Source organism: Xylophilus sp. Leaf220 (assembly GCF_001421705.1).
Classification (GTDB): Bacteria; Pseudomonadota; Gammaproteobacteria; order Burkholderiales; family Burkholderiaceae_C; genus Xylophilus.
The window spans coordinates 1-106546 of the sequence record NZ_LMKO01000028.1 but is presented as its reverse complement, the minus strand read 5'-3'; the positions used below and the strand labels follow the sequence as shown (position 1 = coordinate 106546).

Below are 106546 nucleotides of genomic sequence, written 5' to 3'. Positions count from 1 at the left end.
GACACGATGGTGCAGCGGCTGCGCGGGGTGGTGGGCGAGGTGCGCGCGGGCGTCGAGTCGGTCTCCACCGCATCGTCGGAGATCGCCCACGGCAACCAGGACCTCTCGGCGCGCACCGAGCAGGCCGCCTCCAGCCTGCAGCAGACGGCCGCCAGCATGGAGCAGTTGACCAGCACCGTCAGCCAGTCCACCGACACCGCCCACCAGGCCCGCCAGCTGGCCGGCACCGCCGCGCAGGCCGCCACCCGGGGCGGCGAGGTCATGGCCGAAGTGGTCGCCAGCATGGAGCAGATCAGCGGATCGTCGCGCCGGATCGGCGACATCATCGGCACCATCGACGGCATCGCCTTCCAGACCAACATCCTGGCCCTGAACGCGGCGGTCGAGGCCGCCCGGGCCGGCGAGCAGGGCCGGGGCTTCGCGGTGGTGGCCAGCGAAGTGCGCAGCCTGGCCCAGCGCAGCGCGCAGGCCGCGCGCGAGATCAAGACCCTGATCGGCGCATCGGTGGAGACGGTGGACGTCGGCTCCCGCCAGGTGGCCCAGGCGGGGCAGACCATGGGCGAGATCGTCCAGGGCGTGCGCCAGGTCTCGGACCTGATCGCGGAGATCCATGCGGCCTCGTCGGAGCAGCGCGACGGCATCGGGCAGGTGAACCAGGCGGTGGGCCACCTCGACCAGATGACCCAGCAGAACGCGGCGCTGGTGGAGGAGAGTGCGGCGGCCGCATCCTCGCTGCGCGACCAGGCCCAGCGGCTCACCGATGCCATATCGGTGTTCAAGCTGGGCGCACATGCCGTGAGATCGGAAGAGCACNATGACCCAGCAGAACGCGGCGCTGGTGGAGGAGAGTGCGGCGGCCGCATCCTCGCTGCGCGACCAGGCCCAGCGGCTCACCGATGCCATATCGGTGTTCAAGCTGGGCGCACATGCCGTGGCGGCCCCTGCTGCGGCGGCGGTATGCGTGGCGGTGCCGCCTCCTGTCCCGGCGGCCCGGCCGGCCGCCGTGGCGCCCTCGCCACGGGCACCGGTGGTGGCCGCGCCCGCGAAAGCGCCGCGTCTGGGGGCCGTCAAGCCGGCGGCCGCGAAGGCGGCACCTGCGCCGGCGGCGGCCCCGGCACCCGCACGCGACAAGGCGCCGGCGGGCGACAACGACGACTGGGAAAGCTTCTGAACCGGCACGGTATTTGCACGGGCACAAGGGCTTGCATTCGGTGGGGTAAAACGTACCAAATGCTGCATCTTTTGTAGGCAACTGCGTAATATCGCGGAACTCGATGCCCTCCGCAGGCACGAAGCCCTTCCTTCACTCTATTGCTCGCCACCGCCATGCAACGTGATTTCCCCGCATTCCGCCGCCGTATCGCCACCCGCGCTCTCGCTGTCGCCGTTCTGGCCGCGGCTGGAGGATCTGCAGTGGTGCAGGCGGCGCCGGCCGGGGACACGCTGGGGATGGCGGCATCGACCAATCCGCTGGCGCGGGTGATTCCCGCCGCGGAGCTGCGTTGGCAGTCGAGCATGGCGGCCTTCGCCGCGTCCGATCGCGACAAGGCGCCCGCCACCGACGGCGTGCTGTTCGTCGGCAGCTCGACCATCCGCATGTGGACCGACCTGGCGCAGGATTTCCGCAAGCAGCCGGTGGTGATCAACCGCGGTTTCGGCGGCTCCACCATGGCCGACTGCAACTATTTCGTGAAGCAGCTGGTGCTGCAGTACAAGCCGCGCCAGGTGCTGGTGTATGCCGGAGACAACGACCTGGCCGAAGGCCGCACGCCCGAGCAGGTGCTGGAGAGCTTCCAGAGCTTCGTGCGCACCGTGCGCCAGGAGCTGCCGCATGCCCATATCGACTACATCTCGATCAAGCCCAGCCCGCTGCGGGCGAGCCTGATGCCGAAGGTGCGCGAGGCCAACGCCCTGCTGGCCGCGTACGTGCGCACCGTGCCCAATGCGCAGTACATCGACGTCTTCACCCCGATGCTCGATGCCACCGGCGCGCCGCGGATGGAGCTGTTCGGCCAGGACCGTCTCCACATGAACGAGGCGGGCTACAACCTCTGGCAGTCGGTGATCGGCGCCTACGTGGACGCACCGGGCGGCAACCCGGCCGACCGGCCGGCGACGCTGGCGACCAGCGCGCCGCCGGCAGCCTCGACGCCGACGCCCGTGCTGGCGTCTTCCGCGGCCACCGCCCCCCGCTGAGCCCGCCGCCTGCGGGCGGCCCATTGCCGCGCACCCTGCGATCTGCCGCCCGCGGCACGCGCCCTGTCGCTGGTTTCAGCGCGACGACGCGCCCGCACCGGTCGCGTTCGCGGCCCGCCGCGGCACCTCTTCTCCCGGCGGCTTGTCCAGCCACAGCGACACCCGCGCCACCAGGTACAGCGTGCCGAAGCAGGCCACCAGCAGCACCGCGTCCATCCACCACGGATGGACCAGGGGGTTGGAGCCGAAGAAGGTCAGCACCAGCAGCACCACCACCAGGTGGGCGCAGAACACCGGGAGCGACGCGGCGCCCATCGTTTCCAGCCAGGGCAGGCGCGGCATGCGGCGCACCAGGGCCGGGCCGAAGCGGATCGCGATCACCATCAGCCCGAAGAGGTTGATCAGACGCATCGGCGCCAGGGTCCACTTGTCGAACAGCAGGTTGAGCTGCGAATTACCCTCGAACGGCGCCTGGCCCACCACGTGGCGCCAGGTGAAACCGATCGCGACCACGAAGGTGGCCACCACCAGCGTCCAGTGGGGGAAGGTGAAGGGCGGCGCCTGCGGGTCGTTGCGGCTGGCGCCCATCCAGAGGCCCAGCATCCACAGGAACTGCCAGCCATAGGTGGCGAAGGAGCCGGTCTCGTGGAAGGGCACCGGCATGCCGACGACGGCGTCGGTGGCGTCGTAGATCCATTCGCCCAGCCCGAACTGGGCCAGCACCCAGAGCGCCACGCTCACGCCCATCACCGGGCCCCAGCCGTGGCGCAGCGCGGCGGCCAGCACCCACGGGCTGGCCAGCATGAAGAGCACGTAGAGCGGCAGGATGTCGAGCAGCGGCGGCTCGTAGACCAGCAGCAGGCCGGCGGCCAGCGCGGTGCCGGGGTTCTGCAGGTAGAAGGACATCAGGTCCTTCACCGCGGGCTGGTCCACCTTCAGGCCGAAGAAGGCGATCACGGTGAACAGGAAGAGCAGGGTGGCGGCCTGGCACCAGTAGACCTTGAGCGCCCGGCGCAGGTAGGCCTTCTCCATCTCGGCGATGCTTTTCTTCCAGGCGAGGCGGCCGTAGACCATGCCCGCCATGTACGCCGAGAGCAGCACGAAACCCTCGGCCGCCGAGACATAGCCGAACGGCTGGCCGGCCGGCGAGGTCAGCCGGGTGGGCAGGTGCGTCAGCGTCATCAGCACCAGCATCAGGCCGCGCAGGGCGTCGATTTCCCAGCGGCGGGTGGAAGGCGAGGGCGGCATCGGCGGCGTGGGAGGCGGTTGGGGGCCGGCGCGCGCGGGACGGCGCACGGGGAGGAAGGTCGGGGGATTGTCGCCCCTGCACCTTTCACTTCCTGTAAGACAGCGCGAGGGACCGCGTTGGCATCGGCTACGCTTGCGCCCCCGTTCCGAGGAGTCCGTGCCCGATGACGATCCACCGTCCCGCTCTCGCCGCCCTGGTTGCCGCCGCCGCACTGGGAGCCGTGCCGGCCGCCCACGCCCTGCAGGTCAGCAGTTTCTCGCCGCAGGGCGAGGTGGCCCGGATCCGCCAGGCGGTGGCCAAGTTCGACGGCCCGGCGGTCCGCTTCGGCGACCCCGCCGCGCCGGCGCCGCTGGCGCTGCGCTGCAGCGACGCCGAGGCGGGCAAGGGCACCGGCCGCTGGACCAGCGACCGCGAATGGGTCTTCGATTTCGCGCGCGACCTGCCGCCGGGCGTCTCCTGCACCGTGCAGCCGGTCACGGCATTCAAATCGGCCTCCGGCCAGCCGCTGGCGCCGACCACCAGCTATAAATTCAATAGCGGCGGCCCGATCGTCGTCAACACCCGGCCCGGCAGCTACCAGCCGATCGACGAGGAGCAGTTCTTCGTGCTGCAGCTCAACGGCGCGGCCACCGCGGCCAGCGTGCAGCAGAACGTCTGGTGCGCGGTCGACGGCCTGGGCGAGCGGGTGCCGGTGAGGGCGATCGAAGGCGCGCAGCGCGCCGCGGTGCTCAAGGCGACCGGCCTGGCCGAGCGGGCCGGGAAGGAGCCGCTGGCCTTTCCCACCCTGGCCTGCAACCGCACCCTGCCGCCGGGCGGTAAGGTGAGCATCGTCTTCGGCCAAGGCGTGTCCACGCCCAGCGGCGTGGCCAACACGGTCGAGAAGCGCTTCACCTGGACGGTGCGCGAACCCTTCTCCGCCGAGTTCTCCTGCTCCCGCGAGAACGCGCAGGCCGCCTGCCTGCCGATCCGGCCGATGTCGCTGCGCTTCAACGCGCCGGTCACCCGCCAGCAGGCCGGCGCGATCCGTCTGCGCGGCGGCAGCCAGGCCGGCACGCCGGTGTTCGAGGGCGACGAGGCCCGGCCCGCCGGCCAGAAGGCGCCCGATCCCGACAGCGTCGTCAACGCGCTGCGCTTCACCGGCCCGTTCGACGAAAGCGCCACCTACACGCTGGAGCTGCCCGCCGGTTTCAAGGACGCATCGGGTCGCACGCTGCGCAATGCCGGCAGCTTCCCGCTGCAGGCCCGCACCGGCGCGTTGCCGCCGCTCGCCAAGTTCGCGGCCGCGCCCTTCGGCGTTGTAGAGCGTTTCGCCGAGCCCGACGGCGAGAAGACCGGCAAGGGCATGCTGCCGGTCACGCTGCGCAAGGTGGAGCCCGGCTTGCCGGTGAAGACGCTGGCGCCCGGCGCCGCGGCGCCGCCCGCCGGCACGGTCAGCGACCTGCGGCCGCAGGGCGATGCCGAGATCATCCGCTGGATGAAGCTGCTGCAACGCTACGACGACGGCAGCGTGCAGCGCAGCCAGGCCCAGCGCGACGTGCGCGGGCCGCTGCCGCCCGCCCTGCCGCAGGAGGGTTCCAAGCGCCTCTCGGACCGGGTCGAGACCCGCAGCGTCTCGCTGCTGGGCGGCCAGGCAGGCGTGAAGACGCTCGACCTGCCGTATGCCGAGGGCAACGACCCGCGGCCGTTCGAGGTGGTCGGCATTCCGCTGGACCCGGGCTTCCACGTCGTCGAGATCGCGTCGCAGCGCCTGGGCGAGGCCCTGCTCGACGACCGCTACGGCCCGCAGCGGCCGATGTTCGTGCGCACCGGCGCGCTGGTCACCAACCTGGGCGTGCACTTCAAGCTGGGCCGCGAGAACGCGGCGGTATGGGTCACCTCGCTCGACAAGGGCCTGCCGGTAGCGGGTGCCGCGGTGCGGGTCTCGGACTGCACTGGCAAGGAGCTGGCCGCCGCCACCACCGACGCCGACGGCCTGGCCCGCATCGAGGGCCTGTCGCCCGAGGCACCGCGCTGTGCCGGCGAGAACGACTGGGACTACCGCCGCGCCTACTTCGTCAGCGCCCGCGCGCGCAGCGCCGGTGCCGACGATATGGCCTTCACCTGGAGCGACTGGCAGCGCGGCATCGAGCCCTGGCGCTTCAACGTGCCCACCAGCCGGGCACCGACGGCCGACCAGCGCGCCCACACCGTGTTCGACCGCACCCTGCTGCGCGCCGGCGAAACCGTGTCGATGAAGCATTACCTACGCACCGAGACCCGTACCGGCTTCGGCCTGCCGGCCCGCTGGCCGGGCACGCTGGTGATCACCCACGTCGGCAGCGGGCAGCAGTTCACCCAGCCGCTGGCGTGGCGCAGCACCGGCACCGGCGGCCGCAGCGCCGAGAGTACCTTCAAGCTGCCGCCGGCCGCCAAGCTGGGCAGCTACAGCGTCGAACTGCGGCAGGACGACACACCCGCCGCGCGTCCGGGAGAAGACGGCGACGACGCCGGCCGGACGCTTACCACCGGCGAATTCCGGGTGGAGGAGTTCCGCCTGCCGGTGCTCGAAGGCCGCATCGCGCCGGTGCAGCAGGGCCCGCTGGTCGATGCCAAGGCGGTGCCGCTGCAGCTGCGCGTCGGCTACGTGGCCGGCGGCGGCGCGGCGCGGCTACCGGTGCGGGTGTCGGCCCTGGTGCGGCCGCGGCCGCTCGATTTCCCCGACTACGGCGGCTTCAGCTTCGCGCCGCCCCGGGCCCGGGCCGATGCGCAATCGCGCGGTGCCGACGACGACGACGCCGGCGAGGAAGCGCCCGAGGCGGCCACGGACACCCGGGTCGTCGCCGACAAGCTGCCGGTGGTGCTGGATGCCGAGGGCAACGGCAAGCTCTCGCTGCCCGACCTGCCCGCCGCCGCGCAGCCGCGCGACCTGCTGGTGGAAGCCACCTATGCCGACCCCAACGGCGAGCTGCAGACGATCCGCGGCACCAGCACCCTGTGGCCCGCCGGCGTGGTCGTGGGGCTCAAGACCGAGGGCTGGGTGTCGGTGCAGAAGGCGCTGCGGATGCAGGCCCTGGCGCTCGACCTGGCCGGCAAGCCGAAGGAGGGCGTGGCCCTGTCGGTGCGCGCCGTCTCGCGCACCGTCACCACCAGCCGCAAGCGGATGGTCGGCGGCTTCTACACCTACGACAACAGCACCGACACGCAGGACCTGGGCGAGGTCTGCAGCGGCAAGAGCGACAGCCGCGGCCTGCTGCAGTGCGAGACCCAGCTGAAGAGCGCGGGCCAGGTCGAGCTGGTCGTCACCGCGAAGGACGGCGACGGCCGCAGCATCCAGGCCGGCGGCACCGTCTATGTCACCCGCCAGGGCGAGATCTGGTTCGGCGGCGAGGACCACGACCGGATCGACGTCCTGCCCGAGAAGAAGAGCTACGAGCCCGGCGAGACGGCCCGGCTGCAGGTGCGCATGCCGTTCCGCCAGGCCACCGCGCTGGTCGCGGTCGAGCGCGAAGGCATCCTCGAGACCCGGGTGGTGCAGCTCCGCGGCCAGGACCCGACGGTCGAGATCAAGGTGCAGGAGGGCTGGGGCCCCAACGTGTACGTGAGCGTGCTGGCGCTGCGCGGCCGCCTGCGCGAGGTGCCCTGGTACAGCTTCTTCACCTGGGGCTTCAAGGCCCCGCGCGAGTGGTGGACCGCCTTCCGCTACGAGGGCAAGGAATACGTCGCCCCCACCGCGCTGGTCGACCTGAGCAAGCCGGCCTACCGGCTCGGCATGGCCGAGATCCGCGTCGGCACCAAGGCCCACAGGATCGAGGTGAAGGTCGCCGCCGACAAGGAGAGCTACCCGGTCCGCGGCACCGCGAGGGTCACCGTGCGGGCCACGCTGCCCGACGGCAAGCCGGCCGCCGGAGCCGAGGTGGCCCTGGCCGCCGTCGACCAGGCCCTGCTGGAGCTGATGCCCAACACCAGCTGGAACCTGCTGGAGGCGATGCTGCAGCGCCGCGCCTGGGGCGTCGAGACCTCCACCGCGCAGATGGAGATCATCGGCCGCCGCCACTTCGGCCGCAAGGCGGTGCCCGCGGGCGGCGGCGGGGGGCGCAGCGCCACCCGGGAGCTGCTCGATACGCTGCTGCTGTGGAATCCGCGGGTGGTGCTGGACGCCGCCGGCCAGGCCCAGGTCGACGTGCCGCTGAACGACGCGCTCACCAGCTTCCGCATCGTCGCGGTGGCCGACGCCGGCACCGGCAGCTTCGGCACCGGCCAGACCACCATCCGCGCCACGCAGGACCTGCAGATCATCAGCGGCCTGCCGCCGCTGGTGCGCGAGGGCGACGAGTTCCGCGCGCAGGTCACCCTGCGCAACACCACCGCGAAACCGATGACGGTGGAGGCCACCGCACGCGCGACCCTGCTCGACCTGGCACCGCAGACGGTGGAGATTCCGGCGGGCGGGTCGCGCGAGGTGTCCTGGAACGTCACCGCACCCGAGCCGCTGGGCCAGACCCGCACCGAGGCGCTGCTGTGGGAAATTTCGGCCCGCGACACGGCCACCGGCGCCACCGCGCGCGACGCCCTCAAGGCCCGCCAGCGCATCGTGCCGGCCGTGCCGCTGTCGGTGCAGCAGGCCGCGCTGGTGCAGCTCGACGGGCCGTACTGGCTCGACGTGGCCGCGCCCGCCGGCGCCTTGCCCGCCACCGGCGCCAAGCGCGGCGGCATCCAGTTGATGCTGCAGCCCCGGCTGGCCGAGGGCCTGCCCGGCGTGCGCGACTGGTTCGCCCGCTACCCGTTCCTGTGCCTGGAGCAGAAGACCAGCAAGGCGGTGGGCCTGGCCGACGGCGCGCTCTGGAAGGGCGTGGCGGCGGAGCTGCCCACCTACCTCGACAAGGACGGCCTGGCCAGCTATTTCCCGCCGCGCGAAGGCCAGGACGACCGCGGCAGCGACACGCTCACCGCCTACCTGCTGGCCGCCACGCACGAGGCCTCGGCCTTGCACCCCGACTTCGTGCTGCCGCAGGCCGAGCGCGACGCGATGGCGCGCGGCCTGGCCGCCTTCGTCGAAGGCCGCATCCAGCGCAATTTCTGGTCGCCGCAGAAGGACCTGGACGTGCGCAAGCTCGCGGCCGTCGAGGCGCTCTCGCGCTACGGCCTGGCGCAGGGCCGCATGGTCGGCAGCATAACCGTCGCGCCCAACCAGTGGCCCACGCATGCGGTGATCGACTGGCTCAGCATCCTCAAGCGGGTGCAGGACGTGCCCCAGCGCGCCCAGCGGCTCGAGGAGGCCCAGCAGATCCTGCGCGGCCGGCTGTCCTACCAGGGCACCAAGCTGGTCTTCAGCACCGAGGAGGGCGACTACTGGTGGTGGCTGATGGCCAACGGCGATGCCAACACCGCCAAGCTGATGCTGGCGGTGATGGACGACCCGGCCTGGAAGGACGACATGGGCCGCCTAGCCAACGGCTTCATCGCACGCCAGCAGGGCGGCGCCTGGCACACCACCACCGCCAACCTGTGGGGCGGGCTGGCGTTGGAGAAGTTCTCCGCGAAGTTCGAGGCCGCGCCGGTCGCCGGCACCACCCGCGCCACGCTGGGCGATGCCTCCGCCCAGGTCGACTGGAGCAAGGTGGTGCGCGCCCGACCTTCCGACACCGGCGGCGCGGCGCACCAGCGCAGCTTCTTCGGCGCGCCCGCATCGCCCACCGGCCTGTCGAACAACGGCATGTTCCTGCCGTGGCCGGCCGGGGCGACCGGGGCGACCGGGGCGACGGGTGCAGCGGCCGGCGCGAGCGGAACGGCTCAGTCGCCTTCGACCGCGTCCCCGGCCGGCCCCGGCACGCTCGAGGTGCAGCAGCAGGGCTCCGGCAAGCCGTGGCTCACCGTGCAGTCGCTGGCCGCCGTGCCCCGCACCGCGCCGTTCGCCGCCGGCTATGCGGTCACCAAGACCGTCACCGCGGTCGAGCAGGCCCAGCCCGGCCGCACCACCCGCGGCGACGTGCTGCGCATCGTGCTGGAGGTGAACGCCTCCGCCCCGATGACCTGGGTGGTGCTGAGCGACCCGATCCCCGGCGGCGCGACCATCCTCGGCAGCGGCCTGGGCCGCGATTCGGAGATCGCCGCCCAGGCCGGCAAGAAGGACACGGTCGATCCCGGCGCGGCGTGGCTGGCCTACGAGGAGCGCAGCTTCGAGGCCTTCCGCGCCTACTACGAGTACGTGCCCAAGGGCGTGTTCAAGGTCGAGTACACCGTGCGCCTGAACAACGTCGGCGCCTTCTCGCTGCCCGCCACGCGGGTCGAGGCGATGTACGCGCCGGAGATGTTCGGCGAAGTGCCGAACGCCCGGGTGACGGTGCAGGCGGTGCCGTGAGCATGGCGGGCATTCGCTATGGAATCGATAGCTGCAGGTCGGCGTCCCGTGCCGGCTGCGGCTATTTTTCTTTCAGTATTTATAAAAACGGCCGTTCCGGTCCGGTCCAGATGCCACCGGTGACTCCTCGATGAAGCGATGCATCGTCCTTCTGCTGGCCGCAGCCAGCGCCACCTGCCCTTTTTGAAGGGAGCGCCCTCGGTCCGCCACGACGAGCATTACCACGTCGATTTCGACCTGCCCTGCAAACCGGGCGTGCCGTGACCTGGCCGGTCGAAAGACCCGGCATGGCGCTCTGGGGGCGCTGGCGGACCACGCGGTCGACTCGATAGACTCGGTTCTTCGCGGCGACAGGACATGGTCCGTCGCACTGCCTTGGCCCTCTGCTCGAAGCCCCCGTATGCGCAGGCTCGCCGCATGTACGGGCCCCGACGGTTTCCCCGGCGCCGTCCCGATCATCTCTTTCGCTCAGCCCCACAGCCCATGACCGATCTGTCCTCCCCCCTCGCCCCCGTCCATCCCGTCACGCTGCACCGCCCCGCCGCCAGGCCGCCGGCGCCGCCCGCCCGCTGGTCGGTGGCCGAAGTGCAGGCGCTGCTCGAGAAGCCGCTGATGGACCTGCTGTTCCAGGCGCAGACGGTGCACCGCCAGCACTGGCCGGCGGGCGACATCGAGCTGGCGACGCTGCTGTCGGTCAAGACCGGCGGCTGCCCCGAGAACTGCGGCTACTGCCCGCAGTCGGCCGAGTTCGACACCGGCGTGAAGGCGCAGAAGCTGATGGAGGTGGACGAGGTGGTGCGGGCCGCCACGGCCGCGCGCGACGCCGGCGCCACCCGCTTCTGCATGGGCGCCGCCTGGCGCGCGCCGAAGGACCGCGACATCGAGAAGATGGCGGTGCTGGTGGAGGCGGTGAAGGGCCTGGGCCTGCAGACCTGCGCCACCCTCGGCATGCTGGAGCCGCAGCAGGCGGTCGCGCTGCGCGACGCGGGGCTGGACTACTACAACCACAACCTCGACACCGCGCCCGAGTACTACGGCGAGATCGTCGATTCGCGCACCTACCAGGACCGGCTCGACACCCTGGCCGCCGTCCGCGCGGCGGGCATCAGCGTCTGCTGCGGCGGCATCGTGGGCATGGGCGAAGCGCCGGTGCACCGGGCCGGGCTGATCGCGCAGCTGGCCAACCTGGAGCCGTACCCCGAGTCGGTGCCGATCAACAGCCTGGTGCGGGTGCCCGGCACGCCGCTGGCCGACGCCGCGCCGCTCGATCCGTTCGACTTCGTGCGGGTGATCGCGGTGGCCCGCATCACCATGCCGACGGCGCGGGTGCGGCTGTCGGCCGGCCGCCAGCAGATGGGCGACGCGGTGCAGGCGCTGTGCTTCCTGGCCGGCGCCAATTCGATCTTCTACGGCGACAAGCTGCTGGTGACCGGCAACCCGGATGTCGAGGCCGACGTGCAGCTTCTCGGCAAGCTGGGCCTGTCGGGCCGCAAGACCGAAGTGGCCGGCGACGGCCACTGATGCGGTGACGCGGGCGGGCATCGCGGGGCAGGGCGCCGGAGCGGTGCGCGCCGTCCTGCGGGCGCTGCGCCCGGCACTCGCGGTGTGCGGGGCGGCGGTGTTGCTGGGCGTATCAGCCGCGGCGCACGCCGCGCCGTCCTTCGCCGAGGTGCGTCGGGATTTCCGGTCGTCGGAGACGCGCGTGGTCGACCGCGACGGCGTGCTGCTGCAGCGGCTGCGCACCGATGCGTCGATGCGGCGCGGCCAGTGGGTGGCGCTGGACGACGTGTCGCCCGCGCTGCGCAGCGCGATGCTGCTGAGCGAGGACCGGCGTTTCTACGAACACAGCGGTGTCGATTGGCGGGCGGTATCGGCCGCGGCCTGGGGCCGGCTCTGGCACCAGCGCACCCGCGGCGCCTCGACGCTCACCATGCAGCTGGCCGGCCTGCTCGATGCCGACCTGGGGCGCGGCGGCGGGCGCGACATGGCGCAGAAGCTGGGCCAGGCCGTCACCGCGCAGCAGCTGGAGCGCGGCTGGCGCAAGGACCAGATCCTGGAGGCCTACCTCAACCTGGTGCCGTTCCGCGGCGAGCTGGTGGGTATCGACGCGCTGTCGCGCACCCTGTTCGGCAAGGCCGCGCACGGGCTCGATGCGCGCGAGGCGGCGGTGGCGGCGGCGCTGGTGCGGGCGCCCAACGCCACGCCGGCCGCGGTGGCGCGGCGGGCCTGCGCGGTGCTGGCCGAGATGGAGCCGGGGCCGAAGCCCGATTGCATCGGCATCGACCTCTTCGCCCAGGCGGCGCTGCAGCGGCGGGGGTACGACGCCAGCGAGGGCATCGCGCCGCACCTGGCGCGGGTGGTTGTGCGGGGCGGGACGGCCCTCGTCCCGTCCCTCTCCCCGGCAGAGAGGGAGTCACCGTCGCAGCCATCGAAGCAGGCACTCCCTCCTGGGGATATCCGCACCACCCTTTCTGCGCCGCTGCAGCGGTTCGCGGTGCAGGCGCTCGACCGCCAGCTGCGCGAGTTGAAGGGCCGGCATGTGGAGGACGGCGCGGTGGTGGTGCTCGACAACGCCAGCGGCGCGGTGCTGGCCTGGGTGGGGTCGTCGGGCGCGCTCAGCCGGGCGGCCGAGGTTGACGGGGTGCTGGCGCTGCGGCAGCCGGGCTCCACCCTCAAGCCGTTCCTGTACGGCGAGGCGATCGCCGAGCGGCGGCTGACGGCCGCGTCGCTGCTGCTGGATTCGCCCGAGCAGATCGCGACCGCGTCGGGCCTCTACGTGCCGCAGAACTACGACCGGCGCTTCAAGGGCACCGTGTCGGCCCGCACTGCGCTGGCGGCCTCGCTCAACGTGCCGGCTGTGCGCACGCTGGTGATGGTGTCGCCCGATGCCTTCTTCGCGCAGCTGCAGGCGGTGGGCCTGCCGCTGCGCGAATCGGGCGGCTACTTCGGCTACAGCCTGGCGCTGGGCAGCGCCGAGGTGTCGCTGCTGCAGCTGACCAACGCCTACCGCACGCTCGCCAACGGCGGGATGGCGAGTGGTACGCGGGTGCTGGCGGAAGGCGCGACACCCGGCGGCACCGCACCCTCGGCCCACCGCGCGCTGGACGCGGGCGCCGCCTTCGTCGTCGGCGACATCCTGTCCGACCCGAACGCCCGGGCCCGCACCTTCGGCACCGACAGCGTGCTCTCCACACGTTTCTGGACGGCGGTCAAGACCGGCACCAGCAAGGACATGCGCGACAACTGGGCGGTGGGCTGGTCGCAGCGCTACACCGTGGGCGTGTGGGTCGGCAACGCGGCGGGCGGGCCGATGTGGGACGTCTCGGGCGTCTCGGGCGCGGCGCCGGTGTGGGCGGCGGTGATGGGCGAACTGCACCGCCGGCAGCCCAGCCGGGCGCCGGCGCCGCCGCCGGGCGTGGTGCAGGCGGCGGTGCGCTTCGGCGACGCGCTGGAGGCGCCGCGCACCGAGTGGTTCCTGGCCGGGACCGAGCAGCCGCTGTTTGCTATGGATTCGATAGCTGGAGGCCGGCGTGAGGCGCCGGCTGCAGGCACTTTCGATCCGAAAAATGCGGCTTCCGGCCCGGCCGGCGGTTCCCCGGGCAGCGCGCCGCCCCGCATCGTGGCGCCGGTCGACGGCACCATCGTCGCGCTCGATCCCGACATCCCGCCGCGCCACCAGCGGGTGCGGCTGCAGGCCGCGGGCGGCGGCGCGCTGCGCTGGCAGGTCGACGGCACGCCGCTGGCCCGCGGAACCGAGGCCGGCTGGCTGCCGTGGCCCGGCCGGCACCGCATCCAGCTGGTCGATGCGGCGGGCCGGGTGCAGGACGAGGCGCGCATCGAGGTGCGCGGGGCCGGCGTCCGGTAGCGGCGCCGTGACGTACGGGGGCAGACGCGGCCGGCCCCCGCCCTAGAATCCGCCATCGCACCCTCGCAGTGCCCCCCTTCGCCTGCCGCATGCCGCTCACCCCCTTCCGCCGGGCCTTGCCCTACCTGGCCATCGCCCTGACCGTGGGGATCGGCACGGTGTTCCTGGCCGAGACGCTGTACGGACGCCACGAGTCCACGCTGCTGGCCCAGCGCAACGGCCGCAACCTCTCCAACACGATCGAGGAGAACATCCGGCGCACCCTGGACTTCTACGACCGCTCGCTGGTCGGCGTGATCGAGGAACTGGGCGATTCGTCCACCATGGCGCTCGCACCCGGCGTGCGCAACCGGGTGCTGTTCGACAAGGCGATCACCACCACCGGCGTGTCCCAGGTGTACGTGATCGATGCGGAAGGCGTCATCCGGATATCGAGCGTCACCCTGACGCCCATCCCCAACAGCCTGGCCGACCGCAGCTACTTCCAGGCGCACAGGAACAATCCCGACGTCGGGCTCTATATCAGCGAACCGATCGTCTCGCGGTTCGACGGACAGCCGTCGGTGGTGGTCTCGCGCCGGCTCAAGGACAAGGACGGCGCGTTCCAGGGCGTGGTGGCCGCGACCATCGGCACCGAGTACCTGAGCGACCTGTTCAACCAGATCAACCTGGGCGACGACGGCCGCATCACGCTGACCCGCACCGACGGCACCATCATCTCGCGCTTCCCCTACGACAAGTCGCTGATCGGGCGCGACCTGAGCAAGTCGCCGGTCATGGGCCACTTCCTGAAGACCGGGGAGGATTTCTTCTCCGAGCGCTCCACGATCGACGGCGAGGAGCGGCTCTACCGCTTCAAGAAGTTCGAGGGCTATCCGCTGACCATCGTCGTCGCGCAGGCCGCCAACGTGGTGTATGCCGACTGGATGCGCCGCTCCTGGCTCATGGGCAGCCTCACCCTGGTGATGATGCTGGGCTGCCTGGGCCTGGGCCGGCTCTTCGTGCGCGAGCTCGATGCGCGGCAGCGCACCACCGAGCAACTGCACGACGCCGAGCAGGACATGCGCACCATCCTGCACGGACTGCCGGCGATGGTCGCCTACTGGGACCGCCGGCTGCGCATCCGCTTCGCCAACAACAGCTACCTGGAGAGCTTCGCCGACACGCCCGAGCCGCCGCCGGTGCGGCCGGGCGATACCGCCCTGCCGTCGGACACTGAGGGCCTGCGGCTCGCCGGCGCCAACGCCCACCACCTGCACCGCGCGCTGCAGGGCGAAGCCCGCGCCTTTGAGACGCCGCTGATCGACGGCAACAATGCGCAGCGCCATGTGATGGTGAGCTTCGTGCCCGACCGGGTCGAGGGCAGCACCGAAGTGCGCGGCGTGTTCGTGCAGGCCACCGACATCACCGAGCGCAAGCTGGCCGAAGACCGCCTGCTGGAGGAGAAGGAACGCTTCCGCGTGACGCTCGCCTCGATCGGCGACGCGGTGGTCAGCACCGACGCGCAGGGCCGCATCACCTATCTCAACCCGGTGGCCGAGCGGATCACCAGCTGGACCTCTGCCGACGCGATGGGCCTGCCGGTCGAGTACGTCGTGCCGCTGCGCGAAGGCGCCTTCGACGGGCCCGACCGCAGCCCGATCCGCAATGCGCTGGAGAGCGGCGAAGGGGTGATCGCCAGCGCCAGCGGCACCCTGCTCAACCGGCACCGCGTGCGCTTCGACGTCGAGGACAGCGCCGCGCCGATCAAGGATGCGCAGGGCACGGTCGTCGGCGCGGTGATGGTGCTGCGCGACGTGACCCAGGCCCGGGCGATGGCGCTGCGCATGGCCTATCTCGCCCAGCACGACGCCCTGACCGGCCTGCCCAACCGGGTGCTGCTGGTCGACCGCGCCACCCAGGCCATCGCACAGGCGGTGCGCGAAGGCACCGGCCTGGCGGTGATGTACATGGACCTGGACCATTTCAAGAACATCAACGACTCGATGGGCCACCGTGCGGGAGACGAGTTGCTGGTGGCCTTCGCCGAGCGCATCTCGCGTGCGTTGCGCCAGACCGACACCCTCAGCCGGCAGGGCGGCGACGAGTTCGTGGTGCTGGCCTCCCTCGGGCACGATCCCAACGGCGGCAACGTGCTGGCCGGCGAACTGGTGCGGCTCTGCGCCGAGCCCTTCGTGGTCGAGGGCCGGCGGCTGCAGGTGGGCACCAGCGTCGGCGTGGCGCTGTTCCCGCACCACGGCCGCAGCTTCGAGGAACTGGCGCGCCATGCCGACATCGCGATGTACGCGGCCAAGCGGGCCGGCCGCAGCCGCTTCACCGTGTTCGACGCGGCGCTGGAGATGCAGCAGCCGGGCGAGCCGGTCGGCATCTGAGCCGGGGCGGGCGCCCGGCGCCCGGGAAATAATTTCCCGCAGCGATCAAGAAAATTCGGCGCACCCGCCGCCGTGCCGTCCTACGATGGCGCCCCGACCCGAAGGAGCCCGCGTGCCCGATCTCTCCCGCATCACCAGCATCGAAGACCTGCGCCGCGTCGCCAAGCGCCGGGTGCCGAAGATGTTCTACGACTACGCCGATTCGGGCGCCTGGACCGAGGGCACCTACCGCGCCAACGAAAGCGATTTCCAGAAGATCCTGCTGCGCCAGCGGGTGGCGGTGAACATGGAGAACCGCAGCACCCGCACCACCATGGTCGGCCAGGAGGTCGCGATGCCGGTGGCGATCGCGCCCACCGGCCTCACCGGCATGCAGCATGCCGACGGCGAGATCCTGGGCGCCCGCGCGGCCAAGGCCTTCGGCATTCCGTTCACCCTCTCGACCATGAGCATCTGCTCGCTGGAGGACGTGGCGGAGGCGACCGGCCGGCACCCGTTCTGGTTCCAGCTCTACGTGATGCGCGACCGCGACTTCATCGAGCGGCTGATCGACCGGGCCAAGGCCGCCAACGTCACCGCGCTGCAGTTGACGCTCGACCTGCAGATCCTGGGCCAGCGCCACAAGGACATCAAGAACGGCCTCACCGCGCCGCCCAGGCCCACGCTGAAGAACCTGCTGAACCTGGCCACCAAGCCGCACTGGTGCTGGGGCATGCTGGGCACGAAGCGCCGCACCTTCGGCAACATCGCGGGCCATGCCAAGGGCGTGGACGACCTGTCGTCGCTGTCCTCGTGGACGGCGCAGCAGTTCGACCCGCAGCTCAACTGGGGCGACGTGGAGTGGATCAAGAAGCGCTGGGGCGGCAAGCTGATCCTGAAGGGCATCATGGATGCGGAAGACGCGCGCCTGGCGGTCGACAGCGGCGCCGACGCGCTGATCGTCAGCAACCACGGCGGGCGCCAGCTCGACGGCGCTCCGTCGTCCATCGCCGCGCTGCCGTCGATCGCGCAGGCGGTGGGCTCCGAGATCGAGGTGTGGATGGACGGCGGCATCCGCAGCGGCCAGGACGTGCTGAAGGCCCGCGCCCTGGGCGCCCGCGGCACGCTGATCGGCCGCAGCTTCCTCTACGGCCTGGGTGCCTACGGCGAGGCCGGCGTGACCCGCGCGCTGCAGATCATCCACAAGGAACTCGACATCACCATGGCCTTCTGCGGCCGCACGCGGATCGACACGGTCGACAGCGGCATCCTGCTGCCCGGCACGTTCTGAGCGGCCGAGCCGCCGGGGCGCTTGCCGGCTCCTACGCCCGTGGCCGCCCTGCGCCGACAGGCGGTAGTCGGTGCGGCGACCAGAGTGGAACATCCGCCTGAAAGGGCGCCACACCTGCAGGAGCACCCATGGCACAAGCATCCGGCGGCAACGACCGCACCACCACCCTCACCCCCGTCTCCGACGCCACCGAGTCGGCCAAGCCCGACGCGGTCGGCCCGCACGACGAAGGCCAGCTGCCCGGCGGCATCGTCGACGGCGGTTCGGCCGGCGACCGCCAGGCCATCGACCTGGACGACGACGAGATCTATTCCGGTCGCGGCAATGGCGCAGGCAAGGGCGGCACGACGCATGCGCCCGGCGGCGACAGCGGCCGGCTGGGCCCGCCGTCGGAGCAGCTGTCGGATCGCAACGAACCGAGCGACCGCCGTGGTTGAAGGCCTCTACCCCGAACAGGGCACCGTGGTGGTCGCCACGCTGCGGCCCGAGGTGCTCGACGCAGGCAGCGTGGCCGAGGAAGAGCCGGTGTTGGTGCCCACCCGCTATGCCGGCGCGGTGCTGGTCTGCGAGAAATGCGAGCGGCGGGACAAGGGCCCGAAGAAGCTGACGACCAAGGCCTTGCGCGCCGAATTGCGCCAGTCGCTGGGCGGCGGCCGCACCCGGCTGCGGATCGTGCAGACCTCCTGCCTGGGGCTGTGTCCCAAGAAGGCCATCGCGGTGGCAGCCGTCACGCCGCAGGCCGGCTCGGTGCTGGCCGCGGTGCGCCGCAAGCGGGATGTGCCGGCGCTCGCCGCCGGCCTGCTGGGGACGGCCGCCCCCACCATCCAGCACGGCTGACCGCGCCAGATAGATCGGCGGGGCGACGCCGGCACGCGTTACCCTTCCCGTCCGATCGCTCCAGGCCCGCCACCGGGCCGCCCCGTTCTCTCCCATGTCCGTCATCGCCGCCACCGCCTGGGCGTGGATTCCCATCGTGCTCTGGGCCGCGTTCGCCCAGACGGTGCGCAACGCGGCCCAGCGCACGCTGACCGCCGAGATCGGCACGCTGGCGGCCACCCTGGTCCGCTTTCTCTACGGCCTGCCGGTGGCGGCGTCGGTGGTCGCGGCGCTGTGCCTGTGGGGCGACGGCCTGGCGCCGCGCTTCGGATGGGGCTACGCCGGCTGGATCGCCCTGGGCGCCGTCACCCAGGTGGTCGCCACGGCGTTGCTGCTGTTGGGCATGCAGGAGCGCAACTTCGTTCTGGCGGTGGCCTACTCCAAGACCGAGGTGCTGCAGGTCGCGCTGTTCTCCAGCGTGCTGCTGCACGAACTGCCCGGCGCGGTGGCGATGTTCGCGATGTTCGCCGCCACCGCCGGCGTGCTGCTGCTGTCGCTTCCGCCGGGCGTGCTGCGCGGCCGGGGCGGCGTGTCGTTCTGGCAGGGCCGGTCGCTCTGGTACGGGCTGGGCTCGGGCGCCTGCTTCGCGCTGGCCAGCGTCGGGTTCCGCGGCGCGTCGCTGTCGCTGGGCGAGGGCATCGCGCCGTGGACGTCCGGCGCCTGGGGCGTGCTGTGGGCGCAACTGCTGCAGAGCCTGCTGCTGGGCGGCTGGCTGGCGGCGCGGCAGCCGGCGGCGCTCGGCGGGGTGTTCCGCTCGTGGCGGCTGTCGGCGCTGGCCGGGTCGATGGGCGCGATGGCCTCGCTCGCCTGGTTCACCGCCTATGCGATGCGCCCGGCGGCCGAGGTGCGCACCCTGGGCCTGGTAGAGGTGCTGTTCAGCTACCTGGTGTCGCGCCGGGTGTTCCGCGAGAGCCTGACAAGGGCCGAGACGCTGGGCCTGGCCCTGGTGGGGGTCGGCCTGGTGGCGATCTGCGCGCAGTTGTAGCCCGCCGCCCCAGAAGACCCGCCGCCTGCGCCGGACCGCCTGCATCGCTATGCTCGCCCGGGTGAATCCGCTCCCGCGCCGCATCGCCCACCTCGACATGGACGCCTTCTTCGCGTCGGTCGAGTTGCTGCGCTATCCGCAGCTCAAGGGCCTGCCGGTGGTGATCGGCGGCGGCCGGCGGCGCGACGACGATGCGCTGCTGGCCCATGCGCCCGACGGCGACCTGGCCGCGATCCCGGTCGATGCGTTTCCGCGGCTCGGCGGCTATGCCGGCCGGGGCGTGGCGACCACCGCCACCTATGCGGCGCGGCAGTTCGGCGTGGGCTCGGCGATGGGGTTGATGAAGGCTGCCAAGCTGTGCCCGCAGGCGATCCTGCTGCCGGTCGACTTCGACCGGGTGCGGCATTTCTCCCGCACCTTCAAGACCACGATCCTGGAGATCGCGCCGGTGATGGAAGACCGTGGCATCGACGAGGTCTACATCGACTTCACCGAGGTGCCCGGCGGCCAGCGCGACGGCGGCCGGGTGCTGGCCCAGCTCATCCAGAAGAGCATCCTGGCGGCGACCGGCCTGACCTGCTCGGTGGGCGTGGCGCCCAACAAACTGCTGGCCAAGATGGCCAGCGAATTCGACAAGCCCAACGGCATCTCGATCGTCGGCACCGACGACCTGGAAACGCGCATCTGGCCGCTGCCCGCCCGCAAGATCAACGGCATCGGCCCCAAGGCGGATGCCAAGCTGGAGCGCTTCGGCATCCGCACCATCGGCGAGCTGGCGCGGCAGCCGCAAGATTGGCTGGTAGCCCATTTCGGCCGGTCGACCGGTGCCTGGATGCACGCCGTCGCCTGGGGCCGCGACGACCGGCCGGTGGTCACCGAGAGCGAGCCGGTCTCGATGAGCCGCGAGACCACCTTCGAGCGCGACCTGCACGCGGTGCGCGACCGGGCAGAGCTGGGCGCGATCTTCACCGCGCTCTGCGAGAAGGTGGCGGCCGACCTGCAGAGGAAGGGCTACGTCGGCAAGACCATCGGCATCAAGCTGCGCTACGACGACTTCCGCATCGCCACCCGCGACCAGACGATCGCGGTGCCGACCGACGACGCCGCCGCCATCCGCCAGGCCGCCGGCCAGTGCCTCAAGCGGGTGCCGCTGCTGCGGCGCCTGCGGCTGCTGGGCGTGCGGGTGGGGGCGTTGTCGCGGCCGGATGCGGCGCAAGGGCCGGATGAGGCACCGAATGTGCCTGTGACCGGCGCCGCACGCCGGCCTCATGCTACGAAAAAAATAGCAGATCACCCGCAGCTGTTCTGAAATGTCCATGCCGGTGTTGCGCCGCTTACCACACTGAATCGGCAGACGCACCGCAGCGCTGGGTTATTCCCTTCCAAAAGTAAGGCGATGGTAGATTGCCCTCCTATTACCCGGAGGATAAATGCGGTCCAACTTGCCGATCACAGAACAAGAATTCGTCTATCCCGACGACGAGATGCTGGTCTCGACCACCGACACCCAGAGCCGGATCGTCCACTGCAACGCCGCCTTCGTCCGTATCAGCGGCTACGCCTACGACGAGCTGGTCGGCCAGCCCCACCACCTGGTGCGCCACCCCGACATGCCGGCCGCGGCCTTCGCGGACATGTGGAGCACCATCGGCCAGGGCCGGCCGTGGACCGGCATGGTCAAGAACCGCCGCAAGAACGGGGACCACTACTGGGTCGAGGCCAACGTGACCCCGGTAGTGGCGAACGGCGCCACCGTCGGCTACATGTCGGTGCGGGTCAAGCCCGGCCGGGCCCAGGTGGAGGCGGCGGAAGCGCTGTACGCCCGCATGCGCGCGGAGGCCGGGACGGGGCGCATCCGCACCGTTCTGCAGGGCGGGCAGGTACGGCCGGCCGGCCTGCGGCGGTGGTGGCGTCGGTGGGAGCGCGCAGGCATCACCGCCCGTTTCGCCGCATGGCTGGCGGGGGTGTCGGCGGCCGGCATGGTGGCGCCGCTGCTGGGCTGGCAGGGCATGGCCGCCTGGGCCGGGCCGATGTGCATGATGGCGGCGGTGTCGGCCTGCGCGCTGGCGTGGTTCGGGTCGCGTATCGCGTCGCCGCTGGCCCAGGCCGACAGGTTCGCGGCCGGCCTGGCCGGCTGCAACTTGGCCGAGCGGCCGGCGTTCGACAGCCGCAGCCCCTTGGCCGGGCTGATGCAGCAGCTGGCGCAGATACAGGTCAACCTGCGGGCGGTGGTCGGCGACGTGCGGGCCGGGATCGCCGGCTTCGGTCGGTCGGCCGGCGACATCGCCCAGGGCTCGCGCGATCTGTCGTCGCGTACCGAATCGCAGGCGTCGAGCCTGGAAGAGACCTCGGCTTCCATGGAGCAGCTGGCCAGCACCGTACGCCAGACGGCCGACACGGTGGCGCAGGTGTCGGTGGAGAGCGCCGAGAGTTCGCGCATCGCCGGGCAGGGCCGCGCGGCGGTGCTGCAGGTGGGGGCGGCGATGCAGGCGATCGAGCAGTCGGCCGGGCAGGTGGCCGACATCATCGGCACGATCGAGGCCATCGCATTCCAGACCAACATCCTGGCACTCAACGCGGCGGTCGAGGCGGCGCGGGCGGGGGAGCAGGGCCGTGGATTCGCGGTGGTGGCGTCGGAGGTGCGGGCGCTGGCCCAGCGCAGCGCCGGGGCCGCCCGCGAGATCCGCACGCTGATCGGCGCGTCGGCCCTGCAGGTGACCGAGGGCGCCCGCCAGATGCGCCAGGCCGGCCAGACGATCGACAGCGTGGTCGACGCGGTGGGTCGGGTGGAGGCCTTGATGCAGCACATCGGCACGGCAGCGAAGGAGCAGGCGCAGGGGATCGCCCAGGTCAACGGCGCGATCACCGACCTGGACGGGGTGACGCAGCACAACGCGGCGCTGGTACAGCAATCGTCGGAAGCGGCCGGCGCCCTGGCCGAGCGGGCGCAGGAGCTGGAACGCGCGGTACAGGTCTTCCGCGTGGCCTGATGCGCGGCGGGCGCACCGTGCCTACCGCCGCACTCCTACACCGCGGAGCGGCGTGCGGCGGTGTAGTGCAAGGCACTTCCGGTGCCTGCACCGCCTTTCCTCTGTTGCGCTATGCCCGACGCCACACCTCTATCCTCCGTTTCCTCCCGCATCCCTTCGGGCACCGCCCCGGGCCGTGTGCCGCGGCCCGTGCGCCTGCCCGGCGGGTTGGTCTACGTCAGCCCCGAGATGCCGGGCCTGAGCCGGCTGAAGCGCGGCAAGGCGTTCCGCTACCGGCGCCACGACGGCGAGTGGCTGCGGGACCCGGACGAGATCGCCCGCATCAACAAGCTCGCGATTCCGCCGGCCTACACCCAGGTGTGGATCTGCCCCTTGGTGAACGGCCACCTCCAGGCGACCGGGCTGGACGCCCGTGGGCGCAAGCAGTACCGCTACCACGCCGACTGGCGCTTGCAGCGCGACGAAAGCAAGTTCGAGCGCCTGGAGGCCTTCGGCCTCGCGCTGCCGCGGATCAGGGCCCGGGTCGCCCGCGACCTGGTGCCGCCCAATGGCGAGCCGCTGGGCCGCACCGTGGTGCTGGCGACGCTGGTGCGGCTGCTCGACACCACCTACATGCGGGTCGGTAACGAGGAGTACGCGAGCACCAACGGCTCCTACGGCCTGACCACCTTGCGCATGCCGCACGCCGGCGTCCACGGCAGCGTGCTCATGCTCCGGTTCCGCGGCAAGAGCGGGGTGCAGCAGGAGGTGCAGTTGGACGACCCGCGCGTTGCCCGCGTGGTGCGCCGCTGCCAGCAGTTGCCCGGCCAGGAGCTGTTCCAGTACGAGGACGAGGACGGCACGCCGCACGCGGTCGGCTCCAGCGACGTCAACGACTACCTGCGCGAGATCGTCCCGGGCGACGACGGCCTGCACTTCACCGCCAAGGATTTCCGCACCTGGCACGGCACGGTGCAGGCGCTGGAGCTGACCCGGCTGGCGTGCGGGCAGGAAGGTGCCGCCGCCTACAGTGCCAAGCATGTGCTGGCCGAGGTGGCCAAGCAACTGGGCAATACGCCGGCGGTGTGCAAGAAGTCGTACATCCATCCGGCGGTGCTCGCGCTGGGCGGCACGCTGGGGTCGGACGTGGGCACCGGCATCGCCGGCATCTGGGACCGGATCGCCGGCAAGTCGCAGCGGCAACGCAAGCTGTATGCGGCGGAACACCGGCTGCTGGCGTTTTTGGAAGAGCACCGCAAGGGGCCGCGCAAGGCGCGTGCGGCGGTGAAGAAGGCGGCCTGAAAGCGACGCTACCGAGAGCCGCTGCCGGAGGCAGTGGCCGAGTGCATGCGCCTGCGACCGCCGCCCACAGGCCCCCTGCGCCGCCTCAGACGGACGGGACGCCCAGCACGACCACGTCCGCAGCCACCTCCACCGGCCAGCGCAGGTTGGCGAACAGGGCGTGCAGCGCTGCTGCGTCGACCTGCAGGTGCCGTGTCGGCGGCCGCATGGACAGGTCGAACGCGGCACCGGTGGGGGTGCGGTCGAAGCGCAGCACGCCCTCTTGGACCACCGCACGGATCGCCATCGGCACGGTGGCCCCGTCCTGCAGGTAGGCCAAAGCGCCCAGCACCGCGTACAGCACGCGGCCCGGCACGACCTCGGGCCATCCGGCAGGCGCCGATGCGCTTTCCGACAGCTGCATGCCGTAGAGATCCAGCATCGGCCGCGCCATCTCCATCGCCTGCGCGACGTCGGCCGGAGCCTTCTGGCCGTCGGCCGCTTCGGTGTCCCAGCGGCTCAGCGCACGGATGCCGGCGACGGTCAGTTGGAGTTGCTCCTCGGTCTGCCCGAGCCGCTTGAGGCTCTGGGCCGCGTCGAACGGTTCGGCACCCAGGTAGCGGCGCAACACGGTGTTGCCCATCCGCACCACCGACAGCGGACCGGCCATGTCGTGGCGGATGGCGGGCAGCACCCGCATCAGCAGTTCGTGGCGCACACCCGCTGCGAACCAGGCGGTGCCCGTTGCCGATGCCGCGGCAGTTTCGGCGGCGCTCATCGGCCCTGCGCCGCGTCTGCCAGGATGCGTTCGAGCTTCTCGAAGTCGACCGGCTTCTGCAGGAAGTGCGCAAAGATCGCCATGTCGTCGGCGTTGCCGCCGTCGGCCGAGAGGCCGGTCACGGCGATCAGCAGCGGCGCGTCGGCACCGGCGGCCATCTGCTTGAGCTTGCGGGCCAGCTCGGTGCCGTGCATGTCGGGCAGGGTCAGGTCCAGCAGGTAGACCTGGGCCGGGGCCTCTGCGGCCATCGCCAGGGCCTGCTGCGCGTTGTAGGCGCAACGCACGTCGTAGCCCTGCATGTCCAGCAGCTCCTGGAACAGCTCGGCCGCTTCGCGGTTGTCGTCGACGATGAGGATATTGAGTTCCACGAGGGCTTTCTACGAAATCGGGCGCGGGGCGCTGGAGCAGGGGCCGCACGCGGCGCCCCGGCTATCCCCCCGAGGAAGCATCCGGTGTCTGCTGCGGCAAGCGCACGGTGAACACCACATGCGGTTTGTCAAAAGAATAGCCGATGCTGCCGCGGTGGGCGGTAACGATTTCGTTCGCGATGTAGAGGCCCAGCCCCAGTCCGCTCTTGTTGCGTTCGTTGCCGAGCGACTGGCGCTTGAAGGGATTGAAGAGCACCGTCTCCAGCTCGGGCGGGATCGGCGAGCCGACGTTGCTGACCGCGAGGTGGACCTCGTCGCCCTCCTGGCTCAGGCGTACCACGATCGGCTCGCCGGCTCCGCCATGGTGGCGGGCGTTGCTGACCAGGTTGGTGACGACCTGCGCGGTGCGGTCGGGGTCGACTTGGGCGATCAGCCGCTCGGGCAGTTCGCGCTTGAACAGGCTGCCGGGGTGGGCCAGCAGCGACTCGTCGAGCAGGTCGTTGACCAGCGCCACCAAGTCGGTCGGCACGATGTTCAGGCCCAGGCCCAGGCCGCCCTGGAGCCGCGACATGTCGAGCACCTGGCTCACCAGCCGCTGCATCCGGCTGCTGGACGACTGGATGCGCTGGCCGAGCCGGCCCTGGCTGTCGCCGCTGCTCTTCTCCAGCACGCGCGCGGCCATGCTGATCGAATGCAGCGGGTCGCGCAGGTCGTGGCCGAGGATGGCCAGCAGCTGGTTGCGGGCACGGTTCAGCTCGGCCACCCGGGCGGCATTGGCGCGCATCAGCTCGTCGAGCAACTGGCGGCCGATGTCGAGCGTGGTGGCGTCCCATTCGACCGCCCGGCCCCGCACCGTCTCGCGCCAGATGGCGAACGATCCGCGCGGCGTGAGGCGCGGGCCCAGCGGGCCGACCGCGTACTCCTTCTCGGGCTTGCCGCCCCAGAGGATGCTCTCGATCTGCTCCTTGCGCACCAGCACCAGCCAGCTGTGCGATGCGGCGTCGAACCGCAGGCCCAGCACGCCGCACCAGTAGCCCAGCTCCGACTGCAGCTGCGGCGGGAACTGCGCCAGCGCGCTCAGGTTGACCATGTTGCCGGGCGCGTCGGAATCGGTGTCGTTGAGCCAGCGCACCAGGGCGCGGGCCGCCTCGACCGGCATGTCGCCCTCGACCGCCAGCTTGCTGCCGTCGGCGACGATCAGGGCGTGGGCATCGAAGATCTCCATCAGCGGCTGGCCGAGCGCGATGAAGGCGGTGGTCGGGTCGTCCGCATGCAGCGCCCCTTCCATCACGCTGGCGCGGATGGTGGCGGCCGATGCCATGCGGGCCGCATGGTCGCGGGCGGTGACGGTCTGCACGTTGGCCGCCAGGATCTGCGCGACCACGTCGCAGGCCATGCGCACCGAATACGGCACCTGGCGCGGCGCCATGTGGTGGCAGGCGATCATGCCCCACAGCTCGCCGTGCACCACGATCGAGACGCTCATCGACGCACCGACGCCCATGTTGGTCAGGTACTCGATATGGATCGGAGACACGGCGCGCAGCACCGCATGGCTCATGTCCAGCGGCACGCCGGCCGCCTCCGGGGTGGCCAGCACGTCGACCGGCGCGCCGCCGATGTCGGCGATCAGACGCAGCGTGTTCTCGACATACAGGCGCCGGGCCTGCGCGGGAATGTCGCTGGCGGGGTAACGGCGGCCCAGGAACGGATCGAGCGACGCATCGCAGTTCTCCGCGACCACGTCTCCGCTCCCGTCGGAGCGGAAGCGGTAGGCCATGACGCGGTCGAAACCGGTCAGCTGGCGGATCTCGTGGGTGGCGGTGGTCAGGAGGCTGTCCAGCGAGCGCTGGCGCTTCAGGCGGTCCATCGCACGGTGGGCCTTCGAGGCGAAGCCGTCGAGCATGTCTTCTGACCGCTGCCGCAGTTCGTACTCGGCCAGCAGCAGGCCCTTGGAGCCGTGCAGGATCAGGTCGAAGCTGCGTTCGCCGATCGCGATCGGAATCGAAAGCGGCAGCGATTCGCCAGCGGCGAGGGCCTCGAAACCGTCGTCGAAGGCCGCATGGATGTCGGCGTCGGCATCGAAATGCCGGCGCAGCAGGGCGTCGCCCAGCGCTGGCTGGTCCGGGCCGAGCAGGGCGGCGGCGTTGGCACTGGCGTGCACCAGCCGGCGCTCCTTGTCGAAGGCGAGCATCGCCCCGTGCGGCTGGATCTGGCCGGGGATGTGGATCGGTTCGCGGTCGCAGTTGTCGAGGTTGACCGGGGCACGTGGGGTCGCGATGCTCATGCCAGAACCTCCATCCGCTCGAACCGGCCGACCAGGGCGCCGAAGCCGGCCTGCGCGCCGCGCACCGCAGCCGCGGTCTCGGCCGGCGTGCGTACCGCGGCCCTCAGGTCGGACATGAAGCTTTTCCAGCGGGCTCCCACCGCGGCATCGCCCTGCAGGTAGCGCAGCGGATGCGGTGCCAGCCGTGCCTGCAGCCGGCGGTGCAGCATCGCGCCGCCGAGCTGGGAGCCTTCCACCACGTAGGCCAGGCCCCAGGCGTAGGCGAGCGGCTCGGCGGCAGCCGCGTGCCGCAGCGTTTCGGCCGCCGCTGTGTCGAGCGCGGTGGGCACCGGTACCGGCGCATGGGCGTCCTGCAGATCTGCCCGGGCGTGGGCCAGGCGCCGCTCCTGCAGGCCGGACCACTCCGCCGGGGCGCCGGCGGTCGACCAGATGGGTGCCATGGCATCGAGCCACCACGCGACCGCCTGCAGGTGCTGCACATAGTCGGCCAGGGAGGCGTCGGGTGCTGCGAGGGGCAGGGAGGAGTCGAGCTGCTGGTGGATGTCGTGGGTGGCGGACCGCAGGGCGGCCACCGGGTCTGCCGCAGCGGCGGCGCTATCGGATGGAGTCACAAAGCGCTCGGCAGGGTGGGCAGACGGAACAACGCATGGCCTTTCATTTTACCCGCGGGGCTCCCGGCGCGGGAATCGAATCGGCCGAATGTAACGAAACCATGCAGGGTGCATAGACGAAGGAGCCGCGTGCCGCTTATTGCCGCGCCGTCCGGGTGTTGGCCGGCAGCGCCTGCGGATGGCTGGTGCGCAGGGGATTGATGTCCAGCCCGCCGCGGCGGGTATAGCGGGCATAGACCGACAACCGGTGCGGTTTGCAGCGGTTCCAGATGTCCATGAAGATGCGCTCGACGCACTGCTCGTGGAACTCGTTGTGGTTGCGAAAGCTGACCAAGTACTGCAGCAGCCCGGCCTGGTCGATCGGCGCGCCGCTGTAGCGGATCTGCACGCTGCCCCAGTCGGGCTGGCCGGTGACCAGGCAGTTGCTCTTCAACAGGTTGCTCACCAGCACCTCGCTCACCTCGGGCTCGCCCGCGGCCACGGTCAGAAGCTCGGGGGCCGGGGTGTAGCGGGTGCATTCGACGTCCAGCCGGTCGAGGCTCAGGCCGTCCAGCTCGTGGACCGGCTCCCGGTCGAAGGCGTCGGGCATCAGCAGCTTCACGCCGATGGAGGAGGCGTGCTCGGCCCCGCGCCAGACCGCCTCGCCGATGTCGGCGCGCAACCGGGCGCGTACCGCCTCTGCGTCGGCCAGGCGGGTGTTGTTGAAGCTGTTGAGATACAGCTTGAACGACTTGCTCTCGACGATGTTGCGGGTTTCGCAGGGCACGGTGAAGTGGGCCAGCGCCACCTGGGGCTTGCCGCGCAGGTTGAGCCAACTCAGCTCGAAGGCGGTCCAGAGGTCGGCGCCGAAGAAGGGCGGCGCGCCGTCGACGCCGATCTCGGCCCGCTTGCCTGCGCGCGGGATCGGGAACAGCAGCGAGGGGTCGTACTGGTCGGCATAGGCCGAAGCCTGGCCGAGCGGGGAATGTTCAGGGGTGTTCATGCTATCGAATCCATAGCTGGAGGCCGGCGTCCGGTGCCGGCTGCATCCACTATTTCTTGTGAATCAGACGAACTCGCGCTCGCGCAGCCATTTGGTGGCGATCCACTTCTCGCCTGCCAGCACCGGCGCGCCGCCGTGCAGCGTGTGGGTCGAGGGGTGGGGCCGCCGGTAGCTGAAGAAGACCGCGTTGCCGCGCTTGGGCGCCACTTCCAGGCCGATGTCGGGAAAGGTGGTGCCGCCGCCGCGCTCGGGCTCGTTGAGGTAGATGACCAGCGTGGCCACCCGCTGGCCGCCGCGGGCGACGATGCTCGGCGTGCCGGGCTCGTCGGGGTCGAAATAGTCGTAGTGCGGCTTGTATTCGGCACCCGGCTGGTAGTGCAGCACCTGCAGGCCCTCGCCGTTCTCCAGCGGCCAGTTGACCAGGCGGGCGATACGGGCTTCGAGACGCTTCACCACGTCGGTCTCGCCCCGGCTGAAGAACATGCCGTCGCTGGTGCGGTCGGCGTTGAGTTCCTCGCCGCCGGTCTTGGTCGCCACGGTGAGCGAGCGCTTCATCCGCGGCTCCGCGTCGGCGATCAGCGCGGTGCATTCCTCGTCCGACAGCAGGTTGCCGAACACGACGATGCGCGGGTCGGCCATCGCCTGCAGCACGTGGACCTTGCGGTCGCCGACGTCGAGGTAGAGCGGCGAGTCGTGCAGCGCGGCATCCGGCACCGGCACGCCGGGGGGCTGGCCGCGGCGCTCGGCCTCGTCTTCCAGGTGGTCGCGCAGCGTCGTCTCCATGGCGTGGACGGCCACCTCTTCCTTCCAGCCGGAATCGACCATCGACTGCACGATGACCGGCGCCGCATAGCCGGCCTGGGCCTGCGCGATGATCCAGGCGCGCAACTCTGGCGTGGCCTGCTGTTGGGAGGCGAGGGCGGAAGCGAAGGCGTCGGCGGCGTTGTCGCGCGGCATGGCGGGGGTCCTTTCGAAAACGGGGTGGGTCAGTCGGCCCGGCGGCGGAACACCAGCCGGTCGGGCTGCGAGGCGTCGGCGGCGTACCGGTAGCCTTCGGCATCGAAGCCCTCCAGCTGGCGCGGCGTGGCGGCCCGGGTCTTCACCGCATGGCGGGCCATCAGGCCGCGCGCACGCTTGGCGTGGAAGCTGATGATCTTGTACTGCCCATTCTTCCAGTCCTCGAATACGCAGTCGATCACCCGGGCTTTGAGCACCAGCTTGTCGACCGCGCGGAAGTATTCCTGCGAGGCCAGGTTGACCAGCACCGGCGTGCGGTCGGCCTGCAGCCGGGTGTTGAGGTAGTCGGCGATCTGCGATCCCCAGAAGCGGTAGAGGTCGGCGCCCGCCGGGTTCTGCAGCCGTGTGCCCATCTCCAGCCGGTAGGGCTGCAGCCGGTCGAGCGGTCGCAGCACCCCGTACAGGCCGCTCAATATCGCCAGGTGGTCCTGCGCCCAGGCCAGCTCGTCGGCCGACAGGCTCCTGGCATCGAGCCCGCCGTACACGTCGCCATCGAAGGCCCACACCGCCTGGCGCGAGTTGGCCGCGGTGGCGCGGGGCGACCACGCTTGGTAGCGCGCCACGTTGAGGGCCGAGAGCGTGTCCGACAGCGACATCAACTCGGCGATCTGCTGCGGCGAGCGGGTGCGCAGCAAGGCGATCAGGGCCTTCGACTGGGTGCCGAAGACCGGCTCGGTCGCCGGAAAGTCGGCCGGCACCGGCGTGTCGTAGTCGAGCGATTTGGCGGGGGACAGCAGCAGCAGCATGAAGCGGTATCTCGAAAGGGCGAAATCGGACGGACCAGGGGCGCACGCCTGCGACAGGGCGGCATGCGGCTGCCATTGTCGGTGCAGGCAGCGCGCCGCGTCACCGGCCCGCCATGGAAAAAGCCCTGCCGGGTGCCCGCGGGCGCTCGGCAGGGCTCGGGGCCCGGGGCCCGCGTGCAGGCACGCGGCGGCGGGGATCAGCCGGCAGGCGGCACGGTGCCCGGCTGCGGCGCGGCAGGCTCGACCGGCTCGGCGTTCTCGAACGCGAGCTTGACGTCGCGCAGGTCGCGCTTGGTCTCGACCAGCACCAGGGCGGTGTCCTGCGCCACCACGACCGGCGGACGCTCGCGCGGCACGCGCACCGCTGGCGGCTCGGCGGCCATCGCGGCCTGGGCGGCGGCGATCTTGCCGGCGTCGGAGCCGACCCACTGCAGGCCGCTGCCTTCGGCCAGTCGCGCCAGGTCGTTCACCGGCAGCACGAAGGGCGCCGGGGCGGCCTTCGGTGCAGGTGCGGCGACGGCCACAGGCGCCGGCACGGCTGCCATCGGCGCAGGCGCCAACGGGGCGGGTGCGGCGACCGGTGCCGGTGCGGCTGCCACCGGTGCGGCTGCCACCGGTGCAGGTGCCGGCACCGGGCGCGGGGCGGGCGTCGGCGCTGCGACCGGCTCGGCCGCGGGCACGAAGGCCGGCGATGGTGCCGCTGCAGCAGGTACCGCAGGCGCCACGGCGCTTTCCGTCGGCAGTGCGTCCGAACGCAGGGGGGCCGATGCCGAGCCCTCTCCGTTCTCCACCGGCGGACGGTTGCGTGGCGCACGGGGCGCGCGGCGCTGGTCGTCGTTCTGCGGACGGCGCTCGGCCGTTGCCTGCTGCACGTCGGCGGGCGATGCGGCGCCGGTGCTCAGGGCGGCGACATCGGCCGTGCCTTCGGACGCGATCGGCGTCGGGTTGCGGAACGCGTCGAAGATGCCGCCCTGCGGTGCTTCTTCGTGGGCGGTCGCTTCCAGCGGTGCACGGTCGGTGCGCTCGCCACGCTCGCCGCCGGCACCGCGCTCGCCGTTGCGTTCGCGGCGGTCGCGTCCGTAGCGGTCGCGCGACCGGCGCTCGCGGCGCTCGTCGCTCTCGGCGGCCGGCATGCCGGCTTCGCCCGCGGCCTGCTGCACGGCGGCTTCGGTCACGCCGGCGTCTTCGCCCGGGGGCAGGACGCGGTCGTGGGCACGGGGCAGCGCAGCGGCGTCGGACGCAGCGCCGGAGGTCCCGGCTTCGCCCGCGATGCCGTCGGTGGATTCACCGCGCGGGCGGCGATCGCCCCGCTCGCGGCGGCCGCCTTCCGGACGGTCGCCCCGGTCGTTGCGCTCGCCGCGCTCACGGCGCGGTGCGCGTTCTGCACGGGACTCGTCGCCCGGCAGCGCCAGGTCGCCAGGCAGGGCGGCCAGGGCGGCGGCTTCGGTCACCGTGTCGACGGATCCGGGGGCGCGCTCGCCGTTGCGCATGTCGCGCGGCTCGCGGCCACGGCCTTCGCCGCCGCGTTCGCCACGCTCCGGACGGTCGCCTCGGCCACGGCCTTCGCCGTCGCGCGGTGCGCGGACTTCGCCGTCACGGGGTGCGCGGCCTTCGCGCGGGGGGCGGCCACCTTCTGGCCGGTCGCCCCGGTCGGTGCGCTCGCCGCGTTCTGCCAACGGTGCGCCGTTGGCGCCTGCAGCACCTGCGGCAGGGCCTGCGCCGCGTTCGCCGCGCTCGCCACCCCGGTCGCCGCGCTCGCCACGGCGGCCGCCGCGGCCGTCCGAGCGGCCTTCGCCACCACGGCCTTCACCGCCGCGGCCTTCCGGGCGGCCGTCGCGGCGGCCGTCACGGCCGGCTCCGCGGCCTTCGCCGCCGCGTCCGTTGCGGCGCTGTTCGTCGCCTGCAACCGGAGCCGGAGCGGGCGCAGGTGCGGGTGCCGGCGCGGGTGCCGGCGGGGTCGCATAGCCGAAGAGGCTCTTCAGCCAGGCCAGGAAGCCCATCTCGACCGGCGGCGCAGGCGGTGGCGCGGCCGGTGGGGGAGGCGGCGGCACCGGGGCCTGGGCCTGTTGCGGTGCGGGGGCGGCCGGGCGCGGCACGGCCTGGGGAGCGGGTGCATCCGGCAGCACGCCCTTGATCACCGGCGTCTGCTTGTTGGTGGGTTCCTGCGAGCGGCGGGTGACGGTGGTGGGGTCTTCCACTTCCTCGGCCAGCTTGTAGCTCGGCTCGATGCCGTCGAGGCGCGGGTCGTCGTGCTTCAGGCGCTCGAGCTTGTAGTGCGGCGTCTCGAGCGACTTGTTGGGCACCATCAGCACGGTGACGCGCTGCTTGAGTTCGATCTTGGCGATCTCCGGGCGCTTCTCGTTGAGCAGGAACGAGGCGACCTCGACCGGCACCTGCACGTGCACCGCCGAGGTGTTGTCCTTCATCGACTCCTCCTGGATGATCCGGAGGATCTGCAGGGCGGAGCTTTCGGTATCGCGGATGTGGCCGGAACCCCCGCAGCGCGGGCAGTTGATGTGCGCGCCTTCGGAGAGCGCCGGCTTCAGGCGCTGGCGGCTCATCTCCATCAGGCCGAACTTGCTGATCGTGCCGAACTGCACCCGGGCGCGGTCCTGGCGCAGGGCGTCGCGCAGGCGGTTCTCGACCTCGCGGCGGTTCTTCGACTCTTCCATGTCGATGAAGTCGATGACGATCAGGCCGCCCAGGTCGCGCAGGCGCATCTGGCGCGCCACTTCGTCGGCGGCTTCCAGGTTGGTGCGGGTGGCGGTTTCCTCGATGTCGCCGCCCTTGATGGCGCGGGCCGAGTTGACGTCGACGCTCACCAGCGCCTCGGTGTGGTCGATCACCACGGCACCGCCGGACGGCAGCGTCACGGTGCGGGCGTAGGCCGATTCGATCTGGTGCTCGATCTGGAAGCGGGAGAACAGCGGCGCGTCGTCCCGGTAGCGCTTCACCCGGCCGGCATGCTCGGGCATGACGTGCGCCATGAACTGGTGCGCCTGCTCGTAGATGTCGTCGGTGTCGATCAGGATGTCGCCGATGTCGTGGTTGAAGTAGTCACGGATCGCGCGGATGACGAGGCTCGATTCCTGGTAGATCAGGAAGGCGCCCTTGCCGCCCTTGGCCGCGCCGTCGATGGCGGTCCAGAGCTTGAGCAGGTAGTTCAGGTCCCACTGCAGTTCGGGGGCCGAGCGGCCGATGCCGGCGGTGCGGGCGATGATCGACATGCCCTTCGGGTACTCGAGTTGGTCCATCGCCTCCTTGAGCTCGGCCCGGTCCTCGCCCTCGATGCGGCGCGACACGCCGCCGCCGCGCGGGTTGTTGGGCATCAGAACCACGTAGCGGCCGGCGAGCGACACGAAGGTGGTGAGCGCCGCGCCCTTGTTGCCGCGCTCTTCTTTCTCGACCTGGACCAGCAGTTCCTGGCCTTCGCGGATCACGTCGTTGATGCGGGCCTGGCTGACCGACACGCCTTCGGCGAAATACTGGCGGGAGATTTCCTTGAAGGGCAGGAAGCCGTGGCGGTCCTCGCCGTAGTCGACGAAACAGGCTTCCAGCGAGGGCTCCACGCGGGTCACGACCGCCTTGTAGATGTTGCCCTTGCGCTGTTCGCGCCCCTCGATCTCGATTTCGTAGTCGAGGAGCTTTTGTCCGTCGACGATGGCCAGGCGGCGTTCTTCGGCCTGCGTGGCATTGATCAGCATCCGCTTCATGATGCGTTCCTTTGAATTCAAAACTTCGTACCGGCCCGGATGGGGCCCACGATGCCTGAACTGACGCCTCGAAACGAAGGGAATTGCCGGGAAAGCCGCGGCTGCGGACGCCTTAGCGCTGCAGCAGGGGCGGGGGCGCGTGGACGGGGGCGAGGAACGGCTGCAGAGAGGGTTGCGCAGCCGGGCGGGCCGCACGGGCCCGCGGAGGAGGCACCGGCGCCCGGGGCACGCCGACGGGCGGGGGCAGGAGCCACCGCCAGAGGGCAGTTACCAGGAGTGTCGGCACGTCTGAAGTCTCGCTTTGATCCGCCGGCCGGCCAGCGCTGAAAGGAGCGCGGGGCCGGCCGGATGGGTGATTCCAATTCTGTTTTTCGAAGTGCCGGTTCGGCCGAAGGTACTGCGAGCCGCCGCGGGCAACGGGCCCGCAACTTGCGCGAAAAGCCTTCGGTGGCATCGACCTGCTGGCGCCGCGGGGGTGGTGTGTGGACTAAAATCCATCAAAATCAACCACTTACACAGCGTCGCGCCAGTGAAACACATTATAGGGGCCAAAGCCGTGGCCGCGGCTCCCGCCGTGCGCCAAGTGACGGTGGACGAGGGCTCCGAAGGCCAGCGGCTCGACAACTTCCTGATCCGCGAACTCAAGGGCGTGCCCAAGACCCACGTCTACCGGATCATCCGCAGCGGCGAGGTGCGGGTGAACAAGGGCCGCGCCGCCGCCGACACCCGCGTGGCGGTGGGCGACGTGGTGCGGCTGCCGCCGGTCCGCACCTCGGACGCGGCCGAGGCCAAGGCCGCCCGGCCGGCACCGGCCCGCGTGTTCCCGGTGCTGTTCGAGGACGAGCATCTGCTCGCCATCGACAAGCCCGCCGACGTGGCGGTGCACGGCGGCAGCGGTGTGAGCTTCGGCGTGATCGAGCAGCTGCGCCAGGCGCGGCCAGAGGCCCGCTTCCTGGAGCTGGTGCACCGGCTCGACCGCGAGACGTCGGGCATCCTGCTGGTGGCCAAGCGCCGCTCGGCGCTGACCCGGCTGCAGGACCAGTTCCGCGAGCGGGAGACCGGCAAGACCTACCTTGCGCTGGCGATCGGCACCTGGCCGGCGCGGCTCAAGGTGCTCGACCAGCCGCTGCACAAGTACCTGCAGGCCGACGGCGAGCGGCGGGTGCGCATCACCACCCCGGAAGACCCGGACGGCATGCGCTCGATCACCCTGGTCAAGGTGCGCCATGCGTCGGCCGCGCGGGCCGAGGCGGGGCTGCCCGCCTTCTCGCTGCTGGAGGTGACGATCAAGACCGGTCGCACCCACCAGATCCGGGTGCACCTGGCCGGCCAGGGCCACGCGATCGCGGGCGACGACAAGTACGGCGATTTCGCCCTGAACAAGCGGCTGGCGGCGCAGGGGCTGGGCCGGATGTTCCTGCACGCCTGGCGCCTGCAGTTCAACCATCCGGCAACGGACGAGCGGATCGCGCTCGTCGCCGAACTGCCGCCCGAGTTGCGCGCCTGGGCCGGTCCGGCCGACGCCGCCGGGGTCTGAGCGCGCGCCCGTACCAGCAGAATCCGCCGGGGCGCCGCCGCTCCCCGGTCCCAAACACCCTCTACAGCCGAACCACACCGATGTCCGACCCCACGCCCCGTCCCCGCCGCTTCGACCTGATCGCCTTCGACTGGGACGGCACGCTGTACGACTCAACCGGCGTCATCGTGAAGTGCATCCAGGCCGCGGTGCAGGACGTGGGCGGCACCACGCCCACCGACCGCGCCGCCGCCTACGTGATCGGCATGAGCCTGGGCCAGGCGCTCGCCCACGCGGCGCCCGACGTGCCTCCCGAGCGCTATCCGCTGCTGGGCGAACGCTACCGCCACCACTACGCCAGGCACTACGACGACCTGATCCTGTTCGACGGCGTGCTGCCGATGCTCGACGGCCTGAAGGCGCGCGGCCACCTGCTGGCCGTGGCCACCGGCAAGAGCCGGCGCGGCCTGGACGAGGCGCTGGCCACGGTGCAGCTGCGCGGGCTGTTCGACGACTCGCGCACTGCGGACGAGACCGCCGGCAAGCCCGACCCGCTGATGCTGCACGAGCTGATGGAAGCCTTCGACCTCCCGGCTGAGCGGGTGCTGATGATCGGCGACACGACGCACGACCTGCAGCTGGCCCGCAACGCCGGCTGCGCCAGCATCGGCGTGAGCTACGGTGCCCATACGCCCGAGGCCTTCGGCGCACTGCGGCCGCTGGCGATCGTGCATTCGGTGGCCGAGCTGGATGCCTGGCTGGCGGCCCACGCCTGAGCTGCAGGGCTCGCGAGGCGCCGCTCCTCCCGCCTGTTGCGCCGAGCCTACAAAACATCCCTCGGCGGCGCCCGAAAGACCGCCTGTCCGTGCCTGAACGGCGGGATGCCCGCGCCGGATACAACTCTCTCCCGGGGCTTACGGGGTCCGCTGGCATACTGCTGTCAACCCCCTCAACCCCTGAGTTCTAGATGACCGAGCCGATCTTCCGCGATCCCCTGGATTCCCCTGAAAGAATGCCTGCAGCCCAGGCGGATGGCCGGCATGATGCTATGAAAAAAGAAGCAATGGCCGCCAGCGGATGGGAGCGCGCCGCCATCGAGAAACTGGCCTTCTCCGCACTGAAGGAACAGCGTGCCGCCCGCCGCTGGAAGACCTTCACCCGTCTGGCCTGGCTGGTGTTCTTCATCGCCGCGGCCTGGATCCTGTTCCACCGGGCGACGCCCACCACCGCCAAGTCGACCGCCCATACGGCGGTGGTCGACATCAAGGGCGAAATCGCCGAGGGCAACGATGCCAGCGCCGAATTCGTCGTCTCGGCGATGCGCACCGCGTTCGAGGACGAGGGCGCGCAGGCCATCGTGCTGCGGATCAACTCGCCGGGCGGCAGCCCGGTGCAGGCCGGCATCATCAACGACGAGATCGTGCGCCTGAAGGCCAAGCACAAGAAGCCGGTCTACGCGGTGGTGGAAGAGACCTGTGCCTCGGCGGCGTACTACATCGCTTCGGCCGCCGACCAGATCTTCGTCGACAAGGCCAGCATCGTCGGCAGTATCGGCGTGCTGATGGACGGCTTCGGCTTCACCGGCCTCATGGACAAGCTGGGTGTCGAGCGCCGCCTGCTCACCGCCGGCGAGAACAAGGGCTTCCTCGACCCGTTCAGCCCGCAGACTGAGAAGCAGCGCGCCTTCGCGCAGGCGATGCTCGACCAGATCCACCAGCAGTTCATCGGGGTGGTGAAGGCCGGCCGCGGCGCCCGGCTCAAGGAAACCCCCGACACCTTCACCGGCCTGTTCTGGACCGGCCAGCAGGCGGTCGAGATGGGCCTGGCCGACCACCTGGGCAACCTGGACTACGTCGCTCGCGAGGTGGTCAAGGCGGAAGAAGTGGTCGACTACACCCGCCGCGACAACGTCGCCGAGCGCCTGGCCAAGAAGTTCGGTGCGGCGATGGGCGAGGGCGCGATCCACGCCCTGAAGGCGGTGCCCGCGATCCGCTGAGTGCCGGCGGCTCGCCGCCGCCGCATGCGACGAAGCCCGCGCGATGCGGGCTTCGTCGTTTCTGCAGGGCCGCCTGCCAGGCGACCACGCCGGTCAGCGCAGGGCCCGCCGGGCGCCGAGGGCCAGCACCACCGCGAACACCACCACCAGCCACAGCGCGGCACCGAGCGACGTCCACTGCGCCACGAATCCGATGATCGGCGGGCCGCCCATGAAGCCCAGGTAGCCGAGCGACGAAACGGCCGCGATCGCATGCGCCGGCGAACTGTCCGGCACCTTGGCCGCCGCGGTGAAGAGCAGCGGCACCACGTTCGCGAAGCCGATGCCCGCCAGCGCGAAACCCACCAGCGCCAGCCAGGGCGCGGTGGCCAGCAGCACCACCACCATCGCGAAGGCCGCCAGCAAGGCGCTGGCGCGCAGCAGCACCGCCGGCGCGACGCGGGCGCGCACCCAGTCGCCGCCGAAGCGCGCCGCCGCCATCGCGGCCGAGAAGCTGGCGTAGGCCCAGGCGGCCTCGGTCTGCGGGCTGCCGAGCTCCTGGTGAAGGTAGAGCACGCTCCAGTCGTACATCGCGCCCTCGGCGATCAGTCCCAGCCCGGCGAACACGCCCAGCACCAGCAGCGTGCCGCGCGGCAGCACGAAGCCGGGCGTGGAAGGCGCATCGGCGGCGACCGGCAGCGGCACCAGCATCCGGTGGGCCGCGAGCAACGCCGCGGCCGCCAGCACGACGGCGACCAGCGTCAGGTGCCACTGCGGCCAGGCGAGCAGCACGCCGCCCACGCCCGCGCCGGCCATGCCGCCCGTGCTGAACATGCCGTGCATGCCGCTCATCAGGGGCCGCTGGCCGACGCGCTCGAGCTCTGCCGCCTCGGCGTTGATCGCCACGTCGAAGATGCTGTTGGCCACGCCGAACACCGCGAGCAGCACCAGCAGCGCCGGCAGTCCGGGCATCACCAGCAGCAGCGAGATGCCGCCCGCCATGGCCACCCCGCACACCCGGCAGACGCCGCGCGGCCCGAACCGGGCGATCAGCCGGCCGGCCTGGGTCAGCCCCAGCAGGGCGCCGATGCCGGCGGCGAGCATCGCCACGCCCAGCCCGGCCTCGGTCACGCCGTAGAGGGCCCGGATCGTCGGGATGTGCACGCCCCAGGTCGCGAACAGGAAGCCGGAGCAGAAGAACTGCACCCGCGTGGCGTGCCGGCTGGCGCCCAGGGCCCGGGCGCCGCGCAACGATGCATCGCCGCTCACGGGCCGATCGCGAAGACCGCGGGCGTCGCGTTGTCGGGCGCGCCGGTGCCGGGGCGCTGGCGCCATTCGTGCACCGCGGCGCTGCGGGTGTGGCCGGTCGAGAGCGTCAGGCCGTGGCTCACCGACAGCCGCGTGTTGGGCTGCAGCCCTGCGATCAGCGCCTGCAGCAAGGCGGCGTTGCGGTAGGGCGTCTCGATGAAGAGCTGGCTTTGCCCGGTCTTCTGCGCCAGGGATTCCAGCATGCGGATGCGGGCGGTGCGCTCGGCCGCATCCTGCGGCAGGTAGCCGGTGAACGCGAAGTTCTGCCCGCTGAGCCCGCTGGCCGCCAGGGCCAGCAGCAGCGAGACAGGTCCCACCAGCGGCACGACCGGCATGCCGAGCGCGTGCGCGGCGCGCACCACCGACGCGCCGGGGTCGGCGATCGCCGGCATGCCGGCCTCGCTGACCAGTCCGATGTCGTGGCCCTGACGTGCGGCCGCCAGCAGCGGGCGGGCGTCGAAGCTGCCGGCGGCGTGGTCGCCCTTCTTGTGCACTTCGCGCGGCAGTTCCTGGATCTGCTGCTCCTGGATCGTGGCGGCCAGCGGATGCAGCGCGTCGATGCGCTTCAGGTAGGCGCGGGCCGATTTCGCGTTCTCGCAGATCCAGTGGGTGATCCGCGCTGCGCGCTGCAAGGTGGCGTCGGGCAGCGCATCGGTCAGCGGCGCCTGGGTGGCGCAGCCGAAGTCGAGCGGTGCGGGAACGAGGTAGAGCGTGCCGAGGGTGCTGCTCATGCGATCTGCACCCCCGCGGCGCGCAGCAGGCGGCAGGTGCGGATCAGCGGCAGGCCGACCAGCGCGGTCGGGTCGTCGTTGTCGATCGCGTCGAGCAGCGAGATGCCCAGGCCTTCGCTCTTGGCGCTGCTGGCGCAGTCGTAGGGTTGCTCGGCGCGCAGGTAGTGCTCGATCTCGGCGTCGGTCAGGTCGCGGAAGCGCACCGTCACCTCGGCGATGTCCGACGCCTCGAAACCGCTGGCCACGCAGGCCACGGTGACGGCCGTGTGGAACACCACCGCGCGGCCGCGCATCCGGCGCAGCTGTTCGGTCGCACGGGCATGGTCGCCCGGCTTGCCGAGCGGCTCGCCGTCGAGGTCCACGACCTGGTCGGAGCCGATCACCACCGCATCGGCATGCTGCCGGGCCACGGCCAGCGCCTTGGCGCGGGCCAGTCGGACGGCGAGCGCGCGGGGTGCTTCGCCGGGGCGGGGCGTCTCGTCGACCTGGGGGGCGGCGACCTCGAACGGCAGGCGCAGCCGCTGGAGCAGTTCGCGGCGGTAGGGCGAGGTCGAGCCCAGCACCAGCGGCCGGCCTCCGGAGGGCCGGGAAAGGATGGTGGCAGTCGGAAGTGTCATCCGTCGATTCTCTTACACTGCCCCGATGAAGATTGACTTTGCTGCCGACCGCCTGGACGTGCCGGCCTTCGCCCTGGCGGCGGCCACCCTGGAGGGCCGCGACGCCCTTCGCCTGTTTCCCCGCCTGATGGAAGAAATCGCCGACGAACAGTCGGCCCACACCGTGGACTGGGTCGCCGTCGGCGAAGAGATCCAGCACGTCGGCCGGCCGGCGCAGGAATGGCTGCACCTGAAGGTCGACGCGGTGCTGCCGCTGACCTGCCAGCGCTGCCTGGGCCCGGTCGATGTGCCGATGGAGATCGAACGCTCGTTCCGCTTCGTCGAGAGCGAAGAGGCCGCTGTGGCCGAGGACGACGCGGTGGAGGAAGACCTGCTGGTCACCCAGCGCGACTTCAAGCTGCGCGAGCTGGTCGAGGACGAACTCTTGATGGCGCTGCCCGCGGTACCGCAGCACGACCTCTGTCCGGTCGAGGTGCGGATGTCGGTGCAGGACCCGGATTTCGAGGAAGCCGAGGTGGAGAAGCCCAACCCGTTCGCGGCCCTGGCCACCCTCAAATTGGCCAAGGACGGGAAGGGCTGACGCTTCCGGCTATAATCATGGGCTTCGCGCGATTCCCCAAGCGTCTTGTGGGACCGGTTCGGACCTTCGGGCAGCCGGCCTGACTGGGTTTAGCGCATTCGCCCACACTTACCCAATTCAGGAGCCTCACCATGGCAGTTCAGCAAAACAAGAAGTCCCCTTCCAAGCGCGGCATGCACCGTTCGCACAACGCCCTGACCGTGCCGGGCGTCGCCGTCGAGCCGACCACCGGCGAAAACCACCTGCGCCACCACATCAGCCCCAACGGCTTCTACCGTGGTCGCCAGGTCCTGAAGAACAAGTCCGAAGCCTGACATCGCCTAGTACACCAAGGCCCGGCGCTACTGAATTCGTAGCACGGGCCTTTGTCTTGATGGCTGTTATCTTTACAGGTCGCTCCGGCGGCCGGGCGCCGCATTCATGATCACACTCGCTGTGGATTGCATGGGGGGCGACCATGGTCCCCGCGTCACGCTCGCGGCCTGCCGCAAGTTCCTCGACGACCATCCCGATGCGCGTCTGCTGCTGGTGGGCCTGCCCGACCAGCTGGCCGGCTTCTCGCACGCGCGCGCTTCGCTGGTGCCGGCTTCCGAGGTCGTCCTGATGGACGACCCGGTCGAGGTGGCCCTGCGACGCAAGAAGGATTCGTCGATGCGGGTCGCGATCCAGCAGGTGAAGGACGGCGCGGCCGCCGTGGCCGTCTCCGCCGGCAACACCGGCGCGCTGATGGCGATCGCCCGCTACCTGCTCAAGACGCTCGACGGGATCGAGCGGCCCGCCATCGCCACCCAGATGCCCAATGCCCGCGGCGGCGCCACCACGGTGCTCGACCTGGGCGCCAACGTCGACTGCACCGCCGAGCACCTGCTGCAGTTCGCCTTCATGGGCGCGGCCCTCGGCTCGGTGCTGAAGGGCGACGACCAGCCGACGGTCGGCCTGCTCAACATCGGCGAAGAGGTGATCAAGGGCAACGAGGTGATCAAGCGCGCGGGCGAGCTGCTGCGCGCGGCGCGCGATTCCGGCGACCTGAACTTCGCCGGCAACGTCGAGGGCAACGACATCTTCAAGGGCACGGTCGACATCGTGGTGTGCGACGGATTCGTCGGCAACGTGGCGCTGAAGGCCAGCGAAGGCCTGGCCTCGGTCATCGTCGGCTTCTTGAAGGAAGAGTTCTCGCGCAACGTCTTCACCAAGATGGCCGCGGTGTGTGCCTACCCGGTGCTGTCGGCGCTGAAGCGGCGGATGGACTACAGGCGCTACAACGGCGCGGCCCTGCTCGGGCTGCGCGGGCTGGTCTTCAAGAGCCACGGGTCGGCCGATGAGGTGGCTTTCGAGCAGGCGCTGGTGCGCGCTTATGATGCTGCCCGCAACAACCTGCTGCAGCGTCTGCAGGAGCGGATCGCCCACGCGGCGCCCCTGCTGGCCCGGCAGGCCGCGGTGGCGCCGGCCGCGTCCGTGGTTGCGCCTTCGGCCGAGATTCCGGCTGCCCTGCACAGATAAGAACATGAGACGCTATTCCCGCATCGCCGGCACCGGCAGCTATCTTCCGCCGCGGCGCCTGAGCAATGCGGACCTGGCGGCCGAGCTGGCGGCCAAGGGCGTCGAGACCTCCGACGAGTGGATCGTCGAGCGCACCGGCATCCGCGCTCGGCATTTCGCGGCGCCCGACGTGGGCAGCAGCGACCTGGCCCTGCAGGCCTGCCTGCGGGCGCTGGAGGCCGCGGGCCTCGGCGCGCAGGACATCGACCTGATCGTGGTCGCCACGTCCACCCCCGACATGGTGTTCCCGTCGACCGCCTGCATCCTGCAGCAGAAGCTGGCCCAGACCTCCGACGCGGCGCAGGGCATCCTGGGCGCGCCCGCCTTCGACGTGCAGGCGGTGTGCAGCGGCTTCGTCTACGCGCTGACCGTGGCCGACGCGATGATCCAGACCGGCTCGGCCCGCCGGGCGCTGGTGGTAGGCTCGGAAGTCTTCTCCCGCATCCTCGATTTCAACGACCGCACCACCTGCGTGCTGTTCGGCGACGGTGCCGGCGCGGTGGTGCTGGAAGCCAGCGACACTCCCGGCATCCTGGCAAGCGACCTGCATGCCGACGGCCGGCACGTCGGCATCCTGTGCGTGCCCGGCAACGTGGCCGGCGGCCAGATCCTGGGCGATCCGCTGCTCAAGATGGACGGCCAGGCGGTCTTCAAGCTGGCGGTGGGCGTGCTGGAGAGCGCGGCACGCGCCACGCTGGCCAAGGCCGGCAAGACCGAGGCCGACATCGACTGGCTGATTCCGCACCAGGCCAACATCCGCATCATGCAGGGCACCGCACGCAAGCTGAAGATGTCGATGGACAAGGTCATGGTGACCGTCGACCAGCACGGCAACACCTCGGCCGCGTCGATCCCGCTGGCGCTCGATGCCGGCGTGCGCAGCGGCCGGATCACGCCCGGCCAGACGCTGATGCTCGAAGGCGTCGGCGGCGGCTTCACCTGGGGCGCCGTGCTACTGAATCTGTAGCTGGAGGCCGGCGCGGAACGCCGACTACGGGCCTTTTCGATCTACAAATACCACTATCCTTCGCATGAGCGCTTTCGCATTCGTTTTTCCGGGCCAGGGTTCGCAATCGGTCGGCATGCTCGACGCCTGGGGCGACCACCCGGCCGTGGCCGAAGCGGTGCAGGAAGCGTCGGACGCGCTGCACGAAGACGTGGGCCGCCTCATCCAGGAGGGCCCCAAGGAAGCCCTGGCGCTCACCACCAACACCCAGCCGGTGATGCTGGTAGCGGCCGTGGCCGCCTGGCGTGCGTGGAAGGCCGAGGGCGGTGGCGATCCTGTCGCGGTGGCCGGCCATTCGCTCGGCGAGTATTCGGCGCTGGTGGCCGCCGGCGTGCTGACGCTGGCCCAGGCCGCGCCGCTGGTGCGCTTCCGCGCGGCGGCGATGCAGGAGGCGGTGCCGGTCGGCGTGGGCGCGATGGCGGCCATTTTGGGACTGGACGCGCAGAAGGTCATCGCCGGCTGCCAGGAGGTGACGCAGTCGTTCGGCGCCCCGTCGTCCGAAGTGGTCGAGGCGGTGAACTTCAACGATCCGGGCCAGACGGTCATCGCCGGCAGCAAGGCCGCGGTCGAGAAGGCCTGCGAGGCGCTCAAGGCGGCGGGTGCCAAGCGCGCGCTGCCGCTGCCGGTGTCGGCGCCGTTCCATTCGACGCTGATGCGGCCCGCCGCGGAGAAGCTCCGGCAGAAGCTGGCCGACACCGCCTTCGCTGCGCCGCGCATCCCTCTGGTCGACAACATCGACGTGGCGGTGCAGAACGATCCCGCCGCGATCCGCGACGCGCTCTTCCGCCAGGCCTTCGGCCCGGTGCGCTGGGTCGAATGCATCCGTGCGCTCAAGGCGCGCGGTGCGCGAACCGTGGTGGAATGCGGCCCCGGCAAGGTGCTGGCCGGCATGACCAAGCGCATCGACCCCGAACTGTCCGCGCTGGCCCTGTACGATCCGGCCACGCTGGCCGAGGCCCGCGCCCAGCTCGTCTGAGCGCGGCCGACGCCCGCCTCCGACCCACAGAAAAGAACCGAATGTCTGAAATTGCATTAGCCGGCCAGGTGGCCCTGGTCACCGGCGCCACCCGCGGCATTGGCGCCGCCATCGCCGCCGATCTTGCCGGCAAGGGCGTCAAGGTCATCGGCACCGCCACCAGCGACGAGGGTGCCGCCAAGATCGGCCACGCGCTCGCCGCCCACGGCGGCAAGGGCTACCGGATCGACGTGACCGATGGCGACGCCGTCAACACCCTGGTCGATGCGATCGTCGCCGAGCACGGCGGCCTGCAGATCCTGGTCAACAACGCCGGCATCACCCGCGACCAGCTCGTCATGCGCCTGAAGGACGACGACTGGGACGCGGTGATCGACACCAACCTGAAGGCGGTGTTCCGCCTGTCGCGCGCCGTGATCCGGCCGATGATGAAGCAGCGGTACGGCCGCATCGTGAGCATCACCAGCGTGGTGGGCGCGGCCGGCAATCCCGGCCAGGCCAACTACGCGGCCGCCAAGGCCGGCCTTGCCGGCATGACCCGTGCCCTGGCCCGCGAGCTGGGCTCGCGTAACATCACGGTCAATTGCGTGGCCCCCGGCTTCATCGACACCGACATGACCGCGTCGCTGCCCGAAGCGCAGCAGAAGGCGCTGCTGGGCCAGATCCCGCTGGGCCGCCTGGGCAAGCCGGCCGACGTGGCGCACGCGGTGTCCTACCTGACGAGCCCGCAGGCGGCCTACGTCACCGGCCAGGAATTGCATGTCAATGGCGGCATGTACATGGGCTGACCTGCCCGGTCGCAGAAGAGTTCCCCGCCGTCCATGGGGTCGGCAGCCCGGCGGGCCGCAAGGTCCCGCGGGCTAAAATCCCCGATTCACTATTTACTACCCTCAGAGGGAAACATGAGCGATATCGAAGCACGCGTCAAAAAGATCATTGCCGAGCAACTGGGCGTTGAAGAATCCCAAGTCACCAACGAAAAGGCTTTCGTGGCCGACCTGGGCGCCGACTCCCTCGACACCGTCGAACTGGTGATGGCCCTCGAAGACGAATTCGGCATCGAGATCCCCGACGAGGACGCCGAGAAGATCACCACGGTGCAGAACGCGATCGACTACGCGAACACGCACCAGAAGGCCTGATCGGCCCGCGGGCATCCTGCCCCGACTTATCTCCTAAGACAAGCAAAGGTTTTTGCGCATGAGCCGTCGCCGCGTCGTCGTGACCGGACTGGGATGCGTCACCCCCGTGGGTAACACGGTGGCTGATTCCTGGACCAACCTCCTTGCCGGCCAGTCCGGTATCGACTTCATCACCCAATTCGATGCCGCGGCCTTCACCTGCAAGTTCGCGGGCGAGGTCAAGGGCTTCAACATCGCGGACTACATCCCCGAGAAGGAAGCCCGGCACATGGACCGCTTCATCCACCTGGGACTCGCAGCCGCGATCCAGGCGGTACAGGACAGCGGCCTGCCCACCGGCGATGCGCTGAAGGACGAAACCGCCTTCCGGATCGGATGCAACATCGGTTCGGGCATCGGCGGTCTTCCGCTGATCGAGAACACCCATGCCGAACTGGTTGCACGCGGCCCGCGCCGGGTCTCTCCCTTCTTCGTTCCGGCCTCGATCATCAACATGATCTCGGGCCACGTGTCGATCAAGTTCGGTTTCAAGGGCCCCAACGTGGCGGTGGTCACCGCCTGCACGACCGGGCTCCACGCCATCGGCCTGTCGGCCCGGATGATCGAGTACGGCGATGCCGACGTGATGATCGCCGGCGGTGCCGAAGCGACGGTATCGCCGCTGGGCGTGGGCGGCTTCACCGCGCCGCGTGCGCTGTCGACCCGCAACGACGATCCCAAGACCGCCTCGCGGCCCTGGGACAAGGACCGCGACGGCTTCGTGCTGGGCGAAGGCGGCGGCGTCATGGTGCTCGAGGAGTACGAGCATGCCAAGGCTCGCGGCGCCCGCATCTACGCGGAGCTGGCCGGCTTCGGCATGAGCGGCGACGCCTACCACATCACCTCGCCGGACGTGGGCGGTCCGCGCCGTGCGATCCAGATCGCACTCGACAACGCTGGCGTGAATGCCGACCAGATCGACTACGTCAACGCCCACGGCACCTCGACGCAGATCGGCGACCTGAACGAAACCAACGCGATCAAGGCCGCATTGAGCGACCATGCCTACAAGACGGTGGTCAACTCCACCAAGTCGATGACCGGCCACCTGCTGGGCGGCGCGGGCGGCATCGAGAGCGTCTTCACCGCGTTGGCGATCTACCACCAGAAAGCGCCGCCCACCATCAACATCTTCAACCAGGACCCGGAGTGCGATCTGGACTACTGCGCCAACACGGCCCGGGACATGAAGATCGACGTGGCGCTGAAGAACAATTTCGGTTTTGGCGGCACCAACGGTTCGTTGGTGTTCAAGCGACTGGTCTGACGGCGTAGGTTGAGCGCACAGGTTTTCCTTTCATGCACGCTGCGCCCGCGGTTCGCTATCCGGTGACGCGGTCGTACCGCGTGGCTGCGTGGCTGGCCGGGCTGTGCGCACTGGAGCTGGCTGTGCTGTCGGCTTGGTGGGCCGCTTCGCCGCAACCGGACGCTTTGCATCTGGTCGCGTTCGGCTGCTGGGGTGTCGCGACGCTATGGGCGTTCCTGGCGTGGCGTGGCGCGTCGGTCGGAGAACTGGGGTGGGACGGCCAGCACTGGCGCTGGGAGTCGACCCCTCCGATGGCCGGCTTACCCGAAGGCGTCGCCCGGTTGCATCTCGATCTCCAGAGCCAGCTGCTGGTGCGGTTCGCCCCTGCGCAAGGGCGGGCCGTGTGGCTCTGGCTCGAGCGCAGGCCGGCCAGGCCGGCGCAGTGGCACCTGCTGCGCTGTGCCCTCCATTGCGCCGACGGTTCGGGCGCTACTCCGGTCGAAGGCCCGGCGGTGGCGCGATGACCGAGCCCGTCCAGCTTCCCGCGCCCACCGCGGCCGATACCGACCTCATGCTGGTCGAGCGCACCGTCGCGGGCGACCAACGCGCCTATGGCCTGCTGGTGGTCAAGTACCAGCGGCGGATCGAGCGGCTGATCGGCCGGATGGTGCGCGACAGCGACTTGGTCGAGGACATCGCCCAGGAAACCTTCATCCGCGCCTACCGCGCGCTGCACCAGTTCCGCGGCGACGCGCAGTTCTACACCTGGCTCTATCGGATCGCGGTCAATACCGCCAAGAAGGCGCTGGTCGACATGCGTCGCAACCCGGTGATTTCCGAAAACGCGATGCGCTCCGGAGGCGACGACGACGAAACTTCCTTCATCGACAATGAACTAACCAGCGAAGAGACACCCGAAACGATATTGGCCGCCAAGGAAATCGCGGCGACGGTCAATGCGGCGATGGCGTCCTTGCCCGAGGATTTGCGGCAGGCGGTCACGCTGCGCGAGATCGAAGGCATGAGCTACGAAGAAATCGCTGAAGTGATGCAGTGCCCGATCGGCACGGTGCGGTCGCGGATCTTCCGGGCCCGCGAAGCCATATCGGCCAAGGTCAAGCCGCTGCTGGAAAATCGTTCCGGCAAGCGGTGGTAGAGATATTTTTGCTGCAATGCGTGCCCGTCGCGATTGCGCCCATGCTGTGACATAGGTGATTCCATGAACCAGATCTCCCACGATTTCGACCGGCTGTCCGCCCTGGCCGACGGTGCATTGCATGGCGAGGAATTCGGCCAGACCGTCGATTGGCTCACACATGACGCCGAGGCGCAGACGCAGTGGCATGCCTACCACGTCATCGGCGACGTGCTGCGTTCGCCCGACCTGGCCCGTGGCGCCGCGGACATGGATTTCGTGGCCCGCCTGCAAACCCGGCTGGCTTCCGAACCCCTGCCGCACCTGGTCGAAGTGCCCGAGGCGGCCGTGGTTCGCGTGCAGGCGGTCGAAGAGGCAGCGCGCGTGACGCCGATCCGCGCGGCGGTCGCGCAGCAGGCCGCGAATTCCGACGTGTTCCGCTGGAAGGCGGTCGCCGGCTTCGCCTCGCTCGCAGCGGTTGCCGCCATCGGCTGGAGTTCTTTCGCAGGCCTCGGCGGCACCGGGGCTGAAGCGGTACTGGCCGCCGCGCCGCCCGCGGTATCTGCCGACGGTGCAGGGGCGGTGCAACGGGTGTCGGCTTCTGTCGCGCCCGCGGGTGCATCGACCGGCCGCGGCGCGCCGTTCGCGGCGACGGTACCCGTCATGGTGGCCGGCAGCGATACGCCCCAGGTCATGCTCCGCAATCCCCGGCTGGACGAGTTCCTGGCCGCGCATGGCCAGGCGACCGCCGGCTCGGTGCTGCAATCGCCTCCCGGTTTCGTGCGCAATGCCAGTTTCGAAGGCGCCAACCGTTGACCGCGACCTGTGCGTAACCCGTCTGCCGTGATGTCGCGTCGCGTGGTCCGAAGGGCTGGCTGGGCAGTGGCCTGCCTGGCGGCAACGTACTGGCCGGCCGCTTTTGCCGCGGCGCCCGCCGCTGCGGAAGTCGGTCCTTCCAGCCAGTCGGCTCCGGCGGCGCCTGCGCCTGCACCGCCTGCGGCAGCCGAGGTCGACGTGCTACCGTGGCTGGTCCGCACGCACGAGGCGTCCAAGAACCGCACCTACGCCGGCACGCTGGTCGTGTTGTCGGCGAACGGGGCCTTGTCGAGCTCGCGCATCTGGCATGCCTGCAAGGGCGAGCAGCGGGTCGAGCGGATCGAGTCGCTGACCGGCGCACCGCGCTCAAGCTTCCGCCGCAACGACGAGGTCGTGACCTTCCTGCCCGAGCTGCATGTGGCGCGCTCCGAGCGGCGCGATTCCTTCGGCCTATTCCCCAATCTCCTGCGCGTCGGCGACGCGGCGGTGCGCGAATCCTACGGTGCCCGGCCGCTCGGCAGCCAGCGGGTGGCCGGAATGGACACAGAGGTGGTGCAGGTGCAGCCGCGCGACGCATCGCGCTACGGCTACCGGCTCTGGATGGACAAGGCGTCCGGCCTGACGGTGCAACTGCAGACACTGGACGGGACCGGCCGGGTGCTGGAGCAGGCGGCGTTCTCCGAGCTGCAACTCGACGCGCCGGTGCCGATGGACAAGATCGTTCGGATGATGTCCAACACCGGCGACTACAAGGTCGAGAAGCTGGACGTCACCCGCACCACCGCCGAAGCCGAGGGCTGGGCTCTGGCCCAGCCCGTGGCCGGCTTCAGACCGCTGAATTGCCTGCGCCGATCCGCGCCGACCAAGACCAACACGGTGCAGTGGGTCTTCTCCGACGGCCTGGCCACGGTATCACTGTTCATCGAACCCTACGGCGCCCAGCCGCGTGCCGAGTCGCAGATGGCGGTGGGCGTGACGCAGATGCTGTCGCGCCGGGTCTCGGGCGACTGGTGGGTGACGGCGGTGGGCGAGGTGCCGTTGCAGACGCTGCAGACGATGGTCCAGTCGCTGGAGCGCAGGCGCTGAGATCGGCCTTCCGCTCGGGCGTCGGCCAATGCGGGTCCTGGCGCCGGTTTTCGAAGCGGCTGCTTGCAAACGGAACCTTCCGTTCCGTTTTTTTTCAGATGCGTATCGTTGTACCCGGTCTGCCGATGTCGGCCGGCCCCAAGAAAGGTTTCTATGCTGCAGTTTGGTGGGCGTGATCTGAGAGTGCGTGCCCTGGCGGGTGCCGTGGCGCTGGCGATGGTCGGCGCGGCCGCACCGGTGGTGCCCGCAGTGGCCCAATCCGCACCGATCGGCCAGCGTTCCCTGCCCGACTTCACCGACCTGGTGGACATGGTCGGCCCGTCGGTCGTCAATATCCGCACGCTGGAAAAGGCCACCCCGCGCACCGGCGGTGGCGAGGACGCGATGGACGAGCAGATGCTCGAGTTCTTCAAGCGCTTCGGCATCCCGATGCCCAACGGCCCCCGCGGCGGCAACGGCCCGCGCGGGCAGCGGCCGCAACAGGGCGAGGAGCAGCCGCGCGGCGTCGGCTCGGGCTTCATCCTCACCGGCGACGGTTTCGTGATGACCAACGCCCATGTGGTCGACGGCGCCGACGAGGTGATCGTCACCCTCACCGACAAGCGCGAGTTCAAGGCCAAGATCGTCGGCGCCGACAAGCGCACCGACGTGGCCGTGGTCAAGATCGAGGCCACCGGCCTGCCGGCTGTCAAGGTGGGCGACCTGAGCCGCCTGCGGGTGGGCGAATGGGTGATGGCGATCGGCTCTCCTTTCGGCCTGGAGAACAGCGTGACCGCCGGCATCGTCAGCGCCAAGCAGCGCGACACCGGAGACTACCTGCCGTTCATCCAGACCGACGTGGCGATCAACCCCGGCAACTCGGGCGGGCCGCTGATCAACATGCGGGGCGAGGTGGTCGGCATCAACAGCCAGATCTATTCGCGCTCCGGCGGGTTCATGGGCATCTCGTTCTCGATCCCGATCGACGAGGCGATCAACGTCAGCGAGCAGCTGCGCCAGAGCGGCCGGGTGTCGCGCGGCCGCATCGGCGTGCAGATCGAGCCGGTCACCAAGGACGTGGCCGAGGCGATCGGCCTGGGCAAGCCGCAGGGCGCGCTGGTGCGCGGTGTCGAGACCGGCTCGCCGGCCGAGAAGGCGGGCATCGAGGCGGGCGACATCATCACCCGGTTCGACGGCAAGACGATCGAGCGCACCAGCGACCTGCCGCGGCTGGTCGGCAGCACCAAGCCGGGCACCAAGAGCACCGCCACCGTCTTCCGCCGGGGCGCCACCCGCGACCTGACGATCACCATCGCCGAGATCGAGCCCGACCAGCCCGCCCGCAAGCCGGTCGAGAAGGAAGAGGCGCGGCCCACTTCCAACGCCGGCAAGGGCCTGGGCCTGGGCGTGAGCGAGCTCACCCCGGTGCAGAAGAAGGAGCTGAAGCTCAAGGGCGGCGTCCGCGTCGATACCGCGACCGAAGGCGCCGCACGGGCCGGCCTGAAGGAGGGCGACGTGATCGTGGCGGTGGCCAACATCGAGGTGACCGGCGTCAAGGAATTCGAGGCCGCGGTCGCGAAGGCCGACAAGACCAAGCCGGTGAGCGTGCTCGTCCGGCGCGGCGAATGGGCCCAGTACGCCCTGATCCGGCCGGCGCGCTGACCGATCAGCCCCTGACTCGACACGGGATTAGGGCGGACTGCCGGCGTTTTTTAGGTAAATCCCGGTGGTCCGATTGGGTAAAATAGTGCGTCTTTTGCACCGGCACCGGCCGAGGGCAGGACGAAAGCCCCGCATTCCCAGGAATGGCAAACGGTGCACAGGCGATCCACAGATCGCCCACAAGTTGTTCAGATGTGCGGTAGTGCAAATTGTGAATAACTTGTGAATAGATTTTTGCGTTGCCCCCCGGCAACGTTCCTTCCTCCCGGTTTTTGCGCTGTGCGTTCTGGCCTTTTTGCCTACAATGAAGTCCCAACTATCGCAGTTGCCATAGATTGTTGGTTCAGGGCGCGTTGCCAATCAACGCGCCCTTTTTTCTTTGTCCGGGCCGAATAAATTCAATCACTTAACTGTTCCCGTTGATGAAGAACATCAGAAATTTTTCGATCATTGCGCACATCGACCATGGCAAATCGACGCTCGCCGACCGGCTGATCCAGCGCTGCGGCGGCTTGGAAGAACGCCAGATGGAAGCCCAGGTTCTGGACTCGATGGACATCGAAAAAGAGCGTGGGATAACCATCAAGGCGCAGACCGCGGCACTGCACTACAAGGCGCGTGACGGGCAGGTCTACAACCTCAACCTGATCGACACGCCGGGCCACGTCGACTTCTCGTACGAGGTCTCGCGTTCGCTCTCCGCATGCGAAGGCGCACTGCTGGTGGTCGATGCGTCGCAGGGCGTGGAAGCGCAGACGGTGGCCAACTGCTACACCGCGCTCGACCTCGGCGTGGACGTGGTGCCGGTCCTCAACAAGATGGACCTGCCCAACGCCGATCCCGACAACGCGAAGGCCGAGATCGAGGACGTGATCGGCATCGACGCGACCGACGCGATTCCGTGCTCGGCCAAGACCGGCATGGGCATCGACGAGATCCTCGAGGCGATCGTCGCCAAGGTGCCGGCCCCGCGCGGCAACCCCGACGGCCCGCTGCGCGCGATGATCGTCGACAGCTGGTTCGATCCCTACGTGGGCGTGGTGATGCTGGTGCGCGTCGTCGACGGCCGCCTGGGCAAGGGCGAGCGCTTCAAGATGATGGCGACCGGCACCGTCTACAACGCCGACAACCTGGGCGTGTTCACGCCGGCCAACCTGCCGCGCGATTCGCTCGAGGCCGGGCAGGTGGGCTACATCATCGCGGGCATCAAGGAACTGCAGGCCGCCAAGGTCGGCGACACGATCACGCTCGAGAAAAAGCTGCCCAACAACGCGGGCCCCGCCACCGAGGCGCTGCCGGGCTTCAAGGAGATCCAGCCGCAGGTCTTCGCCGGCCTCTACCCGACCGAGGCGAGCGAGTACGACTCGCTGCGCGACGCGCTGGAGAAGCTCAAGCTCAACGACGCGTCGCTGCACTACGAACCCGAGGTGTCGCAGGCGCTGGGCTTCGGCTTTCGCTGCGGCTTCCTGGGCCTGCTGCACATGGAGATCGTGCAGGAGCGGCTCGAGCGAGAGTTCGACCAGGACCTGATCACCACCGCGCCCAGCGTGGTCTACCAGGTGGTGCGGGCCGACGGCGAGATCGTCATGGTCGAGAACCCGTCGAAGATGCCCGACCAGGGCCGGCTGGAAGAAATCCGCGAGCCGATCGTCACGGTGCACCTCTATATGCCGCAGGAGTACGTCGGCCCGGTGATGACGCTGGCCAACCTGAAGCGCGGCGTGCAGATGAACATGGCCTACCACGGCCGCCAGGTCATGCTGACCTACGAGATGCCCCTGGGCGAGATCGTGCTCGACTTCTTCGACAAGCTCAAATCGGTGTCGCGCGGCTATGCCTCGATGGACTACGAGTTCAAGGAGTACCGCGCCTCCGACGTGGTGAAGGTCGACATCCTGCTCAACGGCGAGAAGGTCGATGCGCTGTCGATCATCGTGCACCGCAGCCAGAGCCAGTACCGCGGCCGCGCGGTGGTCGCCAAGATGCGCGAGATCATCAGCCGCCAGATGTACGACGTGGCGATCCAGGCCGCCATCGGCGCCAACATCATCGCCCGCGAGACCATCAAGGCACTGCGCAAGAACGTGCTGGCAAAATGTTACGGCGGCGACGTGTCGCGCAAGCGCAAGCTGCTCGAAAAACAAAAGGCGGGCAAGAAGCGGATGAAGCAGATCGGCTCGGTCGAGGTGCCGCAAGAGGCCTTCCTCGCCATCCTCCAGGTAGAAGACTGACCCCCGCGATACCGAGACCGAGACCGATTCATGCAGATCCTCACCTCTTTCGTCCTGGCCGCCTTCGTGGCCTACGTGGGCGCCTGGTACTTCGGTGCCATCGAAGGCAACTTCGCCTTGCTGATGCTGCTGGCGACCCTGGTCACCGGCGCCTTTTGGATCGCCGACCGGCTGGTGTTCGCCCGCCGCCGGCGCGCGGCCGCCGACGCCCTTGCCGCATCGGCCGCAGCCCGCCGCGAAGAACTCACCCGCCAGGGCATCCGCAAGGTCGACGGAGCCGAGGATGCCGACCTGGAGCAGGCGCGTGCCCGCATCCTGATGCAGCCCTGGTGGCTCGACTGGACCGCCGGACTGTTCCCGGTGATCGCCATCGTGTTCCTGCTGCGCTCATTCCTGTTCGAGCCGTTCAAGATCCCGTCGGGCTCGATGATCCCGACGCTGCTGATCGGCGACCTGATCCTGGTCAACAAGTTCACCTACGGCATCCGGCTGCCGGTCGCCAACGTCAAGCTCACCGACGGCACGCCGCCGGCCCGTGGCGACGTGATGGTGTTCCGCTATCCGCCGCAGCCCAGCATGGACTACATCAAGCGGGTGGTGGGCTTGCCGGGCGACGAGGTCGCCTACCTGAACAAGCGGCTGACCATCAACGGCAAGCCGGTGGAAACCAACGCGGTGCCCGACTTCTTCGAAGAGGACACGATGCGCTATTTCAAGCAGTGGGAGGAGCAGCTGGGCACCCACAAGCACCGCATCCTGATCGACGAAGACCGGCCGGCCTACGTGCCCGGTGCGTCCAACTTCGAAGGCCGCGACCTCTGCCGCTACACGGTGGAAGGCGTCACCTGCAAGGTACCGGCAGGCCAGTACTTCGTGATGGGCGACAACCGCGACAACTCGCTCGATTCGCGCTACTGGGGGTTCGTGCCCGACAAGAACATCGTCGGCCGCGCGTTCTTCATCTGGATGAACTTCAGCAATCCGCTCAAGCGCATCGGCAGCTTCGACTGAACGTGCCGGTCCCCGTTCTCTCTTCTTTTTTCGACATGCGGAGAAATTCCATGAAACACCAGCATCCGTCTGCGAAACGCCAGCGCGGCATGGGCATCGTCGGCCTGTTCCTGACGGCCGTGATCATCGGCTGCGTGGCCATCGTCGTGATGGGCGTCGTCCCGACCGTGATCGAGTACCAGGCGATCAAGCGCGCCGCCGACAAGGCCAGCAAGGAAGGCTCGGTCGAGCAGATCCGCAGCGCCTTCGACCGCTACCAGGCGATCGACGACTTCTCGTCGATCGGCGGAAAGGACCTGACGATCGCCCGCAGCGGCGACAACTACCGCGTGTCCTTCGCCTACCAGCGCAAGATCCACCTGGCCGGTCCGGCATCGCTGGTGCTCGACTACACCGGCCAGACGAAGTAGGTGGCGGCTCCCCTTAACGCGGAAGTCACCGCCCTCCAGAACCGGCTGCAGCACCGCTTCGACGATCCCCAGCTGCTGCTGCGGGCGGTGACGCACCGCAGCTTCTCCAGCGACCACTACGAACGGCTGGAGTTCCTGGGCGACTCGGTCCTCAACCTCGCGATTTCCGACCTGATCTACGGCCGCCTGGGCACCTTGTCCGAAGGCGACCTGTCGCGGGTGCGGGCCAACCTGGTCCGCCAGGAAACCCTGCACCAGATCGCGCTCGACCTGGGCCTGCCGCCGGTGCTGCGGCTGGGCGAGGGCGAGGCCCGCTCGGGCGGCCAGCGGCGGCCGTCGATCCTGGCCGACACGGTCGAGGCGCTGATCGGCGCGGTCTACCGCGACGCCGGCTTCGACGCCGCCGAGGCGCTGGTGCACCGGCTCTTCGCCAAGATCGACATCGCGCCGCACATGCCGGCGGCCAGCAAGGACCCGAAGACCGAGTTGCAGGAGTGGCTGCAGGGTCGCAAAATGAAGTTGCCCGGCTACCGCGTGGTGGCGACCCTGGGCGCTGCCCATCTCCAGACCTTCGACGTCGAGTGCGAGATCGTCGAACTCGGCCATGCCGAGCGCGGCATCGGCGGCTCCCGCCGCGCCGCCGAGCAGGCGGCCGCGGCCGCGATGCTCGCTTACCTGAAAACGAAAAAACCATGAACAACGACGCTACCGACAATAGTGCTGCACACGGTGGCGTGGAGCCGCCTGCGGCCGCACCCGATGCCCTGGGCGCAGTCCCTGCAAGCTCTGCCGCGCCCGGAGCCGCCCCTGCGGCCTCGCCGGCCGATGCCGATCCGCTCGGCGCGATGCTGGCCGCCGCCCGCCCGGGCGTGGTGGCGACCGACGTGCCGGTCGCGTCCCAGCGCTGCGGCGTGATCGCCATCGTCGGCAAGCCCAACGTGGGCAAGTCGACGCTGCTGAACGCGCTGGTCGGCCAGAAGATCAGCATCACCTCGCGCAAGGCGCAGACCACGCGCCACCGCATCACCGGCATCAAGACCCGCGAGGAGACGCAGTTCATCTTCGTCGACACGCCCGGATTCCAGACCCGGCACGGCACCGCACTGAACAAGTCGCTCAACAAGACGGTGCTGGGCGCCATCGGCGACGTGGACCTGGTGCTGTTCGTGGTCGAGGCGGGCAGCTTCACCCTGGCCGATGCCAAGGTGCTGTCGCTGCTCAAGCCCGGCATTCCGGCGCTGCTGATCGCCAACAAGCTGGACAGCGTGCTGCGCCGCGCCGAGATGCCGCCGTGGTTGAAGGGCATGCAGGAGCGCCACCCGTTCGCCGAGTTCGTCCCGATGTCGGCCAAGAACAAGGGCGACATCGAGCGGCTGTTCGGCATCTGCGCCAAGTATCTGCCGCAGCAGGGTTGGTTCTACTCGCCGGAAGAGCTGACCGACCGCAGCGAGAAATTCCTGGCCAGCGAGACGGTGCGCGAGAAACTGTTCCGCTTCACCGGCGACGAGCTGCCCTACACCTCGACCGTCATCATCGACAAGTTCGACGAAGAAAAGAGCAAGACCCACGGCCGGATGCTGCGCATCGCCGCCACCATCGTGGTCGAGCGCGACGGCCACAAGGCGATGGTGATCGGCGACAAGGGCGAGCGGCTGAAGCGCATCGGCACCGAGGCGCGCCAGGAACTGGAGAAGCTGATGGACTGCAAGGTGTTCATCGAGCTGTGGGTCAAGGTGCGCTCGGGCTGGGCGGACGACGAGGCGCGGGTGCGGTCGTTTGGGTATGAGTGAGATCTCCCCCAGGCTTCGCGCTTCGCGTCTTCGCCTACCCCCTTCCGGGGGCGGTGCTGGGCGACCGGCGAAGCCGGATCGCCGGCACCCTGGGATGGGCTCGCCCCCAGGCTGCGCGCTGCGCGTCTTCGCCTACCCCCTGCCGGGGGCGGTGCTGGGCGCCCGGCAAAGCCGGATCGCCGGCACCCTGAGGCGGGCGATTCGCTGCGCTCGCTTGAAGGGCGGGCGCGCGGCGTTTCTCATCGCTGGATATGGCGCTCAAGCGGGTCGGTGACGAGCCGGGGTTCGTGCTGCACCAGTACGCCTGGAGCGAGTCCAGCCTGATCCTGGATGTGTTCAGCCGGTCGCACGGGCGGGTGGCGCTGGTGGCGAAGGGGGCGAAGAAGCCGACGTCCAACTTTCGGCCGGTGCTGCTACCGCTGCAGCCGCTGCGGCTGACCTGGACGCTGTCGCCGGGGGAGGGCGCCGAGATCCACACGCTGCGCGGGGCCGAGTGGGCCGGCGGGCATGTGATGCCGACGGGCGATGCGCTGCTGTCGGGCTATTACCTGAACGAGCTGCTGATCCGCCTGCTGGCGCGCGACGATGCACATCCGGCGCTGTTCGATGCCTACGCGGCGGTGGTGCGGGTGCTGGCCTCGCAGCATGGCGAGGCGCTGCAGCCGGTGCTGCGGGCCTTCGAGCTGCGGCTGCTGCGCGAGGTGGGATTCCTGCCGTCGCTCGACCGGGAGACGGCGACGCAGCGGCCCCTGGTGCCGGACGAGCGCTACGTGCTGGTCGCCGAAGGCGGGCTGCGGGTGGCGCACGACGACGACCGGGTGTCGCTTTCGGGCGCGCAGTGGCAGGGCCTGCACCGCAGCCTGGACGCGGACGACGCCTTCACCGCCACCCTGCGCGCCGCGGCCGATGCCGCCGCCGAGCTGAAGCCGCAGCTGCGCCACCTGCTCCACTACCATTGCGGCGTGACCACCCTGCGCACCCGCCAGATGATGATGGACCTGCAAGCCCTATGACCGACGCGACCGCCACCCCCTTCGCCACCGCCCGTCCGCACGCCACCGCGCTGTCGGTCAACGTCAACAAGGTCGCGCTGGTGCGCAACACCCGGCACCTGGGCATTCCCAGCGTGACCCGGGCCGCCGGGCTGTGCCTGGAGGCCGGCGCACAGGGCATCACGGTGCACCCCCGGCCGGACGAGCGCCACATCCGGGCGGGCGACGTGTACGAACTGGCCGAGCTGATGCAGGCATGGCCGGGCCGCGAATTCAACATGGAAGGCAACCCGTCGCAGAACCTGATGGATTTCATCCGCCGTGTGCGACCGCAGCAGGCCACCTTCGTGCCCGACAGCGAGGACCAGTTCACCAGCGACCACGGCTGGAGCTTTCCGCAGGACGCCGAGCGCCTGGCGCCCCTGATCGCCGAATGCCGTGCGCTGGGCGTGCGTGTCAGCCTCTTCATGGACCCGCTTCCCGAGCAGATGGCCGCGGCCCGCGCAGTAGGCGCCGACCGGGTCGAGCTCTACACCGAGCCCTACGCCGCCGCGTGGGGCACCGACCGCGCCGCCGCCGAGCTGGAGCGCTACCGCGCCGCTGCCCAGGCCGCGCTGGACGCGGGCCTGGGCGTCAACGCCGGCCACGACCTGAACCGCGACAACCTGCCGGCCTTCGTGCGCGGCGTGCCGGGCCTGCTGGAAGTCTCGATCGGCCATGCCCTGATCGCCGATGCGCTGGAGCTGGGCTATGCCGCCACGGTGCAGGCCTACCGGCAGGCCATCGCCGACGGCTCCACGACTGGTCACTCCTGAATTGATAGCTAGAGGCCGGCGTGCAGCGCCGGCTGGAGGCCTGTTGGGCTTATGAAACCATGATCTACGGCATCGGCACCGACATCTGCGACGTGCGGCGCATCCGCGCCAGCCTGGGCCGCCACGGCGACCGCTTCGCCGAGCGGGTGCTGGGGGAGGACGAACTGGCCGTCTGGCGGGCCCGCAGCGCACGCTGGCCCGAGCGCGGCGTGCGCTACCTGGCCACCCGTTTCTCGGCCAAGGAAGCCTTCAGCAAGGCGATCGGCCTGGGCATGGTGTCGCCGATGTCGTGGCGCCTGTGCGAGATCCTCAACCTGCCCGGCGGCCGGCCGACCATCGTGCTGCACGGCGCCTTGAAGACCTGGTGCGCCGAGCGCGGCCTGCGCGCCCACGTCACCGTGACCGACGAGACCGACTACGCCGCCACCTTCGTGGTGGTCGAGACCGACGCCTGACGCGCGTCCTGCCCCCGCATCCCGAACGCCCCCATGACCGCTGCCGAGACCGCCTACGCGCCCCTGATCATCGACATCGCCGGCACGGCGCTCAACGCCGACGACCGGCGCCGGCTGTCCGATCCGCTGGTCGGCGGGCTGATCTACTTCAGCCGCAACTGGGAGAGCCGGGCGCAGATCACCGCGCTCTCGACCGAGATCAAGGCCGTGCGGCCCGACCTGCTGGTCTGCATCGACCACGAGGGCGGCCGGGTGCAACGCTTCCGGCAGGACGGTTTCACCCACCTGCCGCCGATGCGGGCGCTGGGCGCCGCCTGGATGCACGACGGCCGCGGCGCGGCGGGCAGCGGCGCCATGCACGCGCTGAACGCCGCCACCGCCGCCGGCCAGGTGCTGGCCGCCGAGTTGCGCGCCTGCGGCATCGACTTCAGCTTCGCCCCGGTGCTCGACCTGGACCACGGCGCGAGCGGGGTGATCGGCGACCGTGCCTTCCACCGCGATGCGCGGGTGGTGGCGGCGCTCGCCCAGGCGCTGGCCCACGGCATGCTGCGGGCCGGCATGGCCCACTGCGGCAAGCACTTTCCCGGGCACGGCAAGGTGCGGGCCGACTCGCACACCGACATCCCCGTCGACCGCCGCAGCCTCGACACGCTGCTGGCCGACGACGCCGCGCCCTACGCGTGGCTGTCGGCCAGCCTCGCCGCGGTGATGCCGGCGCATGTCATCTACCCGAAGGTCGATGCGCGGCCGGCAGGCTTCTCGCGCATCTGGCTGCAGGAGGTGCTGCGGGCGCGCCTGGGCTTCCAGGGCGCCGTCTTCAGCGACGACCTGAGCATGGAAGGCGCCCGCCGTATCGAGGGCCGGCTGGTGAGCCACGCCGAGGCGGCGCTGGCCGCGCTCGGCGCCGGCTGCGACCTGGCGCTGCTCTGCAACCAGAGCCTGGGCGACGGCGCCGGGGTGGATGCGCTGATCGACGGCGTGCGCCAGGCGCTGTGCGCCGGGAGCGCGACCGCCAGCGCCGCATCGGAGGCCCGGCGCCGGGCGCTGCTGCCGGCGGCCCCGGCACCGGGGTGGGATGCGCTGCAGGCGCAGCCGGCCTACCGCCATGCCCGCGGTCTACTCGCAGCGCTCTGATGCTATCGAATCAATAGCATACGGTCGGCGATCCAGGCCGGCCCTGGCTATTTTTCTCCTGAGAATGGCCCGCAGGGCGGGCCCGCCGCATCACCCGAGCCGCTGCTCCACCGTGTCCATCTGGATCTCGAAGCTGAAGAAGCGGTTGCGGCCCTGGGCCTTGGCGGCGTAGAGCGCCTCGTCGGCCCGCATCAGCATGCTCTCGGCGCTGGTCAGGGCGTCGGGCACGCAGGTGGTGATGCCGCCCGAAAGCGTCAGGCGCGGGCCCATGGGCGAGGCGGGATGGGCGATTTCCTGGCTGCGCAACAACTGCGCCAGCGCCCGGGCGAATGTCATGGCGCCGGAGCGGGGCGTGTTGGGCAGGATCAGCGCGAACTCCTCGCCGCCGTAGCGGGCCGCGATGTCGCGCGGCCGCATGCATACCTGCTGCAGCAGGTGCCCCACCTGGCGCAGGCAGGCGTCGCCGCTCAGGTGGCCCAGGCGGTCGTTGTAGAGCTTGAAGTAGTCCAGGTCGCAGAGCATCACCGTCAGCGGCAGGCCGTCGCGCCGCCCGGCGGCGATCTCCTGGTGCAGCAGCCGGTCGAGGCCGCGCCGGTTGACCAGCCCGGTCAGCGCGTCGCGCTCGACCATCGTGTTGAGCCAGCGGTTCGCGTTGTGCAGCTCGTCCGACAGGGCGGTCAGGCGCCGGCGCATGTCGAGAAGACGGCGCATCGCGCGCAGCTTGGCCAGCAGCACCACCGGCTTGACCGGCTTGGTGAGGTAGTCGTCGCCGCCCGACTCGATGCCGCGCCAGAGATCGAGGTCGCTGTCGAGCGACGAGAGGAAGATGATCGGCGTCCACTCGCCGCCCGCCTCGGTCTGCCGCATCTGCTGGGCTACCCAGTAGCCGTCGTTTTCCGGCAGCACCACGTCGAGCAGCACCATGTCCGGCCGTCGGGTGCGGAACAGGTCCACCGCTTCGGCACTGCCGGCCGCTTCCATGATGTTGGCCACCCCGGCGGTACGCAGGTTGGCCACCAGGGCATGGCGGACGGATTTCTGGTCTTCCACGACCAGCACGGTGAAGTCGGCGTCCGGGTCGCCGTCGGCGGGCTGCATCGGCGCGGGTGGAAGCGAAGCTGCGGATCGGCTCATGGGGGCAGGGACGGAGCTGGGTACCCCCGACGTTACGCACCCACTATGTAGATTGGATGCAAATGGTCACATTTGTTGTACGCATGCAACCTTCTGACGCGGCCCTGCCACCCGACGCACCCGCTTACGCGACTCAGGCTTCGCGGCGCAGGGCGGGGAACAGGATCACGTCGCGGATGCTGGGCGAATCGGTCAGCAGCATCATCAGCCGGTCGATGCCGATGCCGCAGCCGCCGGTGGGCGGCATGCCGTACTCGAGCGCCCGCACGAAGTCGTGGTCGTAGAACATGGCTTCGTCGTCGCCGCTGTCCTTGGCATCGACCTGGGCGTTGAAGCGGGCGGCCTGGTCCTCGGCGTCGTTCAGCTCGGAGAAGCCGTTGCCGAACTCGCGGCCGGTGATGTAGAGCTCGAATCGCTCGGTCACTTCGGGCCGGTCGTCGTTGGCGCGGGCCAGCGGGCTGATCTCGGTCGGGTGCTCCATGATGAAGGTCGGCTGCCAGAGCTTTTCCTCGACGGTCTCCTCGAAGTACAGCACCTGCAGGCTGGCCAGGCTGCGGCCGGAGAGGCGGTGCTTTTCTTCCGACAGGCCCAGCTTCCTGACGGCGTGGGTCAGCCATTCGGCGTCGTCCACCCTGTCGCCGGCCTCGGTGTACTTGACGATCGCTTCGCGGATCGTCAGCCGCTCGAACGGCTGGCCCAGGTCGACCGGCTTGCCACCGTAGCTGAGCTGCTGGCCACCCGCGGCCTTCTCGGCGATAGTGCGGATCAGCGTCTCGGTGAAGTCCATCAGGTCACGGTAGTTCCAGTACGCCGCGTAGAACTCCATCATCGTGAACTCGGGGTTGTGCCGCACGCTGATGCCTTCGTTGCGGTAGCTGCGGTTGATCTCGAACACCCGCTCGAATCCGCCCACGATCAGGCGCTTGAGGTAGAGCTCGGGCGCGATCCGCAGGAACATCTCCTGGTCGAGCGCGTTGTGGTGCGTCTTGAACGGCTTGGCGTTGGCGCCGCCGGGGATCGGGTGCAGCATCGGCGTCTCGACCTCCAGGAAGTCGTGCGACACCATGAACTCGCGCAGCGCCGACACCGCCTTGCTGCGCGCCGTGAAGCGGGCGCGGGCGTTCTCGTCGGTGATCAGGTCGACATAGCGCTGGCGGTACTTCTGCTCCTGGTCGGCCATGCCGTGGAACTTGTCGGGCAGCGGCCGCAGGCTCTTGGTGAGCATGCGCAGTTCGGTCACCTTGATCGACAGCTCGCCGGTCCTGGTCTTGAACGCGGTGCCGGTGGCGGCCACGATGTCGCCCAGGTCCCAGTGCTTGAAGGCGGCGTACGCCTCGTCGCCCACCGCGTCGCGGGTGACGTAGAGCTGGATCCGGCCGGTGCTGTCCTGCACCGTGGCGAAGCTGGCCTTGCCCATGACGCGCTTGAGCATCATCCGCCCCGCGACGCTGGCCACCACCGGCTGCGCTTCCAGCGCCTCGGCATCGGTCGCGCCATGCGCGGCCTGCAGGGCGGCCGCCCGGTCGGCGGGCTTGAAGTCGTTGGGAAACGCGACGCCGCCCCCCGCGGCCTGCGCGGCCCGCAGCCCCTTCAACTTCTCCCGCCGTTCGGCGATCAACTGGTTTTCGTCGGCGGCGGGTGCGGCCGGTGCGGTGGCAGGGCGGGTGGTGTCGGACATGGTGGAGCAGTGGCGGCGGCAAGGCCGCATTCGGCAGGCGAAACCCGCGATTCTAAGTTTTGCCGAGGCGGTATCCCGGTATGTCATGCACCCGCCCTCTGGCGCACCGCTAGAAGGGAGCAGCAAGCGTAGCGAGCGGGCCTAGCTCGCGTAGAGGACCGGAGATGTACTCCCGTACATCGAGGACCGCAAACGCGAGATCGGCCCGCGCAGTAGCTTGATGCCCCTTCTAGGGAGTAAGGCCGTTGCGGGTGAGGATATCGCCGACGAGTTCGAGCCGTACCACCGGGTTCTCCAGCGCCATCAGCCGCTGGCGCAGCTCCAGCGGCATCGGCAGCAGCTCGCACCAGCGGTTGGACACCCAGCCGCAGTCGTCGAGCCGCCAGGGCGGCGCCAGCGGCAGCGGCGGCGCCTCGGGCGGGGCCGGGCGCTGCTCCAGCGTGTCGATCAGCTGCTGCAGCGCATCGGCGGTCGGCTGCAGGTCCTCGGGCACCTGCACCGCGAGGTCGTCGTCGATCTGCTTCACGTCGGCGATCCAGAGGCCGTGGCGGAGCTGCTCCTGGCGCTCGATCCGGAAGCGCTGGGTGCCGGTGCAGCGCAGCACCAGCAGGCCGGGCTGCGGCGCGTCGAGCGTCTCGATCGTGGCCAGGGTGCCGACGGTGTTGAAGGACTCGGTGGCGCCGCCGGCCACCCGCACCTCCGAGCCGGCCGTCAGCGCCACCACACCGAAGGGCGCGCCGGCCGCATGGCAGCGGCGGACCATGTCGAGGTAGCGCACCTCGAAGATGCGCAGCGACAGCACGCCGCCGGGAAACAGCACCGAGCCCAAAGGGAACAAGGGCAGCGAGGTCAGGCTCAGGTCTTGGGACATCGGCGGCTATCATCCCACGGCTCCCGACCTCCCTGCTCACCGGCGCCTCCATGCTCTACCAAATCCTGTCGTTCCTCCTGGACATCGCGGTCGCCTTCGTCGGCGGGGCCTGTCTGCTGCGGCTCTACATGCAGGCGCAGCGGGTGCCCTTCGGCAATCCGGTGGGCCGTCTGGTGTTCGCGATCACCGACTGGATCGTGATGCCGCTGCGGCGCGTGGTGCCGGCCTGGGGACGCTGGGACATGGCGAGCCTCCTGGCAGCGTACCTGCTGGTGCTGGCTAAGCTGCTGATCCTGTGGGGCGTGCTGGGTGCGGTGACGCCGGCCGGCTACCTGCCGGTGATCGCGCTCTTCGCGCTGGCGCAGCTGGCGATCTCGATGTTCACCGCGCTGCTGATCGTGTACGCGGTGATGTCCTGGGTGCAGCCCCATTCGCCGCTGATGCCGATCGCCGAGCGGCTGTGCGCGCCGATCGTCGCGCCGCTGCGCCGCCACCTGCCGTCGGTGGGCGGCTTCGATTTCTCGCCGCTGGTGGCGCTGATCCTGCTGCAGGTGGCCGGCATGGTGCTGGGCGGACTGCAGGGCGAGGTGCTGCGGCTGATCTAGCCGCAGCCGCCCGGGGCGGTGCGACCGCCCTTATTCGACGGCGGCGTCGGCCGGCAGGCGCTGCAGCATGGCCAGCGCGCTGGCGACGGTCTTGCGCAGCTGGCGGCGGTCGCAGATGAAGTCGACCGCGCCCTTGGTCTGCAGGAACTCCGCGCGCTGGAAGCCTTCGGGCAAGGTGACCCGCACGGTCGATTCGATCACCCGCGGGCCGGCGAAGCCGATCAGCGCCTTGGGCTCGGCGATCACGATGTCGCCCACGAAGGCGAAGCCGGCCGAGACGCCGCCCATCGTCGGGTCGGTCAGCACGCTGATGTAGGGCAGTCCCTTCTTGGCGAGCCGGGTCAGCGCCGCATTGGTCTTGGCCATCTGCATCAGGGAGAGCAGGCCCTCCTGCATCCGGGCGCCGCCGGTGGCGGTGAAGCACAGGAAGGGCACCTTCTGCTCGACCGCGGTCTCGACGCCGCGCACGAAGCGCTCGCCGACGACGCTGCCCATGCTGCCGCCCATGAAGTCGAACTCGAAGCAGGCGGCGACCAGGTTGACGTTCTGCACCGCGCCGCCCATGACGATCAGCGCATCGGTCTCGCCGGTGTTCTCCAGCGCTTCCTTCAGCCGCTCGGGGTACTTGCGGCTGTCCTTGAACTTGAGCGCGTCGACCGGCAGGACTTCCTGGCCGATCTCGTAGCGGCCTTCGGCATCGAGGAAGGCGTCGAGCCGCGCCCGGGCGCCGATGCGGTGGTGGTGGCCGCAGCTGGGGCAGACGTTCTGGTTCTGCTCCAGGTCGTTCTTGTAGAGCACCGTCTCGCAGCTGGGGCACTTGATCCAGAGGCCCTCGGGCACCTGGCGGCGCTCGGTCGGGTCGGTCTGGGCGATCTTGGGGGGAAGAAGCTTTTCGAGCCAGCTCATGCAAGGTCTCCGGTGGCGGGCATTCAGGGGGCAGGGAGCAGACGGGGCGCCTGCGGCGCCCCGGAACCGGTCGATTTTACGCGTCGAGCGCCTGTCGGATACCGGCCAGGAAATCCCGCGCGGCCGGCACCACGCCTTCGCGCGGTTGTTGCTCGATCAGCTGGATGATGCGGCTGCCGATCACCACCGCGTCGGCCACCCGGCCCACCGCCTGCGCGGTGGCGGCGTCGCGGATGCCGAAGCCCACGCCCACCGGGATCTGCACATGGGCCCGGATGCGGGGCAGCATCGCCTCGACCGCCGCGGTGTCCAGGTGGCCCGCGCCGGTCACGCCCTTGAGCGAGACATAGTAGACGTAGCCGCCCGCGATCTTCGCCACCTGCGCCATGCGCTCGTCGGTGCTGGTCGGGGCCAGCAGGAAGATCAGGTCCATGCCGTGGGCCTTGAGCTGCGCGGCGAAGTCGGCGCATTCCTCGGGCGGGTAGTCGACGACCAGCACGCCGTCGACGCCCGCCGCCGCCGCGTCGCGGACGAACGCGCCGGCGCCGTGCCTGCCGTCGTAGCGCTCGACCGGGTTGGCGTAGCCCATCAGCACCACCGGCGTGTCGGCGTCCTGGGTACGGAAGATGCGCACCATCTCCAGCACCTGGCGCATGCCGATACCGAGCGCCAGCGCCCGCTCGCCGGCCTGCTGGATCACCGGGCCGTCGGCCATCGGGTCGGAGAACGGCACGCCCAGCTCGATCACGTCGGCGCCCGCGGCCACCATGCCGTGCATCAGCTCGGGCGTGATGTCGGCATAGGGGAAGCCGGCGGTGACGTAGGGGATCAGGGCCTTGCGGCCGTCAGCCTGCAGCCGGGCGAAGGTAGCGGCGATACGGCTCATGACTGCGTCCCCACGCCCTTGGCGCCCGAAGCGTCGTGCTCGGGCGCCATCGCGCCCTTGACGACATGGCCGCGCATCGACGGCCGGTCGTAGAAATCGGCGCCCGACAGGTCGGCCACGGTGCCGATGTCCTTGTCGCCCCGGCCCGAGAGGTTGACCAGGATCGACTGGTCGGGCCGCATCGTGGCGGCCAGCTTCATCGCATGGGCTACCGCATGGCTCGACTCCAGCGCGGGGATGATGCCCTCGGTGCGGCACAGGTGGTGGAACGCGGCCAGCGCTTCCTTGTCGGTGATGCCGACATATTCGGCCCGCCCGATGTCGGAGAGGTGCGCATGCTCGGGGCCGACGCCGGGGTAGTCCAGGCCGGCGCTGATGCTGTGCGTCTCGGTGACCTGGCCGTCGTCGCTCTGCAGCAGGTAGGTGCGGTTGCCGTGCAGCACGCCCGGGCTGCCGCGCAGGATCGAGGCCGAGTGCCGGCCGCTGTCGAGGCCTTCGCCCGCGGCTTCGACGCCGATCAGCCGGGTGTTCTCGAACGGGATGTAGGGGTGGAAGATGCCCATCGCATTGCTGCCGCCGCCGACGCAGGCCACCACCGCGTCGGGCTGGCCGCCGTTCAGGAACGCCGGCATCTGCTCGATGCACTCGGTGCCGATGACTCTCTGGAAGTCGCGCACCATCATCGGGTACGGGTGCGGGCCGGCCACGGTGCCGATGATGTAGAAGGTGTTCTCGACGTTGGTGACCCAGTCGCGCATCGCCTCGTTGAGCGCGTCCTTCAGGGTCTTGCTGCCCGAATCGACCGGCACCACGGTGGCGCCGAGCAGCTTCATGCGGTAGACGTTGGGGCTCTGGCGCTTGACGTCCTCGCTGCCCATGTAGACCACGCACTCCAGGCCGTAGCGGGCGCAGATGGTGGCGGTCGCCACGCCGTGCTGTCCGGCACCGGTCTCGGCGATGATCCGCGGCTTGCCCATGCGCTTGGCCAGCATCGCCTGGCCGATCACGTTGTTGATCTTGTGGGCGCCGGTGTGGTTCAGGTCCTCGCGCTTCAGGTAGATCTGCGCGCCGCCGATGTCGCTGCTGGTGCGCGCCGCGTGGTAGACCGGCGACGGCCGTCCGACGAAGTGCGCGAGTTCGTACTGGAATTCGGCGAGGAATTCGGGGTCGTGCTGGTAGCGGGCGTAGGCGGCCCGCAGTTCCTGGATCGCGTGGGTCAGGGTCTCGCTGGCGAAGGTGCCGCCATAGGGCCCGAAATGGCCGGACGCGTCCGGCTGCTGGTAGGCATACATGTGTGAACCGATCAGGGAGGCCGGCGCCGCCGGGGCGGCGCGGGCGGGGTGGTTGGCTTACAGCGCCTGGTCGGCGGCGCGCACGGCCGCGACGAAGCGCTGGATCTTCTGGGCGTCCTTGATGCCCTTGTGGCCCTCGCGCTCGACGGCGGAGCTCACGTCGACCGCGAGCGTCCTACCGCGCGGCCGCAGGGCGGCGATGCCTTCGCCCACGTTTGCAGGCGTGAGTCCACCACTCAAGACGAGGTGAGCGTCGACGCTTGGAGGAAGAAGTGACCAATCGAATGTCTTTCCGCTGCCGCCGTAGCCCTCGACATGGGCGTCGAGCAGGATGGCCCGGGCATCGGCATAGCTGGCCGCGTATTTTACGAGGTCGAACGCCGGTGCGTCCGCGCCGAGGGGAATGCGCGCCGCCCGCAGATAGGGACGCAGGCCGTTCTGCGCGGCCATGCGGCACTCCTCGGGCGTCTCGTCGCCGTGGAACTGCAGGCAGGCGCCCGGCACCGCCGACGACGCCGCGATCACGTCGCCAGCAGCCGCATTGACGAACAGCAGCACCGGCGTCACGAACGGGGGCAGACGTGCGGCGAGCACCGCCGCGCGCTGCGGGGTGACGTAACGGGCACTGGCCGGGTAGAGCACGAAGCCCACCGCATCGGCGCCGGCGTCCACCGCGGCATCGACGTCCTGCTCGCGGGTCAGGCCGCAGATCTTGATCCGGGTACGCAGGGGCAGGGGGGAGTCGTTCATGGCAGCCCATCATACGCAGCGGTCCGCTGGGGCAGGCCCCAGCGCGCGTCGTAGACCGGGCCCAGAAAATACAGCCCGTCGGGCGAGAAGGTGGGCGCCGCGGCCTTGCGCGAGCGGGCCTCCAGCACCTCGCGCATCCACGACGGCGGCTGCTGGCCCTGGCCCACCACCAGCAGGCATCCCATCAGGTTGCGGATCATGTGGTGCAGGAAGGCGTTGCCCTCGAATTCGAAGCGCCAGTAGGCGCCCGGCCACTGCGTGTCGCCCCCGGTGTCGCGGCGGCGGATGTCGGCCCGGGTCAGCGTCTTGACCGGCGAGAGTGCCTGGCAGCTCGATGCGCGGAAGGAGCTGAAGTCGTGGGTGCCGAGCAGATGCTGCGCTGCGGCCTGCATCGCGTCCAGGTCCAGCGGCCGGTGGAACCAGCCGACGCGGCCCGCATCGACGCTGGGCCGCACCGCCGACTGTCGCAGCACGTAGGCATAGCGGCGCGCCATGGCACTTGCGCGGCAATGAAAATCGGGTGGTACCACTTGCGCCCATTCGACCGCGATGTCCGGCGGCAGGTAGCGGTTGGTGCCGCGCACCCACGACATCGGCAAGCGGTCGATGTCGGTGTCGAAGTGCACCACCTGCATCAGGCCGTGCACGCCGGCATCGGTGCGGCCGGCGCAGAGGGTCGATATCCGCTGCACCGCGAATGTGCCCAGCGCCGATTCGAGCTTGTCCTGGATCGTCCTGCCCGACGCCTGGCTCTGCCAACCCTCGTAGCCCTGGCCGTTGTAGCTGACCCCGAGTGCCAGCCTCACGGTGCCGGGGCCGCCACGGCGTGGCTCTGCATCCGGGCGATCAATCGAGTTCCGCGAGCATGCCCTCGGCGCGGGTACGCAGGCTGCCCTTGGCTTCGGCAATCACTTCCTCGACCAAGTGGCGCGCACCGTCGGCGTCGCCGATGGCCGCGAACTCTTCGGCCAGCGCCAGCTTGGTCGCCAGCGCGTCCTCGGGCGAGGGCACGCTGCCGGTGATGTCGGCGGGAACCGGCGGTGCCTCGGCCGGCGTGTCGAGGTCGAGCGACAGGGCGTCGAGGTCGAAATCGACCGCCGAGGGCGATGGCGCTGGGCTGGCGACCGGCGCGGCGGACGGGCTGGCAGGCGCCGGGTCGTCGAGCGTGAAATCGAGGCCGAAGTCGTCGTCGGCCGCCGGCGCAGCCGCCGCAGGGGCTGCCGGCGTTCTTGGCGAAGACGGGAATTCGGAGAAGTCCAGGTCCAGCGACGGCATGACCGGCGCGGCGACCGGCTCGGGAACGTCTTCGACGAAGGACACGGGCTCCTCGGGCTCCACCGGTGCGGGCGCGGGTGCGGGCGGGGGCGCGTCGGCGCGTGGGTTGTCGGAGAAGGCCGCCACTGCCGCGGCGGCGCCCAGGCCTGCTGCGGACGCGACGACCGTGGGCGCGGCACCCGACAGGGTCGGCTGTGCCTGGTACAGCGAGTTGGCCGGGTCCAGTTCCTGGCCGAGCGTGCGGATGCGCTGCCAGTCGTCGCCGTGGCCGTCGGTCATGCGGTAGGCCTCGGCCGCGATGTTGTGGAAGGCCGGTGCGTCGGGACGGCGGGCGTAGATTTCGGCCAGCTTCGCGTGCAGCGCGGTGCGCTCGGGGTGGATGCGCAGGGCTTCCTTCAGAATTTCCTCAGCCTGGAGGTCGCGGCCGTAGGCCAGGTACACATCGGCCTCGGCCACCGGGTCGACATCGCCGCCCGCATCGAGCTGGCTCGGCGAATAGCTGGTGGCGATCACCGACTGGGTGCTGCTGGTGTCGACATGCTGGCCGCCGCTGTTGCCGAAGAACGAATCGGCGTGCATGCGGCTTTCGAGGAAACTGCTGTCCTGCACCGCACGGCGACGACGGATCGTGCGGTACGAGGCCAAGGCGACAATCAGCGCGACCAGCAGGCCGACGACGGCGAGCACGCGGGAGTCCTGCAGCAGGCTGCCGAGGCCGTCCTCGTCGTCCGCGACCGGGGCGGCTGCCGGTGCAGGGGCAGGCGCCGGGGTGGCCGGGGCGGCGGCGGGTGCTGCTGCCGAAGCGTCTGCCGGTGTCGGCGCCGCAGCCACGGGGGTGTCGACGGCCGGCGCGGCGGTTGCCGGGACCGGCGCTGCGGTGTCCCCAGCCGGAGCCGGTGGGGTGGGTGGTGTGGTCACCGCCGGGGCAGGGGCGGCGGGCACCGCGGGCGCTGCGATGGCCGGCGCTGCGGGTGCCGCGCCCGGTGTGGTGGCGGCGCCCAGTCGGTTCAGGTCGTTGAGGTTCTTCGACAACTCGGCCGAGCGGTTGGCCGCGTCGCGGCTGTTGCCGGCCTGGGCGACGCGGTCGGCCTCGGTACCGGTGGCGCCCTTGGAGAGCGTCAGCCGGTCGGGCGTGGCGGCGGCGGCGCGGCGGTCCTCGACCTGGGTCTGGACGCTGCCGGTGACCGAGCGCTGCGGCGTTCCGACATCGGCGGCCGGCGCGCGGCCGGCCAGGCGGCGGCGGAATTCGTTGAAGTCGCGGCTCTGGGCCACCACAATCTGGCGTGCCTGCGGTGCGGGCGTGGCGGCGATCTGCGCCGCATCCGGCACGTCCAGCACGACGCCGGCCCGCATGCGGTTGACGTTGTTGCCGACGAAGGCGTCCGGATTGGCCTGCAGCAGCGCGACCAGCATCTGGTCGAGCGACACGCTGGCGGGCTTGTTGGCCGCGGCGATCCGGCCGGCGGTATCGCCCGGCCGCACGGTGACCTGCGACGCACCGGTCGACTGACGGGGCTCCGCTGCCACGGCAGGCGCACGGGGCGCTGCGGGCGGCCGCTCGGCGACCGGCGCGGGTGCAGGGGCAGGGGCAGGGGCGGGTACGGCGGCCGGCAGCGGGGCGGGTACGGCACGCGCCGGAACCGGCGGGGCTACGGGCGCTGGCGGTGCAGCGGCGATCTGGGGTGCGATCTGCGGCGCGGCGGCGGTCGCGCGGTTGCTCGGCGGATCGAGCAGCACGGTGTAGTTGCGGGAGATGCGGCCGCCGTTCCAGTTGGCCTCCAGCAGCATCTCGAGGAAGGGGTCGTTGACCGGTCGGCTGCCGGTCACGCGGACCACCGAGCGGCCGTCAGCGCGGCGCGCCAGGCTCAGTTGCAGGCCGGCCATCACCGGGCTGTACTCCACGCCCGCGGCACGGAAGGCGGCGGCCGAGGCAGGCTGCAGGACCAGCGTGTCGGCTTCGAGATCGGTGATCTCGGGAACTTCGATTTCCGCGCGGAGCGGCTCGCCGAGCGCCGACTGCACCGTCATCCGGCCCAGGGCCAGCGCGGAGGCGTTCCCGGCGAGGACCAGGCCGCCGACGGCGAGCATGGCGGCAGCTGCCAACCGGTGCCGCGAAGCTCCGAAAGCAGCGGTTGATGCGGCCCCTCCGGCCTGCGCAGCCGTCCGATGTTTTTTCGTCATTACTGGCAAACCTTCGCGCTGAAAATCAGCGGACGACCATAGCATCAATGATTTTGTGTGACAAGGTAACAGCGGGTAGGCTAAGGCGTGCCGCGACCGGTGTGGCCCGGCGACAACGTGGCGATGTTATTGGCCCGGATTTAATTATCCGGGCCGGGGTCAACGTGCCAGCAGGATGCGCAGCATGCGGCGCAGCGGCTCGGCCGCGCCCCACAACAGTTGGTCGCCGATCACGAAAGCCGAGACGTACTCCGGCCCCATGTTCAGCTTGCGGACCCGGCCCACGCCGACCTCCAGGCCGCCGGTGATCGCGGCGGGTGTCAGTTCCTTGACGGTGATCGCGCGGTCGTTCGGCACCCACTTCACCCACGGGTTGCCGGACTTGACGATGGATTCGATCTCGTCGAGCGGCAGGTCCTTCTTGAGCTTGAGCGTCAGCGCCAGGCTGTGGCAGCGCATCGCCCCGATGCGCACGCACAGGCCGTCGACCGGGATCAGGGCCGGCGTGTCGAGGATCTTGTTGACCTCGGCCTGGCCCTTCCACTCTTCCTTGGACTGGCCGTTGTCCAGTTGCGCGTCGATCCAGGGAATCAGGCCGCCGGCCAGCGGTGCGCCGAAGAATTCGGTCGGCACGTCGTCGCGGATGGTGGCGGCCACCTTGCGGTCGATGTCGAGGATGGCCGAGGAAGGCGTGCGCAGCTCTTCGGCCACCGCGTCGTGCACCACGCCCATGCCCTTCAACAGCTCGCGCATGTGGTTGGCGCCGCCGCCCGAAGCCGCCTGGTAGGTCATCGAGCTGACCCATTCGACCAGCCCCTGCTTAAACAGGCCGCCCACGCCCATCAGCAGGATGGAGTTGGTGCAGTTGCCGCCGATGTAGTTCTTCACGCCCTTGTCGAGCGCGCGCTGGATCACGTCGTCGTTGACCGGGTCGAGCACGATGACCGCGTCGTCCTTCATCCGCAAGGTGGAGGCGGCGTCGATCCAGTAGCCGGTCCAGCCGGCGGCGCGCAGCTTGGGGAAGACTTCGCTGGTGTAGTCGCCGCCCTGGGCGGTGATGACGATGTCGCAGCGCTTGAGCGCCTCGATGTCGAACGCGTCCTGCAGCGTGGTGTTGTTCCTGGCCTGGGCGGGCGCCTTGCCGCCGGCGTTTGAGGTCGAGAAGAAGACCGCGTCGATGACGTCGAAATCGCCCTCGGCCTGCATGCGGTCGATGAGGACCGAGCCGACCATGCCGCGCCAGCCCACGAGTCCTACGAGATTGCCTACCTTGCTCATCGCTTTTGCCCTTTCAGAAAATGAATCTGGTTCCCCGGCTCGTCTCGGCCGGGGGTGGGCGCGACGAACCGGGCTGTGTCAGCCTTTAATGGTCGTCTTGGTGGTGGACGAAGACAGCGCTGCGACGACGGCGTCGCCCATCTCGCGGGTGCCGACCTGGGTCGTTCCGGGCGAGTGGATGTCCACGGTGCGGAGTCCCTGGGCGAGCACGGCCTGCACCGCGGATTCGATCCGGTCGGCGGCTTCGGGCTGTTGGAGGGAAAAGCGGAGCATCATGGCAGCGGACAGGATTGTAGCCAAAGGATTCGCGATCCCCTTGCCGGCGATGTCGGGCGCGCTGCCGTGGCTCGGCTCGTAGAGTCCCTGCTTCCTGTCGTTCAAGGATGCCGACGGCAGCATGCCGATCGAGCCGGTCAGCATCGCCGCCGCGTCCGACAGGATGTCGCCGAACATGTTGCCGGTGACGACCACGTCGAACTTCTTCGGCGCCTTGACCAGCTGCATCGCGGCGTTGTCGACGTACATGTGGTCCAGCGCCACGTCGGGGTATTCCTTGCCCACCTCGGCGACCACGTCCTTCCACAGCTGGAACGTCTCCAGCACGTTGGCCTTGTCGACGCTAGTGACCCGCTTGTCGCGCTTTTGCGCCGCCTGGAAGGCGACGTGGGCGATGCGCTCGATCTCGGGGCGCGAGTAGCGCATCGTGTCGAAGGCTTCCTCGGCACCGGGGAAGTGGCCGTCGGTGGCGGTGCGGCGGCCGCGCGGCTGGCCGAAGTAGATGTCGCCGGTCAGCTCGCGGATGATCAGGATGTCCAGGCCCGCGACCAGCTCGGGCTTGAGGCTGGAGGCGCCCACCAGCTGCTCGTAGCAGATGGCCGGGCGGAAGTTGGCGAATAGGCCCAGGTGCTTGCGCAGGCCCAGGATCGCCTGCTCCGGGCGCAACGGGCGGTCGAGCGTGTCGTATTTCCAGTCGCCGACCGCGCCGAACAGGATGGCGTCGGCCGACTTGGCCAGGTTCAGCGTCGCGTCGGGCAACGGATGGCCGTGGGCCTCGTAGGCGGCGCCGCCGACCACCGCGGTCTCCAGTTCCAGCGGCAGGTCGAGGACGTTCAGGACCTTGACGGCCTCGGCCACGATTTCGGTCCCGATGCCGTCGCCCGGCAACACTGCGATCTTGATGCTCATGCTTCTATGCTCACTTTTTGATAGCTGCTGGCCGGCGCCGTTCGCCGGCCGTGGCTATTATTTCTTTGAAAAACGGGTTCTCTCTAGCGCTTTCAGCCGACCATCGTGTGGGCCAGCCAGGGCTTGGTCGCCAGGCGCTCGGTTTCGAATGCCCTGATCTTGTCCTTGTGCTGCAGGGTCAGGCCGATGTCGTCGAAGCCGTTCAGCAGGCAATGCTTGCGGAACGCGTTCACCTCGAACGGGATCTCCTGGCCGCCGGGCTCCACGATCACCTGGCGCTCCAGGTCGATCGTCAGTTGGTAGCCGGGGAACGCGTAGCTCTCGTCGAAGAGGCGGGCGACGGTCGACTCGGGCAGCACGATCGGCAGCAGGCCGTTCTTGAAGCTGTTGTTGAAGAAGATGTCGGCGAAGCTGGGCGCCAGGATGGCCCGGAAGCCGTACTGGTCGAGCGCCCAGGGCGCATGCTCGCGGCTCGATCCGCAGCCGAAGTTCTTGCGCGCCAGCAGGATCGAGGCGCCGGCGTAGCGCGGCTGGTTCAGCACGAAGTCGGGGTTCGGCCTGCGGCTGGCCGGGTCCTGGCCCGGCTCGCCGTGGTCGAGGTAGCGCCACTCGTCGAACAGGTTCACGCCGAAGCCGGTCTTCTTGATCGACTTCAGGAACTGCTTCGGGATGATCGCGTCGGTGTCGACGTTCTCGCGGTCCATCGGCGCGACCAGGCCCTGGTGTACGGTGAATTTCTGCATGGTTCTCTCCTGGGGCGTCAGATCTTGCGGATGTCGACGAAGTGGCCGTGGACGGCTGCGGCCGCGGCCATCGCCGGCGACACCAGGTGGGTGCGTCCACCCGCGCCCTGGCGGCCTTCGAAGTTGCGGTTGCTGGTGCTGGCGCAGCGCTCGCCCGGCTCCAGCCGGTCGGCGTTCATCGCCAGGCACATCGAGCAGCCGGGCTCGCGCCATTCGAAGCCGGCGGCTTTGAAGATCTCGTGCAGGCCTTCGCGCTCGGCCTGGTCCTTCACCAGGCCCGAGCCCGGCACGACCATCGCCACCTTGATGTTCTTGGCGACCTTCTGGCCCAGCTTCTTGACCACCGCCGCCGCCTCGCGCATGTCCTCGATCCGGCTGTTGGTGCAACTGCCGATGAAGATCTTGTCGACGTAGATGTCGTCGAGCGCCTTGCCCGGGGCCAGGCCCATGTAGTTCAGGGCGCGCTCGATCGCGTCGCGCTTGCTGGCGTCCTTTTCCTTGTCGGGGTCGGGCGTGCGGGCGTCGATGCCCAGCACCATCTCGGGCGAGGTGCCCCAGGTGACCTGCGGCACGATCTTGGACGCGTCCAGCTCGACCACCGCATCGAAGGTGGCGTCCGGATCGGACTGCAGCGTCTTCCAGTAGGCGACCGCCTGGTCCCATTCGACGCCGGTGGGCGAGAGCGGGCGGTTCCTCACGTAGTCGATCGTCTTCTGGTCCACCGCGACCAGGCCGGCGCGCGCACCGGCCTCGATCGCCATGTTGCAGACGGTCATGCGGCCTTCCATGCTCAATGCACGGATCGCCGAGCCGGCGAACTCGATCGTGTAGCCGGTGCCGCCGGCGGTGCCGATGCGGCCGATGATCGCCAGGACGATGTCCTTGGCGGTGATGCCGGGGGCGACGGTGCCCTCGACCTTGATCAGCAGGTTCTTGGCCCTCTTGGCGAGCAGGGTCTGCGTGGCCATGACGTGCTCTACCTCGCTGGTGCCGATGCCGTGGGCGAGCGCGCCGAACGCGCCGTGGGTGGAGGTGTGGCTGTCGCCGCAGACGACGGTCATGCCGGGCAGGGTGGCGCCGTTCTCGGGGCCGATGACGTGCACGATGCCCTGGCGTTTGGACAGGAACGGGAAGAACGCGGCCGCGCCCGACTCGGCGATGTTCGCGTCGAGCGTGGTGATCTGCTCCTTGCTGATCGGGTCGGTGATGCCGTCGTAGCCCAGCTCCCAGCCGGTGGTGGGCGTGTTGTGGTCGGCGGTGGCGACGATCGAGCTGACGCGCCACACCTTGCGGCCGGCCACGCGCAGGCCTTCGAAGGCCTGCGGGCTGGTGACCTCGTGCACCAGGTGCCTGTCGATGTAGAGCACGGCGGTGCCGTCTTCTTCGGTGTGGACGACGTGCTCGTCCCAGATCTTGTCGTAGAGGGTGCGTCCCATGGTGGAGCTTCTTTCGTGGGTGGGAAATCTGTTTTGAACAAGCCGTGCGGTGCGGGGCAGCCTAGGCCGCTGCCCGTTCGGTCACGGCAGCCGGCGCGGTGAGGTGGTCGACCAGCATCCGCGCGGTGACCGGCAGCGCAGCGAAATCGCGGGCCAGCAGCCGCAGCTCGCGGGCGGCCCAGGCATCCTGCAGCGCCACGGCGCGCAAAGCGCCGACGCCGCCCATCAGGGCGAAGGCCCGGTCGGGCACTACGCCGATGCCGAGGCCGTTGTCGATCATCCGGCACATCGCGTCGAGGCCGGTCACCTGCATCCGCAGCCGCAGGGGCTTGCCGGCCTGCGCGGCGGCCTTCTGCATCGCCAGGCCGATGCTGCTGGCGGCATGCAGCCCGACGATGTCGTAATCGAGTGCTGCTACGAAATCGATAGCGTCATGCCGGGACAGGGCGTGGGCCTGCGGCACGACGAGCACCAGGCGGTCGTGCCGGTAGGGCAGGCTCTGCAGCGGCTCTTCCTGGGCGCTGGCGGTGGCGGGATAGTGGGCGATGCCGATATCGGCCGCGCCTTCGCGTACCGCCTGGGCCACGTCGGCGCTCAGGTGCTCCTGCAGGTCGATCTTCACCTGGCCGTGCTGCAGCACGAAGGCGCCCAAGTCCTCGGGCAGGAACTGCACGATCGCCGAGATGTTGGCATGCACCCGCACATGGCCGCGCACGCCTTCGGCGTATTCGCTGAGCTCCCCCTGCATCTTGTCCAGGCCGAACAGCACCGCGCGGGCATGGTGCAGCAGGTTCTCGCCAGCGGGCGTCAGCTTCACGCCGCGGCTGTGGCGGTAGAGCAGGGCGGTGCCGACGGCAGCCTCCAGCTCGGCCAGGCGCTTGCTGACGGCCGATGCGGCGATGAACTCGCGCTCCGCCGCGCGGCCGATGCTGCCCAGTTCGCACACCGCAACGAAGAGCTGCAGGGAGGTGAGGTCGATACGGCGGGCGAAACTGCGGTCGGGGTTCTTCATCGGGGTGACGTCATCGTCGTTTGCGATGCATTCGCTATTTTCCTCGATAAATTGGGGTGTTGCCATCGCCTTTGGAGATGCTTTGCATGGCGAATGGTGCACGGGCCGGGCAGGGCCGAAGGCGCTCAGAGTGGCAGAACCCGGCCGTTATGCTTGCGGAACCCGACCCCGTGCAACCGCTCCCGGATGACCACCACGCTCCCGCCTCCGCTGCATTCGTTCTCCGACTTCGCTGCGTGGCGTGAAGCCCGCGATACCCGCCTGCGGACCCGGCTGGGCGGCGCCTACTACCTGTTGGCCTGGATGCTGTGCTGGGGCTTCAGTGCGGCTCCGCTGCAACTGGCGGTGCCGGGCGCCGTGCTGTGGATCTTCTATGCCGGCATGCTCGCCTGGCGCAGCCTCGACAGGCTTCCCGCGTCGGACGATGCGCGGGTGCTGCGCCGGTGGCTGTCGCAGCACTGGCTCCTGATCTTCGGCACCGCGCTGGCCTGGGGCCTGACCTATGCCTGGATCCTGTTGCAGCCGGATTTCCGGACGTCGTGGCTGATCGCCACCTTGGCCACCGTCGCCTTCGCCACCGCCATGGCCTTCACCTTTCCGATGGACCGACAGCGCGCCATCCTGGCGACATGCCTGCTGCTGGCGCCGGCCTTCGCGGCGATGGCCGCCGTGGGCCGCGAGCACCTGCCCACGCTGGTGACGCTAGCTTTCTACACCACCTACCTCATGCTGGCCCTGAAGCGCGGGCACGCCGAATACTGGGCGCATGCCCGCACCGAGTACGAGCTGTACGAGCAGCGCGCGCGTTTCCAGGAAATGAGCCGCACCGACAGCCTGACGCAGTTGGGCAATCGCTACCACTTCAACAGCCGCTTTCCCGTGCTGGCCGCGCAGGCGGCGGAGGAGGGCCGGCCGCTGTCGCTGCTGCTGTTCGACCTGGACTTCTTCAAGCAGATCAACGACGCCCATGGCCATGCTGCGGGAGACGCGTGCCTGCGCAGCTTCGCCGAGGCGTTGCGCAAGCGCTTCGGCACCGCGGGCAACACCCTGGCCCGCCTGGGCGGCGAAGAGTTCGCGGTGCTGATGCCCGCGACGCCGGCCGACGAGGCCTACCGCCGCGCCGAAGCGTTCCGGGACGAGGTGGCGGCCTTGCGGATCGAGGCACCACCGGGACGTGTGCTGCAGCTGACGACCAGCGTTGGCGTCGGCACCCTGTCGGGCGCGCCGGTGGAGCCCTCTGCCTTCTTCCAGCAGGTCGACCGCGCGCTGTACCGCGCCAAGGAAAACGGCCGCAACCGCAGCGCCGTGGCAGGCGATGCGGATGCGGCCGTCGGGTCCGCGGGCTCCGGCACCGGGCCGGACGCCGCGCTCTAGCTGAACAGATTCTTCAGCTTGTCGGTCCAGCTCTCGCCGGTGGGCGAATGCTTGCCGCCACCCTTCTTCAACGACTCCTCCAGCTCGCGCATCAGCTTGCGCTGGTGTTCGGTCAGCTTGACCGGTGTCTCGACCGCGATGTGGCAGTACAGGTCGCCGGGATAGCTGGCGCGCACGCCCTTGATGCCCTTGCCGCGCAGCCGGAACTGCTTGCCGGCCTGGGTGCCTTCGGGGATGTCGATCGCCGCCTTGCCGGCCAGCGTCGGCACCTCGATCTCGCCGCCGAGCGCCGCGGTGATGAAGCTCACCGGCACCTGGCAGTGCAGGTCGTCGCCGTCGCGCTCGAAGATGTCGTGCTTCTTGATCCGCACCTCGATGTGCAGGTCGCCCGGCGGCCCGCCGTTGGTGCCCGGTTCGCCGTTGCCGACGCTGCGGATCGTCATGCCGTCGTCGATGCCGGCGGGGATCTTGATCTCCAGCGTCTTCTGGCTCTTGATGCGGCCCTGGCCGCTGCAGGTGGGGCAGGGCTCGGGGATGATCTTGCCGGTGCCGTGGCACTGGGGGCAGGTCTGCTGCACGCTGAAGAAGCCCTGGCGCATCTGCACCGAGCCGGCGCCGTTGCAGGTGGTGCAGGTGATCGGCTTGGTGCCGGGCTTGGCGCCCGAACCGTGGCAGGTGTCGCAGTTGTCCCAGGTCGGCACGCGCAACTGCACATCCTTGCCCTTGGCCGCTTCTTCCAGCGTGACCTCCATCGCGTAGCTCAGGTTGGCGCCGCGGTAGACCTGGCGGCCACCCGCACCGGCGCGCCCGCCACCGCCGCCGGCCCGCTGCTGGCCGAACATGTCGCCGAAGATGTCGCCGAAGGCTTCCGCGAAGCCGCCGAAGCCTTCTCCGCCCGCACCGCCGGGGCCGCGCATGTTGGGATCGACGCCCGCGTGGCCGTACTGGTCGTAGGCGGCCCGCTTCTGGCCGTCGGAGAGCATCTCGTAGGCCTCCTTGGCCTCCTTGAACTTCTCCTCGGCCACCTTGCCGCTGTCACCCTGGTTGCGGTCGGGGTGGTGCTTCATCGCAAGCTTGCGATAGGCCTTCTTGATGTCCTCCTCGCTCGCGTTCTTCGCGACGCCGAGGACCTCGTAATAATCTCTTTTCGCCATCTGGTGGAAACCCGGTTACCTGGAGCGGGAGCGCCGCGCCGCCCCTTGCGGGGCGCTGCGCGGCGCAGAGGGTGGGCGCAGCGCGCTCAGCCCTTCTTGACTTCCTTGACTTCGGCGTCGACCACGTTGTCGTCGGCCGGCGCGGCGGAAGCCTGTTGTTGCGGCTGCTGGTCGGCACCCGGTGCGCCGCCGCCCGCAGCGGCCTGCGCGTCGGCGTACATCTTCTCGCCCAGCTTCTGGCTGGCGGCCATCAGCGCCGCGCTCTTCTCGTCGATCGCGGCCTTGTCCTCGCCCTTGAGCGCTTCTTCCAGCTCCTTGGAGGCGGCCTCGATCTTCTCCTTCTCGCCGGCTTCGAGCTTGTCGCCGTGCTCGCCCAGCGACTTCTTCACGCTGTGCAGGCTGGCTTCTGCCTGGTTGCGGGCCTGGACCAGCTCGACCTTCTTCTTGTCCTCGGCGGCGTTCAGCTCGGCGTCCTTCACCATCTTCTGGATTTCCTCCTCGGAGATGCCCGAGTTGGCCTTGATGGTGATCTTGTTTTCCTTGCCGGTGGCCTTGTCCTTCGCGCCGACGTGCAGGATGCCGTTGGCGTCGATGTCGAACGACACCTCGATCTGCGGCGTGCCGCGGGCGGCCGGCGGGATACCTTCGAGGTTGAACTCGCCGAGCGCCTTGTTGCCCGAGGCCAGCTCGCGCTCGCCCTGGAACACCTTGATCGTCACGGCCGGCTGGTTGTCTTCCGCGGTCGAGAAGGTCTGCGCGAACTTCGTCGGGATCGTGGTGTTCTTCGTGATCATCTTGGTCATCACGCCGCCCATCGTCTCGATGCCGAGCGACAGCGGGGTCACGTCGAGCAGCAGCACGTCCTTGCGGTCGCCCGACAGAACCTGGCCCTGGATCGCGGCGCCCACGGCCACGGCCTCGTCGGGGTTCACGTCACGGCGCGGCTCCTTGCCGAAGAACTCCTTGACCTTCTCCTGCACCTTGGGCATGCGGCTCATGCCGCCGACCAGGATCACGTCGTTGATGTCGGAGACGCTGATGCCGGCGTCCTTGATCGCCATGCGGCAAGGGGCCATCGTGCGCTCAATCAGCTCGTCGACCAGGCTTTCCAGCTTGGCGCGGGTCAGCTTGATGTTGAGGTGCTTCGGCCCGGTGGCGTCTGCCGTGATGTAGGGCAGGTTGACGTCGGTCGCGGCCGACGACGACAGCTCGATCTTGGCCTTCTCGGCCGCTTCCTTCAGGCGCTGCAGGGCCAGCACGTCCTTGCCCAGGTCGACGCCTTGCTCCTTCTTGAACTCGGCGATGATGTAGTCGATGATGCGCTGGTCGAAGTCTTCGCCGCCCAGGAAGGTGTCGCCGTTGGTGGAGAGCACCTCGAACTGCTTCTCGCCGTCGACGTCGGCGATCTCGATGATCGACACGTCGAAGGTTCCGCCGCCCAGGTCGTACACGGCGATCTTGCGGTCGCCCTTTTCCTGCTTGTCGAGGCCGAAGGCTAGCGCCGCGGCCGTCGGCTCGTTGATGATGCGCTTCACATCCAGGCCGGCGATGCGGCCGGCGTCCTTGGTGGCCTGGCGCTGGGCGTCGTTGAAGTACGCGGGCACGGTGATCACCGCCTCGGTCACGGCTTCGCCCAGGTAGTCCTCGGCGGTCTTCTTCATCTTGCGCAGCACTTCGGCGCTGACCTGCGGCGGCGCGAGCTTCTGGCCGCGCACTTCCACCCAGGCGTCGCCGTTGTCGGCCTTGGCAATGGCATAGGGCATCAGGTCGATGTCCTTCTGCACTTCCTTCTCTTCGAACTTGCGGCCGATCAGACGCTTGACGGCGTAGAGCGTGTTGCGCGGGTTGGTGACGGCCTGGCGCTTGGCGGAGGCGCCGACGAGGATCTCGCCACCTTCCTGGTACGCGATGATCGACGGCGTGGTGCGTGCGCCTTCCGAGTTCTCGATGACCTTGGTGGTGTTGCCTTCCATGATGGCCACGCACGAGTTGGTGGTGCCGAGGTCGATACCGATGATCTTGCCCATGAGAATTTCTCCTGATCTGAAAAAGTTTGCTTGTCGTCGAGTTGTGGATAACTTCGCGCAGTTCAAGAGGCCGATGCCTACGAATTGCGCAGTGCCGCCCTCACGGCATCCACTGGAAAAAGGGTTACTTAGGCGCGGCGACAACCACCAGCGCGGGGCGCAGCGTGCGCTCGGCGATGGAGTAGCCCTTCTGCAGCACCGAGACCACGGTGTTGGCCTCCTGCTCCGACGGCACCATGCTGATGGCCTGGTGCAGGTGCGGGTCGAACCTGGTGCCGGCCTCGGGCTGGATCGCGATCACCTTGTTGCGCTCGAGCGCGGCGGTCAGCTGGCGCAGCGTGGCTTCTGCGCCTTCGCGCAGCTGCTCGGGGGTGGCTTCCTTCACCGACAGGCCGGCCTCCAGGCTGTCGGCCACCGGCAGCAGGCTTTCGGCGAAGCTCTCGACGCCGAACTTGCGGGCCTTGGCGATTTCTTCCTCGGCGCGGCGGCGGGCGTTCTCGGCGTCGGCCTTGGCGCGCAGGTACTGGTCGGCCAGGTCGGCGCTCTTGGCCTGCAAGGCGGCCAGCTCGGCCTGGGCCGACGCGAGCGCGTCGGATGCGTGGGCGTGCATCGCGGCCTCGACTTCTTCGGGGCTGGCGTCTTCGGGCACGTTCGGAGGAGATGCGGTGTTGTCGGTCATCGTTTCGGAAGTGTTTCGGGTGGACACGCGCGCCACATGCAGGCGCTTTCGAGGATTTCAAGAGACGGGTGCCGTCGGCAGGATGGCGCCGGGCATCGTCGCCATGGGCACATGGTTGCCAGGGGTACCGATTGCAAGGGGTGGCATTTAGGCGAAAAGGCGGGCTATAATTGCCGGCTTTGCCTTGTCGTACCGCTACCGACGCAGCGGACGACTGTTTCTCAAGGCCGCCATCAGCCGACAGGCAGGGCGGTTCAGCCACAAGGAGAGTCTATGCGTCATTACGAAATCATCCTGCTCATCCACCCGGATCAGAGCGAACAAGTTCCGGCCATGCTGGAGCGCTACAAGGGCATGATCACCGCTGGCGGTGGCAAGGTGCACCGCGTGGAAGACTGGGGTCGCCGCCAACTGGCCTACCTCATCAACAAGCTGGCCAAGGCGCACTACCTGTGCATCAACATCGAAGCCGACCAGTCGGTGATGGCCGAGCTGGAGCATGCCTTCAAGTTCAACGATGCGGTGCTGCGCCACCTGACCGTGGTCCGCAAGCAGGCCGACACGGGCCCGTCGTCGATGATGAAGACCGTCGAGCGCGAAGAAGCCCGCAAGGCGCAGCAAGCCGAATTCGCCGCTTCCGGCGAACGCGGTGACCGCGGCGGCGACCGGGGCGACCGTGGTGGTGACCGCGGCGACCGGGGTGGCGAGCGCCAGGAGCGCGGCGACCGCGACCGTTAAACGGTCCTCGTTCGCGCGGAGTGGGTAACCAGGTCGTCCTGACCGCCTGCATCGTCGAATCAAACGCCATCCGCTACACCCCCGCCGGGCTGCCCGCCCTGGATCTGCGACTCGAACACGAGTCGAAGGTCACCGAGGCAGGTCAGTTGCGGGATGTGCGGGCCTCCGTGAAGGCGGTGGCGTTCGGTTCGGTGGCAGAGCGGCTGGTACGGCAGGCCGTCGGCAGTGGCTGGCGGTTCACCGGTTTTCTCGCCACGCCGCGCAACGGCAAACAGCTCGTCCTGCACATCCAGGAATTCCAGCCAGATTAATTTTTGAGAGGTCCCATCATGGCCACGTTCAAGAAATTCAACAAAGACAAGCGCCCGAAGCGCAACACCCAATCCCTGCTGTTCAAGCGCAAGCGCTTCTGCCGCTTCACCGTCGCCGGCGTCGAAGAGATCGACTACAAGGATGTCGACACGCTGCGTGACTTCATCGGCGAGAACGGCAAGATCATCCCCGCCCGCCTCACCGGCACCCGCGCGATCTACCAGCGTCAGCTCAACACTGCCATCAAGCGCGCGCGCTTCCTGGCGATGGTCCCGTACAGCGACCAGCACAAGACCAACTAAGGAGCCCCTGTCATGCAAATCATCCTGCTCGACAAGGTCGTGAACCTCGGCAACCTCGGCGAAATCGTCAAGGTCAAGGACGGCTACGCCCGCAACTTCCTGATCCCGCAAGGCCGCGCACGCCGTGCCACCGAAAAGGCCAAGGCCGAATTCGAAGCCAAGCGCGCCGAACTGGAAAAGGCTGCCGCTGCGAAGCTGGCCGAATCCGAAGCCCAGGGCGAGAAGCTCTCCGGTACCACGGTCAAGCTGACCCAGAAGGCCGGCGTCGACGGTCGTCTGTTCGGCTCGGTCACCAATGCCGACATCGCCGAAGAACTCGGCAAGAACGGCTACAAGGTCGCGAAGTCGCAGGTCCGCCTGCCGAACGGCCCGATCAAGACCATCGGCGACAGCACCGTCAGCGTGCAGCTGCACACCGACGTCACCGTCGAGATCACGGTCACCGTCTACGGCGAGACCGCGTAAGCGTTTCCTGCCCGCCCCTGCAAAGGCCGCCTTCGGGCGGCTTTTGCTTTTGGGGCGCGGCGCGGCATGTCCGAAAAGTTGTCCCGCGCTGCCTACCGCGAATCCACGGCGCGTCCACCGTTTGCCCCCAGCCTTGTCCACAGGTCCGCACCCGTTTGCGGCTTAGGATGGAAGGCTTCCCGAGAACCCCATGCCCGCCACTTCGACCTTTCCTCCGTTCGACCCGTCGGACGCGCCGTCTTCTGCCGACCGCGAGGTGGCGCAGCTGCGCATTCCGCCGCATTCCATCGAGGCCGAGTCCAGCGTGCTGGGCGGCCTGCTGCTCGACAACGGTGCCTGGGACCGGGTCGGCGACCTGCTGAAGGACGACAACTTCTACCGCTACGAGCACAAGCTGATCTACGGCGCCATCGGCGCGCTGATCAACGCCTCGAAGCCGGCCGACGTGATCACCGTCTTCGAACACCTGCAGAGCCAGGGCAAGGCCGAGGAGATGGGCGGGCTGGTCTACCTGAACCAGCTGGCGCAGTACGTGCCCAGCGCCGCCAACATCCGGCGCTACGCCGAGATCGTGCGGGAGCGCGGCATCCTGCGCAAGCTGGTGACCGCCAGCGACGAGATCGCCACCAACGCCTTCAATCCCCAGGGCCGGCCGGTCGCCAAGATCCTGGACGAGGCGGAGCAGAAGATCTTCAACATCGGCGAGGAAGGCTCGCGGATGAAGCAGGGCTTCCAGAGCATGGACACCCTGGTGGTCGAGCTGCTCGACCGGGTCCAGGAGATGGCCGACAACCCCAACGACATCACCGGCGTGCCCACCGGCTTCATCGACCTCGACCGGATGACCTCGGGCCTGCAGGCCGGCGACATGGTGGTGCTGGCGGCGCGTCCGTCGATGGGCAAGACGGCGTTCGCGGTGAACATCGCCGAGCACGTGGCGCTCAACGAGGGCCTGCCGGTGGCGGTGTTCTCGATGGAAATGGGCGCCTCCCAGCTCGCGGTGCGGATCGTCGGCTCGATCGGCCGGATCGACCAGGGCCACCTGCGCACCGGCAAGCTCAGCGACGACGAATGGCCCCGGCTGACCGAGGCGATCGAGCGGCTGCGCACCGTGTCCTTGCACATCGACGAGACGCCCGGCCTGACGCCCAGCGAGCTGCGCGCCAACGCCCGGCGCCTGGCACGCCAGTGTGGCAAGCTCGGCCTGATCGTGGTCGACTATTTGCAGCTGATGAGCGGGTCGAGCTCCAGCGGCAGCGACAACCGCGCGACCGAGCTGGGCGAGATCTCGCGGGGTCTCAAGATGCTGGCCAAGGAGCTGCAGTGCCCGGTGATCGCCCTGTCGCAGCTCAACCGCTCGGTGGAGCAGCGCACCGACAAGCGGCCGATGATGTCGGACCTGCGCGAGTCGGGCGCGATCGAGCAGGACGCCGACATCATCATGTTCATCTACCGCGACGACTACTACAACAAGGACAGCAAGGAGCCGGGCGTGGCCGAGGTGATCATCGGCAAGCAGCGCAACGGCCCCACCGGCACGGTGAAGCTGGCCTTCCTGAAGCCGCTGACCCGCTTCGAGAGCCTGGCGACCGGATCCGGCGATTTCTAGCCGTTTCGAACATGAAAAAGGCCGGTAGCCGTTGAGCGGCGCCGGCCTTTAGCTATTGATCTTGTAGCAAATCGTCGGTGCGGCCTGCCTAGCGCTGCGCGGCCCAGACTACCAGCATCCCCACGCTGGCTACTAGCACCAGGCAGGCGCCGCTCAGCAGCCGCACCCGCTTCTGCAGGCCGTCGACCACGGTCACGATCTGGGCGTTCTGCTCGGCGAGCGAGGCGATCAGCTCGGCCGAGTCGCGCTGCTCCTTCTCGAGCGTCGCCACCTGGGCCTGCAGCGCATGCGCGAGCGCGGCGACGGCCTTCGGGTCGGCGGCGGTGGCCGGCACCGGGACCGCCGCGCCCGCGGGCCTGGCGGCCTCGCGGGTGGAGGTGAACAGCTTCTTGGCCCCTTTGACGATCTTGGGCGTCGCCTCGATCACGTCGCCCCAGGGCACCAGTTTCAGCGCGGTCATCCAGCCTAGTGCCATGCACCTGCTCCTGCGGCGGCGCCGGTCGTCACAGCACTTCGCTCGCGAAGTCGGCCAGGCGCGAGCGCTCGCCGCGGGCCAGGGTGATGTGGCCGCCGTGCGGCCAGCCCTTGAACCGGTCGACCGCGAAGGTCAGGCCCGACGAGCCTTCGGTGAGGTAGGGCGTGTCGATCTGCGCCAGGTTGCCCATGCAGATGATCTTGGTGCCCGGGCCGGCCCGGGTGACCAGCGTCTTCATCTGCTTGGGCGTGAGGTTCTGGGCCTCGTCGATGATCACGTACTTGTTGAGGAAGGTGCGGCCGCGCATGAAATTCAGGCTCTTGATCTTGATGCGCGAGCGGATCAGCTCGTTGGTGGCCGCGCGGCCCCATTCGCCGGCGTTGCCGCCGTCGCCCTTGGCCAGGAACTCCAGGTTGTCGTCGAGCGCGCCCATCCAGGGGCCCATCTTCTCCTCTTCGGTGCCGGGCAGGAAGCCGATGTCCTCGCCTACGCTCACCGTGGCGCGGGTCATGATGATCTCGGTGTAGCGGCGGTCGTCCAGCACCTGGGTCAGGCCGGCGGCCAGGGCCATCAGCGTCTTGCCGGTGCCGGCGGTGCCGGTGAGGGTGACGAAGTCGACCTCCGGGTCCATCAGCAGGTTCATCGCGAAGTTCTGCTCGCGGTTGCGGGTGTTGACGCCCCAGACCGCGTTCTTGGCCGAGCCGTAGTCCTTGAGCGTCTGCAGCACCGCGGTCTTCTCGCGGATCTCGGTGACGCGGGCGTAGAGGCTCTGCTCGCCCGGTGCCTCGAAGTAGGCGAACTGGTTGACCATCAGGCTCGGCACCACCGGCCCGGCGATCCGGTAATAGGTGCTGCCGGCGTTCTGCCAGCTCTCGACGCTCTTGCCGTTCTTCTCCCAGAAGTCGGCCGGCAGCGCCAGCGCGCCGGAGTAGAGCAGGTCGCCGTCTTCCAGCACCTTGTCGTTCTGGTAGTCCTCAGCGTCCAGGCCGAGTGCGCGGGCCTTGACCCGCATGTTGATGTCCTTCGACACCAGCACCACCTCGCGCGGCGCGTAGCGGGTGCGCAGCGCCTCCACCACACCGAGGATCTGGTTGTCGGCCTTGCCCTGGGGCAGGCTGGTCGGCAGGGTGTAGTCGAGCGTCTCTGTCTGGAAGAACAGGCTGCCACCGGCGCCACGATGGCCGGTGGTGTCGAGCTTGAGGCCCTTGGCGATGTCGGCGCCGCGGGCGGCGGCCAGGGCGTCGAGCGTGCGGCTGGCCTGGCGGCCGTTGCGGGCGACCTCGGTCATGCCCTTCTTGTGGCCGTCCAGTTCTTCCAGCACGATCATCGGCAGGAAGATGTCGTGTTCCTCGAAGCGGAACAGCGAGGTCGGATCGTGCAGCAGCACGTTGGTGTCGAGCACGAAGAGCTTCGACGCGCCAGCGGTCCGCGCCTTGCGGCCGCGGGCTCCTGGGGAGGCCTGTACCGGCGCGGCGGCGGCCACCGGAGCGGCCTCGGCCGGTGCAGCCACCGGGGCCGGCGTGGGCGCAGGTGGAGCGGCGGGGCGTGCACGGCCGCGGGCGGCCGGAGCCGGCGATGCCTTCGCCTCGACAGGCGCGGCCGGCACTTGCGGCGCGGCGCCGGGCGCTGCGGCGCGGCGGCCGCTCGGGTTGGCGGTCAGCAGCGATGCGGTCGCCGGGCCGGCGGCGACCAGCGCGTCCGGCACGTTCGGCGCTTGGTCGTCCGAGCGTTCCAGGGTCTGGCGGGTGATCGGCGCGGCCTGCAGGCGGGTGGCGCGTGCCGCCGGCGCCGCCGCGTCGGGAGCGGTGCGGCGGCCGGGCGATGCGCGGCGGGCCGGGGGCGTGGTGGCCGACTCCCGGGCGTCGTAGGCTTCGGCGGGGAGGATGGCGGCGCGTTTCGTGGGAGCGGGAGGCAGGGGCATGGGGCGTTCAGCTCGCGTGGAAGGAGTCAACGGGAGGGGCGCCGCACCGGCGGTTGCCGGCGAGGCAGGCCCGGGCGACGGTCGGAAAGCGGGGCGACAAACGAAAAAGCCGTCTGGAACACCAGACGGCTTTGGAAGGAGGGGTGCAGCACGAGGCCCAACAGCATCGGATCATTATGCATGACCCCCGTGTCGGCCCGCCGCCGCATCCGGCAGGCGCCTCAGGCGGCCTTGCGGGTGATTTCCTTGACGGCGGCCAGCACCTCGTCGACATGGCCCGGCACCTTCAGGCCGCGCCATTCCGCGGCCAGCAGGCCGTCGGCACCGATCAGGAAGGTGCTGCGCTCGATGCCCTTGACCTTCTTGCCGTACATGATCTTGTTCTTGACCACGCCGAACATGTGGCACATTTTCTCTTCGGTGTCCGCGATCAGTTCGAAAGGCAGCTCCAGCGTGGCCTTGAATTCGTCGTGCGACTTCATGTTGTCGCGCGACACGCCGAACAGCGTGGCGCCGGCCTTCACGAAATCCTTGTACCGATCGCGGAACTGCATCGCTTCGGTGGTGCAACCCGGGGTATTGTCCTTGGGGTAAAAGTACAAAACCATCACGTGGCCGAGGTGCGACGTGTTGGAGACTTTGATTCCGTTCGTGGCGTTCGCTTCGAATTCGGGAATGGGCTTGTTGACAACGATCGCCATATATCTTCTATTTCCCTGTGCCAGGATGTGGTCGTTGAAAGCCGGGGAAAAACGATGCTATCGTCCTTGATGGCCCCAACTGCAACCGCGGATTTTAACACTTCGCGGATTTGCGTCGCGTATCAGCCGCCCGAAGCACGCATGTCCGTCAGGGGTTCCAGCAGCAACGCGGCCAGCACGTGCCGGCCTTCGCCCGCCAGGATGTTGTAGGTACGGCAGGCGGCGGCCGTATCCATCGTCTCCAGCCCAATCTGCCGGGCGATCAGCGGCCGCAGCCAGGCGGTCGGCGGAAACCGGTTGCGCATGCCGCTGCCGAAGATGATCAGTTCGGCATCCAGCCCCGCCAGCGTCTCGAAGTGCGCGGCCGTCAGGTCCTCGAAGCGGGCGCACGGCCAGTCGATCCGTTCGCCGCGCGAGCCCAGGATCACGCTGGAGGTGATCCGCTCGGGTCCGAGCCCGATCCAGCCCGGGCCGTGGCCGCTGATGGAGGGCGCGTCGAACTTGTCGGGCTGGAGTTTCATGGCGGGGCAGGGGGATGGGGAGTCAGGAAAAAGAGGGCGCCGGCGCGGCCGCACGGGCCGGCAGGCACCGCAGAGGCGCGGCTTTGCACAAGGCAAACTGTGGTTCAATTATAGGTTTCCCTGCTGCTGCCCGCCCTCCGGAGGAACCTTGAAGGCCATCCAGAAATCCGCCAAGCTCGCCAACGTCCTCTACGACATCCGCGGCCCCATCATGGACCGCGCCAAGCAGATGGAGGAAGAGGGCCAGAAGATCATCAAGCTCAACATCGGCAACCTGGCGGTGTTCGGCTTCGATGCGCCGGAGGAAGTGCAGCAGGACATGATCCGCAACCTGCCCAACTCGGCGGGTTATTCCGACAGCAAGGGCATCTTCGCGGCGCGCAAGGCGGTGATGCACTACACCCAGGAGCAGGGCATCGCGGGCGTGACGCTCGACGACATCTACCTGGGCAACGGCGCCTCCGAGCTGATCGCGATGGCCACCAACGCGCTGCTCAACGACGGCGACGAGCTGCTGCTGCCGATGCCCGACTACCCGCTGTGGACCGCTTCCACCAGCCTGTCGGGCGGCACGCCGGTGCACTACCGCTGCGACGAGGCCGACGGCTGGATGCCCGACCTGGACGACATCCGCGCCAAGATCACGCCGCGCACCAAGGGTATCGTGGTGATCAACCCGAACAACCCGACCGGCGCGCTCTATTCCACCGAACTGCTGCGCAGCCTGGTCGACATCGCCCGCCAGCACGGCCTGGTGCTGTTCGCCGACGAGGTCTACGACAAGGTGCTCTACGACGGCGTGCAGCACACCGCCATCGCCAGCCTGTCGGAAGACGTGCTGACGCTCACCTTCAACTCGCTCTCGAAGAGCTACCGCTCCTGCGGCTACCGGGCCGGCTGGCTGGTGGTGTCGGGCGACAAGAAGGCGGCGCGCGACTACATCGAGGGCCTCAACATGCTCTCGAACATGCGGCTCTGCGCCAACGTGCCGGGCCAGTGGGCGATCCAGACCGCGCTCGGCGGCTACCAGAGCATCAACGACCTGGTCGGCCCTGGCGGCCGGCTGCGCCGCCAGCGCGACCTGGCCTACGAGCTGATCACCGCGATCCCCGGCGTGAGCTGCGTCAAGCCGCAGGCGGCGCTCTACATGTTCCCGAAGCTCGACCCGGCCGTCTATCCCATCACGGACGACCGCCAGTTCTTCCTGGAGCTGCTGCAGGAGACCCGGGTGATGCTGGTGCAGGGCACCGGCTTCAACTGGCCCGACACCGACCATTTCCGGATCGTGTTCCTGCCGCACGAGGACGACCTGCGCGAGGCCATCGGCCGCATCGCCAAGTTCCTCGAGAGCTACCGCAAGCGCCACGCCTGAGCGGCGGGCGAAGGCCCCATTCCCGTGGCGTCGCCTGCGCGGCGCCGCATCCCGTATTTGCAGCGTTCCCCGAGAGAGATATGAAACCGATTCAAGTAGGCGTGCTGGGCATCGGCACCGTCGGCACCGGCGTGTTCGAAGTGCTGCGGCGCAACCAGGAAGAGATCAAGCGCCGGGCCGGCCGCGGCATCGAGATCGTGGCCGTCTCCCGGCGCGACCGGGCCAAGGCCCGCGAGATCGTCGGCGATGCGGCGCTGGTGGTCGAGGACCCGCGCGACATCATCCGCAACCCCGAGATCGACATCGTCGTCGAGCTGATCGGCGGCTACACGCTGGCGCGCGAGCTGGTGCTGGAGGCGATCGCCGCCGGCAAGCACGTCGTCACCGCCAACAAGGCGCTGCTGGCGGTGCACGGCACCGAGATCTTCGAGGCCGCGCACAAGCAGGGCGTGATGGTGGCCTTCGAGGCGGCCGTCGCCGGCGGCATCCCGATCATCAAGGCGCTGCGCGAAGGCCTCACCGCCAACAGCATCCAGTGGCTGGCCGGCATCATCAACGGCACCACCAACTTCATCCTGTCCGAGATGCGCGACAAGGGTCTCGATTTCGACGTGGTGCTCAAGGAGGCTCAGCGCCTGGGCTATGCCGAGGCCGATCCGACCTTCGACATCGAGGGCGTCGATGCCGCGCACAAGGCCACGCTGATGTCGGCCATCGCCTTCGGCATCCCGGTGCAGTTCGACAAGGCGTACGTCGAGGGCATCACCAAGCTCGGCGCGCAGGACATCCGCTACGCCGAGCAGCTCGGCTACCGGATCAAGCTCCTCGGCATCGCCAAGCGCCGCGGTGGCACGGGAGCGACCTCGGGCGAGGTCAGCGGCATCGAACTGCGGGTGCACCCGAGCCTGGTGCCGTCGAAGCGCCTGATCGCCAACGTCGAGGGCGCGATGAACGCGGTGATGGTGCAGGGCGACGCCGTCGGCACCACGCTCTACTACGGCAAGGGCGCCGGCAGCGAGCCGACCGCCAGCGCGGTGATCGCCGACCTGGTCGACATCGCCCGCCTGCACACCGCCGACCCCGGCCACCGGGTGCCGCACCTGGCCTTCCAGCCCGACACCGTCCTCTCCAACGGCGGCGACCTGCCGGTGCTGCCGATGGCCGAGACCGTCACCAGCTACTACCTGCGCCTGCGCGTCGCCGACCAGGCCGGCGTGCTGGCCAAGGTCACCGGCCTGCTGGCCGAGGCCGGCATCAGCATCGACGCGGTGCTGCAGCGCGAAGCCGACGAGGTCGCCGGCGAGGGCGCCACCCAGACCGACGTGATCATCCTGACCCACGACACCCGCGAAGGCACGGTCGACGGCGTGATTGCCCAGATGCAGGCGCTGCCGACGGTGCTGGCGCCGATCGTGCGGATCCGCAAGGAAGAACTGGCTTGAAGCCACTCGCGAGGTGGTAATACAATTCAAGGTATTACTTTTCCGGGAGTCCTTTTTTGGGTTACGCACTCACCGTCAAAAGCCAGGTCACGATTCCGAAAGCGATTCGCCAGCACCTGAAGGTCACGCCGGGCCAGGAAGTCGAATACGAGGCGCTGCCCGATGGCAGCGTGCGCATGACGGCGGTCGTGCCCGAGAAGCGCGATGTGGAAGACATCCGGGCGGCCCTGCGGAAATGGCGGGGTACCGGATTGCTGAAGCAGTCGACCGAGGAGATCATGCGATTCACCCGCGGCGAGGATGCGATGCGATGACCCTGGTCGATGCCAACGTGCTGATCGATCTGATCGAGGGCACGTCCGATTGGTATGGTTGGAGCGAAGAGCATTTGCTGCAAGCCGCATCGGACGGTCCGCTTTTCATCAACGCGATCGTCTACGCCGAAATCGCCCGTGACTTCGAGAGCCAGACCGACCTGGCGAATTTCCTGCAGGAAGCACGCATCGGCATCGATCCCATCGACCCGGACACGGCCTTTCAGGCGGCGCAGGCCCACGCCCGCTACCGCAATGCGGGCGGCCAGCGCGCAGCGACGCTTCCCGACTTTTTCATCGGTGCACACGCCAACGTGCGGGGATGGGCTTTGCTCACACGCGACAGCAAACGCATCCAGACCTACTTTCCTGACGTTGCATTGATCCGTCCTCTCGCATGAACTACCTCTCCACCCGCGGCCACCCCGAGCGCAAGCGTTTCTCCGACATCCTGCTGGAAGGCCTGGCGCCCGACGGCGGGCTGTATCTGCCCGAGCACTATCCGCAGGCCGATGCCGCCACCCTCGCGCAATGGCGCACGGTGTACGACACGCGGGGCTACGCCGCGCTGGCGTTCGAGATCCTGTCGCTCTACATCGACGACGTTCCCGCCGCCGACCTGAAGGCGATCTGCGAGAAGACCTACACGCAGGCGGTCTTCGGCACGAAGGAGATCGTGCCGCTGCGCGAACTGGAAGACGGCGTGTACCTGGAGGCCCTCTCCAACGGCCCCACGCTCGCCTTCAAGGACATGGCGATGCAGCTGCTGGGCAACCTGTTCGAGTACGAACTGGGCCGCCGCGGCGAAGAGCTGAACATCCTGGGCGCCACCAGCGGCGACACCGGCAGCGCGGCCGAGTACGCGATGAAGGGCAAGCAGGGCGTGCGCGTCTTCATGACCTCGCCGCAGGGCCGGATGAGCCCGTTCCAGCAGGCCCAGATGTTCAGCCTGCAGGACGCCAACATCCACAACCTCGCGATCACGGGCGTGTTCGACGACTGCCAGGACATCGTCAAGGCGGTGAGCAACGACCTGGAGTTCAAGCGCAAGTACCGGATCGGCACCGTCAATTCGATCAACTGGGCGCGGCTGCTGGCGCAGGTGGTGTACTACTTCGCCGGTTACTTCCAGGCCAGCCGCAGCAACGACCAGAAGGTCAGCTTCGCAGTGCCGTCGGGCAACTTCGGCAACGTCTGCGCCGGCCACGTCGCACGCATGATGGGCCTGCCGATCGCACGGCTGGTGGTGGCCACCAACGAGAACGACGTGCTCGACGAGTTCTTCCGCACCGGTGTCTACCGGGTGCGCGGCAGCCAGGACACGCACGAGACCTCCAGCCCGTCGATGGACATCAGCAAGGCGAGCAACTTCGAGCGTTTCGTGTTCGACCTGCTGGCCCGCGACGGTGCCGAGGTGAAGCGGCTGTTCTCGGACGAGTTGAACGCCCACGGCAGGTTCGAACTGCACGCGCACGCTTCCTTCGCCGATGCCTCCGGCAAGTACGGTTTCGCCAGCGGCCGCAGCACCCATGCCGACCGGATCGCGACCATCCAGGACACCTGGAAGCGCTTCGCGACGATGGTCGATCCGCACACCGCCGACGCGCTGAAGGTCGCGCGCGAGCAACTGCAGCCCGGCGTGCCGATGGTGGTGCTGGAGACGGCGTTGCCGATCAAGTTCGCCGCCACCATCGTCGAAGCCCTGGGCCAGGAACCGGAGCGGCCGAAGCAGTTCGACGGCATCGAGTCGCTGGCCAAGCGCGTCGTGCCGCTGCCGGCCGACGTGGCCGCCGTGCAGGCCTACATCGCCCAGCACTGTGCCTGAGCCGCGGGCGACCGTTTTTCGAGTCGAATCGTGCGCTGGCCGGCGTCCAGAGCCGGCCTCTTGCTATCGATTAAGGAGCATTCGGTGAACGTGGTCGGCTTCGCCGGCTATTCGGGCTCCGGCAAGACCACGCTGCTCGAACCGCTGATCGCCCACCTGGTGGCACGCGGCCTGCGGGTGGCGGTGGTCAAGCATGCGCACCACCGCTTCGACATCGACCACGAGGGCAAGGACAGCTGGCGCCACCGCAAGGCCGGCGCCTGCGAGGTGCTGGTGGCGTCCGACGTGCGCCTGGCGCTGATGCGCGAATTCGCGGTGCCGCAGGAGCCCGAGGTGCATGCCCTGATCGCCGAGATCGACGCTACGGTCGATTGGGTGCTGGTCGAGGGCTTCCGCGGCAGCGACCTGCCCAAGATCGAGATCTGGCGCGCGCCGACCGCCGACTTCGCCGGCCACCCGGCGCGCTATCCGCAGGACGCCGCCATCTGCGCCATCGCCACCGACCGGCCCCAGGCCCTGCCCGAGCCCACCGTGCTGCCGCTGCTCGACCTGAACGACGCTGCCGCCGTCGGCGACTGGCTGCTGGCACACGCGGCCCGCTTCGCTTACCCCTTGCAGCGCTAGCGCGGTGCGGATGCGCCGAAAATACCCGCATGACCGCCACCCCCCCATCCCCCGCCGCGCCGCTGGTGCGCGGCGCGCCCCGCAAGGCGCTCACCACGCTCGACGACGCGCTGGCCGAACTGCTCTCCTACGCCCAGCCCCTGTCAGAGACCGAAAGCGTCTCCACCTTCGACGCCGACCGCCGGGTGCTGGCCGCCGACCTGGTCTCCGCCCTGCAGGTGCCGCCGCACGACAACAGCGCGATGGACGGCTATGCGGTGCGCACCGCAGACACCGCCCGGCCCGGTGCCGTGCTGCCGGTCTCCCAGCGCATCGCCGCCGGCCAGGTGCCGCAGCCGCTGCTGCCCGGCACCGCCGCGCGCATCTTCACCGGCGCCCCGGTGCCGCCCGGCGCCGACGCGGTGGTGATGCAGGAGAATTGCACCGCAATGCCCGCGGCCGAGGGCGCCGCGGGCGGCGACGCGGTGCGGATCGGGGTATCGCCCGCCGCCGGCCTGGCGATCCGCCGCGCCGGCGAGGACGTCGCCCGCGGCGCGGTGGTGCTGCCGCGCGGCACGCGGCTCGACCCGGCCGCGCAGGGCCTGGCGGCCAGCATCGGCTGCGCCAGCCTGACCGTGGCACGCAAGCCGCGGGTGGCGCTGTTCTCGACCGGCGACGAGTTGGTGATGCCCGGCGACGTGCCGGCCGACCGGATGCCGCCCGGCGCAATCTACAACTCCAACCGCTTTCTGCTGCGCGCCCTGCTGCTGCGCGCCGGCTGCGAGGTGACCGACCTGGGCATCGTGCCCGACGACTTCGACGCCACGGTGCAGGCCCTGCGCGGCGCGGCCGAGGCGCACGACCTGGTGCTGACCAGCGGCGGCGTCTCGGTCGGCGAAGAGGACCATGTGAAGCCCGCGGTGCAGTCGCTCGGCACGCTCACGCTGTGGCAGATGGCGATCAAGCCCGGCAAGCCCTTCGCGTACGGCCGCGTCGGCAAGGCGCATTTCATCGGCCTGCCGGGCAATCCGGTGTCGAGCTTCGTCACCTTCCTGATGCTGGTGCGGCCCTTCCTGCTCAAGCTGCAGGGCGCGACGCAGCTGGCCCCCACGCCGCTGCCGATGCCGGCGCATTTCGACTGGGGCAAGGCCGAGCACCGGCGCGAGTTCCTGCGCGTGGCGCGCAACCCTGCCGGCGGGCTGGAGCTGTTCGGCCACCAGGGCTCGGGCGTGCTCACCTCGATGGTCTGGGGCGACGGCCTGGTCGACAACCCGGCCGGCACCGCGATCGCGCACGGCGACACGGTGCGCTTCCTGCCGTTCTCGGAGTTGATGGCATGAGCGCGGCGCCGGACCGCTTCACGCAAGCGCGCACCGTGGTGCGTCAGCACGGAGGTTTTTCATGAGCAAGGTCACGCTGCGCTTCTTCGCCTCGGTACGCGAGGCCGTCGGCACCGGCACCGAGCTGCTCGACACCGATGCCGCCACTGCCGGTGAACTGCGCGACGAGCTGATCGCACGCGGCGGCGCCTGGGCCGAGAGCCTGTCGCACGAACGGGCGGTGCGCGTCGCCATCGACCAGGTGCTGAGCGACGAATCGGCACCCTTGCGCGACGGGGCCGAGGTCGCGTTCTTTCCGCCGGTCACCGGCGGTTGATCGGCCGCCGCGCCCTGCCGTGCGGCGACCCGGTCAGTCGCTGGAGGCCAGCGCAGCCAGCCGCTGCTCCAGCGCCTCTGATGCCGCCATCATCGGCGACCGCAGCACGTTCTCCAGCAACCCCTGCTGGGCCAGCAATGCCTTCAACGGCGCCGGGTTCGGCTCGGCCGTCAGCGCCGAGATGCCCGGCAACAGGCCGTGCCACAGGATGCGCGCCTCGGCCAGGCGCTGCCCTGCCAGCAGGCGCAGCAAGGCGGAGAAGCGCTCGGTCTGCCAGTGGGCGCTGGCGGCGATGGCACCGGCGGCGCCCAGCGCCACGCTGCCGAAGATCTGCGCATCCTCGCCGGCCAGCACCTGCAGCCGGCCGTCGGCGATGAGCGCGGCGGTCTTCTGCGGATCACCGCCGCAATCCTTGATAGCGCGGATGTTGGGATGCGCGGCCAGGGCCAGCAGGGTGTCGGCCGCCAGCACGGCGCCGGTGCGGTAGGGGATGTCGTAGAGCACCAGCGGCACGGTGGCGGTGTCGGCCAGGGTGCGGAACCAGTGCAGCAGTCCGGCCTGCGCCGGGCGCACATAGGAGGGCGGCGGCACCAGCAGGCCGGCGATCGGCCGGCCACACAGCGTCGCGATCCAGCGCTGCATCTGGCCCAGGTGGTAGCCCGAGACACCCATCACCACCGGCAACCGACCGGCTGCCTGCAGCACGGTGTCGAGGACGGCCAACTGCTCGTCGTGGTCGAGCGCGGCGGCCTCGCCGGTCGATCCGCAGGCGACGTAGCCGGCGATGCCGGCGGGCTTCAGCCGCAGCACCAGGGCATGCAGCGCGGCGTGGTCTACCGTGCCGTCGGCCGCGAACGGGGTGACGAGGGGAATCCACAACCCGGCGAAGCCTGCGGGGGTGGCAGAAGCGGGAAGGGCGGTGAGGGTGGGAACAGGAAGGGTCGGCACGCTGGCATCCTTGTCGAAAACAAGACCGATGGACGACCGCCAACGGATGCGTGCGAGGGAGAAAGCCGGCCGCGGGGCGCGGCACCAGACAGGGGTGTGGCGGTTCCATCGCTCATCCGAGGACGGAACCGCAGCTCCGGTCAGATGAGCCTGGGTTTGTGGGTTTTGCCTGCCGCCTGCATCGGCACCGGCGCCGCTGCGAGGGCAGCGGTGCGGTACGGTGGCAGGTGGCGGGGCATTCGGCATTCTAGGCAGGCGGAGGGGGCGCCGGTGCCACAATCCGCCGCATGACGTCCCCACGCAACGCGCCCCGCGTCTCGATCCAGACCGCCGATTTCGATCTCTCCGCCGAAGTGGCGGCCCTGCGCGAGGGCGACCGCGGTGTCGGCGCGGTCTGCAGTTTCGTCGGCACGGTGCGCAGCCGCAACGCAGGCGACGAGGTGGCCTCGATGGAACTCGAGCACTACCCCGGCATGACCGAGAAGTCGATCGAGGCGATGGTCGACGCGGCGCATGCCCGCTTCGACATCCGCGGGGCGCGGGTGATCCACCGGGTGGGGCTGCTGGTCCCGGGCGCGCAGATCGTGCTGGTGGCCGTCGCCTCGGCGCACCGGGGCGAATCGTTCCAGGCCTGCGAATTCCTGATGGACTACCTGAAGACCCGGGCGCCGTTCTGGAAGAAGGAGCAGACGCCGGGCGGTGGCCGCTGGGTGGATGCCCGCAGCAGCGACGATGCGGCCCTGGCCCGCTGGGGCATCGATTCCTGAAGGAAAAGTGCCTGATGCCGGCGATGCGCGCCGGCTGGATGCTATGGAAAGAATAGCAATCGCGGGTGCGACGCCAACCGCCTGCGCGGCTTGGGCCAAGCGGCGCGGCCTTCGCCGTCCGGCCCGGATCAGTCCTTCTCGCCCGCTGCGGCCACTCCGGCTCGTACCAGCGGCGCGCGGGCATGCCGCTCCAGGCCCTGCGTGAGTTGGCGCAGCAGGTCCATGAATTGCAGCCGCTGCTTCTGGTTCAGCGGATCCATCAGCCGCTGGTAGGCCTGTTCGGCCAGGGGCCGTGCATCGGCGAGCAACGCCCGGCCGGGGTCGGTCAGGGCCAGGTGCAGGCTGCGGCGGTTGTCGGGCGCCGGGCTGCGCTGCACCAGGCCGCGGTTCTCCAGCACCCGCAGCACCCGCAGCACGGTGACCTTGTCGAACCCGAGGGCGCGGGACAGGCTCGACTGGTCGAGTCCGGGTTGTGCATGCAACACGGTCATCGCGCCGTACTGGGCGGGGGTCAGGCCGACGTCGCGGCAGCTGTCCTCGAATACCGAGGCGGAGATCTGGTGGGCACGCCGCAGCAGGAAGCCGGGGCGGGCGTAGAGACGTTCGAGGTATTCGGTGGCCTGGGGTTTCTCGGAGGCCGCCGAAACAGCAGCTTCGGCAGAATGATCCGGTTGTAAATCTGGGGAGGTCGTCATGGGCCGTCTTGTGGGGAATCGCCGAGCAGCCCTGCATTGTCTGGCAGGCATGGCCGCGCGGGCGACGGGTGGCGTGCCATCGGTACCGCACGCGCAGGAGCAGCCGACCGGCGGTAGCGCGCAGACCGCGGGCCGTACCCGCAGCGGCCCTTCGCTCCGCTGAAGGACCGGGTGCCGGTGTCACGCAACCGCTGCCCCGCCACCCGTCCAGCCCTGCCGGATGCCGCGGCGGCGCGGCGCGGCGCCTCAGCGCACTTCGCAGTCGACCGCGTTGCTCTTGCCGCCCGCGCCAGCGGCGGACCCGGGAGTGGAAGCGCCCGCCACGCCAGCGAACGAAGGAGGCGGCGTGAACTGGATGCCGGGGTTGGTGGGAAACAGCGCCGGCGCTTGCGTGGCGCTGGGCGTGTAGCTGAACTGGCCGCTGGTGAAGTTCTGCGCCCCGGCCGGGTTTGTCACATGGACCAGCCCGTCGACGACCTGCACATACAGCCCGGGGGCCCTGGTGGCCGGTGGCGTAACGCCCTGGGCGGCGGCCGGTGCCGTAAGCAGGCAACCCAGCAGGGCCGCACCGGCGAAGGTCAGGGATGCGGCGCTGTTCATGGCTCTACCGATACGACGAGGGTGGCGGCGCCCTGCAGGTCGCCCTGGGGGGTCTTGATCAGGGTGGCGGCCGGGTTGCGGCGGCCCACGGCGCCGGGCACGCTGCGCAGGCCGCCCCGGGCCAGGCCCAGTTCGATTCGGTCGGCCTGCGGCCGGGCGGCGTCGTAGGCGTAGTGCGTCACCGCCAGCGCGGTCTGCGGCTGCAGGACGGCTTCCGCGCCGTCGCTGAACCGCAGTTGCGCATAGGTGGTGCCTTCGGTGGTGAGGGTGTCGCCCTGGCGGATCTGCGAGTCGGCGGCCAGCAGCCGGGTGGTGCCTTCGGCGCTGCGCGCCACCAGCACGCCCGACAGCTGGGTGACCGTGCCGACGGGCTGGGCCTGCGCGGCGCATGCGCAGGCCAGTGCCGCCCAGGCCGGTACCGGCAGGAGCCGGCGGAGGAAGGAATTCATGGGTGGGCGTTCCTAGTTGCAGTACATCTTGGGCCCGGGGGCCTCTTTCGCCTTGGTCACCGCCGCGAGGCTGATCGTCTCCTTGGGATCGGTGCTCTTGTCGCTGCCCGAGCCGGCCGGCGTTGCCGTGTTCGCGATGGCCTTGATCACGGCGTTCGTCGCCTGCTGTACCGGCCGCACCGCCTCGGCCGCCGCGGGTGGCGAGAGCACCTGGCACTGGGCGGCGTTGGGCGCGACGGCGCAGATGCTGGCCGAGGGGGCTGGTGTCGGTGATGGCGTTGGCGCTGGAGTTGGCGCAGGTGTCGGTGCCGGTACCGGCGTGGGCGTGGGCGTGGGCGTGGGGGAAGGCGTCTGAGGGGGCGTAGGTGTCGGTACCGGTGCCGGTGGAATAGGAGCCGTCGGGGATGGCGCGGGAGCCGGAATGGGTACTGGCGCCGGGGCTGGCGTCGGGACAGGCGTCGGAGCAGGTGCAGGCGTAGGCGCAGGCGCAGGCGACGGCGACGGCGACGGCGACGGCGACGGCGACGGCGCGGGAGTCGGCTCTGGTGCCGGTGCCGGCTCGGGCGCTGGCGTCGGAGCAGGGGCCGGAGGCGGGGGCGGGGGCACCGGCGCCGGCGTCGGCACGTTCGATGCGATGACGCGGGCGACCGTGGCGCCGCTGGCCGGGTAGACCACCGAGAGCGTTCCGGTGCGGCCGTCCGCCACCACCGGCGGCGCCACGACCTGGGCGAAGGTGCCGCTGCTGCCGGTGCCGCGCGCCACCACGAAGTCGCCTGTGGCGCCGTTCGCCGGCAGGCCGCCATCGAGGGTCGAGAGCCGCAGCGTGCCGGCCAGCCGCGCCGTGCCGTCGATGTCGAGCGCGTCGGAGCCGCCGCTGCCCAGGCGGATCCGCAGCGTGCCGTTCGGGCCCTGTGTGTAGCTGCCCTGCACCGCCAGCGTGCCGGTGCCGTCGGATGCGCCCGGTGCCACCGTGCCGTTGTTGTAGAGCGTGGCGTCGTTCGCACCGGCCAGCGAGACGGTGCCGGTGCCGGCGATCGATCCGCTGTTGTAGAGCGCCTGGCCGCCGCTCTGCAGCGTGGCGCCGGAGTCGATCACGATGGCGCCGGCATTGGGATTGGCGGCGGAGAAGTCGATGTTCAGCGCGCCTTGCTCGACCCGGATGCTGCCGCCCGCCAGGTTGCGCACAGGCGCGGTGACGCTGCCGGACCCCGTCTTCACGAAGCTGCCGCTGTTGAGCACACGGCCCTGGGTGCCGCTGCTGAACGCGCTGGTGGTGCCGTTCGACGCGATGCGCATCGTGGCGCCCGACGCGTTGGTGATGGTGGTGCCGGTGGAGGGTTCGAGCCGCGATCCGTCGTAGACCTGCAGCGTGCCGCCGGCCCGGTTGTGGAACGCGGTGTCGAGGTTGAAGCTCATTACGCCCCGGGGCTGCAGGCCGCCCACCGTGACCGTGCCGGCGTTGTTCCAGGCCAGGCCGGTACCGACCACCACCGTGCCGTCGATGTTCACCGCGTTGCGGGTGGTGAGGCTGCGGCCGGCACCGTCGACGAAGGCGGGCTGGTTGCGGTCCGCGTCGAACGTCAGCGTGGGCGCCGCCGCGGCGATGTCCACGTCGCCCAGCAGGGTCGTGCGGCCGCTCCACCGCATGGTGCCGTCGCCCGCAAACGCGGTGCCGCCGGCGAGCTGGGTGGTGTCGAGCGTCAGCGTGCTGCCGCTGTCCACCTGCACGGTGCCGCCGAGGGTGGAGCGGTCTACCGTCAGCGTGCCCCGGTCCACCCGCAGCGTGCCGGTCGTGCCGTTGCGGATGCCGGTGTACTGCTGCACCTCGCCGGTGGTCTTGGCGATGGTGCCGTTGTTGGTGATGGTGGGCGTGCCGGCCGAGCCGGTCAGCACCGCGGCCGTGGCGCCCGAAGTGGTGATCGTGCCGTCGTTCACCAGGCTGCCGCCGACGGTGAGCGCCCCCGCGCCGCGGACGTCGATGGTGCCGGCGTTGGTCCAGCTGCCCGCGATGCTCTGCGCGCTGCCGACCTGCACCGTCGCACCGGCGCCGATGCGCACCGTGGTCGCGGCGATCGACGAGGTGGCGCTGCCGAGGGTGGTGGTGCCGCCCACGATGTTGAGCGTGCCGTTGCCGGTGCCGCCGCCCTCCGATACGACGAGCGCGCCGCCGTGGAGGTCGATGTCGGCATTGACCGTCGCGGCATGGCTGGCGGAGCTTCCGCTGCCCTGGTAGTTGCTGTTGAGGTTGAGGCCCAGCGTGCCCGCGGTGCTGGTGATCGGCGCATTGACCACGATGTTGTTGGCGGCGTTGAGCGTCAGCGTGGCATCGCCGCCGCCGGTCTTGGCGATCGCCGACGACACGGTGATGTCCCCGCCGGTTGCGGCGCCGCCGGTGCCGGTCGTCAAGGTCACGCTGGTGCCAGCGTCGAGCTGCGCGGCGATCGTGCCGGCCGAGACTTTCGCGTTCTCGCCGTTGGACACGATGACCGCGCCGCTGCCGCCCGTATTGCTGCCGGTGCCGGACACCACCTCCAGGCTGTACGGGTCGATATGCCACTCGCCGCCCCGGCCCACCACCGGTGCGTGCATGACGTCGAGCGAGCCGTGCCCCGAGGTATCGACGTAACCGCCCGGGCCCGCGCTGCCGGTGGCCGACACCCGGCCGTCGATGGCGGCGGCGCCGCCGGCCACCAGCACCACCTGGCCGCCCCGGGTGCCGCTGGCACCGATCTCGGAGGTGGCGCCGGTCCTCAGGTCCTGCGACGCGCGCAGGAAGATGCGGCCGCCTTCGCGCACCGCGCTGTCGGCGCTGATCGTGCCGCTGTTGGCCACCAGTCCCGCGGCCAGGCCGATGCGGCCCGCCTCGGCCGCGATGCGGCCCAGGTTGTGGACCTCGCCGCCCGCGCCGCCGATCGCCACCGTCACCCCGGGCGTGCCGGTATCGACCAGGTGCACGTTCTGCCCCGCGGCCAGGATCACTTCGCCCTGCGGCGCGTTCAGGCTGCCGGTGTTGACCACGGTGGGCGCCACCAGGTAGATGCTGCCGCCGCTGCCGGTCTGCACCGTGCCGGCGTTGCGTACCGCGCCGTCGGTGCCGGCCGGCGTGAAGTTGAGCCGGCCTGCCAGGAAGTCCCGGTCGCTCACGGTGAGCGCGCTGGCCACGAAGCTGCCCACGTCGATCCGCGCACCGGCGCCCACCAGGATGCCGGCCGGGTTCACCAGCCAGAGCGCGCCGTTGGCCTTGACCTGCCCGTAGATCTGCGACGGATCGCCGCCGACGACGCGCGCCAGCAGCGCCGAGGCGGCGCCCGGCTGCCGGATATCGACCACCGCGCCCGCGCCGACGTTGAAGTTCGCGAAGTTGACCAGCGCCTGCGGCGTGGTCTGGTGCACGTCGAGCCTGTTGCCGTTCTGCGAGATCGTCGCGCTGCCCGAGACGATGTTCCAGCCGGTGGGCAGGGCGCCCGCGGCCGGCTGGGCCAGCGCCGGCGCCAGCGGCCCCGCGCAGGCGGCGGCCACGCACAGCGGCAGGATGCGGATTCTGAAATGCGGTGTCATGGGGAGGTGTCTCTTCCTGAATTTCAGAACGCCAGCATCGCGCTCAGGTGGGCGCGCCAGTCGCCGCGCTTTTCGGTGAACGAGGCGCCGGCGTCGGCGACGCGGGCCACGTCCAGTCGCACGCTGACACCGCGACCGAGGCCGTAGCGGGCGCCGACGCCGGTGCTGGCCACGGTGGTGTGGGCCGGCAGCAGGCTGCCGCCGGTGCGCCGGTTGGCACCGTGGCCGGCATCGACGAAGGCGAGGCCGCGCAGGTTGCCGGGCAGGCCGGCCAGGCCGCTCAGGTCGGGCGTGTAGACCTCGGAATTGAGCACCACGCCGCTGTCGGCCGCGACTGCCCGTTCGTCGAAGCCGCGCACCGCGGTGGAGCCTGCCAGGCCGATCTGTTCGCTGGCGACCAGGGGCGTGTCGGTCAGCTGCGCAGTGCCCGCCAGCCGCAGCTGCCAGCCCTGCGCGAAGCCCTGCAGCCAGGAGGCGCCGCCGCGCAGCACGGTGAAGGTGTCGCGGGTGCTGCGGTTGCCCGGCGTCAGGTAGGAGTAGCGGTCGGTGCGGCCGTCGAGGTTGGTGAAACGCGAACCGCTCGGCAGGTTGCGCGCGAGGCCGAGGTTGTAGGCCGCCGATCGGTCGGCGCCGTCGTGCTGGCCGATGTAGGTCAGGCTGAGCGGCGTGGTGGTGTAGGGCACGCAGGAGGAGATCGGCGGCGTCGGCCCTGCGATGCTCACCGGGGCGCCGCCCAACTCGCAGCGCGAATCGATCTGCTTGCGGTCGATGCCGACCACCAACTTGGCGGTGCTCTCGCCGGTGCGGCCCAGGAAATGGTTGTAGCGCAGGCCCCAGGTCTCGCCCTTGCCGGTGAAGCCCAGGATGCCGCCCAGCGTGGGCGAGCCCGAGGGCGAGTTGACGCTGGAGCGGCCGTAGATCGCGTCGATGCTGTCGCCCAGGGCGTACAGCGGCACCCGGTAGCCGACCGAGTACACGCTCAGGTCCTGGCCCGACGGCTTGTCGGGCGAGGTGGCGTAGGCGAGCGTTGCCACATGGTCGCGGCCGAACAGGTTGGCATGCTGCACCGCCACGCCCGCACGCCAGCGGCCGGTGGCGGCCGTGCCGGTGTTGTCGAGCGTGGCGATCAGCCGCAGCGGGTCGTGGTCGGTGACCGCCACCTTGGCATCGACCGTGCCGGGCACCGCGCCTTCGGCCAGCGACACCGACACCTGCTTGGCCGGGTTGTCGTTGGCCAGTTGTACCGATTCGGAGATCGCCCGCAGCTGCGGCGGCTGCCCGGCCTGCAGCCGGACGAGGCTGGCGCGGATGTTGTCTTCGGAGAAATGCTGTTGGCCGGTGACGACGACCGAGGCCACCACCGCCTCGACGACGCGGATCGTCACCGTGCCGTCGTCCAGCTCCTGCTCGGGCACCGACACCTTCACCGCGGTGAAGCCCGCGTCGCGGTAGGCCCGCTCGATCGCCTCGACCGCCAGCTGCACGTCGCCGAAGGCGCGCTGCGGGCCGGTGAGCGGGGCCACGGCCCGGTCGATCGCGGCGCCGGAGACGAGCGTGTTGCCTTCGACCCGGTAGCCGGCGATGTCGAAGCGGGTCGGGTCGGCGGCGGATGCGGCCATCGCCACGGCGAGGGTCCCGCAGAGTGCATAGGGTGCCGCCAGGCGCGACACCGAGAAGAAACTGCGTGGGCTCATCGTGTGCTTTTTCTGGCGCCGGGCGCAGGGTGCACGGCCCTCGCGGCAGTACCGCTGCGGGAATTCGATTGGGGGGGAGGCTGCGCGGCACCCAGGCGCCCGGGACACCTGTCACGATGCAAGTTACGTACGGACGAAAATTGCGTCGAACGAATGTATACGCTTTCGCATCGACCGGGGTGCCTGTATGCCGCCCGTGTGGGCTGCACGCATCGCGCCAGACGGATCGGTCCGCGCGCAACGCGCCGGTGCGCCGATCACGGCGCCATCGACGCCGTCGATGCGATGGCGGCCGCCTCGGCCGCGCAGTCTCCCGCCGGGCGGGCGCCGGCGGCCCGGGATGCGGCCACCTCCTGCCGCGCCGCCTCTCGCTGCGCCCGGTACACCGGGCTCGACTGCAGCCGCGCGACCGCCGCCGCGCCGACGAGCCGCCCCGCCTCCACGTCGCTCGGCCAGTGCACCCCGCAGATCGCCCGGCTCTGGGTGTAGGCCCGGCCGCGCTGCAGCAGGGCGTCGGTGCGGTCGGGCGCCACCTCGGTCAGCACCAGCGCCCAGGCCCAGCCGATCGCCGAATGGCCCGAGGGGTAGGAGCCGTCCCTCGCCAGCGACGCTTCTTCGGCCGGCGTGCAGCTCGGGATGTCCAGCGCGGTGAACGGCCGGGCGCGGCGGTAGTGGGTCTTGGCCCGGTAGGTGGGCGCGGCCGCGTCGGCCAGGGTGCGGCGCAGCAGCGTGTGCAGGTGCGGCGTGGCGGCCTCCGACACCGCAATGCCGAGGGCACAGGAGAACGCCTGGGCGGCGGCGGGGAAGTGCAACTCCGCGTCGCGGATGGCGAGCGCGCCGCGGGGCGTGTCGCGCCACCGGGCAAGCGCCTGGAAGCCGGCGGTGTCGGCGGCGTAGGCGGGCGATCCCGGGGCCGGCGGGGCGGGCAGGAGGGCGAGGCTGTCGGGCCAGGCGGATTCGGGGAGGTACGGGGCGAGGTAGCCGGGCCAGATGTCGCCGATCTGGGTGGGGTTGGTGGGG

At 69.8% G+C, this 106546-nt stretch carries 93 protein-coding genes and 3 pseudogenes; 56 read left to right on the top strand and 40 right to left on the bottom strand.

The window, feature by feature from the left end:
* The 3 genes and pseudogenes from ASE76_RS20775 to ASE76_RS19680 all read left to right on the top strand — a co-directional run.
* Positions 1-813 (top strand): annotated as a pseudogene (locus ASE76_RS20775) (methyl-accepting chemotaxis protein); the annotation flags it as partial.
* 1 nt (position 814) lies between these two features.
* Positions 815-1171 (top strand): annotated as a pseudogene (locus ASE76_RS21310) (methyl-accepting chemotaxis protein); the annotation flags it as partial.
* A gap of 155 nt (positions 1172-1326) precedes the next feature.
* Complete coding sequence (locus ASE76_RS19680) at positions 1327-2196, top strand: SGNH/GDSL hydrolase family protein (RefSeq protein ID WP_055843511.1); 870 nt, start codon at positions 1327-1329, stop codon at positions 2194-2196.
* Between the two features lie 75 nt (positions 2197-2271).
* Here ASE76_RS19680 and ASE76_RS19675 read toward each other — a convergent pair whose 3' ends face one another.
* Positions 2272-3444: an OpgC domain-containing protein gene (locus ASE76_RS19675; RefSeq protein ID WP_055843509.1), complete on the bottom strand. Its 1173-nt coding sequence runs from the start codon at positions 3442-3444 to the stop codon at positions 2272-2274.
* 164 nt (positions 3445-3608) lie between these two features.
* Between ASE76_RS19675 and ASE76_RS19670 the strand changes: the two genes are divergently transcribed.
* The 12 genes from ASE76_RS19670 (at position 3609) to ASE76_RS19620 (ending at position 23421) form a co-directional block, all read left to right on the top strand.
* Complete coding sequence (locus ASE76_RS19670) at positions 3609-9782, top strand: alpha-2-macroglobulin (protein WP_055843506.1); 6174 nt, start codon at positions 3609-3611, stop codon at positions 9780-9782.
* A 138-nt stretch (positions 9783-9920) separates the two neighbouring features.
* Complete coding sequence (locus ASE76_RS21345) at positions 9921-10046, top strand: hypothetical protein (RefSeq protein ID WP_255357300.1); 126 nt, start codon at positions 9921-9923, stop codon at positions 10044-10046.
* A 219-nt stretch (positions 10047-10265) separates the two neighbouring features.
* Positions 10266-11303: a biotin synthase BioB gene (gene bioB, locus ASE76_RS19665; RefSeq protein ID WP_082448756.1), complete on the top strand. Its 1038-nt coding sequence runs from the start codon at positions 10266-10268 to the stop codon at positions 11301-11303.
* A 4-nt stretch (positions 11304-11307) separates the two neighbouring features.
* Complete coding sequence (gene pbpC / locus ASE76_RS19660) at positions 11308-13647, top strand: penicillin-binding protein 1C (protein ID WP_236698539.1); 2340 nt, start codon at positions 11308-11310, stop codon at positions 13645-13647.
* 89 nt (positions 13648-13736) lie between these two features.
* Positions 13737-16019: a diguanylate cyclase domain-containing protein gene (locus ASE76_RS19655; RefSeq protein WP_055843504.1), complete on the top strand. Its 2283-nt coding sequence runs from the start codon at positions 13737-13739 to the stop codon at positions 16017-16019.
* Between the two features lie 112 nt (positions 16020-16131).
* Positions 16132-17289: an alpha-hydroxy acid oxidase gene (locus ASE76_RS19650; protein ID WP_055843523.1), complete on the top strand. Its 1158-nt coding sequence runs from the start codon at positions 16132-16134 to the stop codon at positions 17287-17289.
* Positions 17290-17417: 128 nt separating this feature from the next.
* Positions 17418-17726, top strand: coding sequence for a hypothetical protein (locus ASE76_RS19645; RefSeq protein WP_055843502.1), 309 nt, complete (start codon positions 17418-17420; stop codon positions 17724-17726).
* The gene (locus ASE76_RS19640; protein ID WP_055843500.1) at positions 17719-18126 is read left to right on the top strand and encodes a hypothetical protein; all 408 of its coding nucleotides are present in this window, start codon (positions 17719-17721) and stop codon (positions 18124-18126) included. The genes ASE76_RS19645 and ASE76_RS19640 overlap by 8 nt, the downstream gene beginning before the upstream one ends.
* Before the next feature lie 94 nt (positions 18127-18220).
* On the top strand, positions 18221-19150 hold the full coding sequence (locus ASE76_RS19635; RefSeq protein WP_055843497.1) for a DMT family transporter: 930 nt from the start codon (positions 18221-18223) through the stop codon (positions 19148-19150).
* A gap of 97 nt (positions 19151-19247) precedes the next feature.
* Entirely contained in the window at positions 19248-20459 is a 1212-nt protein-coding gene (locus tag ASE76_RS19630; RefSeq protein WP_236698541.1) for a DNA polymerase IV, read from the top strand.
* 121 nt (positions 20460-20580) lie between these two features.
* Positions 20581-22140 carry a PAS domain-containing methyl-accepting chemotaxis protein gene (locus ASE76_RS19625; RefSeq protein WP_055843493.1) on the top strand — a complete coding sequence of 520 codons (1560 nt, stop codon included), beginning with the start codon at positions 20581-20583 and terminating at the stop codon, positions 22138-22140.
* Positions 22141-22251: 111 nt separating this feature from the next.
* Entirely contained in the window at positions 22252-23421 is a 1170-nt protein-coding gene (locus tag ASE76_RS19620) for a DNA topoisomerase IB (protein ID WP_168389276.1), read from the top strand.
* A gap of 85 nt (positions 23422-23506) precedes the next feature.
* Here ASE76_RS19620 and ASE76_RS19615 read toward each other — a convergent pair whose 3' ends face one another.
* The 8 genes from ASE76_RS19615 to ASE76_RS19580 all read right to left on the bottom strand — a co-directional run bounded on the left by ASE76_RS19615 (position 23507) and on the right by ASE76_RS19580 (position 33902).
* Positions 23507-24178: a hypothetical protein gene (locus ASE76_RS19615; protein ID WP_055843491.1), complete on the bottom strand. Its 672-nt coding sequence runs from the start codon at positions 24176-24178 to the stop codon at positions 23507-23509.
* Positions 24175-24546 (bottom strand): response regulator, encoded by a 372-nt coding sequence (locus tag ASE76_RS19610; RefSeq protein ID WP_055843489.1) that lies wholly within the window; start codon positions 24544-24546, stop codon positions 24175-24177. The genes ASE76_RS19615 and ASE76_RS19610 overlap by 4 nt, the downstream gene beginning before the upstream one ends.
* A gap of 61 nt (positions 24547-24607) precedes the next feature.
* Positions 24608-26833 carry an ATP-binding protein gene (locus ASE76_RS19605; protein WP_055843487.1) on the bottom strand — a complete coding sequence of 742 codons (2226 nt, stop codon included), beginning with the start codon at positions 26831-26833 and terminating at the stop codon, positions 24608-24610.
* A complete protein-coding gene (locus ASE76_RS19600) occupies positions 26830-27444 on the bottom strand; it encodes a biliverdin-producing heme oxygenase (protein ID WP_236698538.1) in 615 nt (204 codons plus the stop codon). Before ASE76_RS19600 ends, ASE76_RS19605 begins: the two co-directional genes overlap by 4 nt.
* Positions 27445-27580: 136 nt before the next feature.
* Positions 27581-28426: an NADPH-dependent 7-cyano-7-deazaguanine reductase QueF gene (queF, locus tag ASE76_RS19595; RefSeq protein ID WP_055843483.1), complete on the bottom strand. Its 846-nt coding sequence runs from the start codon at positions 28424-28426 to the stop codon at positions 27581-27583.
* Positions 28427-28489: 63 nt separating this feature from the next.
* A complete protein-coding gene (locus ASE76_RS19590; protein WP_055843480.1) occupies positions 28490-29383 on the bottom strand; it encodes a 2OG-Fe(II) oxygenase in 894 nt (297 codons plus the stop codon).
* A 29-nt stretch (positions 29384-29412) separates the two neighbouring features.
* Positions 29413-30189 carry a peroxide stress protein YaaA gene (gene yaaA, locus ASE76_RS19585; RefSeq protein ID WP_055843478.1) on the bottom strand — a complete coding sequence of 259 codons (777 nt, stop codon included), beginning with the start codon at positions 30187-30189 and terminating at the stop codon, positions 29413-29415.
* A 197-nt stretch (positions 30190-30386) separates the two neighbouring features.
* Positions 30387-33902, bottom strand: coding sequence for an Rne/Rng family ribonuclease (locus ASE76_RS19580; protein WP_055843476.1), 3516 nt, complete (start codon positions 33900-33902; stop codon positions 30387-30389).
* A gap of 529 nt (positions 33903-34431) precedes the next feature.
* Between ASE76_RS19580 and ASE76_RS19575 the strand changes: the two genes are divergently transcribed.
* The 3 genes from ASE76_RS19575 to ASE76_RS19565 all read left to right on the top strand — a co-directional run bounded on the left by ASE76_RS19575 (position 34432) and on the right by ASE76_RS19565 (position 37414).
* Entirely contained in the window at positions 34432-35439 is a 1008-nt protein-coding gene (locus ASE76_RS19575) for an RluA family pseudouridine synthase (protein ID WP_055843475.1), read from the top strand.
* Positions 35440-35519: 80 nt separating this feature from the next.
* Complete coding sequence (locus ASE76_RS19570; RefSeq protein ID WP_055843472.1) at positions 35520-36194, top strand: HAD family hydrolase; 675 nt, start codon at positions 35520-35522, stop codon at positions 36192-36194.
* 272 nt (positions 36195-36466) lie between these two features.
* Positions 36467-37414, top strand: coding sequence for a S49 family peptidase (locus ASE76_RS19565; protein WP_236698536.1), 948 nt, complete (start codon positions 36467-36469; stop codon positions 37412-37414).
* A gap of 93 nt (positions 37415-37507) precedes the next feature.
* Here ASE76_RS19565 and ASE76_RS19560 read toward each other — a convergent pair whose 3' ends face one another.
* Genes ASE76_RS19560 through ASE76_RS19550 form a run of 3 tightly spaced genes read right to left on the bottom strand, consistent with a single transcriptional unit; the run spans position 37508 to position 40049 of the window.
* Complete coding sequence (locus tag ASE76_RS19560; protein WP_236698535.1) at positions 37508-38662, bottom strand: MFS transporter; 1155 nt, start codon at positions 38660-38662, stop codon at positions 37508-37510.
* Positions 38659-39432, bottom strand: coding sequence for an SAM-dependent methyltransferase (locus ASE76_RS19555; RefSeq protein WP_055843469.1), 774 nt, complete (start codon positions 39430-39432; stop codon positions 38659-38661). The genes ASE76_RS19560 and ASE76_RS19555 overlap by 4 nt, the downstream gene beginning before the upstream one ends.
* Entirely contained in the window at positions 39429-40049 is a 621-nt protein-coding gene (locus ASE76_RS19550; protein ID WP_055843467.1) for a nucleoside triphosphate pyrophosphatase, read from the bottom strand. The genes ASE76_RS19555 and ASE76_RS19550 overlap by 4 nt, the downstream gene beginning before the upstream one ends.
* A gap of 25 nt (positions 40050-40074) precedes the next feature.
* On the opposite strand from ASE76_RS19550, the gene ASE76_RS19545 reads away from it, so the two are divergent.
* The 22 genes from ASE76_RS19545 to nagZ all read left to right on the top strand — a co-directional run bounded on the left by ASE76_RS19545 (position 40075) and on the right by nagZ (position 60093).
* Positions 40075-40629 carry a DUF177 domain-containing protein gene (locus ASE76_RS19545; RefSeq protein WP_055843465.1) on the top strand — a complete coding sequence of 185 codons (555 nt, stop codon included), beginning with the start codon at positions 40075-40077 and terminating at the stop codon, positions 40627-40629.
* A gap of 131 nt (positions 40630-40760) precedes the next feature.
* Positions 40761-40943, top strand: a complete 183-nt coding sequence (gene rpmF, locus ASE76_RS19540) for a 50S ribosomal protein L32 (RefSeq protein ID WP_055843463.1) — start codon at positions 40761-40763, stop codon at positions 40941-40943.
* 106 nt (positions 40944-41049) lie between these two features.
* Positions 41050-42129 (top strand): phosphate acyltransferase PlsX, encoded by a 1080-nt coding sequence (gene plsX / locus ASE76_RS19535; protein WP_055843461.1) that lies wholly within the window; start codon positions 41050-41052, stop codon positions 42127-42129.
* 4 nt (positions 42130-42133) lie between these two features.
* A complete protein-coding gene (locus ASE76_RS19530) occupies positions 42134-43135 on the top strand; it encodes a beta-ketoacyl-ACP synthase III (RefSeq protein WP_055843459.1) in 1002 nt (333 codons plus the stop codon).
* Positions 43136-43199: 64 nt separating this feature from the next.
* Positions 43200-44150, top strand: a complete 951-nt coding sequence (gene fabD, locus ASE76_RS19525; RefSeq protein ID WP_055843458.1) for an ACP S-malonyltransferase — start codon at positions 43200-43202, stop codon at positions 44148-44150.
* Between the two features lie 41 nt (positions 44151-44191).
* Positions 44192-44938, top strand: a complete 747-nt coding sequence (fabG, locus tag ASE76_RS19520) for a 3-oxoacyl-ACP reductase FabG (RefSeq protein ID WP_055843456.1) — start codon at positions 44192-44194, stop codon at positions 44936-44938.
* A 114-nt stretch (positions 44939-45052) separates the two neighbouring features.
* Positions 45053-45292: an acyl carrier protein gene (gene acpP / locus ASE76_RS19515; protein ID WP_003058049.1), complete on the top strand. Its 240-nt coding sequence runs from the start codon at positions 45053-45055 to the stop codon at positions 45290-45292.
* Between the two features lie 58 nt (positions 45293-45350).
* Complete coding sequence (fabF, locus tag ASE76_RS19510; protein WP_055843454.1) at positions 45351-46598, top strand: beta-ketoacyl-ACP synthase II; 1248 nt, start codon at positions 45351-45353, stop codon at positions 46596-46598.
* Between the two features lie 32 nt (positions 46599-46630).
* Complete coding sequence (locus ASE76_RS19505; RefSeq protein WP_055843451.1) at positions 46631-47101, top strand: hypothetical protein; 471 nt, start codon at positions 46631-46633, stop codon at positions 47099-47101.
* The gene (gene rpoE / locus ASE76_RS19500; protein WP_055843449.1) at positions 47098-47733 is read left to right on the top strand and encodes an RNA polymerase sigma factor RpoE; all 636 of its coding nucleotides are present in this window, start codon (positions 47098-47100) and stop codon (positions 47731-47733) included. Before ASE76_RS19505 ends, rpoE begins: the two co-directional genes overlap by 4 nt.
* A gap of 63 nt (positions 47734-47796) precedes the next feature.
* On the top strand, positions 47797-48528 hold the full coding sequence (locus ASE76_RS19495; protein WP_055843447.1) for a sigma-E factor negative regulatory protein: 732 nt from the start codon (positions 47797-47799) through the stop codon (positions 48526-48528).
* Between the two features lie 30 nt (positions 48529-48558).
* Entirely contained in the window at positions 48559-49614 is a 1056-nt protein-coding gene (locus ASE76_RS19490; RefSeq protein ID WP_055843444.1) for a MucB/RseB C-terminal domain-containing protein, read from the top strand.
* A gap of 153 nt (positions 49615-49767) precedes the next feature.
* Positions 49768-51255: a DegQ family serine endoprotease gene (locus tag ASE76_RS19485; RefSeq protein WP_055843442.1), complete on the top strand. Its 1488-nt coding sequence runs from the start codon at positions 49768-49770 to the stop codon at positions 51253-51255.
* 422 nt (positions 51256-51677) lie between these two features.
* Positions 51678-53486 carry a translation elongation factor 4 gene (gene lepA, locus ASE76_RS19480; protein ID WP_055843439.1) on the top strand — a complete coding sequence of 603 codons (1809 nt, stop codon included), beginning with the start codon at positions 51678-51680 and terminating at the stop codon, positions 53484-53486.
* Positions 53487-53516: 30 nt separating this feature from the next.
* Complete coding sequence (gene lepB / locus ASE76_RS19475) at positions 53517-54497, top strand: signal peptidase I (RefSeq protein ID WP_055843438.1); 981 nt, start codon at positions 53517-53519, stop codon at positions 54495-54497.
* 50 nt (positions 54498-54547) lie between these two features.
* The gene (locus ASE76_RS19470) at positions 54548-54907 is read left to right on the top strand and encodes a DUF4845 domain-containing protein (protein ID WP_156362931.1); all 360 of its coding nucleotides are present in this window, start codon (positions 54548-54550) and stop codon (positions 54905-54907) included.
* The gene (gene rnc / locus ASE76_RS19465; protein ID WP_055843434.1) at positions 54908-55603 is read left to right on the top strand and encodes a ribonuclease III; all 696 of its coding nucleotides are present in this window, start codon (positions 54908-54910) and stop codon (positions 55601-55603) included.
* A 149-nt stretch (positions 55604-55752) separates the two neighbouring features.
* Positions 55753-56697, top strand: coding sequence for a GTPase Era (era, locus tag ASE76_RS19460; RefSeq protein ID WP_082448752.1), 945 nt, complete (start codon positions 55753-55755; stop codon positions 56695-56697).
* Between the two features lie 251 nt (positions 56698-56948).
* Complete coding sequence (recO, locus tag ASE76_RS19455; protein ID WP_055843432.1) at positions 56949-57710, top strand: DNA repair protein RecO; 762 nt, start codon at positions 56949-56951, stop codon at positions 57708-57710.
* On the top strand, positions 57707-58504 hold the full coding sequence (locus ASE76_RS19450; protein WP_055843430.1) for a pyridoxine 5'-phosphate synthase: 798 nt from the start codon (positions 57707-57709) through the stop codon (positions 58502-58504). The genes recO and ASE76_RS19450 overlap by 4 nt, the downstream gene beginning before the upstream one ends.
* A 59-nt stretch (positions 58505-58563) precedes the next feature.
* A complete protein-coding gene (gene acpS / locus ASE76_RS19445; protein ID WP_055843428.1) occupies positions 58564-58959 on the top strand; it encodes a holo-ACP synthase in 396 nt (131 codons plus the stop codon).
* Positions 58960-58992: 33 nt separating this feature from the next.
* Positions 58993-60093, top strand: coding sequence for a beta-N-acetylhexosaminidase (nagZ, locus tag ASE76_RS19440; RefSeq protein ID WP_055843426.1), 1101 nt, complete (start codon positions 58993-58995; stop codon positions 60091-60093).
* 90 nt (positions 60094-60183) lie between these two features.
* Here the strand turns inward: nagZ and ASE76_RS19435 are convergent, their stop codons facing one another.
* From ASE76_RS19435 to ASE76_RS19425, 3 genes are all read right to left on the bottom strand, one after another.
* Entirely contained in the window at positions 60184-61191 is a 1008-nt protein-coding gene (locus ASE76_RS19435) for a diguanylate cyclase (protein WP_055843424.1), read from the bottom strand.
* A gap of 169 nt (positions 61192-61360) precedes the next feature.
* Positions 61361-62905: a lysine--tRNA ligase gene (gene lysS / locus ASE76_RS19430; protein WP_055843422.1), complete on the bottom strand. Its 1545-nt coding sequence runs from the start codon at positions 62903-62905 to the stop codon at positions 61361-61363.
* Between the two features lie 229 nt (positions 62906-63134).
* The gene (locus tag ASE76_RS19425) at positions 63135-63776 is read right to left on the bottom strand and encodes an LON peptidase substrate-binding domain-containing protein (RefSeq protein ID WP_055843420.1); all 642 of its coding nucleotides are present in this window, start codon (positions 63774-63776) and stop codon (positions 63135-63137) included.
* A gap of 50 nt (positions 63777-63826) precedes the next feature.
* On the opposite strand from ASE76_RS19425, the gene ASE76_RS19420 reads away from it, so the two are divergent.
* On the top strand, positions 63827-64381 hold the full coding sequence (locus ASE76_RS19420) for a YggT family protein (RefSeq protein WP_055843417.1): 555 nt from the start codon (positions 63827-63829) through the stop codon (positions 64379-64381).
* Positions 64382-64411: 30 nt separating this feature from the next.
* On the opposite strand, the gene accD is transcribed toward ASE76_RS19420, so the two are convergent.
* The 11 genes from accD to ASE76_RS19365 form a co-directional block, all read right to left on the bottom strand.
* Positions 64412-65287, bottom strand: a complete 876-nt coding sequence (gene accD / locus ASE76_RS19415) for an acetyl-CoA carboxylase, carboxyltransferase subunit beta (RefSeq protein WP_055843415.1) — start codon at positions 65285-65287, stop codon at positions 64412-64414.
* Positions 65288-65363: 76 nt separating this feature from the next.
* Positions 65364-66173 (bottom strand): tryptophan synthase subunit alpha, encoded by an 810-nt coding sequence (gene trpA / locus ASE76_RS19410; RefSeq protein WP_055843413.1) that lies wholly within the window; start codon positions 66171-66173, stop codon positions 65364-65366.
* A complete protein-coding gene (trpB, locus tag ASE76_RS19405) occupies positions 66170-67465 on the bottom strand; it encodes a tryptophan synthase subunit beta (RefSeq protein ID WP_055843411.1) in 1296 nt (431 codons plus the stop codon). Before trpB ends, trpA begins: the two co-directional genes overlap by 4 nt.
* Positions 67466-67522: 57 nt before the next feature.
* Positions 67523-68215 carry a phosphoribosylanthranilate isomerase gene (locus ASE76_RS19400; RefSeq protein WP_055843410.1) on the bottom strand — a complete coding sequence of 231 codons (693 nt, stop codon included), beginning with the start codon at positions 68213-68215 and terminating at the stop codon, positions 67523-67525.
* Complete coding sequence (gene truA, locus ASE76_RS19395) at positions 68212-69021, bottom strand: tRNA pseudouridine(38-40) synthase TruA (protein ID WP_055843408.1); 810 nt, start codon at positions 69019-69021, stop codon at positions 68212-68214. The genes ASE76_RS19400 and truA overlap by 4 nt, the downstream gene beginning before the upstream one ends.
* Before the next feature lie 40 nt (positions 69022-69061).
* On the bottom strand, positions 69062-71578 hold the full coding sequence (locus ASE76_RS19390; RefSeq protein ID WP_055843406.1) for a FimV/HubP family polar landmark protein: 2517 nt from the start codon (positions 71576-71578) through the stop codon (positions 69062-69064).
* Between the two features lie 252 nt (positions 71579-71830).
* Positions 71831-72949 (bottom strand): aspartate-semialdehyde dehydrogenase, encoded by a 1119-nt coding sequence (gene asd / locus ASE76_RS19385; RefSeq protein WP_055843404.1) that lies wholly within the window; start codon positions 72947-72949, stop codon positions 71831-71833.
* A 78-nt stretch (positions 72950-73027) separates the two neighbouring features.
* Positions 73028-74128, bottom strand: a complete 1101-nt coding sequence (gene leuB, locus ASE76_RS19380) for a 3-isopropylmalate dehydrogenase (protein WP_055843514.1) — start codon at positions 74126-74128, stop codon at positions 73028-73030.
* A 98-nt stretch (positions 74129-74226) separates the two neighbouring features.
* Positions 74227-74877, bottom strand: a complete 651-nt coding sequence (leuD, locus tag ASE76_RS19375; protein ID WP_055843402.1) for a 3-isopropylmalate dehydratase small subunit — start codon at positions 74875-74877, stop codon at positions 74227-74229.
* Between the two features lie 17 nt (positions 74878-74894).
* Complete coding sequence (gene leuC / locus ASE76_RS19370; RefSeq protein WP_055843400.1) at positions 74895-76313, bottom strand: 3-isopropylmalate dehydratase large subunit; 1419 nt, start codon at positions 76311-76313, stop codon at positions 74895-74897.
* Positions 76314-76374: 61 nt separating this feature from the next.
* A complete protein-coding gene (locus ASE76_RS19365; protein WP_055843399.1) occupies positions 76375-77325 on the bottom strand; it encodes a LysR family transcriptional regulator in 951 nt (316 codons plus the stop codon).
* A 186-nt stretch (positions 77326-77511) separates the two neighbouring features.
* Here ASE76_RS19365 and ASE76_RS19360 point away from each other — a divergent pair, with 186 nt between their 5' ends.
* Positions 77512-78699 carry a GGDEF domain-containing protein gene (locus tag ASE76_RS19360; protein WP_055843397.1) on the top strand — a complete coding sequence of 396 codons (1188 nt, stop codon included), beginning with the start codon at positions 77512-77514 and terminating at the stop codon, positions 78697-78699.
* On the opposite strand, the gene dnaJ is transcribed toward ASE76_RS19360, so the two are convergent.
* From dnaJ to grpE, 3 genes are all read right to left on the bottom strand, one after another.
* Positions 78696-79853, bottom strand: coding sequence for a molecular chaperone DnaJ (dnaJ, locus tag ASE76_RS19355; protein ID WP_055843395.1), 1158 nt, complete (start codon positions 79851-79853; stop codon positions 78696-78698). The two genes, ASE76_RS19360 and dnaJ, sit on opposite strands and share 4 nt — an antisense overlap.
* Before the next feature lie 86 nt (positions 79854-79939).
* Positions 79940-81880, bottom strand: a complete 1941-nt coding sequence (dnaK, locus tag ASE76_RS19350) for a molecular chaperone DnaK (protein WP_055843393.1) — start codon at positions 81878-81880, stop codon at positions 79940-79942.
* 124 nt (positions 81881-82004) lie between these two features.
* Positions 82005-82559 carry a nucleotide exchange factor GrpE gene (gene grpE, locus ASE76_RS19345; protein ID WP_055843392.1) on the bottom strand — a complete coding sequence of 185 codons (555 nt, stop codon included), beginning with the start codon at positions 82557-82559 and terminating at the stop codon, positions 82005-82007.
* Between the two features lie 273 nt (positions 82560-82832).
* On the opposite strand from grpE, the pseudogene rpsF reads away from it, so the two are divergent.
* The 5 genes and pseudogenes from rpsF to dnaB form a co-directional block, all read left to right on the top strand.
* A pseudogene (gene rpsF, locus ASE76_RS19340) lies at positions 82833-83207 on the top strand (30S ribosomal protein S6); the annotation flags it as partial.
* 110 nt (positions 83208-83317) lie between these two features.
* A complete protein-coding gene (gene priB / locus ASE76_RS19335) occupies positions 83318-83608 on the top strand; it encodes a primosomal replication protein N (protein WP_055843389.1) in 291 nt (96 codons plus the stop codon).
* 18 nt (positions 83609-83626) lie between these two features.
* Positions 83627-83911: a 30S ribosomal protein S18 gene (gene rpsR / locus ASE76_RS19330; RefSeq protein ID WP_055843387.1), complete on the top strand. Its 285-nt coding sequence runs from the start codon at positions 83627-83629 to the stop codon at positions 83909-83911.
* A gap of 12 nt (positions 83912-83923) precedes the next feature.
* Positions 83924-84376 (top strand): 50S ribosomal protein L9, encoded by a 453-nt coding sequence (gene rplI, locus ASE76_RS19325; protein WP_055843386.1) that lies wholly within the window; start codon positions 83924-83926, stop codon positions 84374-84376.
* 190 nt (positions 84377-84566) lie between these two features.
* On the top strand, positions 84567-85985 hold the full coding sequence (gene dnaB / locus ASE76_RS19320; protein WP_055843384.1) for a replicative DNA helicase: 1419 nt from the start codon (positions 84567-84569) through the stop codon (positions 85983-85985).
* Between the two features lie 88 nt (positions 85986-86073).
* Here dnaB and ASE76_RS19315 read toward each other — a convergent pair whose 3' ends face one another.
* From ASE76_RS19315 to ASE76_RS19300, 4 genes are all read right to left on the bottom strand, one after another.
* Entirely contained in the window at positions 86074-86460 is a 387-nt protein-coding gene (locus ASE76_RS19315) for a hypothetical protein (RefSeq protein ID WP_055843382.1), read from the bottom strand.
* Positions 86461-86488: 28 nt separating this feature from the next.
* Positions 86489-88381 carry a PhoH family protein gene (locus ASE76_RS19310; RefSeq protein ID WP_055843380.1) on the bottom strand — a complete coding sequence of 631 codons (1893 nt, stop codon included), beginning with the start codon at positions 88379-88381 and terminating at the stop codon, positions 86489-86491.
* A gap of 221 nt (positions 88382-88602) precedes the next feature.
* A complete protein-coding gene (locus ASE76_RS19305; protein ID WP_055843377.1) occupies positions 88603-89082 on the bottom strand; it encodes a peroxiredoxin in 480 nt (159 codons plus the stop codon).
* Positions 89083-89204: 122 nt separating this feature from the next.
* On the bottom strand, positions 89205-89603 hold the full coding sequence (locus ASE76_RS19300; RefSeq protein WP_055843375.1) for an Mth938-like domain-containing protein: 399 nt from the start codon (positions 89601-89603) through the stop codon (positions 89205-89207).
* 148 nt (positions 89604-89751) lie between these two features.
* Here ASE76_RS19300 and ASE76_RS19295 point away from each other — a divergent pair, with 148 nt between their 5' ends.
* The 8 genes from ASE76_RS19295 (at position 89752) to moaD (ending at position 96815) form a co-directional block, all read left to right on the top strand.
* Positions 89752-90975, top strand: coding sequence for a pyridoxal phosphate-dependent aminotransferase (locus ASE76_RS19295; RefSeq protein WP_055843374.1), 1224 nt, complete (start codon positions 89752-89754; stop codon positions 90973-90975).
* Between the two features lie 80 nt (positions 90976-91055).
* On the top strand, positions 91056-92417 hold the full coding sequence (locus ASE76_RS19290; RefSeq protein WP_055843372.1) for a homoserine dehydrogenase: 1362 nt from the start codon (positions 91056-91058) through the stop codon (positions 92415-92417).
* Between the two features lie 56 nt (positions 92418-92473).
* A complete protein-coding gene (locus ASE76_RS19285; protein WP_055843370.1) occupies positions 92474-92731 on the top strand; it encodes an AbrB/MazE/SpoVT family DNA-binding domain-containing protein in 258 nt (85 codons plus the stop codon).
* Positions 92728-93132, top strand: coding sequence for a type II toxin-antitoxin system VapC family toxin (locus tag ASE76_RS19280; protein ID WP_055843368.1), 405 nt, complete (start codon positions 92728-92730; stop codon positions 93130-93132). The genes ASE76_RS19285 and ASE76_RS19280 overlap by 4 nt, the downstream gene beginning before the upstream one ends.
* The gene (thrC, locus tag ASE76_RS19275) at positions 93129-94556 is read left to right on the top strand and encodes a threonine synthase (RefSeq protein ID WP_055843366.1); all 1428 of its coding nucleotides are present in this window, start codon (positions 93129-93131) and stop codon (positions 94554-94556) included. Before ASE76_RS19280 ends, thrC begins: the two co-directional genes overlap by 4 nt.
* 84 nt (positions 94557-94640) lie before the next feature.
* The gene (mobB, locus tag ASE76_RS19270; RefSeq protein ID WP_055843364.1) at positions 94641-95180 is read left to right on the top strand and encodes a molybdopterin-guanine dinucleotide biosynthesis protein B; all 540 of its coding nucleotides are present in this window, start codon (positions 94641-94643) and stop codon (positions 95178-95180) included.
* A 29-nt stretch (positions 95181-95209) separates the two neighbouring features.
* Positions 95210-96499, top strand: coding sequence for a gephyrin-like molybdotransferase Glp (glp, locus tag ASE76_RS19265; RefSeq protein ID WP_055843361.1), 1290 nt, complete (start codon positions 95210-95212; stop codon positions 96497-96499).
* Positions 96500-96560: 61 nt separating this feature from the next.
* Entirely contained in the window at positions 96561-96815 is a 255-nt protein-coding gene (gene moaD / locus ASE76_RS19260) for a molybdopterin converting factor subunit 1 (RefSeq protein ID WP_055843359.1), read from the top strand.
* Between the two features lie 33 nt (positions 96816-96848).
* Here the strand turns inward: moaD and dapA are convergent, their stop codons facing one another.
* Positions 96849-97763, bottom strand: a complete 915-nt coding sequence (gene dapA, locus ASE76_RS19255; protein WP_055843358.1) for a 4-hydroxy-tetrahydrodipicolinate synthase — start codon at positions 97761-97763, stop codon at positions 96849-96851.
* Positions 97764-98050: 287 nt separating this feature from the next.
* On the opposite strand from dapA, the gene moaE reads away from it, so the two are divergent.
* Positions 98051-98530, top strand: a complete 480-nt coding sequence (moaE, locus tag ASE76_RS19250; protein ID WP_055843356.1) for a molybdopterin synthase catalytic subunit MoaE — start codon at positions 98051-98053, stop codon at positions 98528-98530.
* A 128-nt stretch (positions 98531-98658) separates the two neighbouring features.
* Here the strand turns inward: moaE and ASE76_RS19245 are convergent, their stop codons facing one another.
* The 6 genes from ASE76_RS19245 to ASE76_RS19220 form a co-directional block, all read right to left on the bottom strand.
* Positions 98659-99225: a MarR family winged helix-turn-helix transcriptional regulator gene (locus ASE76_RS19245; RefSeq protein WP_082448749.1), complete on the bottom strand. Its 567-nt coding sequence runs from the start codon at positions 99223-99225 to the stop codon at positions 98659-98661.
* Between the two features lie 246 nt (positions 99226-99471).
* Complete coding sequence (locus tag ASE76_RS19240) at positions 99472-99825, bottom strand: hypothetical protein (RefSeq protein ID WP_055843354.1); 354 nt, start codon at positions 99823-99825, stop codon at positions 99472-99474.
* Positions 99822-100274, bottom strand: coding sequence for a FecR domain-containing protein (locus ASE76_RS19235; protein WP_055843353.1), 453 nt, complete (start codon positions 100272-100274; stop codon positions 99822-99824). The genes ASE76_RS19240 and ASE76_RS19235 overlap by 4 nt, the downstream gene beginning before the upstream one ends.
* Positions 100275-100286: 12 nt before the next feature.
* A complete protein-coding gene (locus tag ASE76_RS19230) occupies positions 100287-103832 on the bottom strand; it encodes a filamentous hemagglutinin N-terminal domain-containing protein (RefSeq protein ID WP_055843351.1) in 3546 nt (1181 codons plus the stop codon).
* Positions 103833-103855: 23 nt separating this feature from the next.
* A complete protein-coding gene (locus ASE76_RS19225; RefSeq protein ID WP_055843350.1) occupies positions 103856-105526 on the bottom strand; it encodes a ShlB/FhaC/HecB family hemolysin secretion/activation protein in 1671 nt (556 codons plus the stop codon).
* A gap of 257 nt (positions 105527-105783) precedes the next feature.
* On the bottom strand, positions 105784-106546 hold a 763-nt coding region (locus ASE76_RS19220), incomplete at its 5' end, for a phosphatase PAP2 family protein (protein ID WP_055843348.1).

What these genes read in the sequence shown, in the direction of transcription:
- ASE76_RS19590 (WP_055843480.1), bottom strand. Translation starts at nt 29,383, where the DNA reads ATGCCGCGCGACAACGCCGCCGACGCCTTCGCTTCCGCCCTCGCCTCC.
- ASE76_RS19310 (WP_055843380.1), bottom strand. Translation starts at nt 88,381, where the DNA reads ATGCCCCTGCCTCCCGCTCCCACGAAACGCGCCGCCATCCTCCCCGCC.
- trpB (WP_055843411.1), bottom strand. Translation starts at nt 67,465, where the DNA reads ATGTATGCCTACCAGCAGCCGGACGCGTCCGGCCATTTCGGGCCCTAT.
- ASE76_RS19365 (WP_055843399.1), bottom strand. Translation starts at nt 77,325, where the DNA reads ATGAAGAACCCCGACCGCAGTTTCGCCCGCCGTATCGACCTCACCTCC.
- fabF (WP_055843454.1), top strand. Translation starts at nt 45,351, where the DNA reads ATGAGCCGTCGCCGCGTCGTCGTGACCGGACTGGGATGCGTCACCCCC.
- ASE76_RS19530 (WP_055843459.1), top strand. Translation starts at nt 42,134, where the DNA reads ATGAGACGCTATTCCCGCATCGCCGGCACCGGCAGCTATCTTCCGCCG.
- leuD (WP_055843402.1), bottom strand. Translation starts at nt 74,877, where the DNA reads ATGCAGAAATTCACCGTACACCAGGGCCTGGTCGCGCCGATGGACCGC.
- ASE76_RS19495 (WP_055843447.1), top strand. Translation starts at nt 47,797, where the DNA reads ATGAACCAGATCTCCCACGATTTCGACCGGCTGTCCGCCCTGGCCGAC.
- ASE76_RS19225 (WP_055843350.1), bottom strand. Translation starts at nt 105,526, where the DNA reads ATGAGCCCACGCAGTTTCTTCTCGGTGTCGCGCCTGGCGGCACCCTAT.
- moaD (WP_055843359.1), top strand. Translation starts at nt 96,561, where the DNA reads ATGAGCAAGGTCACGCTGCGCTTCTTCGCCTCGGTACGCGAGGCCGTC.
- dnaK (WP_055843393.1), bottom strand. Translation starts at nt 81,880, where the DNA reads ATGGGCAAGATCATCGGTATCGACCTCGGCACCACCAACTCGTGCGTG.
- ASE76_RS19435 (WP_055843424.1), bottom strand. Translation starts at nt 61,191, where the DNA reads ATGCAGCCCGCCGACGGCGACCCGGACGCCGACTTCACCGTGCTGGTC.
- ASE76_RS19635 (WP_055843497.1), top strand. Translation starts at nt 18,221, where the DNA reads ATGTCCGTCATCGCCGCCACCGCCTGGGCGTGGATTCCCATCGTGCTC.
- dnaB (WP_055843384.1), top strand. Translation starts at nt 84,567, where the DNA reads ATGCCCGCCACTTCGACCTTTCCTCCGTTCGACCCGTCGGACGCGCCG.
- ASE76_RS19505 (WP_055843451.1), top strand. Translation starts at nt 46,631, where the DNA reads ATGCACGCTGCGCCCGCGGTTCGCTATCCGGTGACGCGGTCGTACCGC.
- grpE (WP_055843392.1), bottom strand. Translation starts at nt 82,559, where the DNA reads ATGACCGACAACACCGCATCTCCTCCGAACGTGCCCGAAGACGCCAGC.
- ASE76_RS19305 (WP_055843377.1), bottom strand. Translation starts at nt 89,082, where the DNA reads ATGGCGATCGTTGTCAACAAGCCCATTCCCGAATTCGAAGCGAACGCC.
- ASE76_RS19390 (WP_055843406.1), bottom strand. Translation starts at nt 71,578, where the DNA reads ATGCTCGCCGTCGGCGGCCTGGTCCTCGCCGGGAACGCCTCCGCGCTG.
- ASE76_RS19315 (WP_055843382.1), bottom strand. Translation starts at nt 86,460, where the DNA reads ATGGCACTAGGCTGGATGACCGCGCTGAAACTGGTGCCCTGGGGCGAC.
- ASE76_RS19360 (WP_055843397.1), top strand. Translation starts at nt 77,512, where the DNA reads ATGACCACCACGCTCCCGCCTCCGCTGCATTCGTTCTCCGACTTCGCT.
- ASE76_RS19615 (WP_055843491.1), bottom strand. Translation starts at nt 24,178, where the DNA reads ATGAGCGCCGCCGAAACTGCCGCGGCATCGGCAACGGGCACCGCCTGG.
- glp (WP_055843361.1), top strand. Translation starts at nt 95,210, where the DNA reads ATGACCGCCACCCCCCCATCCCCCGCCGCGCCGCTGGTGCGCGGCGCG.
- acpS (WP_055843428.1), top strand. Translation starts at nt 58,564, where the DNA reads ATGATCTACGGCATCGGCACCGACATCTGCGACGTGCGGCGCATCCGC.
- ASE76_RS19420 (WP_055843417.1), top strand. Translation starts at nt 63,827, where the DNA reads ATGCTCTACCAAATCCTGTCGTTCCTCCTGGACATCGCGGTCGCCTTC.
- accD (WP_055843415.1), bottom strand. Translation starts at nt 65,287, where the DNA reads ATGAGCTGGCTCGAAAAGCTTCTTCCCCCCAAGATCGCCCAGACCGAC.
- ASE76_RS19645 (WP_055843502.1), top strand. Translation starts at nt 17,418, where the DNA reads ATGGCACAAGCATCCGGCGGCAACGACCGCACCACCACCCTCACCCCC.
- ASE76_RS19400 (WP_055843410.1), bottom strand. Translation starts at nt 68,215, where the DNA reads ATGAACGACTCCCCCCTGCCCCTGCGTACCCGGATCAAGATCTGCGGC.
- ASE76_RS19655 (WP_055843504.1), top strand. Translation starts at nt 13,737, where the DNA reads ATGCCGCTCACCCCCTTCCGCCGGGCCTTGCCCTACCTGGCCATCGCC.
- ASE76_RS19555 (WP_055843469.1), bottom strand. Translation starts at nt 39,432, where the DNA reads ATGAGCAGCACCCTCGGCACGCTCTACCTCGTTCCCGCACCGCTCGAC.
- ASE76_RS19245 (WP_082448749.1), bottom strand. Translation starts at nt 99,225, where the DNA reads ATGACGACCTCCCCAGATTTACAACCGGATCATTCTGCCGAAGCTGCT.
- ASE76_RS19545 (WP_055843465.1), top strand. Translation starts at nt 40,075, where the DNA reads ATGAAGATTGACTTTGCTGCCGACCGCCTGGACGTGCCGGCCTTCGCC.
- ASE76_RS19235 (WP_055843353.1), bottom strand. Translation starts at nt 100,274, where the DNA reads ATGAATTCCTTCCTCCGCCGGCTCCTGCCGGTACCGGCCTGGGCGGCA.
- acpP (WP_003058049.1), top strand. Translation starts at nt 45,053, where the DNA reads ATGAGCGATATCGAAGCACGCGTCAAAAAGATCATTGCCGAGCAACTG.
- ASE76_RS19490 (WP_055843444.1), top strand. Translation starts at nt 48,559, where the DNA reads ATGTCGCGTCGCGTGGTCCGAAGGGCTGGCTGGGCAGTGGCCTGCCTG.
- era (WP_082448752.1), top strand. Translation starts at nt 55,753, where the DNA reads ATGCTGGCCGCCGCCCGCCCGGGCGTGGTGGCGACCGACGTGCCGGTC.
- leuC (WP_055843400.1), bottom strand. Translation starts at nt 76,313, where the DNA reads ATGGGACGCACCCTCTACGACAAGATCTGGGACGAGCACGTCGTCCAC.
- ASE76_RS19290 (WP_055843372.1), top strand. Translation starts at nt 91,056, where the DNA reads ATGAAACCGATTCAAGTAGGCGTGCTGGGCATCGGCACCGTCGGCACC.
- ASE76_RS19680 (WP_055843511.1), top strand. Translation starts at nt 1,327, where the DNA reads ATGCAACGTGATTTCCCCGCATTCCGCCGCCGTATCGCCACCCGCGCT.
- ASE76_RS19605 (WP_055843487.1), bottom strand. Translation starts at nt 26,833, where the DNA reads ATGAGCATCGCGACCCCACGTGCCCCGGTCAACCTCGACAACTGCGAC.
- rpoE (WP_055843449.1), top strand. Translation starts at nt 47,098, where the DNA reads ATGACCGAGCCCGTCCAGCTTCCCGCGCCCACCGCGGCCGATACCGAC.
- plsX (WP_055843461.1), top strand. Translation starts at nt 41,050, where the DNA reads ATGATCACACTCGCTGTGGATTGCATGGGGGGCGACCATGGTCCCCGC.
- moaE (WP_055843356.1), top strand. Translation starts at nt 98,051, where the DNA reads ATGACGTCCCCACGCAACGCGCCCCGCGTCTCGATCCAGACCGCCGAT.
- ASE76_RS19675 (WP_055843509.1), bottom strand. Translation starts at nt 3,444, where the DNA reads ATGCCGCCCTCGCCTTCCACCCGCCGCTGGGAAATCGACGCCCTGCGC.
- ASE76_RS19625 (WP_055843493.1), top strand. Translation starts at nt 20,581, where the DNA reads ATGCGGTCCAACTTGCCGATCACAGAACAAGAATTCGTCTATCCCGAC.
- ASE76_RS19450 (WP_055843430.1), top strand. Translation starts at nt 57,707, where the DNA reads ATGACCGACGCGACCGCCACCCCCTTCGCCACCGCCCGTCCGCACGCC.
- fabD (WP_055843458.1), top strand. Translation starts at nt 43,200, where the DNA reads ATGAGCGCTTTCGCATTCGTTTTTCCGGGCCAGGGTTCGCAATCGGTC.
- ASE76_RS19485 (WP_055843442.1), top strand. Translation starts at nt 49,768, where the DNA reads ATGCTGCAGTTTGGTGGGCGTGATCTGAGAGTGCGTGCCCTGGCGGGT.
- ASE76_RS19570 (WP_055843472.1), top strand. Translation starts at nt 35,520, where the DNA reads ATGTCCGACCCCACGCCCCGTCCCCGCCGCTTCGACCTGATCGCCTTC.
- rplI (WP_055843386.1), top strand. Translation starts at nt 83,924, where the DNA reads ATGCAAATCATCCTGCTCGACAAGGTCGTGAACCTCGGCAACCTCGGC.
- bioB (WP_082448756.1), top strand. Translation starts at nt 10,266, where the DNA reads ATGACCGATCTGTCCTCCCCCCTCGCCCCCGTCCATCCCGTCACGCTG.
- lepA (WP_055843439.1), top strand. Translation starts at nt 51,678, where the DNA reads ATGAAGAACATCAGAAATTTTTCGATCATTGCGCACATCGACCATGGC.
- dnaJ (WP_055843395.1), bottom strand. Translation starts at nt 79,853, where the DNA reads ATGGCGAAAAGAGATTATTACGAGGTCCTCGGCGTCGCGAAGAACGCG.
- ASE76_RS19470 (WP_156362931.1), top strand. Translation starts at nt 54,548, where the DNA reads ATGAAACACCAGCATCCGTCTGCGAAACGCCAGCGCGGCATGGGCATC.
- nagZ (WP_055843426.1), top strand. Translation starts at nt 58,993, where the DNA reads ATGACCGCTGCCGAGACCGCCTACGCGCCCCTGATCATCGACATCGCC.
- ASE76_RS19565 (WP_236698536.1), top strand. Translation starts at nt 36,467, where the DNA reads ATGAAAAAAGAAGCAATGGCCGCCAGCGGATGGGAGCGCGCCGCCATC.
- ASE76_RS19300 (WP_055843375.1), bottom strand. Translation starts at nt 89,603, where the DNA reads ATGAAACTCCAGCCCGACAAGTTCGACGCGCCCTCCATCAGCGGCCAC.
- asd (WP_055843404.1), bottom strand. Translation starts at nt 72,949, where the DNA reads ATGAGCAAGGTAGGCAATCTCGTAGGACTCGTGGGCTGGCGCGGCATG.
- yaaA (WP_055843478.1), bottom strand. Translation starts at nt 30,189, where the DNA reads ATGCTGCTGCTGCTGTCCCCCGCCAAATCGCTCGACTACGACACGCCG.
- ASE76_RS19580 (WP_055843476.1), bottom strand. Translation starts at nt 33,902, where the DNA reads ATGAAGCGGATGCTGATCAATGCCACGCAGGCCGAAGAACGCCGCCTG.
- ASE76_RS21345 (WP_255357300.1), top strand. Translation starts at nt 9,921, where the DNA reads ATGCATCGTCCTTCTGCTGGCCGCAGCCAGCGCCACCTGCCCTTTTTG.
- ASE76_RS19230 (WP_055843351.1), bottom strand. Translation starts at nt 103,832, where the DNA reads ATGACACCGCATTTCAGAATCCGCATCCTGCCGCTGTGCGTGGCCGCC.
- rpsR (WP_055843387.1), top strand. Translation starts at nt 83,627, where the DNA reads ATGGCCACGTTCAAGAAATTCAACAAAGACAAGCGCCCGAAGCGCAAC.
- ASE76_RS19280 (WP_055843368.1), top strand. Translation starts at nt 92,728, where the DNA reads ATGACCCTGGTCGATGCCAACGTGCTGATCGATCTGATCGAGGGCACG.
- ASE76_RS19620 (WP_168389276.1), top strand. Translation starts at nt 22,252, where the DNA reads ATGCCCGACGCCACACCTCTATCCTCCGTTTCCTCCCGCATCCCTTCG.
- queF (WP_055843483.1), bottom strand. Translation starts at nt 28,426, where the DNA reads ATGAACACCCCTGAACATTCCCCGCTCGGCCAGGCTTCGGCCTATGCC.
- lysS (WP_055843422.1), bottom strand. Translation starts at nt 62,905, where the DNA reads ATGTCCGACACCACCCGCCCTGCCACCGCACCGGCCGCACCCGCCGCC.
- ASE76_RS19550 (WP_055843467.1), bottom strand. Translation starts at nt 40,049, where the DNA reads ATGACACTTCCGACTGCCACCATCCTTTCCCGGCCCTCCGGAGGCCGG.
- ASE76_RS19425 (WP_055843420.1), bottom strand. Translation starts at nt 63,776, where the DNA reads ATGTCCCAAGACCTGAGCCTGACCTCGCTGCCCTTGTTCCCTTTGGGC.
- thrC (WP_055843366.1), top strand. Translation starts at nt 93,129, where the DNA reads ATGAACTACCTCTCCACCCGCGGCCACCCCGAGCGCAAGCGTTTCTCC.
- ASE76_RS19630 (WP_236698541.1), top strand. Translation starts at nt 19,248, where the DNA reads ATGGACGCCTTCTTCGCGTCGGTCGAGTTGCTGCGCTATCCGCAGCTC.
- rpmF (WP_055843463.1), top strand. Translation starts at nt 40,761, where the DNA reads ATGGCAGTTCAGCAAAACAAGAAGTCCCCTTCCAAGCGCGGCATGCAC.
- ASE76_RS19670 (WP_055843506.1), top strand. Translation starts at nt 3,609, where the DNA reads ATGACGATCCACCGTCCCGCTCTCGCCGCCCTGGTTGCCGCCGCCGCA.
- lepB (WP_055843438.1), top strand. Translation starts at nt 53,517, where the DNA reads ATGCAGATCCTCACCTCTTTCGTCCTGGCCGCCTTCGTGGCCTACGTG.
- recO (WP_055843432.1), top strand. Translation starts at nt 56,949, where the DNA reads ATGGCGCTCAAGCGGGTCGGTGACGAGCCGGGGTTCGTGCTGCACCAG.
- trpA (WP_055843413.1), bottom strand. Translation starts at nt 66,173, where the DNA reads ATGAGCCGTATCGCCGCTACCTTCGCCCGGCTGCAGGCTGACGGCCGC.
- ASE76_RS19240 (WP_055843354.1), bottom strand. Translation starts at nt 99,825, where the DNA reads ATGAACAGCGCCGCATCCCTGACCTTCGCCGGTGCGGCCCTGCTGGGT.
- fabG (WP_055843456.1), top strand. Translation starts at nt 44,192, where the DNA reads ATGTCTGAAATTGCATTAGCCGGCCAGGTGGCCCTGGTCACCGGCGCC.